This window comes from Streptomyces sp. NPDC002209, from assembly GCF_042890265.1.
Taxonomy (GTDB): domain Bacteria; phylum Actinomycetota; class Actinomycetes; order Streptomycetales; family Streptomycetaceae; genus Streptomyces.
Map to the genome: position 1 here is coordinate 114,317 of NZ_JBIARX010000012.1, position 89,023 is coordinate 203,339.

At 71.8% G+C, this 89,023-nt stretch carries 86 protein-coding genes and 1 pseudogene (1 of these 87 only partly in view); 47 read left to right on the forward strand and 40 right to left on the reverse strand.

The features are described 5' to 3' along the window. Positions 1–316, forward strand: the end of a protein-coding gene (locus ACFYXK_RS23595) for a hypothetical protein (protein WP_389412884.1). It extends 920 nt beyond the left edge of the window; the window shows 316 of its 1,236 coding nt (coding positions 921–1,236); the start codon falls outside the window, past its left edge; it ends in the stop codon at positions 314–316. A 69-nt stretch (positions 317–385) separates the two neighbouring features. On the opposite strand, the gene ACFYXK_RS23600 is transcribed toward ACFYXK_RS23595, so the two are convergent. Next, on the reverse strand, positions 386–2,086 hold the full coding sequence (locus ACFYXK_RS23600; RefSeq protein ID WP_389412885.1) for a bifunctional 3'-5' exonuclease/DNA polymerase: 1,701 nt from the start codon (positions 2,084–2,086) through the stop codon (positions 386–388). Between the two features lie 128 nt (positions 2,087–2,214). On the opposite strand from ACFYXK_RS23600, the gene ACFYXK_RS23605 reads away from it, so the two are divergent. Continuing rightward, on the forward strand, positions 2,215–3,408 hold the full coding sequence (locus ACFYXK_RS23605) for a DUF2786 domain-containing protein (protein ID WP_389412886.1): 1,194 nt from the start codon (positions 2,215–2,217) through the stop codon (positions 3,406–3,408). Here ACFYXK_RS23605 and tatA read toward each other — a convergent pair. Further along, entirely contained in the window at positions 3,405–3,584 is a 180-nt protein-coding gene (gene tatA, locus ACFYXK_RS23610; protein ID WP_389412887.1) for a Sec-independent protein translocase subunit TatA, read from the reverse strand. The two genes, ACFYXK_RS23605 and tatA, sit on opposite strands and share 4 nt — an antisense overlap. A 299-nt stretch (positions 3,585–3,883) precedes the next feature. Here tatA and ACFYXK_RS23615 point away from each other — a divergent pair, with 299 nt between their 5' ends. Then, on the forward strand, positions 3,884–4,120 hold the full coding sequence (locus ACFYXK_RS23615) for a DUF397 domain-containing protein (RefSeq protein ID WP_030868010.1): 237 nt from the start codon (positions 3,884–3,886) through the stop codon (positions 4,118–4,120). Between the two features lie 165 nt (positions 4,121–4,285). Here the strand turns inward: ACFYXK_RS23615 and ACFYXK_RS23620 are convergent, their stop codons facing one another. Then, positions 4,286–4,804: an ATP-binding protein gene (locus ACFYXK_RS23620; protein WP_389412888.1), complete on the reverse strand. Its 519-nt coding sequence runs from the start codon at positions 4,802–4,804 to the stop codon at positions 4,286–4,288. Positions 4,805–5,149: 345 nt separating this feature from the next. Between ACFYXK_RS23620 and ACFYXK_RS23625 the strand changes: the two genes are divergently transcribed. From ACFYXK_RS23625 to ACFYXK_RS23650, 6 genes and pseudogenes are all read left to right on the forward strand, one after another. After that, positions 5,150–6,028 (forward strand): helix-turn-helix transcriptional regulator, encoded by an 879-nt coding sequence (locus tag ACFYXK_RS23625; RefSeq protein WP_053691382.1) that lies wholly within the window; start codon positions 5,150–5,152, stop codon positions 6,026–6,028. 89 nt (positions 6,029–6,117) lie between these two features. Then, the gene (locus ACFYXK_RS23630) at positions 6,118–7,575 is read left to right on the forward strand and encodes an aldehyde dehydrogenase family protein (protein ID WP_389412889.1); all 1,458 of its coding nucleotides are present in this window, start codon (positions 6,118–6,120) and stop codon (positions 7,573–7,575) included. 74 nt (positions 7,576–7,649) lie between these two features. Continuing rightward, positions 7,650–9,731, forward strand: coding sequence for a penicillin-binding protein 2 (gene mrdA, locus ACFYXK_RS23635; RefSeq protein ID WP_389412890.1), 2,082 nt, complete (start codon positions 7,650–7,652; stop codon positions 9,729–9,731). An 86-nt stretch (positions 9,732–9,817) separates the two neighbouring features. Then, complete coding sequence (locus ACFYXK_RS23640; RefSeq protein WP_389412891.1) at positions 9,818–10,330, forward strand: DinB family protein; 513 nt, start codon at positions 9,818–9,820, stop codon at positions 10,328–10,330. 101 nt (positions 10,331–10,431) lie between these two features. Beyond that, on the forward strand, positions 10,432–11,190 hold the full coding sequence (locus ACFYXK_RS23645; RefSeq protein WP_389412892.1) for a MerR family transcriptional regulator: 759 nt from the start codon (positions 10,432–10,434) through the stop codon (positions 11,188–11,190). Between the two features lie 145 nt (positions 11,191–11,335). After that, positions 11,336–11,983 (forward strand): annotated as a pseudogene (locus ACFYXK_RS23650) (DedA family protein); the annotation flags it as partial. A gap of 148 nt (positions 11,984–12,131) precedes the next feature. Here ACFYXK_RS23650 and ACFYXK_RS23655 read toward each other — a convergent pair. The 3 genes from ACFYXK_RS23655 to ACFYXK_RS23665 all read right to left on the reverse strand — a co-directional run bounded on the left by ACFYXK_RS23655 (position 12,132) and on the right by ACFYXK_RS23665 (position 15,429). Next, positions 12,132–12,830, reverse strand: coding sequence for a hypothetical protein (locus tag ACFYXK_RS23655; RefSeq protein WP_389412893.1), 699 nt, complete (start codon positions 12,828–12,830; stop codon positions 12,132–12,134). 275 nt (positions 12,831–13,105) lie between these two features. After that, positions 13,106–14,746 (reverse strand): threonine/serine exporter ThrE family protein, encoded by a 1,641-nt coding sequence (locus tag ACFYXK_RS23660; RefSeq protein WP_389412894.1) that lies wholly within the window; start codon positions 14,744–14,746, stop codon positions 13,106–13,108. A gap of 191 nt (positions 14,747–14,937) precedes the next feature. After that, a complete protein-coding gene (locus tag ACFYXK_RS23665; RefSeq protein ID WP_030300754.1) occupies positions 14,938–15,429 on the reverse strand; it encodes an inorganic diphosphatase in 492 nt (163 codons plus the stop codon). Positions 15,430–15,592: 163 nt separating this feature from the next. Between ACFYXK_RS23665 and dacB the strand changes: the two genes are divergently transcribed. The 7 genes from dacB (at position 15,593) to ACFYXK_RS23700 (ending at position 23,991) form a co-directional block, all read left to right on the forward strand. After that, positions 15,593–17,041 carry a D-alanyl-D-alanine carboxypeptidase/D-alanyl-D-alanine-endopeptidase gene (dacB, locus tag ACFYXK_RS23670; protein ID WP_389412895.1) on the forward strand — a complete coding sequence of 483 codons (1,449 nt, stop codon included), beginning with the start codon at positions 15,593–15,595 and terminating at the stop codon, positions 17,039–17,041. Between the two features lie 48 nt (positions 17,042–17,089). Further along, positions 17,090–18,217 carry a zinc-dependent metalloprotease gene (locus tag ACFYXK_RS23675; RefSeq protein ID WP_389412896.1) on the forward strand — a complete coding sequence of 376 codons (1,128 nt, stop codon included), beginning with the start codon at positions 17,090–17,092 and terminating at the stop codon, positions 18,215–18,217. A gap of 321 nt (positions 18,218–18,538) precedes the next feature. Further along, complete coding sequence (gene tilS / locus ACFYXK_RS23680) at positions 18,539–19,600, forward strand: tRNA lysidine(34) synthetase TilS (RefSeq protein WP_389412897.1); 1,062 nt, start codon at positions 18,539–18,541, stop codon at positions 19,598–19,600. 67 nt (positions 19,601–19,667) lie between these two features. Continuing rightward, positions 19,668–20,228 (forward strand): hypoxanthine phosphoribosyltransferase, encoded by a 561-nt coding sequence (gene hpt, locus ACFYXK_RS23685; protein WP_030158549.1) that lies wholly within the window; start codon positions 19,668–19,670, stop codon positions 20,226–20,228. Positions 20,229–20,425: 197 nt separating this feature from the next. Beyond that, the gene (ftsH, locus tag ACFYXK_RS23690) at positions 20,426–22,447 is read left to right on the forward strand and encodes an ATP-dependent zinc metalloprotease FtsH (RefSeq protein ID WP_389412898.1); all 2,022 of its coding nucleotides are present in this window, start codon (positions 20,426–20,428) and stop codon (positions 22,445–22,447) included. A gap of 111 nt (positions 22,448–22,558) precedes the next feature. After that, positions 22,559–23,167: a GTP cyclohydrolase I FolE gene (gene folE / locus ACFYXK_RS23695; protein ID WP_383505999.1), complete on the forward strand. Its 609-nt coding sequence runs from the start codon at positions 22,559–22,561 to the stop codon at positions 23,165–23,167. 464 nt (positions 23,168–23,631) lie between these two features. Beyond that, positions 23,632–23,991 carry a hypothetical protein gene (locus ACFYXK_RS23700; RefSeq protein ID WP_389412899.1) on the forward strand — a complete coding sequence of 120 codons (360 nt, stop codon included), beginning with the start codon at positions 23,632–23,634 and terminating at the stop codon, positions 23,989–23,991. Positions 23,992–24,004: 13 nt separating this feature from the next. Here the strand turns inward: ACFYXK_RS23700 and ACFYXK_RS23705 are convergent, their stop codons facing one another. From ACFYXK_RS23705 to ACFYXK_RS23730, 6 genes are all read right to left on the reverse strand, one after another. After that, positions 24,005–24,493, reverse strand: coding sequence for a DUF3180 domain-containing protein (locus tag ACFYXK_RS23705; RefSeq protein ID WP_389412900.1), 489 nt, complete (start codon positions 24,491–24,493; stop codon positions 24,005–24,007). Between the two features lie 58 nt (positions 24,494–24,551). Continuing rightward, positions 24,552–25,160, reverse strand: a complete 609-nt coding sequence (gene folK, locus ACFYXK_RS23710) for a 2-amino-4-hydroxy-6-hydroxymethyldihydropteridine diphosphokinase (RefSeq protein WP_389412901.1) — start codon at positions 25,158–25,160, stop codon at positions 24,552–24,554. After that, positions 25,157–25,516 (reverse strand): dihydroneopterin aldolase, encoded by a 360-nt coding sequence (folB, locus tag ACFYXK_RS23715; RefSeq protein WP_030158540.1) that lies wholly within the window; start codon positions 25,514–25,516, stop codon positions 25,157–25,159. The genes folK and folB overlap by 4 nt, the downstream gene beginning before the upstream one ends. A gap of 130 nt (positions 25,517–25,646) precedes the next feature. After that, positions 25,647–26,090 (reverse strand): nuclear transport factor 2 family protein, encoded by a 444-nt coding sequence (locus ACFYXK_RS23720; RefSeq protein ID WP_389412902.1) that lies wholly within the window; start codon positions 26,088–26,090, stop codon positions 25,647–25,649. A 49-nt stretch (positions 26,091–26,139) separates the two neighbouring features. Then, positions 26,140–27,012 carry a dihydropteroate synthase gene (folP, locus tag ACFYXK_RS23725; protein WP_389412903.1) on the reverse strand — a complete coding sequence of 291 codons (873 nt, stop codon included), beginning with the start codon at positions 27,010–27,012 and terminating at the stop codon, positions 26,140–26,142. A 255-nt stretch (positions 27,013–27,267) separates the two neighbouring features. Further along, entirely contained in the window at positions 27,268–29,127 is a 1,860-nt protein-coding gene (locus ACFYXK_RS23730) for a phosphatidylglycerol lysyltransferase domain-containing protein (RefSeq protein ID WP_389412904.1), read from the reverse strand. Positions 29,128–29,279: 152 nt separating this feature from the next. Between ACFYXK_RS23730 and ACFYXK_RS23735 the strand changes: the two genes are divergently transcribed. Next, positions 29,280–30,389, forward strand: a complete 1,110-nt coding sequence (locus ACFYXK_RS23735; protein ID WP_389412905.1) for an alpha/beta hydrolase — start codon at positions 29,280–29,282, stop codon at positions 30,387–30,389. Between the two features lie 45 nt (positions 30,390–30,434). On the opposite strand, the gene ACFYXK_RS23740 is transcribed toward ACFYXK_RS23735, so the two are convergent. Beyond that, the gene (locus ACFYXK_RS23740; protein WP_266665199.1) at positions 30,435–31,397 is read right to left on the reverse strand and encodes an ATP-binding cassette domain-containing protein; all 963 of its coding nucleotides are present in this window, start codon (positions 31,395–31,397) and stop codon (positions 30,435–30,437) included. Positions 31,398–31,552: 155 nt separating this feature from the next. Between ACFYXK_RS23740 and ACFYXK_RS23745 the strand changes: the two genes are divergently transcribed. From ACFYXK_RS23745 to ACFYXK_RS23760, 4 genes are all read left to right on the forward strand, one after another. Next, positions 31,553–32,284: an ABC transporter permease gene (locus tag ACFYXK_RS23745; protein WP_389412906.1), complete on the forward strand. Its 732-nt coding sequence runs from the start codon at positions 31,553–31,555 to the stop codon at positions 32,282–32,284. 4 nt (positions 32,285–32,288) lie between these two features. Then, entirely contained in the window at positions 32,289–32,954 is a 666-nt protein-coding gene (locus tag ACFYXK_RS23750; protein ID WP_383505976.1) for an ABC transporter permease, read from the forward strand. A gap of 70 nt (positions 32,955–33,024) precedes the next feature. Continuing rightward, positions 33,025–34,005, forward strand: a complete 981-nt coding sequence (locus tag ACFYXK_RS23755) for an ABC transporter substrate-binding protein (protein ID WP_389412907.1) — start codon at positions 33,025–33,027, stop codon at positions 34,003–34,005. A gap of 101 nt (positions 34,006–34,106) precedes the next feature. After that, positions 34,107–35,165 carry a hypothetical protein gene (locus ACFYXK_RS23760; protein ID WP_389412908.1) on the forward strand — a complete coding sequence of 353 codons (1,059 nt, stop codon included), beginning with the start codon at positions 34,107–34,109 and terminating at the stop codon, positions 35,163–35,165. Between the two features lie 49 nt (positions 35,166–35,214). On the opposite strand, the gene ACFYXK_RS23765 is transcribed toward ACFYXK_RS23760, so the two are convergent. The 3 genes from ACFYXK_RS23765 to ACFYXK_RS23775 are packed head-to-tail and all read right to left on the reverse strand — an operon-like array spanning position 35,215 to position 37,561. Next, the gene (locus ACFYXK_RS23765; RefSeq protein WP_383505967.1) at positions 35,215–35,430 is read right to left on the reverse strand and encodes a hypothetical protein; all 216 of its coding nucleotides are present in this window, start codon (positions 35,428–35,430) and stop codon (positions 35,215–35,217) included. 46 nt (positions 35,431–35,476) lie between these two features. Next, positions 35,477–36,364 (reverse strand): arylamine N-acetyltransferase, encoded by an 888-nt coding sequence (locus ACFYXK_RS23770; RefSeq protein WP_389412909.1) that lies wholly within the window; start codon positions 36,362–36,364, stop codon positions 35,477–35,479. Between the two features lie 54 nt (positions 36,365–36,418). Then, complete coding sequence (locus tag ACFYXK_RS23775; protein ID WP_053691355.1) at positions 36,419–37,561, reverse strand: NADH-quinone oxidoreductase subunit D; 1,143 nt, start codon at positions 37,559–37,561, stop codon at positions 36,419–36,421. A gap of 31 nt (positions 37,562–37,592) precedes the next feature. Between ACFYXK_RS23775 and ACFYXK_RS23780 the strand changes: the two genes are divergently transcribed. Both ACFYXK_RS23780 and ACFYXK_RS23785 read left to right on the forward strand, forming a co-directional pair. Next, positions 37,593–38,084, forward strand: a complete 492-nt coding sequence (locus tag ACFYXK_RS23780) for a PH domain-containing protein (RefSeq protein WP_383505961.1) — start codon at positions 37,593–37,595, stop codon at positions 38,082–38,084. Beyond that, positions 38,081–39,445: a PH domain-containing protein gene (locus ACFYXK_RS23785; protein WP_389412910.1), complete on the forward strand. Its 1,365-nt coding sequence runs from the start codon at positions 38,081–38,083 to the stop codon at positions 39,443–39,445. The genes ACFYXK_RS23780 and ACFYXK_RS23785 overlap by 4 nt, the downstream gene beginning before the upstream one ends. Positions 39,446–39,473: 28 nt before the next feature. Here ACFYXK_RS23785 and ACFYXK_RS23790 read toward each other — a convergent pair whose 3' ends face one another. Together ACFYXK_RS23790 and ACFYXK_RS23795 are read right to left on the reverse strand one after the other, a co-directional pair. Then, a complete protein-coding gene (locus tag ACFYXK_RS23790) occupies positions 39,474–40,142 on the reverse strand; it encodes a response regulator (protein WP_383505955.1) in 669 nt (222 codons plus the stop codon). 17 nt (positions 40,143–40,159) lie between these two features. Then, positions 40,160–41,362: a sensor histidine kinase gene (locus tag ACFYXK_RS23795; RefSeq protein WP_389412911.1), complete on the reverse strand. Its 1,203-nt coding sequence runs from the start codon at positions 41,360–41,362 to the stop codon at positions 40,160–40,162. A 107-nt stretch (positions 41,363–41,469) separates the two neighbouring features. On the opposite strand from ACFYXK_RS23795, the gene ACFYXK_RS23800 reads away from it, so the two are divergent. Then, positions 41,470–42,459 (forward strand): SAM-dependent methyltransferase, encoded by a 990-nt coding sequence (locus tag ACFYXK_RS23800; protein ID WP_389412912.1) that lies wholly within the window; start codon positions 41,470–41,472, stop codon positions 42,457–42,459. A 34-nt stretch (positions 42,460–42,493) separates the two neighbouring features. On the opposite strand, the gene ACFYXK_RS23805 is transcribed toward ACFYXK_RS23800, so the two are convergent. Both ACFYXK_RS23805 and ACFYXK_RS23810 read right to left on the reverse strand, forming a co-directional pair. Then, positions 42,494–44,047, reverse strand: coding sequence for a M28 family metallopeptidase (locus ACFYXK_RS23805; protein ID WP_389412913.1), 1,554 nt, complete (start codon positions 44,045–44,047; stop codon positions 42,494–42,496). Positions 44,048–44,246: 199 nt separating this feature from the next. Continuing rightward, positions 44,247–45,368, reverse strand: a complete 1,122-nt coding sequence (locus ACFYXK_RS23810; RefSeq protein WP_389412914.1) for a DUF5937 family protein — start codon at positions 45,366–45,368, stop codon at positions 44,247–44,249. A 108-nt stretch (positions 45,369–45,476) separates the two neighbouring features. On the opposite strand from ACFYXK_RS23810, the gene ACFYXK_RS23815 reads away from it, so the two are divergent. Beyond that, entirely contained in the window at positions 45,477–45,686 is a 210-nt protein-coding gene (locus tag ACFYXK_RS23815) for a hypothetical protein (protein ID WP_389412915.1), read from the forward strand. 10 nt (positions 45,687–45,696) lie between these two features. On the opposite strand, the gene ACFYXK_RS23820 is transcribed toward ACFYXK_RS23815, so the two are convergent. The 6 genes from ACFYXK_RS23820 to ACFYXK_RS23845 all read right to left on the reverse strand — a co-directional run bounded on the left by ACFYXK_RS23820 (position 45,697) and on the right by ACFYXK_RS23845 (position 52,012). Further along, a complete protein-coding gene (locus ACFYXK_RS23820) occupies positions 45,697–46,434 on the reverse strand; it encodes a GntR family transcriptional regulator (RefSeq protein ID WP_389412916.1) in 738 nt (245 codons plus the stop codon). A 131-nt stretch (positions 46,435–46,565) separates the two neighbouring features. Then, positions 46,566–47,375: a type III pantothenate kinase gene (locus ACFYXK_RS23825; protein ID WP_389412917.1), complete on the reverse strand. Its 810-nt coding sequence runs from the start codon at positions 47,373–47,375 to the stop codon at positions 46,566–46,568. Further along, positions 47,375–48,373 (reverse strand): carboxylating nicotinate-nucleotide diphosphorylase, encoded by a 999-nt coding sequence (gene nadC, locus ACFYXK_RS23830; RefSeq protein WP_389412918.1) that lies wholly within the window; start codon positions 48,371–48,373, stop codon positions 47,375–47,377. Before nadC ends, ACFYXK_RS23825 begins: the two co-directional genes overlap by 1 nt. Continuing rightward, on the reverse strand, positions 48,370–50,103 hold the full coding sequence (locus ACFYXK_RS23835; RefSeq protein ID WP_389412919.1) for an L-aspartate oxidase: 1,734 nt from the start codon (positions 50,101–50,103) through the stop codon (positions 48,370–48,372). Before ACFYXK_RS23835 ends, nadC begins: the two co-directional genes overlap by 4 nt. Beyond that, positions 50,100–51,110, reverse strand: coding sequence for a pantoate--beta-alanine ligase (panC, locus tag ACFYXK_RS23840; RefSeq protein WP_389412920.1), 1,011 nt, complete (start codon positions 51,108–51,110; stop codon positions 50,100–50,102). Before panC ends, ACFYXK_RS23835 begins: the two co-directional genes overlap by 4 nt. After that, the gene (locus ACFYXK_RS23845) at positions 51,107–52,012 is read right to left on the reverse strand and encodes a Rossmann-like and DUF2520 domain-containing protein (RefSeq protein ID WP_389412921.1); all 906 of its coding nucleotides are present in this window, start codon (positions 52,010–52,012) and stop codon (positions 51,107–51,109) included. Before ACFYXK_RS23845 ends, panC begins: the two co-directional genes overlap by 4 nt. A 98-nt stretch (positions 52,013–52,110) precedes the next feature. On the opposite strand from ACFYXK_RS23845, the gene ACFYXK_RS23850 reads away from it, so the two are divergent. The 7 genes from ACFYXK_RS23850 to ACFYXK_RS23880 all read left to right on the forward strand — a co-directional run bounded on the left by ACFYXK_RS23850 (position 52,111) and on the right by ACFYXK_RS23880 (position 56,185). Beyond that, a complete protein-coding gene (locus tag ACFYXK_RS23850; RefSeq protein ID WP_389412922.1) occupies positions 52,111–53,232 on the forward strand; it encodes a threonine aldolase family protein in 1,122 nt (373 codons plus the stop codon). A 137-nt stretch (positions 53,233–53,369) separates the two neighbouring features. Beyond that, a complete protein-coding gene (locus ACFYXK_RS23855; protein ID WP_383505919.1) occupies positions 53,370–53,555 on the forward strand; it encodes a DUF397 domain-containing protein in 186 nt (61 codons plus the stop codon). 65 nt (positions 53,556–53,620) lie between these two features. Continuing rightward, positions 53,621–54,292: a hypothetical protein gene (locus tag ACFYXK_RS23860; RefSeq protein ID WP_389412923.1), complete on the forward strand. Its 672-nt coding sequence runs from the start codon at positions 53,621–53,623 to the stop codon at positions 54,290–54,292. Between the two features lie 13 nt (positions 54,293–54,305). Further along, positions 54,306–54,479, forward strand: a complete 174-nt coding sequence (locus ACFYXK_RS23865) for a hypothetical protein (protein ID WP_030300685.1) — start codon at positions 54,306–54,308, stop codon at positions 54,477–54,479. A gap of 137 nt (positions 54,480–54,616) precedes the next feature. Next, positions 54,617–55,144: a BlaI/MecI/CopY family transcriptional regulator gene (locus ACFYXK_RS23870; protein WP_389412924.1), complete on the forward strand. Its 528-nt coding sequence runs from the start codon at positions 54,617–54,619 to the stop codon at positions 55,142–55,144. Positions 55,145–55,153: 9 nt separating this feature from the next. Next, a complete protein-coding gene (locus ACFYXK_RS23875; RefSeq protein ID WP_389412925.1) occupies positions 55,154–55,684 on the forward strand; it encodes an amino-acid N-acetyltransferase in 531 nt (176 codons plus the stop codon). A gap of 165 nt (positions 55,685–55,849) precedes the next feature. After that, complete coding sequence (locus ACFYXK_RS23880) at positions 55,850–56,185, forward strand: Lsr2 family protein (RefSeq protein ID WP_266626838.1); 336 nt, start codon at positions 55,850–55,852, stop codon at positions 56,183–56,185. On the opposite strand, the gene ACFYXK_RS23885 is transcribed toward ACFYXK_RS23880, so the two are convergent. Then, positions 56,167–56,811, reverse strand: coding sequence for an SCO3374 family protein (locus ACFYXK_RS23885; protein ID WP_389412926.1), 645 nt, complete (start codon positions 56,809–56,811; stop codon positions 56,167–56,169). The two genes, ACFYXK_RS23880 and ACFYXK_RS23885, sit on opposite strands and share 19 nt — an antisense overlap. Positions 56,812–57,262: 451 nt before the next feature. Between ACFYXK_RS23885 and ACFYXK_RS23890 the strand changes: the two genes are divergently transcribed. Together ACFYXK_RS23890 and ACFYXK_RS23895 are read left to right on the forward strand one after the other, a co-directional pair. After that, positions 57,263–59,788 (forward strand): ATP-dependent Clp protease ATP-binding subunit, encoded by a 2,526-nt coding sequence (locus ACFYXK_RS23890; protein WP_383505905.1) that lies wholly within the window; start codon positions 57,263–57,265, stop codon positions 59,786–59,788. Positions 59,789–60,146: 358 nt separating this feature from the next. Continuing rightward, positions 60,147–60,761, forward strand: coding sequence for a M23 family metallopeptidase (locus ACFYXK_RS23895; protein WP_389412927.1), 615 nt, complete (start codon positions 60,147–60,149; stop codon positions 60,759–60,761). Between the two features lie 15 nt (positions 60,762–60,776). Here ACFYXK_RS23895 and ACFYXK_RS23900 read toward each other — a convergent pair whose 3' ends face one another. The 7 genes from ACFYXK_RS23900 to ACFYXK_RS23930 all read right to left on the reverse strand — a co-directional run bounded on the left by ACFYXK_RS23900 (position 60,777) and on the right by ACFYXK_RS23930 (position 67,219). Then, complete coding sequence (locus ACFYXK_RS23900; protein ID WP_389412928.1) at positions 60,777–62,051, reverse strand: LamG domain-containing protein; 1,275 nt, start codon at positions 62,049–62,051, stop codon at positions 60,777–60,779. A gap of 61 nt (positions 62,052–62,112) precedes the next feature. Next, positions 62,113–63,426: a two-component system sensor histidine kinase CseC gene (gene cseC / locus ACFYXK_RS23905; RefSeq protein WP_389412929.1), complete on the reverse strand. Its 1,314-nt coding sequence runs from the start codon at positions 63,424–63,426 to the stop codon at positions 62,113–62,115. Continuing rightward, entirely contained in the window at positions 63,423–64,136 is a 714-nt protein-coding gene (gene cseB, locus ACFYXK_RS23910) for a two-component system response regulator CseB (RefSeq protein ID WP_389412930.1), read from the reverse strand. Before cseB ends, cseC begins: the two co-directional genes overlap by 4 nt. A 61-nt stretch (positions 64,137–64,197) precedes the next feature. Beyond that, on the reverse strand, positions 64,198–64,836 hold the full coding sequence (locus ACFYXK_RS23915) for a hypothetical protein (protein WP_389412950.1): 639 nt from the start codon (positions 64,834–64,836) through the stop codon (positions 64,198–64,200). A gap of 38 nt (positions 64,837–64,874) precedes the next feature. Then, positions 64,875–65,447: a SigE family RNA polymerase sigma factor gene (locus ACFYXK_RS23920; protein ID WP_030158464.1), complete on the reverse strand. Its 573-nt coding sequence runs from the start codon at positions 65,445–65,447 to the stop codon at positions 64,875–64,877. A gap of 180 nt (positions 65,448–65,627) precedes the next feature. Beyond that, the gene (locus tag ACFYXK_RS23925) at positions 65,628–66,581 is read right to left on the reverse strand and encodes an A/G-specific adenine glycosylase (protein WP_389412931.1); all 954 of its coding nucleotides are present in this window, start codon (positions 66,579–66,581) and stop codon (positions 65,628–65,630) included. Between the two features lie 23 nt (positions 66,582–66,604). Next, positions 66,605–67,219: a phosphatase PAP2 family protein gene (locus ACFYXK_RS23930; protein ID WP_389412932.1), complete on the reverse strand. Its 615-nt coding sequence runs from the start codon at positions 67,217–67,219 to the stop codon at positions 66,605–66,607. A 169-nt stretch (positions 67,220–67,388) separates the two neighbouring features. Here ACFYXK_RS23930 and ACFYXK_RS23935 point away from each other — a divergent pair, with 169 nt between their 5' ends. Further along, on the forward strand, positions 67,389–68,186 hold the full coding sequence (locus ACFYXK_RS23935; protein WP_389412951.1) for a hypothetical protein: 798 nt from the start codon (positions 67,389–67,391) through the stop codon (positions 68,184–68,186). Positions 68,187–68,447: 261 nt separating this feature from the next. On the opposite strand, the gene disA is transcribed toward ACFYXK_RS23935, so the two are convergent. Beyond that, on the reverse strand, positions 68,448–69,572 hold the full coding sequence (disA, locus tag ACFYXK_RS23940) for a DNA integrity scanning diadenylate cyclase DisA (RefSeq protein ID WP_383505875.1): 1,125 nt from the start codon (positions 69,570–69,572) through the stop codon (positions 68,448–68,450). Between the two features lie 229 nt (positions 69,573–69,801). Beyond that, a complete protein-coding gene (radA, locus tag ACFYXK_RS23945) occupies positions 69,802–71,205 on the reverse strand; it encodes a DNA repair protein RadA (protein WP_389412933.1) in 1,404 nt (467 codons plus the stop codon). Between the two features lie 182 nt (positions 71,206–71,387). On the opposite strand from radA, the gene ACFYXK_RS23950 reads away from it, so the two are divergent. Continuing rightward, a complete protein-coding gene (locus ACFYXK_RS23950) occupies positions 71,388–73,097 on the forward strand; it encodes a hypothetical protein (protein ID WP_389412934.1) in 1,710 nt (569 codons plus the stop codon). A 31-nt stretch (positions 73,098–73,128) separates the two neighbouring features. On the opposite strand, the gene ACFYXK_RS23955 is transcribed toward ACFYXK_RS23950, so the two are convergent. Further along, positions 73,129–73,977, reverse strand: a complete 849-nt coding sequence (locus tag ACFYXK_RS23955; RefSeq protein ID WP_383505866.1) for a hypothetical protein — start codon at positions 73,975–73,977, stop codon at positions 73,129–73,131. Positions 73,978–74,040: 63 nt separating this feature from the next. Here ACFYXK_RS23955 and ACFYXK_RS23960 point away from each other — a divergent pair, with 63 nt between their 5' ends. Next, on the forward strand, positions 74,041–74,967 hold the full coding sequence (locus tag ACFYXK_RS23960) for a Ppx/GppA family phosphatase (RefSeq protein ID WP_383505863.1): 927 nt from the start codon (positions 74,041–74,043) through the stop codon (positions 74,965–74,967). 586 nt (positions 74,968–75,553) lie between these two features. Here the strand turns inward: ACFYXK_RS23960 and ACFYXK_RS23965 are convergent. Beyond that, a complete protein-coding gene (locus ACFYXK_RS23965; RefSeq protein WP_389412935.1) occupies positions 75,554–76,024 on the reverse strand; it encodes a hypothetical protein in 471 nt (156 codons plus the stop codon). Positions 76,025–76,328: 304 nt separating this feature from the next. Here ACFYXK_RS23965 and ACFYXK_RS23970 point away from each other — a divergent pair, with 304 nt between their 5' ends. The 5 genes from ACFYXK_RS23970 (at position 76,329) to ilvD (ending at position 81,313) form a co-directional block, all read left to right on the forward strand. Beyond that, entirely contained in the window at positions 76,329–77,384 is a 1,056-nt protein-coding gene (locus tag ACFYXK_RS23970) for a Twin-arginine translocation pathway signal (protein ID WP_389412936.1), read from the forward strand. A gap of 1 nt (position 77,385) precedes the next feature. Then, entirely contained in the window at positions 77,386–77,700 is a 315-nt protein-coding gene (locus ACFYXK_RS23975) for a 4a-hydroxytetrahydrobiopterin dehydratase (protein ID WP_389412937.1), read from the forward strand. Between the two features lie 175 nt (positions 77,701–77,875). Then, the gene (locus ACFYXK_RS23980) at positions 77,876–78,712 is read left to right on the forward strand and encodes a sugar phosphate isomerase/epimerase family protein (protein ID WP_389412938.1); all 837 of its coding nucleotides are present in this window, start codon (positions 77,876–77,878) and stop codon (positions 78,710–78,712) included. Further along, positions 78,709–79,326: a TetR family transcriptional regulator gene (locus ACFYXK_RS23985; RefSeq protein WP_389412939.1), complete on the forward strand. Its 618-nt coding sequence runs from the start codon at positions 78,709–78,711 to the stop codon at positions 79,324–79,326. The genes ACFYXK_RS23980 and ACFYXK_RS23985 overlap by 4 nt, the downstream gene beginning before the upstream one ends. A gap of 133 nt (positions 79,327–79,459) precedes the next feature. Continuing rightward, the gene (gene ilvD, locus ACFYXK_RS23990; RefSeq protein ID WP_389412940.1) at positions 79,460–81,313 is read left to right on the forward strand and encodes a dihydroxy-acid dehydratase; all 1,854 of its coding nucleotides are present in this window, start codon (positions 79,460–79,462) and stop codon (positions 81,311–81,313) included. A gap of 183 nt (positions 81,314–81,496) precedes the next feature. On the opposite strand, the gene ACFYXK_RS23995 is transcribed toward ilvD, so the two are convergent. Next, positions 81,497–83,650, reverse strand: coding sequence for a serine/threonine-protein kinase (locus tag ACFYXK_RS23995; RefSeq protein ID WP_389412941.1), 2,154 nt, complete (start codon positions 83,648–83,650; stop codon positions 81,497–81,499). Between the two features lie 108 nt (positions 83,651–83,758). Here ACFYXK_RS23995 and ACFYXK_RS24000 point away from each other — a divergent pair, with 108 nt between their 5' ends. The 5 genes from ACFYXK_RS24000 to proC all read left to right on the forward strand — a co-directional run bounded on the left by ACFYXK_RS24000 (position 83,759) and on the right by proC (position 87,252). Then, positions 83,759–84,061, forward strand: coding sequence for an SH3 domain-containing protein (locus ACFYXK_RS24000; protein ID WP_389412942.1), 303 nt, complete (start codon positions 83,759–83,761; stop codon positions 84,059–84,061). Positions 84,062–84,130: 69 nt separating this feature from the next. Continuing rightward, positions 84,131–84,673 (forward strand): hypothetical protein, encoded by a 543-nt coding sequence (locus ACFYXK_RS24005; protein WP_389412943.1) that lies wholly within the window; start codon positions 84,131–84,133, stop codon positions 84,671–84,673. A 69-nt stretch (positions 84,674–84,742) separates the two neighbouring features. Continuing rightward, positions 84,743–85,594: an ABC transporter ATP-binding protein gene (locus ACFYXK_RS24010; protein WP_389412944.1), complete on the forward strand. Its 852-nt coding sequence runs from the start codon at positions 84,743–84,745 to the stop codon at positions 85,592–85,594. Further along, positions 85,591–86,343 (forward strand): ABC transporter permease, encoded by a 753-nt coding sequence (locus ACFYXK_RS24015; protein WP_383505839.1) that lies wholly within the window; start codon positions 85,591–85,593, stop codon positions 86,341–86,343. Before ACFYXK_RS24010 ends, ACFYXK_RS24015 begins: the two co-directional genes overlap by 4 nt. 99 nt (positions 86,344–86,442) lie before the next feature. Beyond that, a complete protein-coding gene (gene proC / locus ACFYXK_RS24020) occupies positions 86,443–87,252 on the forward strand; it encodes a pyrroline-5-carboxylate reductase (protein WP_383505835.1) in 810 nt (269 codons plus the stop codon). A 65-nt stretch (positions 87,253–87,317) separates the two neighbouring features. Here the strand turns inward: proC and trpS are convergent, their stop codons facing one another. Continuing rightward, the gene (gene trpS, locus ACFYXK_RS24025; RefSeq protein ID WP_389412945.1) at positions 87,318–88,316 is read right to left on the reverse strand and encodes a tryptophan--tRNA ligase; all 999 of its coding nucleotides are present in this window, start codon (positions 88,314–88,316) and stop codon (positions 87,318–87,320) included. Positions 88,317–89,023: the final 707 nt, after the last annotated feature.

The following is an 89,023-nucleotide window of genomic DNA, read 5'->3' on the forward strand; positions in this document are numbered from 1 at the left end:
CGACGACGGCAAGGGCAAGTCGCTCGTGCAGGTCAACGTGCAGACCGGCATGGGGGATGCGCTGCGGGGCCACTTCGGGGCCGGGGCCGTCACCCAGCCCGACGGCACGATGGTGAAGTCCGAGGTGCAGGGCGGTGAGAAGGGCGGCGCGAACGTCGTCTGGTGGTCCGTCGACACGCTGCGGCCGGACGGCCGGCGCGTGGTGGTTTCCGCCTTCAACACCGGCAACCAGAACAAGCCCGCGACCCGGGACAAGCCGATCCTGACGATGGAGCAGCTGAAGCAGATCGCGCTCGACCCGAAGTGGTTCGGCTGATCACCGGGCCGGCCGCTCCTGCGCGGCATCCGCTCCCAGACGGCATCCGCTCGTGCGTGACGTCCGGTCCTACTTGGCGTCCGCGTAGCACTCCACGATCGCCGTGCTGAACGGGAACCGGACCGGGGTGTCACCGAAGGCGATCCGGCCGGCCCGGTCGCCGGCGGCGCGGATGGCCTCGGCGACGGCCTCGGCCTCCTCGGCGGGGCAGTGCACCATCACCTCGTCGTGCTGGAAGAACACCAGCTCGGCCCGCATCCCGGCGCCCGCGATGGCCTGCCGGAGGGCCGCGAGCAGCAGCAGGGCCCAGTCCGCGGCGCTGCCCTGGACGACGAAGTTGCGGGTGAACCGGCCGCGGGCCCGGGTGTTGGTGGAGGCGTAGCCCGGGGTCCAGCCGTCCTCCCTGTCCTGCGGGATCCCGGCCTCGCCGTCCTCGTCGGCGCCCACCGGCGGCGGGCAGGTCCGGCCCAGCCAGGTCCGTACGAGGCGCCCCTCCTCGCCCGCCCTGGCGGCGTCGTCCACGTACGCCACGGCCTGCGGGAAGCGTCGGCGCAGCGCGGCCAGGTTCTTCAGGCCGTCGCCGGAGGTCTGCCCGTACACGGCGCCGAGGACGGCGAGCTTGGCCATGTCCCGGTCGCCGGAGAAGCCCTGGCGGGAGATGGCCGTGTACAGGTCCTCGGGGCGCCCGGCCACCTCCATGAAGGCGGGGTCGCGGGAGATCGCGGCCAGGACGCGGGGCTCCATCTGGTCGGCGTCGGCGACGACGAGCCGCCAGCCGGGGTCGGCGACGACGGCCCTGCGGATCACCTTCGGGATCTGCAGGGCCCCGCCGCCGTTGGTGACCCAGCGGCCGGTGAGGGTGCCGCCGGGGACGAACTCGGGGCGGAAGCGGCCGTCGTGCACCCAGTCCTGGAGCCAGGACCAGCCGTGGGCGGTGTAGATCCGGTACAGCTTCTTGTACGCGAGGAGGGGCTCCACGGCGGGGTGGTCGAGCTCCTGGATCTCCCAGCGACGGGTGGACTTGAGCCGGATCCCGGCCTCGGCGAAGGCCTTGACGACGTCGGCGGGCAGCTCGGGGCGCACGCGGCGGCCGAAGGCGGCGGAGATCTCGTCGGCCAGCTCGGCGAGGCGGCGGGGCTCGCCGCCGCCGGCGTAGCGCTCGCCGAGGAGCTCGGTGAGCAGTGCGCGGTGCACGTCGGCGCGCCAGGGGAGGCCGCAGCGGTGCATTTCGGCGGCGATCAGGAAGGCGGCGGACTCGGCGGCGATGAGCAGGCGCAGGCGGTCGGGGTGGGCGGTGGCAGCGGTGCGTTTGGCCTGGTCGTGGTGGATGGCGAGGAGCGCGTCGAGGGGGACGGGGGCGGAGGCGGGCTGGGGGTCGAAGAGGGAGTCCTGGGTGGTGGGTGTGGCGGTGCGCTGCGGCGGATCGGGGGGTACGGGGGCACCGGTGAGGCGGGCCCAGGCGGCTGCCGCCGAGCGGGGTTCGCCGGAGCGGCCCTCGTGGGCGAGCAGGAGGAGCTCGGCGTCCTCGATGTCGTGGCAGCGCTCCACGCGGGTGCCGGCGGCGAGGAGGCGGGGGTAGACGGCGGTGGTGCTCCGCCAGATCCAGCGGGTGGTGGCGGGGGCGGAGCGGATCGCGTCCGCGGGGTCGCGCACGGTCAGGGGGCGGCTGCCGGGGGTGGGGGTGGGGGCGGGGCCGGGGGTGAGCGGCGTGGCGTGCCAGAGGCCGTCGCCGGCTTCGGCGAGGGCCCAGTGGGGGGTGGGGTCGCTCATGGGTGCGAGTGTCCCACCGGGGTCTGACAGCCCGCCGCCCGGCACTCCGGGGTCCGGTTCTGCTGGGCGGCGGGGCCGTGCCGCCGCCGGGCTCCGCCCCCGGACCCCGCGGGGCCGGGATCGGCGCGATGGGGGCGTGCAAAGCTGAGGGGGTGAGAGAGATTGTCGATCGTGCCTGTGAAGCCGCCCTCTACAGCCAGGACGATGCCGGGCTGGATGCCGGGGCCTCGGTGCTCGTCGGGGACGGTGGGCAGTGGGGCGGGGTCGCGCGGGAGCTGCTGGTGCGCGGGGAGGCGTACGTACGGCAGGCCTGGGAGCGGGGGTGGCAGCCCGCCGACGTGCTCCGGCTGGTGGGGCGGGACCTCGGCGACCGGCATCTGCGGATCACCCGCGACCTGATCGCCGCCGAGGCGCGCCGGTACGCCCGGCTGCCGGAGCGGTGGACCGACGCCGAGGTGTGGTGGGGTGACGACGGCGCCTACGGGGAACGGCTCGTGGGGCGGGAGAAGGCCGATCGGTTCAGCCTTGCCACCGCCCTGCTCGAGGTGTTCCGGCTGCTGATCCGGCTGCCCTCCATCGAACCGGTGGGTCCGGTTCCCGGGGACCCGGCCGCCGATGCCCTGGAGCACGCGCACATCGAGCCGCGCATGCTCGGCCGCATCCGGGCCCTGCTCGCCAAGGCCGAGGCGACCACCTTCCCGGAGGAGGCGGAGGCGCTCAGCGCCAAGGCCCAGGAGCTGATGGCCCGGCACACCGTCGACGAGGCCCTGCTCGCGGCGAGCGGCAAGGGCCCCGCCCAGGTGCCCGCGGCCTGCCGGATCGGGGTCGAGGCGCCGTACGAGGAGGCCAAGGCCGTGCTGCTGGATGCCGTCGCCGGGGCCAACCGGTGTCGGGCGGTGTGGAACAGCGCGTTCGAGTTCTCCACCGTGGTGGGGTTCGAGAGCGACCTGGAGGCCGTCGAGCTGCTGTACACGTCCCTGCTCGTGCAGGGGACCGCCGCCATGACCCGGGCCGAGGCCGCCCAGCGCTCGGGCGGGCGCAAGCGGACCAAGACGTTCCGGCAGTCCTTCCTGCTCGCCTACGCCAGCCGTCTCGGCCAGCGCCTCGCCGAGACGGCCGAGCACACCGTGGCCGAGGCCCCCGACAACCTGCCCGCCCTGGTGGCCCGCGACGTCGCCGTCACCTCCCGGGCGGACGAGATGTTCCCCCGGACCACGACCACCCGGCTGCGCGGGGCCACCGACCACGCGGGCTGGGAGGACGGCACGGCCGCCGCCGACCGCGCCCACGTGGGCGCCGAGCGCCGCCCCCTGCCGCGCTAGGGGGTGTCGCCGCGGCCGCCGCCCTCGCTGCGCAGGGCCTGGGTCTCCGACTTCAGGATGCGCATCGACCTGCCCAGGGAGCGGGCCATGTCGGGCAGCTTCTTCGAACCGAAGACCAGCACGCAGACCACGAGGAGCAGGATCAGGTGCCAGGGCTCAAGGGCATTGCGGAGCATGCTCGTTCCCACCTTCGGGCGGAGACCGGAGTTTCGGATGGACCCGACCATCGAACAGCTCCGCACGCATCCGTACAAATCTGAAGGAGTCCTGAAAGGCGTGCCGTGCACGCAGACGACCTCCGCCGCTCCTTGATCCAATCCTTATAAGGGTCTGATTCGCCCCTGATCCACCCGAGTTCTTCCCTGACAGTGATCGGGGGAGCACCCTCCGCGTGCACGTGCATCTGCCCATGCATGCGCTTATGAACACAGCTATGATCCGGTGCAGTTGACATCTGCACTATCGGGGGCTTCCTGTGGACCACGCGTACAACGGGATGGCAGCTGCAGAACTCGACGGAGTGACCTGGCAGAAGAGCAGACACAGCAACTCGCAAGGTTCCTGTGTGGAGTTCGCCAAGCTGCCGGGTGGAGCTGTCGCCATGCGCAACTCGCGCTTTCCGGACGGGCCCGCGCTCGTCTACACGCCGGCCGAGATAGAGGCGCTGCTGCTGGGCGTCAAGGACGGCGAGTTCGACCACCTGATCGCCTGATCGACCGATCGGCACACCGCCCGATCGCCCGAGGAACGGCGCACCGATCAAGCCATGCACGTGCACTGGCCGGGACTGATCGAAATGATCAACCCCGGCCAGTCTTCGTATGCCCGTATGTCCGCGTGCCCGTATGCCCGTGTGCGCCCGCGGCCGACCCGCTGCCTATTCGTGCAGCATGAACAGCGCCCAGACCACCTTGCCGGTCAGCCGTCCCGCGAGCGGATGCCAGCCCCAGCTGTCGCTGTACGAGTCCACGAGGAACAGCCCGCGCCCCGACTCCAGGTCGCAGTTCTCCTGCGTCCGCTCCGGTGCGAACGACCCGCCCGGCCGGTCCTCGCTGGGGTCCCGTACCGCGCACACCAGCCGGGTGCTCCACCGCATCAGGTGCAGCCGTACCGAGGCCTCCGGCTCGCCCGCGGCGCCGGTCGCCGGCCTGGTGTCCTCGGGCAGGGCGTGGCGCAGCGCGTTCGTGACGAGTTCGGAGACCACCAGGGCCACGTCGTCGAAGCGGTCGTCGAGGCCCCACTGGGACAGGGTGGACCGGGTGAACGAACGGGCGCCCCGCACCGCCTCGAAGCGGGCGGGCAGAGCGCAGGAGGCGGACCCGGAGACAGCCGTGGGGTCGACCGGGGGCAGCCCCTGCCGTAACGGCTCGAGCATGGTCGATCCATTCGTCCCCATGCGAGGCACTCCCGGGATTCGCGGGCGGAGCGGCGCGCTCCGTCCAGAAAGAACTGCGGGGTGGGTCCGGCGCCGGCGCGAAGAGCACGCAGGTGCGCGGCACCATCGTTCCGAATGCAGAAGCTGGATGCAAGGGCAGATGCACGTGCACGCGCCGGACCTGTCCACTCCCGTGATGGTTCTTGCTCATTTCTTCCTACGCATACTTACGGACTTCTTTTCCGGGAGCCGGGATTCCGTTACAGAACGAGTACGGACCGATGCGTTTTGGTGGCAGACTGCGGGGCCTGGGGTGCGGGGGCCCCGGCGACGCACACCACGCGCAGACCACGCGTACACATGGCGATGGGGAGGGCAGGACTAGTGACCGCAGAAGCAAGCGGTTCTGTGGTGCGCCGCATCCTCCTGGGCTCTCAGCTCAGGCGACTCCGAGAATCCCGCGGCATCACCCGTGAGGCGGCCGGCTACTCGATCCGCGCATCCGAATCGAAGATCAGCCGCTTGGAGTTGGGAAGGGTGAGCTTCAAGGCAAGGGACGTGGAGGACCTCCTCACGCTCTACGGAGTCACGGACGGCGCGGAGCGGGAGTCCCTGCTGGGACTCGTCCGCGAGGCCAACGCGGCCGGCTGGTGGCACAGTTACGGCGACGTGCTGCCCGGGTGGTTCCAGACGTACATCGGCCTGGAGGGCGCGGCCTCGCTCATCCGGATCTACGAAGTCCAGTTCGTCCACGGCCTGTTGCAGACCGAGGCCTACGCCCAGGCCGTCGTCAGCCGCGGCATGCCCGGCGCCACGAAAGCCGAGATCGACCGCCGCGTCGCGCTGCGCCTGGAGCGCCAGAAGGTGCTGGTCTCCGAGAGCGCCCCCGTCTTCCACGCCGTCCTCGACGAGGCCGCGCTGCGCCGCCCGTACGGCGACCGCGACGTCATGCGCGGCCAGTTGGAGCACCTCATCGAGGTCTCCCAGCGGCCCAACGTGCAGCTCCAGGTGATGCCGTTCTCCTTCGGCGGCCATGCAGGCGAAAGCGGAGCCTTCACCCTGCTGCGCTTCCCGGAGTCGGACCTCCAGGACATCGTCTATCTGGAACAGCTCACCAGTGCCCTCTACCTGGACAAAGACGAGGAAGTGGCGCAGTACGAAAGGGCGATGGAGCGGCTCCAGGCCGACTGCCCCGACCCCGACCGGACCCGGGATCTTCTCCGCGGCCTGCTCCAACTGTCTTGATTCGCACGTAGTATGACGTCTGATCAGTGCATGATGACCGATCGGTCTCCGGTGCAGCGCACGGGTGCGCGCTCGCAGTAAGGGATGGCATGTCCATATTCGACGACCTGGCTCACCAGTACATCGACGGCGAATGGCTGGCCGGCACCGGTTCGTGGGACATCATCGACGTCAACCCGTACAACGGGGAGAAGCTCGCGGCCATCACGGTGGCCACCGTCGAGCAGGTGGACCGGGCCTACCTCGGCGCCGAGCGCGCCCAGAGAGAGTGGGCCGCCACCAGCCCGTACGCCAGACGCGCCGTCCTGGAACGCGCCCTGCGGATCACCGAGGAGCGCGAGAAGGAGATCATCGAGGCGATGATCGACGAGCTCGGCGGGACCCGTCCCAAGGCCGAGTACGAGGTCCACCTCGCCAAGGAGTTCATCCGCGAGTCGATCCAGCTGGCCATCCGCCCCGAGGGCCGGATCCTGGCCTCGCCGGTCGAGGGCAAGGAGAACCGGGTCCAGCGCCTCCCGGTCGGCGTCGTCACCGTGATCAGCCCCTTCAACTTCCCGTTCCTGGTCACCCTGAAGTCGGTCGCCCCGGCCCTGGCGCTGGGCAACGCGGTGGTGATCAAGCCGAACCAGAACGCACCCGTGGTCGGCGGCGGGGTCATAGCCAAGATCTTCGAGGACGCGGGCCTGCCGGCCGGGCTCCTCAACGTGCTGGTCACCGACATCGCCGAGATAGGCGACGCGCTCCTGACGCACCCCGTCCCGAAGGTCATCTCCTTCGCCGGCTCCGACCGGGTCGGCCGGCACGTCGGCTCCGTCGCCGCCCGGCACTTCAAGCGGACCGTCCTGGAGCTCAGCGGCAACAGCGCCCTCGTCGTCCTCGACGACGCCGACCTCGACTACGCGGTGGACGCGGCCGTCTTCAGCCGCTTCGTCTACCAGGGCCAGGTCTGCATGGCCGCCAACCGGATCCTCGTGGACGCCTCGATCGCGGAGGAGTTCACCGAGAAGTTCACCGCCCGGGTGCGGAGCCTGAAGACCGGCGACCCCCACGAGGCGGACACCCACATCGGCCCGCTGATCAACTCCTTCCAGGCCGACGCCCTGACCGCGCTCGTGGACCAGGCCGTGGAATCCGGGGCGCAGGCCCTCGTCCGCGGATCTACGCGCGGCAACCTGGTCGAGCCGACCGTGCTGGCCGGCCTCCCCGAGGACTCCCCGCTGCTCGGCCAGGAGATCTTCGGCCCGGTGGCGCTGCTGGTGGTCTTCGACGGCGAGGACGAGGCCGTACGGCTGACCAACGCGACCCCGTACGGGCTGAGCGGCGCCGTGCACACGCGGGACGTGGAGCGCGGCGTGCGCTTCGCCCAGCGGATCGAGACCGGCATGATCCACGTCAACGACTCGACCATCGGCGACGAGCCGCTCGCCGCGTTCGGCGGGGAGAAGTCCTCGGGCCTGGGCCGGCTGAACGGCGAGGCCACGATCGAGGCGTTCACCACCCAGAAGTGGATCTCGGTGCAGCACGGCCGGACGAGTTTCCCCTTCTGACCGCGTTCCCCCTTCCGAGCTCGCTCTAGACTCGTGCGAGTCAGCGGCAGGCAGCGTTCCGGGGGAGACCTGAGTTGAGCAACATTCCGGAGACGGGGCGCACGCCCCGGGTCCAGAACCGCCTGGTCGTCATCCAGGTGGTCGTCTTCTCGCTGCTGCTCACCCTCGGCGGGCGCCTCTGGTACCTCCAGGTGCGCAACGGCCAGGAGTACACGGACGAGGCGAAGAACAACCACACCCAGCAGGTCGTCCAGCCGGCGGTGCGCGGCTCGATCCTGGACTCCCGCGGTGTCCCGCTCGCCGACAACGAGACGCGCATGGTGGTCTCCGCCAGCCGTACCGACCTCACCAGGATGAAGGACAAGGGCAAGGGCGTCCTGACCCGGCTCGCCGGCGTCCTGGGCCTCAACCCCGAGGACGTGGTCAACAGCGTGCGACTGTGCGACGCCAAGACGCCCAAGCCGTGCTGGAACGGCTCCCCGTACCAGCCGATCCCCGTCACCGACGAGGCGACCACGGACCAGGTGCTGGAGATAAGGGAGCACGCCGAGCAGTTCCCCGGCATCACCGCCGAGCCGACCGCCCTGCGCCGCTACGCCGGACCCGACGGGGCCAACACCTCGCAGGTGCTCGGCTACCTCTCGCCGGTCACCGACGCGGAGATCACCAAGGCCAAGAAGACCGACTCCCCGTACCTGCGCTCCGACCAGGTGGGCCGCTCCGGCCTGGAGCGCACGTACGACAAGGACCTGCGCGGCAAGGCCGGCATCACGCGCTACGAGGTGGACAACCTCGGGCGGGTCATCGGGCAGGCGCAGGCCGACAAGCCGACGCCCGGCTCGAACGTCGTCACCTCGATCGACTCGCGCGTGCAGGCGGTGGCCGAGCGCGAGCTGAACAACGCGATGATCGAGGCCCGCAAGGGGTACGACAAGAACACGCACAAGAACTACGAGGCCGACTCGGGCGCGGTCGTCGTCATGGAGGCCAAGACGGGCCGCATCGTCGCGATGGCCTCCAACCCGACCTACGACCCGAACGCGTGGGTCGGCGGCATCTCCGCCAAGGACTACGCGTCCCTCACCGACAAGGACTCCAACTACCCGCTGCTCAACCGCGCGATCCAGGGCCAGGCGGCCCCGGGCTCGATCTTCAAGGTCGTCTCCTCGACCGCCGCGGTGAACGCCGGGTACCCCTTCAACGGGCGGTACGGCTGCCCCAGCTCGTACTCGGTGGGCAGCCAGACGTTCACCAACTTCGAGTCGCAGGGCTACGGCGACATCACCATCGGCCGGGCCCTCGAGGTCTCCTGCGACACCGTCTACTACGCCCTCGCGGACAAGGAGTGGAAGAAGGACGGCGGGATCAACCCCAGGAAGGACCCGAGCGACTGGTTCCTCAAGACGGCCCACGAGTTCGGCCTGGGCAAGGCGACCGGCATCGACCTGCCGAACGAGGTGAACGGCCGGGTCCCCGACCGCCAGTGGAAGAAGGACTTCTTCGAGGCGAACAAGGCCGCCTGGTGCCGGGACGGCAAGAAGGACGGCTCGTACGCCGAGAAGATCGCGTACGAGAACTGCCGCCAGGGCAACCAGCTCCGCGAGGGCGACGCGATCAACTACTCGATCGGCCAGGGCGACACCCTCGTCACCCCGATCCAGATGGCGTCGATCTACGCGGCCATCGCCAACGGCGGCATGATGCACCAGCCGAGCATCGGCAAGGCGATCGTCAGCGCCGACGGCACCTCGGTCAAGGAGATCGCGCCGAAGGAGCAGGGCCGGCTGCCCATGGACGCGGAGCTGCGCGACGACATCGACGGCGCGCTCGCCGCGGTGGCCACCACCGGCAGCGCGGCCTGGCGGTTCGGCGGCTGGCCGCAGAAGCAGATCCCGATGCACGCGAAGACCGGCACCGCCGAGGTCCAGGGCAAGCAGACCACCTCGTGGTTCGCCTCGTACACCGAGGACTACTCGATCGTCATGACGATCTCCCAAGGCGGTACGGGCTCGGGGGCCTCCGGGCCGGCCGTGCGCAAGATCTACGAGGCGATGTACGGGCTCGACGAGAAGGGCAGCCAGGACCTGTCCAAGGCCCTGCTCCCGAAGCCGCAGACGGCGCTGCCGGCGATCCGGCCGGACGACGCCGGAAACTGAGGCGGGAACTAGGACAGGAGCTGACCTCAATCGCCCGTACCGTCGTTCTTGTCAGCAGGAACACCCACGGAAAAAGGCGGTAGGTCATGGCTCACCTCTCCGAAGAGATCGCGGGCGACGAGCGCGGCACGCTCCTGCTCTTCGTGGAATCCCAGCGCACGGCGATCCGCGAATCGCTGGCGGGACTGACCGAGGAGCAGGCGGCGAGCCGTCCCAGCGCCAGCGAGCTGTCGCTGTCCGGGCTGCTCAAGCACGTCGCCGAGGTCGAGCTGGGCTGGCTGAGGATGGCGCAGCAGCGGCCCAACGAGATCCAGCGCGACCGCGAGACCTGGGGCGAGGCCTTCGTCCTCGTGGAGACCGAGACCGTCGCGTCCGTCCAGGCCTTCTGGGACGGGGTCACGGCAGAGCTGACGGCCTTCGTCCGGGAGCTGCCCAGCCTCGACGAGACCTTCCCGCTGCCGCCGGCGCCGTGGTCCCCCGAGAACGGCAAGGTCTCGATGCGCTGGATGCTGCTGCACCTGGTGGAGGAGTTCGCGCGGCACGCCGGCCACGCGGACGTCATCCGGGAGTCCATCGACGGCACCAAGGCGATGGGATAGCCCCCGGGGGCGTCTCGCCCCCGGTTTTGGCATCGGACTTGCACCTCACGTGGCGTGAGGACCCAGAGTGAAGGGCGTACCCAACCAGAGGAGCGGAAACGATGGGCTACTCCGTGGGACAGGTCGCCGGATTCGCCGGGGTCACGGTGCGCACCCTGCACCACTACGACGAGATCGGCCTGCTCTCCCCGAGCACCCGCAGCGGCGCGGGTCACCGGCGTTACGACGACGCCGACCTCGACCGGCTGCAGCGGATCCTGTTCTACCGGGAGCTCGGCTTCCCGCTCGAAGAGGTCGCGGTCCTGCTGGACGATCCGGAGTCGAACCCGAGGGAGCACCTGCGCCGGCAGCACGCCCTCCTGTCCGACCGGATCGCCCGGCTCCAGCAGATGGCCGAGGCCGTGGAGCACGCCATGGAGGCACAGAGAATGGGCATCAACCTCACGCCCGAGGAGAAGTTCGAGGTCTTCGGGGACTTCGACCCCGATCAGTACGCGGACGAGGCGTACCGGCGCTGGGGCGGCACGGACGCGTACAAGGAGTCCGCGCGCCGGACGGCCGCCTACACGAAGGAGGACTGGAAGCGCTTCCAGGCCGAGGCGGACGAGATCAACCGGCGGTTCGCCGAGCTGATGGACGCCGGTGCGCCCGCGGAATCCGACGAGGCCATGGACGTGGCCGAGGAGCACCGCGGCTGGATCGACCGGAACTCCTACACCTGCTCGCACGAGATGCACACGTGCCTGGGCGAGATGTACGTCGCGGACGAGCGGTTCACGGCCTACTACGACGCGATCCGCCCCGGCCTGGCGGTGTTCGTGCGGGACGCGATCGTCGCGAACGCCGTCCGCAAGGTGTAGACAGCCGGATGTTCCCCACACGGCCCCCTCCCGGTGACTGGAACCGGGAGGGGGTCCTGTGCGTTGATAATTGAAACCGCCGTCATGTCCGATGCACCCGCGGACGCCCGCCGCGATACCCCCGATCCAGGAGAGCCCGGAACTCGTGTACACGCTTGCGCTCGCCCCTGAGTGGCTGTCCCCGGACTATCTGATCTCGCACTACGGCCTGATAGGCATCCTGGTCATCGTCTTCGCGGAGTCCGGGCTGTTCGCCTTCCTGCCCGGCGACTCCCTGCTGTTCACGGCGGGCCTGCTGGTCGCGAACGGCGAGTACATCAAGCAGCCGCTGTGGCTGGTCTGCACCCTGATCTCGGTCGCCGCGATCGTCGGTGACCAGGTCGGGTACATGATCGGCAAGGTCTTCGGGCCGAAGCTCTTCAACCGCCCGAAGTCGAAGCTCTTCAAGCGGGAGAACCTGGAGAAGGCGCACGAGTTCATGGACAAGCACGGCCCGAAGGCGATCGTGCTCGCCCGCTTCGTGCCGATCGTCCGCACGTTCGCCCCGATGGTCGCGGGCGCCGGCTCGATGAAGTACCGCACGTTCCTGACGTACAACGTCATCGGCGGTGTCGCCTGGGGCGCCGGGCTCACGGTTGCGGGCTTCTGGCTCGGCCAGATCGCCTTCATCAAGACCAACATCGAGGCGATCCTCGTCCTGATCGTCCTCCTCTCGCTCATCCCGGTGATCTTCGAGGTGCTGAAGGCCCGCAAGGAGGCCAAGGCCAACGGTGGCGCCGAGGCGGCGCCGGCCGGCGGGGAGCGCCGCCGCCACGCCAAGCGGTAGAGCGCAGGCCGGGACTCCGGCCGCCGTACGTGCCGAAGGCGGGCACCCTCACGGGTGCCCGCCTTCGGGCTTTTGCCGCTGGTCCTGCGGTCGGCTCGAACCGTCGCGGTAGCGATCAGAAGGGCCAGGGCAGGGGGATCGGCAGCGGGTTCGGGATCTTGGGCAGCGGGATGGGCAGCTTGGGCAGCGGCGGCAGCGGGATGGGCAGCTTGGGTACCGGGGGCAGCGGGATGGGCAGCTTGGGTACCGGGGGCAGCGGGATGGGCAGCTTGGGTACCGGGGGCAGCGGGATCGGGAGCTTGGGTACCGGGGGCAGCGGGATGGGCAGCTTGGGTACCGGGGGCAGCGGGATGGGCAGCTTGGGTACCGGGGGCAGCGGGATCGGGAACTTCGGTACCGGCGGCACCGGGAGCGGGAGCTTGGGCACCGGCGGCAGCGGGATGGGCAGCTTCGGTACCGGCGGCAGCGGGATCGGGAACTTCGGTACCGGCGGCACCGGGAGCGGGAGCTTGGGCACCGGCGGCAGCGGGATCGGCAGCTTCGGCGGGAGCGGCGGCAGCGGAAGCTTCGGCGGCGACGGATTCTTATTGTGCCCGCCTTTCCCCTTTCCCTTCCCCTGTTTGTTGTTGTGCTTTCCGTTGCTGTTCTTGTTCCGGCTGTCGTTCTTGTCGTTGACGAGGTCGGTGTGACTGGCTGCGGCAGTCTTGTGCGGCGTCGCGGCGAATGCGCTCGCGGGTAGCGCCACGACTCCGGCCGCCAGGGCGGTCGTCGTCGCCAACGTCACGAAATGCCGGGTCAAGGCTGTCTTCGGCATGGGATTCTCCTTGTGCGTCGAGAGGGTGCATCCCGGCTCCAGCCCTGGTCGGACCGGCGTCGGGATGTCACGAACCTGATCGGCCCGTGCCTCAAGTAAGCGCGGGTGAACGCACGAGGACACGTCCCGGGAATTCGGGACTTGACAGGTTGATTCGACGCATTGCTTGATTTCTCGGAACCCGCACTGCGGTTTTCCGGAAAGGCGCCCATGCCGCGGCGACGGCCTCCGGAAAACCGGGATGCCGTCGAGCGGTCAGCTTGAGGGAAAAGGCGCTAGAAGCCGCGGGTCCGCTTCGCGGCGCGGCGCTTGGCGGCGCTGGCGGCCCCCGGGATCCGCATGAACAGCCGCGAGGTCTCCGAGCCGAGGTTGACCCCGATCGCGATGGCCAGCGCGATGGCGGCGGCGTTCACCAGCGAGCCGAGGCCCTCGTTCAGCCGGTTCTCGGCGATCAGCAGCAGCCCGTAGTACGTCGCCGAGCCCGGCAGCAGCGGGCCGATGGCCGCCGTCGTGTACGGCAGGGCCGACGCGAAGCGGTAGCGCGAGAAGAGCTGGCCGAACAGGCCGACCAGCCCGGCCGCGATCGCCGTGGAGGGTACGGGCGGGATGCCGCCCGCGTAGTGCAGGGCCCCGAAGGTCACCCAGGCGACCCCGCCGTTCAGCGTCACGATCCACACGGTGGAACGTTCCTGCTGGAGCAGGATCGCGAACGTGAACACCAGCACCATCGACGCCGCGATCTGGATCAGCGGCCGCTGGGTGATCTGGAGGACCTCCTCCGGCTTCGGAGAAGCGCCGAGCTGGAGCCCGAGGTACAGCACGACCAGCACGCCCATGATGATGCCGATGAAGAGGTACATGACCTCCAACAGCCGGGCGGAAGCGGTGATGTAGAAGCCGGTCAGGCCGTCCTGCACGGCTGCGACCAGGGCCCGCCCCGGCAGCAGCGCGAACAGCCCACCGGTGATCACCGCGGAGGCGCGCACGTCGGCCTCGGCCAGCTTCAGGGCCACGCCGATCGCGGCGGGCGGCATCGCGGCCACCACGAACTGGTAGAACTCCGGCAGCCCGCGCCCGGCGCACAGCCAGGCCAGCCGGTCGCCGAGCATCGCCCCGATCGCGGCCGCGAAGAAGACGACCACGCCACCGCCGACCAGGGTGGAGGCGGCCCCGGCGAGCAGCCCGGCGGCGGCCGTGAGGACCCAGGAGGGGTACGGGTGCCGGTTGCGGCGGATCTCGGCGAGGCGCCGGTAGGCCTCCTCCAGCGAGAGCTCGATCTCGTGCGCGCTGATGTCGTCGACCAGCTGGTAGACGGCGGCCAGGCGGGTGTAGTCGGTACCGCGGCGGCGCACGGTCCGGCTCGCCGAGACCGGGTCGTCGACGAGGGAGGGCTGGTGGGTGATCGACAGCAGGGTGAAGGTGACCGTGGGCTCGCAGCGGTCCAGCCCGTACGAGCGGGCCACCGCGAACATCGCGGCCTCCACGTCCTCGGCGCCCTCGCCGCCCGCGAGCAGCAGCTCGCCGATGCGCAGGGTCAGGTCGAGCACGCGGCCCACGGCGGGCCCTGTCTCGCTGTGCTTGTGCACGGCCTCGGGGACGGGCCGTACGTCGACCGGCATGCGCAGCATGGTGCGCATGCGGTCCTGCCAGGGGGATTCCTTCATCAGGGAGACGGGGAAGCCCTGGCCGGGGGTGTAGGCGGGCGGGGACTGCCGGCCGCTGTAGGTGGCCGGCGGCGCGAACGCGGAGCCCTCGGGCTCCTGCTGTGCCATCTCGGCGCCCGCCGGGCGGACGAACTCCGAGGTGGGCTGGTCGTCCTCCGGAACCCCCGGCTCCATCCCGGGCGGGGCTGCGAAGGCGCTGTGCGCTTCGTCGGACTGGGGCTTGCCGTCCTCGGCCCCATCGGCCTCCGCCACGCGTCCCTCCAGTCCGTGATCACCCGGGGTATCAGTATGCGGAACGCTTACATCCGCGGCGATACCGGCCCGCAGCACGCCTGCGGTGCCCTGACAACGCGACAGCGGGCGGTACCCCGCCGAAGGGGTACCGCCCGCAGGTGTCACAGGGGCGGCGGGAGAGCCCGCTCACCCGTCACCGAGCGGCAAGCTCAGTGGCCGCCCTGGGCCTCGAGGCGCTTGAAGGAGGCCTCGATCTCGGCCTCGGCCTCGGCGCGGCCGACCCAGTTCGCGCCCTCGACAGACTTGCCCGGCTCCAGGTCCTTGTAGACCTCGAAGAAGTGCTGGATCTCCAGGCGGTCGAACTCCGACACGTGGTGGATGTCGCGCAGGTGCTCCACGCGCGGGTCCGAGGCCGGGACGCACAGCAGCTTGGCGTCGCCGCCCGCCTCGTCGGTCATGTTGAACATGCCGATCGCGCGGCACTTGATCAGGCAGCCCGGGAAGGTGGGCTCGTCCAGGATGACGAGGGCGTCCAGCGGGTCGCCGTCCTCGCCGAGGGTGTTCTCGACGAAGCCGTAGTCCGCCGGGTAGCTGGTCGAGGTGAAGAGGCGACGGTCCAGACGGATCCGGCCGGTCTCGTGGTCCACCTCGTACTTGTTCCGCGAACCCTTGGGGATCTCGATGGTGACGTCGAACTCCACGTCCTGCTCCTCCATGATCAGCTTCATTGCTTCGAGACTGCGTCGATTCGGCTGCGCGCGCGTCCTCCCCAGCCCAGCCGGGTGGGGTGCCATGCTCGCGGCAAGACGCAGTGGTTAAGTGTCCCTCACGCATATGTGTGATCGCGAAAGGGGCTGGTCCGAGGTGCCATTGGTCAAGACGTGGCAGCTCATCGCGGTGTCGGCCGTCGCCGGCCTCGCCCTGTCGGTGGCTGCGGTGGCCGCTGCCGGTCCCTGGGACTCCGGCCAGCGTAAGGCCGAGCGGGACAGGGCCGCCTCCTGGGGCCTTACGGGTGGCGCAGATCACGGTGCGGACCACGGCGGCGGGGCCCTGCCGCAGGCCGCGCCCAGTGCCCCCGGGGTGCTCCCGGGGATCGGGCCGGGCGTCGCGGTCAAGGCCGGGAGCGGGGTCGCGGCCGCGGATCCCGGGCGGCTCGCCGCGGTCCTGAAGCCGCTCCTCGCCGACCCCGCGCTCGGGACCGTCCGTAGCGCGTCCGTCGTCGACACCGCCACGGGTCAAGTGCTCTTCGAGTCCGGGCCGCGCGAGGCCATGACCCCCGCCTCCACCACCAAGATCGCCACGGCGACGGCCGCGCTGGCCGCGCTCGGCCCCGAGCACCGGATCCGGACCACCGTGGTCCCCGGCGCCGGCCCCGGGGAGATCGTCCTGGTCGGCGGCGGCGACCCCTCCCTGACCGCCAAGAAGAAGAGCCCCGCCGGATCGGGCGGCAGCCTCGTCGCGCTCGCCGCCGACACCGCCCAGGCCCTCAAGGCCGCCGGCACCGACACCGTGAGCCTCGGCTACGACGACACCCTGTTCACCGGGCCCGCCCTCCACCCGATCGGCGAGAACCCCAACATCGCGCTGATCACGGCCCTGGCAGCGGACGAGGGCCGTCCCGACGACTCCACCTCCGGCCCCGTCGAGCGGGTCGGCGACCCCGCCAAGGAGACCGCACGCTCCTTCGCCGCCCTCCTCAAGGAACGCGGCATCAAGGTCACCGCCGACCCCGCCCAGGCCAAGGCCCCCGCCGGCGCCCAGCCGCTCGCCACCACCCTCTCCACCCCGCTCGCCGGGCTCGTCGAGCGGATGCTGACCAACAGCGACAACGACATCGCCGAGGTCCTGGCCCGCCAGACGGCCCTCGCCTCCGGACAGCCCGCCAGCTTCGAGGGCGCCGAGAAGGCCGTCAAGGACCGGCTCACCGCCCTCGGCATCGACACCGCCGGCGCCCGCTTCGCCGACGGCAGCGGCCTCAACCGCGCCGACAGGATCAACACCGGCCTGCTGACGGGCCTCCTGGCCAAGGCCGCCGACCCGCAGCGGCCGGAGCTGCGACCCGTGCTCACCGGACTGCCCGTCGCCGGATTCACCGGGACCCTGCGCACCCGCAACGCCGGCAGCTCCCCGGCCGCCGGCCTCGTCAGGGCCAAGACGGGCACCCTGAGCGGGGTGAACTCCCTCGCCGGGACCGTCGTCGACCCCTCCGGCCGACTCCTCGCCTTCGCGTTCCTGACCGCGAACACCACCGACGCGGGGGCCGCGGAGAAGGGCCTCGACAAGCTCGCAGCGGCCGTCGCCCGCTCCTCGTAAGGATTCCGAGGGGCTCCGCACCGGCGCCGGTCCACGTACCGTTGACGCATGACGAGCATCGGTGGTGCCGAGATGGTCGACTGGAATCTCGCGGTGGCGACCGCGACCCGGCTGGTCCGGCCGGGTCCCGAGGTCAGCCGCGACGAGGCCCGGGCCGTGGTGGCGGAACTGCGCAGGCATGCCAGGACCTCCGAACGCCACGTACGCGAGTTCACCCGGATGATCCCCGAGGGCGCGGCCGTCCCCGACACCCCCGTCCTCGTCGTCGACCGGGCCGGCTGGGTCAAGGCCAACGTGGCCGGGTTCCGCGAGCTCCTCGCCCCCCTGCTCGGCAAGATGCAGGACCGCCGCGCCGGCGCCCCCGGCGGCGCCGTCCTCGGCGCGGTCGGCGGCAAGGTCACCGGCGTCGAGCTCGGCATGCTGCTCAGCTTCCTGGCCTCCCGCGTGCTCGGCCAGTACGAGACCTTCGCCCCGGCCGTCCGCGACCTGCCGGGCTCGGCCGCGGGCGGCGGCCGGCTGCTGCTCGTCGCCCCGAACATCGTGCACGTCGAGCGCGAGCTGGACGTGCGCCCGCACGACTTCCGGCTCTGGGTCTGCCTGCACGAGGAGACGCACCGCACGCAGTTCACGGCCGTGCCCTGGCTCCGCGACCACCTCGAGGGCGAGATCCAGACGTTCCTCGGCGCCACCGAGATGGATCCGGCGACCATCCTCGAGCGGCTGCGCGAGGCCGCCCAGTCCTTCGCCGGCGCCCGCCCCGACTCCGAGCAGGGCGACGAGGGCCGCTCCCTGGTCGAGCTCGTCCAGACCCCCGAACAGCGCGAGGTGCTCGGCCGGCTGACCGCCGTCATGTCCCTGCTGGAGGGCCACGCCGACTACGTCATGGACGGGGTCGGCCCCGCGGTGGTGCCCTCGGTCGCCGAGATCCGGGAGAAGTTCCAGCAGCGCCGGGCCAGCGGCGCGGGGCGCCTCGACGCCACGCTGCGCAAGCTGCTGGGGCTCGACGCCAAGCTGCGCCAGTACCGCGACGGCGAGCGGTTCGTACGGGCCGTCGTCGGTCAGGTCGGCATGGACGGATTCAACCGGGTCTGGACCTCGCCGAACACGCTGCCGACGAAGGCGGAGATCGCCAAGCCCGCGGACTGGGTCGCGCGGGTGCACCGCAAGGGCGAATAGAAGCGAAGGGGAGTGACTCAGGGGGCGTAAACATGTCTCACTGGGGGAAGCAGCGTCACCCGTCCGAGGGACCGTGAGGCGTGGAACGCCGTGCGATGCTCAGGGAACGGCTCGGTTCTGTCACCATCGACGCACTCTGAGTGACAACCCCTCATCTCGCGGGGGCTCCCGGCGGGGGCTCCTCACGGGGCCGGGGCACCGGGCAGCGTCGAACAGCACCGAACAGCAGCCGTTCCAGCACCACACCCCAGCGGGGAAACCTCCCGGCGTCGGCCGGGGGGAGCCCCCGAGGCATCCGAACTCCACCGAAGGGCACCGGACATGGGTCCCCATCCTGCGGTCGCGGCGATACGCCTGGCGGTCCGCCGCGTACTCCACGACGTCCTCACCGACCTCACCGACCGTCCCGCCGGCCTCGCCACGGCTCCGCGCGGGGGGACCCCCGCCCCCGCGGCCGGCTCCCCGCCACTCGTACTCGTCGCCTGCTCCGGCGGCGCCGACTCCATGGCGCTCGCCTCCGCCCTCGCCTTCGAGGCGCCCAAGCTCGGCATCCGGGCCGGCGGCATCACCGTCGACCACGGGCTCCAGGTGGGCTCCGACCTGCGCGCCGCCGAGGTCGTCACCCGCATGACCGCACTCCGCCTCGACCCGGTGGAGTCCGTCGCCGTGCGCGTCGGCCGCGACGGCGGACCCGAGGCCGCCGCCCGCGACGCCCGCTACGCCGCCCTCGACGAGGCCGCGGACCGCCTGGGCGCCGCCGCCGTACTGCTCGGCCACACCCGGGACGATCAAGCCGAAACCGTCCTGCTGGGGCTCGCCCGCGGCTCCGGCATCCGCTCGCTGTCCGGCATGGCCGAAGTCTCCGGCGGCCCGGGCCGCAGCCACCGCTACCGCCGCCCCTTCCTCCAGGTCGACCGGCAGACCGCCCGCAAGGCCTGCATGGTCCAGTCCCTGCCCGTCTGGGACGACCCGCACAACATCGACCCCGCCTACACCCGCTCCCGGCTCCGCCACGAGGGACTGCCCGCCCTCGAGAAGGCGCTCGGCAAGGGCGTGGTCGAGGCGCTGGCCCGCACCGCCCAGCTGTCCCGCGACGACGCCGACGCCCTCGACGCCTGGGCCGCCGAGGCCGAGGCCGGCGTACGGGACGAGGACGGCCGCCTGGAGTGCGCCAAGCTGTACGCCCTGCCCCCGGCCGTCCGCCGCCGTGTACTGCGCAGGGCCGTGGTCGCGGCCGGTTCCCCCGCAGGCTCCCTCTTCGCCCGCCACATCGAGGAAGTGGACCGGCTCATCACCGGATGGCGGGGTCAGGGCGCCATCAACCTGCCCGGCCGGGTCGAAGCCCAGCGGCAGGGTGGCAGACTTGTCATCCGGCAGGGCTGATTGGTGCTGAAACACGGCTGAGTCCTCCGGGGGGTACCCCCCGGAGCCCCGGCCGACAACGAAAGTGATGCGGGTGGACGAGAAGGACATGGGCAGCGACCTCCAGTCGGTGCTCATCACCAAGGAAGAGATCGACGCGAAGCTGGCCGAGCTGGCCGCGAAGATCGACGCGGAGTACGCGGGCAAGGACCTGCTCATCGTCGGCGTCCTCAAGGGCGCGGTGATGGTGATGGCGGACCTGGCGCGTGCCTTGTCCACCCCGCTCACCATGGACTGGATGGCGGTGTCCTCGTACGGCGCCGGGACCCAGTCCTCCGGTGTGGTCCGGATCCTCAAGGACCTGGACACCGACATCAAGGACAAGCACGTCCTCATCGTCGAGGACATCATCGACTCGGGCCTGACGCTGTCCTGGCTGCTGTCGAACCTGGGCTCCCGCCAGCCGGCCTCGCTCGAGGTCGTCACGCTGCTGCGCAAGCCCGACGCCGCCAAGGTCGCGATCGACGTGAAGTGGGTCGGCTTCGACATCCCGAACGAGTTCGTCGTCGGCTACGGCCTCGACTACGCGGAGAAGTACCGCAACCTGCCGTTCGTCGGCACCCTCGCCCCGCACGTCTACGGCGGCTGACGCAGCGGGCCCCGGTCGGGGCCCGCGCAGGGGAACCCTGGAACGATTCCTGCCGTTGGAGCAGGGGAAAGCAGTTCTGTCAGCCGTCCCATGAGGCCGCGGGTGACAATACAGGGGTACATTCCGAAGAACAGTCTTTACTCACAGCAGCATTTACCTACGGGCAGGAGGGACGGGGCGCCTGGCGCCCCGTATGGATGGACGTGAAGCGATACTTCCGTGGGCCGGTCATGTGGATCGTGCTGGCCGTCCTCGCCGTGGTCGTGTTGATGAACGTCGTCGGCTCCGGCGGCGGCTACAAGTCGGTGGAGACCAGCGAGGTCATCAAGGCGATCAACAGTGGCCAGGTGCAGAGCGCCAAGCTCACCACCGGTGACAGCCAGATGATCAAGATCGAGCTGAAGAAGGACCAGAAGCTCGGCGACAACGACGGCACCAAGTTCCAGGCCAACTACATCGGGGACCAGGGCGTCTCGCTCGCCAAGGACCTCCAGACCAAGTACGAAGCCGGTCAGATCCCGAACGGGTACACCGTCTCGCCGGACAAGACCAGCCCGTTCCTGAGCGTGCTGCTCTCCCTGCTGCCCTTCGTCCTCATCGTCGTCGTCTTCCTGTTCCTGATGAACCAGATGCAGGGCGGCGGCTCCCGGGTGATGAACTTCGGGAAGTCCAAGGCCAAGCTCATCACCAAGGACACCCCGAAGACGACGTTCGCCGACGTCGCGGGCTCGGACGAGGCCGTCGAGGAACTCCACGAGATCAAGGAGTTCCTGCAGGAGCCGGCCAAGTTCCAGGCCGTCGGGGCGAAGATCCCCAAGGGCGTGCTGCTCTACGGCCCGCCCGGCACCGGCAAGACCCTGCTGGCGCGTGCCGTCGCCGGCGAGGCGGGCGTTCCGTTCTACTCGATCTCCGGTTCCGACTTCGTCGAGATGTTCGTCGGTGTCGGTGCCTCGCGTGTCCGCGACCTGTTCGAGCAGGCCAAGGCCAACGCCCCGGCGATCGTCTTCGTCGACGAGATCGACGCCGTCGGCCGGCACCGCGGTGCGGGCCTCGGCGGCGGCCACGACGAGCGCGAGCAGACCCTGAACCAGCTGCTCGTCGAGATGGACGGCTTCGACGTGAAGGGCGGCGTCATCCTGATCGCCGCCACGAACCGCCCGGACATCCTCGACCCGGCGCTGCTGCGCCCGGGCCGCTTCGACCGGCAGATCGCGGTCGACCGTCCCGACATGCAGGGCCGCCTGGAGATCCTCAAGGTCCACCAGAAGGGCAAGCCGGTCGCTCCGGACGTCGACCTCTCGGCCGTCGCCCGCCGCACCCCCGGCTTCACGGGTGCCGATCTGTCCAACGTCCTGAACGAGGCGGCGCTCCTGACCGCCCGCTCGGACCGCAAGCTGATCGACAACCACATGCTGGACGAGGCCATCGACCGCGTCGTGGCGGGCCCGCAGAAGCGGACCCGGATCATGTCGGACCGGGAAAAGAAGATCACCGCGTACCACGAGGGCGGACACGCCCTGGTCGCGGCGGCCTCCCCGAACTCCGACCCGGTCCACAAGATCACGATCCTGTCCCGCGGCCGGGCCCTGGGCTACACCATGGTCCTGCCCGACGAGGACAAGTACTCGACCACGCGCAACGAGATGCTCGACCAGCTGGCCTACATGCTGGGCGGGCGCGCGGCCGAGGAGCTGGTCTTCCACGACCCGACCACCGGCGCGGCGAACGACATCGAGAAGGCCACGGCGACGGCCCGCGCGATGGTGACCCAGTACGGCATGACCGAGCGCCTCGGCGCGATCAAGTTCGGCGGGGACAACACCGAGCCGTTCCTGGGCCGCGAGATGTCGCACCCGCGGGACTACTCGGAAGAGGTCGCGGCGCTGGTCGACGAAGAGGTCAAGAAGCTCATCGAGACGGCGCACAACGAGGCCTGGGAGATCCTGGTCGAGAACCGCGACGTCCTCGACAACCTGGTCCTCGCGCTCCTCGAGAAGGAGACGCTGGGCAAGGAGGAGATCGCCGAGGTCTTCTCGACGATCGTGAAGCGCCCGGCCCGCCCGGCGTGGACCGGCTCTTCGCACCGCACCCCGTCGACCCGTCCGCCGGTGCTCTCTCCCAAGGAGCTCCAGCTGACGAACTCGGCGAACGGCACGTCGGCGAGCACCCCGGCCGTGTCCGTGGAGAAGGACCCCGCGCCGGAGGACCGCGCCGAGTAGCCTTCGGCCGGACCGTCCCGGAATGGATGCCGCGCCCCCCAGGTTCTAGCCTGGGGGGCGCGGCACTTTTGCGTGCCCGCGAGCGCCAGTGCACACAGGAACGAGGCAGAGATGACCGACCCAGTGACCCTGACCGGTGACGAGGGCACGATCGGCGAGTTCGACGAGAAGCGCGCCGAGGCGGCGGTCCGCGAACTTCTGATCGCGGTCGGCGAGGACCCGGACCGCGAAGGCCTCCTCGAAACCCCGGCGCGCGTGGCGCGGGCGTACAAGGAGATTTTGGCCGGTCTGCGGCAGCAGCCCGAGGACGTCCTGACGACGGTGTTCGACCTGGGGCACGATGAGCTGGTCCTGGTGAAGGACATTGAAATCGTCAGCTTGTGCGAGCACCACCTCCTGCCGTTCCACGGTGTCGCCCATGTCGGCTACGTCCCGGCGGAGAGCGGAAAGATAACCGGCCTGTCGAAGCTGGCCCGCCTCGTGGACGTTTTCGCCCGCCGCCCGCAGGTGCAGGAGCGTCTCACGACGCAGATAGCGGACTCCCTCATGGAGATCCTGGAGGCACGTGGGGCCATCGTCGTGATCGAGGCCGAGCACATGTGCATGTCGGTCCGCGGGATCCGCAAGCCGGGTGCCAAGACCACCACGTCCGCGGTGCGCGGCCAGCTGCGTGACCCCGCGACGCGCAGTGAGGCCATGAGCCTCATCCTCGCCCGCTAGGCGCAGGCTCCTGCGGGCCATGGTCCGTGGGGTCCGCTACGGTCCCCCTCTGTTACTTCTCGTTGCAGAGGGGGACCGATGCTTTTGGGGTTTCCGAGCAGGCAGACGGTCAATGCCGTGGGCGGGCGGCTTCGGGCCTGCGATGTCCGCCCGGGCGACCGTCTGTGGACGCTCCGGGACGGTCGCACCGAACAGACCGAGGTCGTCGACGTGAGCACGGCCCGGACGCGCGCCATCGTGGAGGTGACCACGGGCACGCGACGTTCGCCGCTGCTCCCGATCAGCTGCTCGGGACGCCCGACGGGTGGACGCACGCGAGGGACGCCGTCGGCACGATGCTGGCCTGGGCCCACCCGCGCAAGCTGTGCCGGGAACGGCTGTCGATCATGCCGGGTTACCAGTTCGGGTACCTGGTGGGGGCGACCTGCTCTGACGGCACGGTGGGCAGGAATTACGTGTCCCTGGTGGCCAACGACGAGGAGTTCGCCACGAAGTACGCGCGCTCCTTGACCGTCGCCACCGGCCTTTCGGCGCGGCTGGAAGCCGTCACCAGGCCTTCCGGGTATCTCGGGAGGGACGTACCCGGCTTTCGGGTGCGAGTCGTCTCCTCCTACCTCGCGGACCTCATGCGGCAGTACGTGGGCGGCGACGCCCACCACATGCGCCAGAGGTTCCCCAGAGTGGTGCTCAGGGACGAGGAGACTTTCGGCGGGTTCCTGGACGGATATGAGGACGGGGACGGGTGCAGGATCCCCCGTTGGCCGGCGCGCGTCCTCACCAGCGCGAACGTCCAGTTCCTGGCAGAGCTCGCAGAGATAGGCTGACCGGCCGGGTCGCTCAGGCGCGGGAGGGGGCGTGGGGGGTGGTGTCGTCGTCTTCCGGGAGCTTCAGGACGTGCTCCAGGAAGAGGGCGGCGGCGATGACCGCCGCGCCCGCCAGGACGGAGAAGGCGGCGTACCAGGCCTGGTCGCGGCGGGCGGGCACCTCCAGGCCGTCGGTGAGCAGGAAGACGCCCACGCCGCCGTACATGCCCGCCACGAGGGCCGCCACGAGGGCGCTGGCCTGACCGAAGACGACCGCGCGGGCCGCCATCAGCGGCTCCACGCCCTTGGCGCCCGGCCGCCGCTCGCGCTGGGCCTTGAGGCGGGAGCGGAGCGAGAGGGCCGTGGCCAGCAGGACGACCGCGATGGCACCGAGGACGATGGGCGCGGCCAGCGGGACGCCCGGCAGGGTTCCGTACGCGTTCCACAGCCGGGCGCCCGCCCAGGACAGCACCCCGGCGACGGCGAAGATCCCCGCCAGGACCGTCGGCCTCAGTTGCTTCACGTGCCCGTTCCCCGCTTTCCGCGCCGCCGCTTCGTCGGCCTCAGCCCCAGGTTAACGACTACTCGGGGAGGCGGAGTTCCAGGTCCGGGCGCGGCGTGACGCCCGCCAGGCCGATTCCGGCCAGGAGCGACGCGACGGGGCCGTGCCCGGGGATCTGGGCCTCGGAGTCGATGTCGTTCCACGGGGCCAGGACGAAGGCCCGCTGGTGTGCCCGCGGGTGCGGGAGGGTGAGGACCGGGTCGTCCGAGACCACCTCGGCGTACGACACGATGTCGACGTCGATGGTGCGCGGGCCCCAGCGCTCGTCGCGGACGCGGTCGAAGGCCTCTTCGATGGCGTGCCCGCGCTCCAGCAGGGAGGACGGGGGCAGGGTGGTCCGTACGCGGACCACCGCGTTGAGGTACGACGGCTGGGAGCCGGGCGCGACGCCCCACGGCTCGGTCTCGTAGACGGGGGAGACGGCCTTGACGCGCAGGCCCGGGGTGTCCCCGAGGGCGTCGATGGCGCCCTGGAGGGTCTCCAGGCGGTTGCCGAGGTTCGCGCCGAGCGCGATCACGGCCCACTTCGGGTTGGACAGGGTCGTGTCGGCCGCGTCCACCGCCTCGACGACGGATGCGGGCACCGGCTGGACGGTGGGGTCGCTCTGGGCGTTCAGTCCGTTGTTCACACGCGGCTCCGGGTGATCGTGATGGTCACGTCGTCGAAGGGGACGGTGATGGGGGCGTCCGGTTTGTGGACGACGACCTCCACCTGTGCCACCGCTTCGTGCTTGAGGCACTGCTGGGCGATCCGCTCGGCGAGGGTCTCGATCAGGTCGACGGGCTCTCCCTGGACCACGTCGACGACCTCCTCGGCGACGACCCCGTAGTGCACGGTCTTCGCCAGGTCGTCGTCGGCCGCCGCGGGGCGGGTGTCGATGTGCAGCACCAGGTCGACGATGAAGGTCTGGCCTTCCTCGCGCTCCCGGGGGAAGACGCCGTGGTGCCCGCGAGCCTTGAGGCCGCGCAGCGCGACACGATCCACGCGAATCACTCCTGCTTTCGTAGGTGCTTCCGGTCCGGGACTCCCCGGATCCATGGGCCTACGCCGAGTGCGGTCGGCGTCGTCCGTCTTCGAATTTACCTGCGAAAGACCTCGGATCCCGCCGGAGGGGTCAGGCTGAGCCCTCCTCCTCGTCCTCGTCGGAGTCCGTCAGGACGGGAGAACCGTGGTGGGACCAGAGCCGCCAGCCTTCGGATGTGCGTCGGAACACATTCGTGGCGACGACGAGCTGGCCGACGAGCGGGCCGAGCTCTCCGCCGTCCTGGGCGGGCCCGCCGCTGAGGATGTTCTCCGTGCACGTGACCAGTGCGGTGTCGCCTATGACGGCGACTTTCGTGTCGGTGAGGAAGAACTGGATGTAGTCGGTGTGGGACATGATCAGCGCGTACGAGCGCAGCACCTCGCCGCGGCCCGAGAGCACCGGCCAGCCCGGGTGCACGCAGGAGATCTCGTCCTCGAGCCAGAGCGCCGACAGCGCGTCGAAGTCCCCCCGTTCCATGGCCTCGTAGAAGGCCGTGTTGACCTCTTCGACGGTTTCGATGTCGCTGCGGCTCACCGTTCCCCTCTCCTGGCTGCTGTACGGGTCGCACCGCCGGCGGGGCGGATCACAGGGCCCCTTCCACGGCGCGGGCCACCCGAACCGCGTCGGCGGTGGCCCGTACCTCGTGGACCCGTACGGCCCAGGCGCCCTGGTGGGCGGCGATGGCGGAAACGGCGGCGGTGGCGGCGTCGCGCTCCCGGGCGGGCGGCGGTGCGGCGTCGGCGGCGCCGGCCAGGACCCGGCCGAGGAAACGCTTCCGCGACGCGGCGACCAGCAGCGGGAAGCCGAGGGCGCGCAGCTCGGGGAGGTGGGCGACGAGGGCGAGGTCGTGCTCGGCCATCTTCGCGAAGCCGAGGCCGGGGTCGACGACGAGCCGTTCGGGGGCGATCCCGCCGGCCACGACCGCGTCGATGCGGGCGCGGAGTTCGGCGGTGACCTCGGCGACGACGTCCTCGTAGACGGCGAGGCGGTTCATGTCGTCGCTGAAGCCGCGCCAGTGCATGACGACGAACGGCACTTCGGCGGCGGCGACGGCCGGGATCATGCCGGGGTCGGCGAGCCCGCCGCTGACGTCGTTGACCAGCAGGGCGCCGGCGGCGACGGCCCGGGCGGCGACGGATGCGCGCATGGTGTCGACGGAGACGGTGACCCCCTCGGAGGCCAGGCCGCGCACGACGGGAACGACGCGGCGCAGCTCCTCCTCCTCGTCGACGCGGGAGGCGCCGGGGCGGGTGGACTCGCCGCCGACGTCCACGAGGTCGGCGCCCTGGGCGACGAGGTCGAGGCCCCGCTTGACGGCGGCGGTGGTGTCGAACCAGCGCCCGCCGTCGGAGAAGGAGTCGGGGGTGACGTTGACGACGCCCATGACCCCGCAGCGGTCCCATTCCGGCAGGCCTGCGACCCGGCCCCTGCCGGCGGCCCCGCGCTTGATGTTCATGGCTCCAGGGTAGGGCCGCGGTCCTGGCCGGGCGGAACGTGGGGAACGGGCGCTGCCCTGGTGGGGCGGGGGGCGGGTCCGGGCCGCCGGCTCCGGGGCCCCTGGGCCGGCCGGGCCCCGGGTGCCGGGCCCCGGGTGCCGGGCCCGTGACCGTCGGCCGCCCGGTCCCGGAGCCGGTGCATACGACGGAGCCCGGTCCGCCGGGGATGCGGCGGACCGGGCTCCGGGTCCGGGGGCGATCCCCCCGGGTGGGGCTTATGCGACCTGGACCTCGCGTTCGGGCTGCGCCTGCGCGGGGACCTTGGCGGTCACGTGCGCGTGGGCGCAGGTGCGCACCGGCTTGGGCCGGCGCCGGCTGGCGAACAGCCGGGGCAGGGCCACCGTCACGAAGCCCTCGGCCTGCATCACGGCGAAGCCGATGCGGGGCAGGTCGCTGCTGGTGCGGTAGACCATGAAGCGCGGCTCCCAGCGGGGGCGGAACTTCTCGTTGAACTTGTACAGCGACTCGATCTGGAACCAGCGCGAGAGGAAGACCAGCAGGCTGCGCCACATGCGCAGGACCGGGCCGGCGCCGATCTTCTCGCCGCGGGCCAGGGCCGCGCGGAACATCGCGAAGTTCAGGGAGACCTTCTCGATGCCCAGGTCGGGCGCCTGCTGCAGGGAGGCGACGATCAGCAGTTCGTTCATGCCGGGGTCGGCGGAGCGGTCGCGGCGCATCATCTCCAGCGACATGCCGTCCTTGCCCCACGGCACGAAGTGCTGGATGGCCTTGAGGTCGCCGAAGGGGCTGGGGTCGTTCTCCTCCACGCGGTGCGCGGTGGCGATGAAGCAGTCGCCGTCGCCCTCCTCGCCGACCCGGCCCAGGGCCATGGAGAAGCCGCGCTCGGTGTCGGTGCCGCGCCAGGCGACGGCCGCGCCGCGCACCTGCTCCAGCTCCTCCTCGGTCAGCTCGCTGACGCGGCGGACCTTGGTGGTGTAGCCGTTGCGCTCGATGCGCTTCACCATCTGACGGACGTTGCGCATGGGGCGGCCGGAGAGGGAGAAGTCTTTGACGTCGACGATCGCCTCGTCGCCGAGCTCCAAGGCGTCCAGCCCGGTCTCGCGGGTCCAGACCTCGCCGCCGGTCTCGCTGCAGCCCACGACGGCCGGGGTCCAGGAGTGGGCCTTGGCCTCCTCCATGAACCGCTCGATGGCGCCGGGCCAGGCCTCGACGTCGCCGATCGGGTCGCCGGAGGCGAGCATCACGCCGGAGACGACGCGGTAGGTGACGGCGGCCTTGCCGCTGGGGGAGAAGACGACGGCCTTGTCGCGGCGGAGCGCGAAGTGGCCCAGCGAGTCGCGGCCGCCGTGCTTGGCCAGCAGCTCGCGCAGCTTGGTCTCGTCGTCGGCGGTGAGCTGCGCGGCCGGGTGCTCGGGGCGGAAGGCCAGGTAGATCGTGGTGAGCGCGGTCAGCATGCCGAGGGCGCCGAGGGAGTAGCCCACGGTCCAGGAGACGCGGCCGGCGTAGTCGACGGGTCCCTCGAAGCCGAAGAGGCCGTACACGACGTGGCTGATCTGCTCGTAAATACCCGGATGGCCGACGACGCGGCCCGGGTGGGAGTTGACGATGACGAGACCGAGCCCGATGGAGCCGGCGCTCATCAGCACGAAGTTGGCGAGCGCCTTCCAGCGGCTGCGCGGGTCCGGCAGCGCCTTGAATTCACTCTGGTGGCGCACGATCAGCCCGAGGAGGACCGCCGCGATGACCACGCCGATGACGGAGTGCCGGTACGTGAACTGCGCCACGGCTCCGGCCGGGAGCAGGACGACGGCGGCCCGCCAGGCACGGCGCTTGCGGCGCTTGAGGCCGTGGGCGAGCAGGAGGAGCAGGACGCCCGCGCTGATGGCGAGGGCGGCTGCGAACGGGCCCAGCGAACCGGGCAGCACCTCGGTGACCGCGTGGATCCGGCTGTGCCGGAACCGCGGGAACACGCCCGCCGCGACGTCCAGAAGGCCGACGATCATGACGGCCGTACCTACCAGGCCGGGCACCGACTCCGGTCGTGGGCCGCGGAAGATTCGGCGGACCTGCTTCGGAACCTGTCCCGACTTATCGCCATCTATCCTGCTAGACATCGCTTCCCGTTGCTCCGCGAGAGATCATGTGGCCGAAGGCCGCGACAGCCTCCGGAGTGTGGTGCGTCCACTAGGACGACATCGGGGTCGAGCGGGTTCACTCTTCCGCCGAGAAAAACTAGTCCTGCCATCAGAAAGTCGACTGACTGCTCATGGGTCTCACCAGTAATACGGTCCTGGCGCTGGCCATCGTCGCCGGTGTGCTGCTGTTCGCAGCCACGGTGTGGTTCTGGCCCCGGCTCTCGGGCCGCACCTGGCGTGCGCTGCTCGGCCGGATCGGCCTCCTGCTCGCGACCCAGCTTGCGCTGTTCTCTGCCGTCGGCCTCGCGGCGAACAAGTCCTTCTCCTTCTACGGCTCGTGGGCGGACCTGTTCGGCCAGCAGACATCTGTCGGCAAGGTCGTGGACCACTCGATGAGCAGCAAGGACATCAAGGTCGTCGACAAGCAGAAGCTCGACGTGCCGGGCGGCGCCCAGCCCCAGGTGGGGGGACAGATCCTGAAGGTTGCCATAACCGGGCAGAAGTCGAAAATAACGAGCCCCGGGTACGTGTGGCTGCCGCCGGAGTACTTCCAGCCGCAGCACAAGGACAAGAACTTTCCGGCCTCCATCGTGCTGACGGGCTACCCGGGCACCGCCGAGAACCTGATCAAAGGGCTGAACTACCCGATGACGGCCTTCAAGCAGGCCAAAGCGGGCAAGATGAAGCCGATGATCCTGGTCATGCTGCGCCCGACGATCGCGCCGCCGCGTGACACCGAGTGCGTGGACATACCCGGCGGACCGCAGACCGAGACGTTCTTCGGCCAGGACCTGCCGCAGGCCATCCAGGACACCTTCCGGGTCGGCAAGAAGCCGCAGAACATGGGCTTCATCGGGAACTCCACGGGCGGTTACTGCGCCCTGAAGATCGCCGCGCACTACCCGCAGACCTTCGGCGCCGCCGCGGGTCTGTCCGCGTACTACGACGCTGCGAACGACGCGACGACGGGCAACCTGTTCCAGGGCGACGACAAGCTGAAGAAGCGTGCGGACGTCCTCCAGAGCATCGAGCACAAGCAGCCGTCGGGTACGTCCTTCCTGGTCACCAGCAGCGAGCAGGGCGAGCCGAACCTCGGCGACACCAAGAAGTTCATCAAGCTGGTCAAGGGCCCGGACCGGGTCTCCTCGATCATCCTCGACAGCGGCGGCCACAACTTCAACACGTGGCGCCGCGAGATCCCGCCGATGCTGGTGTGGATGAGCAACCGCATCCAGGCCTGACGCCTGGCCCTTGCAGCCCGACGCCCGGCCCGGGTCCTCCCAGGCCTAGGCTTCTTGCAGTTGGGCCCGGCGCAGGGCCCGGTGGACGCCCTCCGGGGTCAGTACGCCGACCAGGGCGCCGGTGTCCGGATCCGTGACCCCGATCCGGCCGGAGTCCTCCTGCAGCAGCAGCGCGAGCGCCTCGCGCAGACTCGCCCCCAGCGCCACTTCGGCGGTGGGGGCTTTCCCGTCCGCCTCCGCCAGGTCGGCCTGCCCCACCGGGGTGACCGCGAGCCGCTTCAGGCCCCGGTCGGCGCCGACGAAGGAGGCCACGTAGTCGGTGGCCGGCGCGCCCAGCACCGCGGCGGGGCGGGCGAACTGCTCGATGGTGCCCGCGCCGTAGACGGCGATGCGGTCGCCGAGCCGGACCGCCTCCTCCAGGTCGTGCGTGACCAGCAGGATCGTCTTGCGCACCGTCTTCTGCAGCGCCAGGAACTCGTTCTGGAGGCGCTCGCGGACCACCGGGTCCACCGCCCCGAACGGCTCGTCCATCAGCAGCACGGGCGGGTCGGCGGCGAGGGCGCGGGCGACGCCGACGCGCTGGCGCTGGCCGCCGGAGAGCTGCTCCGGGTACCGGCCCCCGTACACGGCCGGGTCCAGCCCCACGAGTTCGAGGAGCTCGGCCGCCCGGGCGCGGGCCTTGGCCTTGGGGGTGCCGATCAGCTGCGGCACGGTCGCGGTGTTCTCCAGCACCGTCTTGTGGGGGAACAGCCCGACTTGCTGGATGACGTACCCGATGTGCCGGCGCAGCTCGACCGGATCGGCGTTCGCGATGTCCTCGCCGCCGAGCAGGATCCGGCCGGAGGTCGGCTCGATGAGCCGGTTGACCATCTTCATCGTGGTGGTCTTGCCGCAGCCGGACGGGCCCACGAGGGTGACCAGCTCGCCCTCCGCCACCTCGAAGGACAGGTCCTCGACGGCCGTCGTCCCGTCGGGGTAGCGCTTGGTCACATGCTCGAATCGGATCACCCGCCCATCCTCCCCCACGGGCGCGGCGTTGATTGTGACGGGAGTATTACCCGCCTGCGAAGGATTCCGGCCATTGTCGGCCCCGGGGGTTAGGGTCGCTCTTGGCCGCGCCCGTTCGGACGGGTGTACGCAGCGGTGGCAGGGGAGGTGAGGGCATGGCAGGGCAGAGCTGCCTGGTGGCGAACGACTGGATCTGCTGGGAGTACGTCACCTCCCGCTCCCAGGAGCTCACCGACGCCACGGTCCAGCACGTGTGGATCACGGCCGTTTCGGTGCTCATCGGCCTCGCCGTCTCCCTCCCGCTGGCCCTGCTGGCCCGCCGCGGCCGGCGCTGGGCCGCGCCCGTGCTGGGCCTGACCACCCTGCTCTACACGGTCCCCTCGCTCGCGATGTTCTCCCTGCTCCTGCCGCTGTTCGGGCTGTCGGCCTCGCTGGTGGTGACCGGTCTGGTGCTGTATTCGCTGACCATCCTGGTCCGCAATGCGATGGCCGGCCTGGAAGCCGTCCCCGAGGAGGTGCGGGAGGCCGCGCGCGGGATGGGCTACGGGCCCGCGCGGCTGCTGTGGCAGGTCGAACTGCCGCTGGCGCTGCCCGCGTTGCTCGCCGGGGTGCGGATCGCCACGGTGTCCACGGTGGCGCTGACCACCGTCGGCTCCATCGTGGGCAAGGGCGGCCTCGGCAACCTCATCGCCCCCGCGGTCAACAGCTCCTTCAAGGCCCAGGTGCTCACCGCCTCCGTGCTGTGCGTGCTGCTCGCGCTCGTGGCGGACCTGCTGCTGCTCGGCGTGCAGCGGCTGCTCACGCCGTGGACACGGGCGACCCGGGCGGTGCGGACGCCGCGGGCCGGGCGGGCCGTGCGCATGACCCCGACGGCGAAGGGGGCCTGAGGCGGTGGGTGTGATGGGACAGGCCTGGGACTGGCTGGCGAACGGAGCCAACTGGTCCGGGGAGAACGGCGTGTGGCACCGGCTCGGCGAGCACGTCTACGTCAGCGGGATCTCCCTCGCCATCGCCTGCGCGGTGGCCCTCCCGGTCGGCCTGTGGCTCGGCCACATCGGCAAGGGCGGGGCGCTCGCCGTCAACGTGTCCAACGTCGGGCGGGCCGTCCCCGTCTTCGCGGTGCTGGCCCTGTTCATGGTCTCGCCGCTGCGCAGCGCGGGCTACCTGCCCACCATCGCCGCCCTTGTGCTCTTCGCCCTGCCGCCCCTGCTGACCAATGCGTACGTCGGCATGCGGGAGGTCGACCGCTCCGTGGTGGAGGCCGCCCGGGGCATGGGCATGTCCGGCGGCCAGCTCTTCTGGCGGGTGGAACTGCCGCTGGCGCGCGAGCTGGTGATGACCGGGCTGCGCTCGGGCGCCGTCCAGGTCATCGCCACGGCCACGATCGCGGCCATGGTCGGCCAGGGAGGCCTCGGCCGGATCATCACCGCCGGCTTCAACACGTACAACACCCCGCAGGTCGTCGCGGGAGCCCTGCTGGTGGCGGCGCTCGCCCTGCTGGTCGAGGGCGCCCTGGTGGCGGCGGACCGGCTGTTCCCGCGGCCGGCGGCGCGCTGACCCTCCGGCCGGCCCGCGGGCCCTTCCCTTCCCCGTCGTCCGTCGTACCCACTCCCTTGGAGGAGCAAAGATGAGCAAGTCCACGCGCGTCCTCGGCGCCGTACTGGGGGCGGTGGCCCTGACCGCCTCGCTCACCGCGTGCGGCGGAGACAGCCTGGAGAAGAGCAAGGACGCCGGTGCGTCCGCGCCCTCGGACTCCGGCTCGGGCAAGGGCAAGGTCGTGATCGGTGCGGCCGGCTTCACCGAGTCCAACGTGCTCGCGGAGCTGTACGCGCAGCTCCTCAAGGACGCGGGCTACAGCACCTCGATCACCACGGTGAGCAACCGCGAGCTGTACGAGCCCTCGCTGGAGAAGGGCGAGATCGACGTCGTCCCGGAGTACGCGGCCACCCTCGCGGAGTTCCTCAACGCCAAGGTGAACGGGCCGAAGGCGCCGGAGGAGAAGCCGGTCGCCTCCAGCGACGTGGCGGCGACGGCGGCGGGGCTGGAGAAGCTGGCGGGCCCCCTCGGCCTGAAGGTGCTGCCGGCGGGCGCGGCGGTCGACCAGAACGCGTTCGCGGTATCGAAGGAATTCGCCCAGAAGAACAACCTGAAGACCCTTTCCGATCTCGGCAAGTCGGGTCTGAAGGTGAAGATCGCGGCGGGCGACGAATGCGCCGTACGGCCCTTCTGCGCGCCCGGGTTGAAGAAGACGTACGGAATCGACGTTTCCGGGATCGACCCGAAGGGCGTCGGCACCCCGCAGGCCAAGCAGGCGGTCAAGGACGGCGTGGACCAGCTGGCGCTCACCACGACCACCGACGCCACCCTCGACAGCTTCGGGCTGGTCCTGCTGGAGGACGACAAGAAGCTCCAGAACGCCGACAACGTGCTGCCGGTGGTCAACGCCAAGGACGCGGGATCCCCGGAGATCGCGGCCGCCCTCGACAAGCTGACCAAGGTGCTGACGACCGCCGACCTCGTCGAGCTGAACAAGCAGGTGGACGCGCAGCGCGAGAAGCCGGCGGATGCCGCCAAGGCCTATCTGAAGGCGAAGGGCCTGACGAAGTAGGAGTAGCTACGGGTTTGGTGGAGAAATGACGGGTAACTGCCCGGCCACAGATTGCCGGGCAGTTACCCCACTGGACCCCCACGCCCTGTAAATTTCAGGCCATGCCCCGTGGACGCCACCGCAATCCCGAACCCCTGCACCGGCTGCTCACGCCGACGACCGTGGCCGGAGTCTCCGTCGCCAGTGCGGCCGCGGCCTGGCTGATCGCGGAACCCTTGCCGCTACGCCTGCTCGTGGCCCTCACGGCGGCCACGGGCGTGGCCGGCGCCGTCGTCATGCGCGCCTGGGACCGCTCGGCCGGGCGCCGCGTCGCGGAACTCGCTCGCGAACGGGTCAAGGACGAGTGGAAGACCGAGGAGCGGATAGCCGAGCTCGAGTCCGACCTCGAGGAGGCCCGCGCACTGCGCGCCAAGCTCGACGCGAAGCTGCGCGCCAAGCGCGTCGAACTCGCGGGGCTGCGCGGGGAACACGCGGCACTGCTGCGGCGGTACGCGACCGCCGAGACCGAGCGGGCCAGCGCCCTGGAGGGCCGTCGGCTGCTCGCCATCGAGGCCTCCGCGGCCCCGGCGGCGGCGCCGAAGGAGCTCCCGCCCGTCTCCGAGGAGCGCACCTCGAGCGGCGCGCCCACCAGCGTCGGCTACGCCCGGGCCCACGCGGCCATGAAGGCGCTCGCCCGCAAGGCGGAGACGGACCCGGACCAGCCGAACGAGCCGGAGGGCAGGAGCGCCGAGCCCAGGGCCCTGGAGGCCGGGTCGTCGTCCGGCGGACCGCATTCCCGTACGGACGGCGCCGCGGGCACCGGGGCGGCGGCGGTCCCGGCGCGCCGGCCGGCCGCGGCGGTGGCCCCGTACTCGGCAGCACGCCGCTCGGCGTCCCGCGTCGAGGGCGGCTTCGACTTCTTCGGCACCAAGACCGCGGCCCAGGCCCGAGCGGTGATCGAGTCGGTCCAGAACGAGGACCTGGCCGACGTGGTCGGCGCGGAGGCCCTCGCGGTCCACAAGGCGGAGACGGCCCGGGCCGCCGCCGAGCCGCCGGTCAAGGAGCAGGGCTTCAAGCCGGCCACCCCCGAGCAGCGCGCGGTGGGCCAGGTCATCGACCTGACGGCGCACGACGAGACCGAGCCGATCGACGTCGTGCGGCTGCGCTCGGCCATCTCCTAGCGCGGCTGCCGACGGGGCTGCGGGCCGGGCCGCCGGCCGGGCGGCGCATTCAGAACAGCGGTAGCTGCCCCGGCAGTTCCGACAGGACGAACCCGTCGAGCACCGGCGCCGAGGCCCCGAGCACCACCCGCGCCCGGGACCCGGGGCAGGACACCAGATCGCCGCGGCCCCGCCCGGCGGGAGGGTCGTGGCGGGCGATCCGGCCGGCGGTCACGGCGCAGTCGCGCCCGCATGCGGGGCAGGCCCGTCTGGGGGAGTGGGACATGCCCCAAGTCTGCACTCCCGCACCGACATCGGCATCGCCGCCGCCGTCAGTTCCCGGACCGCGCCGCCCCGGCGGCGGCCGCGCCCGCCTGCGCCCGGTCGGCCAGCCACTTCTCGTGGGCCGCGCACACCCGGTCCCACAGCGCCGCCCGGTCCGCCGGTGTCAGGTCGTCGAGCTGCCGCTCGAAGAGCCCGCCGACCACCGCCCAGAACTCCCCGGGCGTGTCCAGGACCCGCTCGCTCGTCCCCTTGACGGGATCGATCCGGCTCAGCACCCGCCCGCGCAGCGTGTCGACCCCGTGCGCGTCGCGCCGCAGCAGCGCGAGGGTCCGTACGAAGCCGGAGTCCGGCGAGGTCGACAGCCGCACGTGCGTGGCCTCGAAATCGGCCGTCGCCGCCGGCGCCGAGAGGATGTTGACCGCCGGGCAGGGGCTCGCCTCGTTGATGTACCTCCAGCCGGGCGCGTCCCCCTCCAGCGGGCCCAGCCCGTACGTGAACTCCCCCTGCCGGTGGCTGCCGGCGCGCAGCGGCAGCGGCTCGTACGGGCCGTCGCCGAGCCCGGCGTCGACGAAGTACTCCTCGCCGCCGACCCGGACGGTCAGCGCGAGGTGGTCGCCGCTGACGTCGTGGCGCTCGCGCTCCGCCGCCGCGAGGACACCCGCGACGTGCCGGGTCACCTCGAAGCCGAGGGTCTCCAGGAGCAGCGCGAAGGCGCCGTTGAGGTGGAAGCAGTACCCGCCGCGTCCGGCCGCGATGCGGCGTGCGGACAGCTCGGGGTCGATGCCGGGCGGCCGGCCGAGCTGGATGTCGAGGTTCTCGTACGGGATCCGCTCGAGGTGGGCGCGCTGGAGCGCGAACAGTGCCTCCACCGTGGGCACGGGCGGCCGGGGGAAGCCGAGCCGCCGCAGGTAGCCGTCGTAAACGCCAGGGGTCATCCCCGCACCCTAAGCAGAAAACTCCCGCGCGAAGGCGGGAGTTCCCGCGACTTGTCACTTGTCGATATCGCCCACGACGAAGAACAGCGAGCCGAGGATCGCGACCATGTCCGCGACCAGCTGGCCGGGCAGCAGCACCGACAGGGCCTGGATGTTGTTGTACGAGGCGGAGCGCAGCTTCAGCCGGTACGGGGTCTTCTCGCCCTTGGAAACGAGGTAGTAGCCGTTGATGCCGAGGGGGTTCTCGGTCCAGGCGTACGTGGCCCCCTCGGGCGCCTTCAGCACCTTCGGGAGGCGCTGGTTGATCGGCCCGGGCGGCAGCTCGGCCATCCGGTCCAGACAGGCCACCGCGAGGTCGAGCGCGTTGTGCGTCTGGTCCAGCAGGCACTCGAAGCGGGCCAGGCAGTCGCCCTCGGTGCGGGTGACCACCTTCAGGACGTCCTGGAGCTCCCCGTACGCCAGGTACGGCTCGTCGCGGCGCAGGTCGAAGTCGACGCCGGAGGCGCGGGCGATCGGGCCGGAGACCCCGTACGCGTGCACCGCCTCGGCGGAGAGCACGCCGACCCCGCGGGTGCGGCCGCGGAAGATCTCGTTGCCGTGGACCAGCTTGTCGTACACGTCCATGCGGGTGCGGACGTCGGCGATCGCGGCGCGAGCCCGGCCGAGCCAGCCGGCCGGGAGGTCCTCCTTGAGGCCGCCGACTCGGTTGAACATGTAGTGCATGCGGCCGCCGGAGATCTCCTCCATGACCGCCTGGAGCTCCTCGCGCTCGCGGAACGCGTGGAAGATCGGAGTGATTCCGCCGAGTTCGAGCGGGTACGACCCGAGGAACATCAGGTGGTTCAGCACCCGGTTCAGCTCGGCGAGCAGGGTCCGCATCCACACGGCCCGCTCGGGGACCTCCATGCCGAGCATCCGCTCGACCGCCATGACCACGCCGAGCTCGTTGGAGAACGCGGACAGCCAGTCGTGGCGGTTCGCGAGCATCACGATCTGCCGGTAGTCGCGTGCCTCGAAGAGCTTCTCGGCGCCGCGGTGCATGTAGCCGACGACCGGCTCGGCGCTGACGATCCGCTCGCCGTCGAGGACGAGGCGCAGGCGCAGCACGCCGTGCGTGGAAGGGTGCTGGGGTCCGATGTTGAGCACCATGTCGGTGCTCTCCGCCGCACCGCCGATGCCGACCGTGGTCTCCGTCATGGCCGCATTGTCGCAGCCCTACTCTGAACGCATGGAAACGGGGACCACGGGTGGGACGAGCAGGCCCGAATGGGTGGGGCTGCCGGGCGGGCTGCTGACGCTGCGGCGGCTGCTGCTGGTGATCTGGACGGTGCCGCTCGCGGCCGGCACGGCCGTGCTGCTGGGGCTGACGGCCGGCCCGGCCTGGGCGGCCGCGGGGGCGTTCTGGCTCGGGGGCCTGGCCTGGGGCTGGGTGCTGCTCGGCCGCAACTGGCGGTCCTGGCGGTACGCCGAGCGCGCCGACGACCTGCTCATCAGCCGCGGGGTGCTGTGGCGGGCGCAGACGGTGGTCCCGTACGGGCGGATGCAGCTGGTCGAGGTGACCTCGGGGCCGCTGGAGCGGCGCTTCGGGCTGGCCTCCGTGCAGCTGCACACGGCGGCCGCGGCCACGGACGCCAAGATCCCGGGCCTGGTCCCGGCCGAGGCGCAGCGGCTGCGGGACCGGCTGACGGAGCTCGGCGAGGCAAGGTCCGCGGGCCTGTGACCGCCGAATCCGCGGCCGAATCCGCAGGCGGAGCCCCCGCCGGAGCCGCCGCCGAATCCGCAGGCGCGCCCGCCGCGGAGCGCCGACTGCACGTGCTCACGCCGCTGCGCCGGGCGTGGGTGCCGATCGCCGCGACCGTCGGCGTCGTCGTCCAGCAGGGCGAGCAGGTCGAGCGGTGGGTGCGCGGGGTGCCGTCCGGCCTGCGCGCCCTGATCCTGGCCGGCCTGGTCGTGGTGTTCGGCCTGTACGGGTTCCTGAGCTGGTGGTTCACCCACTACGCGGTGACCGACACCGAGCTGCGCATCCGCAGCGGGCTCTTCTTCCGGCGCACCGCGCACATCCGGCTCGACCGGATCCAGGCGGTGGACGTGACCCGGCCGCTGCTGGCCCGGGTGGCCGGGGTCGCCAAGCTGCGGCTCGACGTGATCGGCACGGAGGACAAGGACGAGCTGGCCTTCCTCGACGAGCGGGAGGCCGTGGCGCTGCGCGCCGAGCTGCTGGCCCGGGCCGCCGGCTTCGCCCCCGCGCAGGCCGTGGCGCTCGGCGAGGCCCCGCAGCGCGAGCTGCTGCGCGTCCGCCCCGCGGACCTGGCCGTGTCGCTGCTGCTCACCCTCTCGGCGTGGGCGGCCCTGGCCGCCGGGCTGTTCGCCCCCGTCGCCGTGTGGTGGTTCAGCGGGAATCCCTGGGCGACGATCGCCACCCTGCTGCCCATGCTGGGCGGGCTCTGGTCGGGTACGGCCGGGCGCTTCCTCGCCGAGTTCGACTGGCGGGTCGCCGAGTCCCCGGACGGGCTGCGCCTCGACCACGGGCTGCTGGACCGGGCCCACGAGACCGTGCCGCCGGGGCGGGTGCAGACCGTACGGATCGTGGAGCCGCTGCTGTGGCGGCGCCGGGACTGGGTGCGCGTGGAGCTGGCGGTGGCCGGCTCGAAGAACGAGGTCCTGGTCCCGGTGGCCTCGCGGGCCGCCGCCCAGGCGGTGGTCGCCCGGGTGCTGCCGGGCGTGGACCTCGCGGCCCTCGCCTTCGGCCGGTCCCCGAAGACCGGGTCGCGGTGGGTGGTCCCGGTGTGGTGGAAGGGCTACGCCCTGGCCGTCTCGGCGGACGTGTTCGCCGCCCGCAAGGGGCTGCTGTGCCGCCGTACGGAGATCGTCCCGCACGCCAAGGTGCAGAGCGTCCGGCTCACCCAGGGCCCGTGGGAGCGTGCCCGGGGCGTGGCGGACGTGCACGTGGACACCGGCGCGAACGGCACGGTCACGGCCCGCCTGCGGCCGGCCGCCGAGGCCGCCGAGCTGCTGGACGCCCAGGCGGCCCGCTCCCGCACGTCCCGCGCGGACGCCCGCCCGGACCGCTGGATGACCTGAGCGGCGGCCCGGGGAGGGCTGACGGAGGCTACGCGCCGCCGGCGCGGACCAGGCCCGTCTCGTAGGCGAGGACCACGACCTGTACGCGGTCGCGCAGGTTCAGCTTCGTCAGGATGCGGCCCACGTGCGTCTTCACCGTGGCCTCGGAGAGGACCAGGCGGGCGGCGATCTCGCCGTTCGACAGGCCCTGGGCCACCAGGAGCATGACCTCGCGCTCGCGCTCCGTCAGCCGCTCGATCTCCTTGTTCTGCGGCTCCTGCGTGGTCGTCGGCAGCATCGGCGCGAAGCGGTCCAGCAGGCGCCGGGTCGTGGACGGGGCCACCACCGCGTCTCCACTGTGGACCGAGCGGATCGCGGCCAGCAGCTCCGCCGGCGGCACGTCCTTCAGCATGAACCCGCTCGCGCCCGCCTTGAGACCCGAGAAGGCGTACTCGTCCAGGTCGAAGGTGGTCAGGATGATCACGTCGGGGTGCTCGTCGCGCTCGCAGATCCGGCGCGTGGCCTCGACCCCGTCGAGCTTCGGCATCCGGACGTCCATCAGCACCACGTCCACCTTGGTGGCCCGCAGCACCTCCAGCGCCTCCAGGCCGTCGCCGGCCTCGGCGACGACCTCCATGTCCGGCTGGGCGGCGAGCACCATCCGGAAGCCCGTGCGCAGCAGCACCTGGTCATCGACCAGCATCACTCGGATGGACATCAGTTACCTCGACCTCGTCATCTCGTCTTGAGCGGGAGCAGTGCGCTGATCCGGAAACCGCCACCGGGCCGCGGGCCCGCGTCCAGGGTGCCGCCGACCATGCCGATCCGCTCGCGCATGCCGATCAGCCCGTGCCCGGCGCCGTCGGCGCCGCCGTCCTCGTACAGCTCGTGGGCCGCCCCCCGGCCGTCGTCCTCGACCAGCAGGCCGAGCCCGTCGTCGAAGTAGACCAGCCGGACGCTCGCCCTGGCGTCCGGGCCGCCGTGCTTGCGGGTGTTGGTCAGCGCTTCCTGCACGATCCGGTACGCGGTGAGCTCGACGCCGCTGGGCAGCCGGCGCGGTGCGCCCTCGACCTCGAAGTCCACCGCGAGGCCGGCCGCCCGTACCTGCTCGACCAGGACCTCGATCTGCTCGACGTCCGGCTGGGGCACGTAGTCCTCGGACTCCTGGGGCTCCCCGGTGCGCAGGACGCCGAGCAGGCGGCGCATCTCGGCCAGGGCCTGGCGGCCGGTGCCGGAGATCGTCTGCAGGGCCTCCTTGGCCTGCTCGGGGGCCACGTCCATGACGTACGCGGCGCCGTCCGCCTGGACCACCATCACCGAGACGTTGTGCGCGACGACGTCGTGCAGCTCGCGGGCGATCCTGGCGCGCTCGGCGGCGACTGCCACCTTGGCCTGCGCCTCGCGCTCCTTCTCCAGCCGCTGGTTCCGCTCGACGAGCTGGGCGTAGTACGCCCGGCGGGTGCGCAGGGAGTCGCCGAGCACCCAGGCGAGGACGAACGGGACGATGGCGAACAGGGTGAAGAAGACGTTGTCCGAGGTCTCGCCCTTGTCCACGTGGAAGCGCAGGGCGTAGAGCGGGGCGGCGGTGAACCCGATGGCGAGCGCGGTACGGGACATCCGGCGTGAGATCTCGGCCGAGGCCGCGACCGTGTACAGGATGATCAGCATCGCGAAGTCGGCCATGTTGGTGTCGGTGTGCGTGAGCAGCTTGTAGACGCCGGCGCCGACGGCCAGCCAGAACATCGGCAGTGTCCACTTGCGGCGCAGGGCCACGACGAGGCCCATCGCGATCACGGAGGGGACGGCGATCAACTTCGTCGTGGCGCTGTTGGCGCCGTTGTCGGCGACCTCCAGCATCGCGATCCCGAACAGGAGGACAGCCCAGAAGCTGTCGACGCCCGTCGGGTGTCTGCGGAGGAAGTCGTAGAGGCGCTGCACGTAACCCAGAGTAGGCAAAAGAGATAGGTGCTGGAGTCAACCACAGGTGCGATCCGTGCGACGGAGGTGTACTCCCCAAGGTGGAGGCCGAGCTTAACCTTTCGGGGATGAGCACTCAGGGAGAAGTCGTGGATCTCGTTCCGGTTCCGGTTCCGATCCGGTGGCGGACGGCGATGGAGGCCGCGCTGTACGGGCCGGACGGGTTCTACGTGCGGCCGGGCGGGCCGGGCCCGGCCGGGCACTTCCGCACCTCCGTGCACGCCTCGCCGCTGTACGCGGGGGCGGTGGCCCGGCTGCTGCAGTGGGTGGACGCCGAGCTGGGGCATCCGCAGGGGCTGGACCTGGTCGACGTCGGGGCCGGGCGGGGGGAGCTGCTGACCGGGGTACTGGGCGCGCTCCCGGCGGAGGTCGCGGCGCGGGTGCGGCCGTACGCGGTGGAGCGGGCGGAGCGGCCGGACGCGCTCGATCCGCGGATCCGGTGGGTGCCCGAGCCGCCCGAGGGGGCGCGGGGCCTGCTGTTCGCGAACGAATGGCTGGACAACGTACCGCTGGAGATCGCGGAGGACGGGCACTACGTGCTGGTCGCCCGGGACGGTACGGAGAGCCGCGGGCCGGCGGTGGACGGCGCGGACCTGGCGTGGCTGGAGCGGTGGTGGCCGGGGCCCGGCCGGGTGGAGATCGGGCGGGCGCGGGACGAGGCGTGGGCCGCGGCCGTTGCCAGTCTCGACCGGGGGCTGGCGGTGGCGGTGGACTACGCGCACACGGTCGACGCCCGCCCCCCGTACGGCACCCTGACGGGGTTCCGCGGGGGGCGGGAGGTGGCGCCGGTGCCGGACGGGACCTGCGATGTGACGGCCCACGTGGCGCTGGACGCGTGCGCCGGGCCGGGGGCGGTGCTCGTTTCGCAGCGCGAAGCCCTGACCGCCCTCGGCGTCGCGGGGACCCGCCCCCCGCTGGCGATGGCGTCCACGGACCCCGCGGGGTACGTCCGCGCGCTCGCGGCGGCCGGGGAGGCGGCGGAACTCACCGCCCGCGGCGGTCTGGGCGACTTCGGCTGGCTGATCCAGCCGGTCGCCGCCGCCCCCTGGCCGGCCTGACCCTGGCCGGCCTGACCCTGGCCGGCCTGACCCGCTACTCGGTGGCTTCGTGGTCGTGGCCCGGGCGGAGGCCGCCGCCCGTGCTGCCGCCGGTGGTCGGCGCCGAGGCGACCGGCCTCGACAGCGGGGCCAGGTCGAACGCGTAGTGGCCGACCGCGTTCGCGATCACGTCCACGTTGATGTCCAGCGCCTTCTGGTCGATGTTCGTGATGTCGTCGCCCTTGCCGTGGTAGTTCACGTCGTACGCGACACCCGCCTGCCCGCCGAACTTCGCCGCCTGCGCCGCCGTCTTGATCCCCTCGGCGCCGGTGTCCGTACCGCCGGACGGGATGCCCGCCTCGATGAACGGGCCGTAGTCCGAGCGGCCCGTGAAGTCCGAGCCCTCGTGCGGGATCTTCTGCGCGTCGAGGAAGTCGGTGATGCCCTTCTCCAGCTGCGCCGAGCCCTCGGGCCCCGGGCCCGAGCCGACCTTGTCCGAGTCGTCGCCGTCGTACACGAAGTACGCGGCGTTCGGCGAGGCGATCATGTCGAAGTTCAAGTACAGCCTGATCTGCTTCTTCTGCGCGTCCGTCAGCCCGCCGACGTACGCCTCGGAGCCGAGCAGGCCGAACTCCTCCGCCGACCACCAGGCGAACCTGACCTTGTTCTTGATCTTGTTCTGGCTGCTCGCGAGGCGCTGCGCGACCTGCAGGATGCCCGCCGAGCCGGACCCGTTGTCGTTGATGCCGGGGCCCGCCGCGACCGAGTCGAGGTGCGCGCCGAGGAAGACGGTGTTGTTCTCGTCGCCGCCCCGCGTCTCCGCGATGATGTTGTACGTCTTGCGGTTCTCCCGGAACTCGCGGATGTCGAGGGTGACCTCGACCGGACCGGCCGCGGCCTCGGCGGCGAGCCGCTCGCCCTCGGCCCGGGTGACGCCGCCGGTCGGGACCTTGCCCGCGTCCGGCGCGCCCAGGGTGCCGTTGAGGGCGCCCTCGGTGTTGTTGTAGATGATCGCGCCGACCGCGCCGGCCGCCGCCGCGTTGGCCTGCTTGGCCGCGAAGGTGCAGCCGCCGCGCTTGACCAGCGCGATCTTGCCCGTGAAGGCGCCCGCGGCGAAGTCGCCCGGCTCGCAGCCGTTCGTGCCGTCCGCGTCCACCGGGGCGACGGCGATCTGCGCCTTCACCCCGTCCTGCGGGCCGCTCGCCGTGTACGTCATCAGCTTGATCGGGACGTCGCGCCCGCCCGCGCCGTTCACCTTCAGCGTCTCGGCGATCGTCTCGACGTACACGAACTCGAACTCGTTCTTCGAGACCTTGTAGCCGGCCGCGCGCATCACGGCCTCGACGTACTGGGCGGACTGCACGTGGCCCTTGGAACCGGCCACGCGGGTGCCCTTGTTGTAGTCGGCGATGGCCTGGAAGACCTTCAGGTGGTTGTTGGCGCCTTTGCCGGTGGAGTCCTTGACCAGCTTCCTGGCCAGTGCGTCGCCCCGCGCGGCGTCGCTCTGCGGGCTGCCGGTGGCACCGGCCGGCCCGGCGAGCACGAGCGGGGAGACGAGGGCCGCGGCGGCCAGGGCGGCGGTTGCTGCGGCTATACGGCGTGAGGGCATGAAGGTCCTTCCACGGCAAGTACGAGCAGACAGACGGAAGCGGTGCGCGGTACGTGGGTGAGCGGTGGACGCACGGTATAGACCAGGTGGCCGATCTGGCCAGAGTTTTCGCTGTTTCCGGTTGATGAATTCCGCATATCGGTGAGTCTGCGCCGCCGAAATCCGGCCACCGTCCGCCCTGTTGTGCCGCGGGGAGCCGTCAGCGCAGGATGCCCTCGATGAACTCCGAGCCGATCCGGGCGACCTTGCCCAGGTCCAACTGGTGCTGGACGTAACGCCCTTGGCGCCAGGTGTGCAACAGGCCCGCCTTCTTCAGCGCCGACAGGTGCCGCGACACCTCCGGCGCCGTGATCCCGTGCACGGTCGCCAGCTCGCTCGTCGTGTACGGGGCCCGGGCCAGACTCCGGCACAGCATCATCCGCATCGGATGGGCCAGTGCCTCCATCCGCCGCTGGAGCAGCTCCACCGAACCCGGCTCGGGCAGTTCGGGGGAGCGGAGCGGATAGTGCACCACCGGCATCCAGCCGGGCGCGTGCAGCACCAGCAGATGCGGCCAGCCGAAGTTCGTCGGCACGAAGACCAGGCCGGGGCCTATCTCCGGATCGGTCGCGGTCGCCGAGCCGTGGACCATCTTGTCCACGGTGATCGTGGTGGCGGCCTCGTCGACGCTCAGCGCCGTCGACACCTCGTTCAGCGTCGCCGCCAGCCCCTTGCGGCGCAGGACCTCGGTCTTGTGCCGGGCATCGGCGCTCTGCTGCGGCTCGATCCGCCGCCAGGTCTCCGCGAAGAACGCCTCGTCGCAGTCCTCCAGGAGCCGCCGCAGCCACACCCGTACGGAGGCCGTGTCGTCCAGCAGCCGCAGCGAGAAGTCCAGCTGCCGCGGACCGCGCGCGGCGGCCGTCTCCAGCGCCTTGGCCCGGGCCTTCGGGTTCTTCAGCGGGGAGGGCCCGCCGCCCTCGTTGTACAGCGCCAGCCAGCAGTGCTCGAGGGCGGCCATCACGAACCGCTCGTCATCCATCCGGTCGAGTACGTCGAGCTCCTCGGCCAGGGTCGCGGCGGGCAGGCCGCTGCCGCCGGGGATGCCCGCGAAGGCCATGAAGATGTCGGAGAACGAGCTGCGCCACATGAAGTCGCCCTCCAGCAGCCGGTCCGCGAGGCACGGGTCGAGCGCGGCCGAGGTGGCGGTGGTCCAGGAGGCGAGGCCGGGGTGGTGGGCGGGCTGCGAGAGCGCGTGCAGCGTCATGCAGAGCTCGGAGAGCGGCGAGGGCGCGAAACGGATGCGCTCCGCGGGGAGCCCGGCGATGTCGATGGTGACGCTCATCGGCCCATTCTGACCTGTCGAACCCCTGTGACCTGGACTGACACGGATCAATTGACGAGGAGCGTCAATCGTCGTGCGGGGTGGCCCCGGCAGGTTCAGGGTGGAGTCATGACAGCGATCGAGCAGTACCTCATCGACACCTACCGGGCCTCCCAGCACGGCGCCCCGATGCCCCCGCCGCCGGGCCGCGACGATGTCGCCGTCCTGCGGGCGGCCCGTACGTACGCCCAGTTCCAGGCCGTCCTCGACGGCCGGGCGGCCCGCCACCCCTGGTGGGCCGCGCTGTGCCGGCTGGCCCACGTACCCGGGCGCACGTGATGCGGCCCGCTCAGCGGTCCCCGGGGTGGAAGTCGATCTCGTACGCGATCTCGGAGCGGCGGTCGGCGACCACGATGTCGGCGGTCTCCACCGCCCGGCCGTCCGTCGCGTAGTACGTCCGCTCGATCTCGGTGATCAGGTCGCCGACGCTGATGCCGAGCAGATTGGCCTGCCGCTGGTTCGCCCGCGCCGGGCGGGGGACCTCCAGCGACGAGGCGACCAGCACGCCGATCGAGCGCATCCGCTCGATGACCCCGGCGCCCTTGTACGGGCCCGCCTCCGGCAGGACGACCGGAGTGCCGTTCGTGACCGCCATCGGCTCCCAGGACTCGCAGATCTCCACGGGCCGGCCCTCGGACAGGAACTCGTACGTGGTGAGCACGCACGGGTCGCCCGGCGGGACGGCGAGGCGCTCCGCGATCCGCTCCGGTGCCGGCGTACGGGCCGCGGAATGCGACTCCCAGGTCACGCCCGCGCCGCCGAGCCCGGCCAGCCGACGCCGCCGGGAGCGGACTATGCGCAGCCGCTCGCGCGGCTCGCACCGGTACGTGCCCGACCCGGCGCGGCCTTCCAGGAGCCCCTCGATGATCAGCAGCTCCAGCGCGCGCTGCGTGACGCTCTGCCCGACCGCGTACTCCTCGGCGAACCGGGACCGGGACGGCAGCTTGGAGCCGACGGGCCACTCCTCGGCCCGGATCCGCGCGCGCAGCGCGTCGGCCACCTTCAAGTACGCCGTGTCCCGGGCCATATGAGCCGTCCTGTGCCTGTCGACGAGTTGGGCCCAAGCTAATTCATCAGGTCGAACCCGAGTCTTCAGAACGGCGATGAGTGAGACGACGCAGTACGCCGCCGCCCGGCGGGCGGCGGCGTCGCGGGGCCTCAGTCGAAGTTCGGCGCGTTGCGCTCGTAGACCAGGCGCAGCCCGATCAGCGTCAGCCACGGCTCGTGGTCGTCGATGACCGAGGACTCGCCGAGGACCATCGGCGCCAGGCCGCCCGTGGCGATCACCCGGACGTCGCTCGGGTCGCCTTGCGGGCCGGCCAGCTCCTTGGCCATCCGCGTGACGACCCCGTCGACCTGCCCGGCGAAGCCGTAGACCACGCCCGACTGCATCGCCTCGACCGTGGACTTGCCGATCACGTTGCGCGGCCGCGCCAGCTCGATCTTGCGCAGCTGGGCGCCCCGTACGCCGAGGGCCTCCATGGAGATCTCGATGCCCGGGGAGATCACCCCGCCCACGTACTCGCCCTTCGCGGACACCGCGTCGAACGTGGTCGCCGTGCCGAAGTCGACCACGATCGCCGGGCCGCCGTAGAGCTCGACGGCGGCGACCGCGTTGATGATGCGGTCCGCGCCGACCTCCTTGGGGTTGTCCATCAGGATCGGCACGCCCGTCTTGATGCCGGGCTCGACCAGCACCGCGGGGACGTCGCCGTAGTAGCGGCGGGTCACCTCGCGCAGCTCGTGCAGCACCGACGGGACCGTCGAGCAGATCGCGATGCCGTGGATGCCGTCGCCCAGCTCGCTGCCGAGCATCGGATGCATGCCCATCAGGCCCTGCATCAGGACGGCCATCTCGTCGGCCGTGCGGCGCGGGTCGGTGGAGATGCGCCAGTGCTCGACGATCTCGTCGCCGTCGAACAGGCCGAGCACGGTGTGGGTGTTGCCGACGTCGATGGTCAGCAGCATTACCGCTCCTCGCGCAGGTCCAGGCCGATGTCCAGGATCGGGGACGAGTGCGTGAGCCCGCCGACCGCGAGGTAGTCGACGCCCGTCTCCGCGTACGTGCGGGCGTTGGCCATGGTCAGGCGGCCCGAGGACTCCAGCACCGCGCGGCCGTGGACCAGCGCGACGGCCTCCTCGGTCTCGATCGGCGTGAAGTTGTCGAGCAGGATCAGGTCCGCGCCCGCGTCCAGGGCCTCGCGCACCTGCTGCAGGGTGTCCACCTCGACCTCGATCGGCAGGTCGGGGAACTGCTCGCGGACGGCCTTGAACGCCTCCGACACACCGCCCGCCGCGATCACGTGGTTGTCCTTGACCAGCGCCGCGTCCGACAGCGACATCCGGTGGTTGACGCCGCCGCCGCAGCGCACCGCGTACTTCTCCAGGGAGCGCAGGCCCGGCGTGGTCTTGCGGGTGTCGCGGACCTTCGCCTTGGTGCCCTCCAGCTCGTCGGCCCACGTGCGGGTCGCCGTCGCGATGCCCGACATCAGGCACAGCAGGTTCAGCGCGCTGCGCTCGCCGGTGAGCAGGTCCCGGGTACGGGCCTTGACCGTCAGCAGCACCTGGCCGGGCTGCACGCGGTCGCCGTCCTCGACGTGCCGCTCGACCTCGAACTCGTCCTCGCAGACCACCGAGAGCACGGCCTCGGCGACGCGCAGGCCGGCGACCGTGCCCGCCTCGCGGGCGGTGAAGTCGGCGTGCGCGACGGCGTCCTCGGGCACGGTGGCCACGGTGGTCACGTCGACCCCGCCGTCCAGGTCCTCGGAGATCGCCATGTGGGCGATGTCCTCGACCTCGATCGGGTCCAGGCCGGCGTCGGCCAGCAGCTGGGCGAGCGCCGGGTCCAGGCCGCTCTCCTCGCCGTCACCGCAGCCGCAGTCGTCGCCGCAGCCGCCCGCGGACTCGTCGAGGAGCGGCAGCTCCGCGTGCTCGTGCTCGTGGTCGTGCTGTTCGGGGGTGCTCACGATGACTGCTCCTGGCTCAAAGGGTGCTGTACGGACGGAAAGCCCGCGGAGTCGGTGGGGGTGACGACCAGGGCCCGCTTCTCGGCGGCGGACAGCCGGACGACGAGGTGGCGGCGCCAGGCGGCGTCGTCCCGGTCGGGGTGGTCCTCGCGCCAGTGGCAGCCGCGGGTCTCCTCGCGGCACAGGGCGGCGGCGACCAGTACCCGGGCCACGCACAGCAGGTTCGTGGCCTCCCAGGTCTCGGTGCCGGGCACGGCGGTCTTGCCGTCGTTCTCGAGCGCCGTCAGCGCCGTCGCGTAGAGGTCCTCGAGGGCGGCGGCCGCCGTGCGCAGGGACTCGGCGGAGCGGAGCACGCCCGCGCCCTGCGTCATGATGCGCTGGACCTCGTACCGCGCCTCGGCGGGCTGCAGCGGGCCGGTCGCGGGGACCGGGATGCCCGGGCCGCTGCCCGCGGGCGCGCCCGCCACGATGTCGTCGGCGATGCGCTCGGCGAAGACCAGCCCCTCCAGCAGGGAGTTGGAGGCCAGCCGGTTCGCGCCGTGCACGCCGGTGCACGCCACCTCGCCGCACGCGTACAGGCCGGGCACGGTGGTACGGCCGTGCAGATCGGTCCGTACGCCACCGGAGGCGTAGTGCGCGGCGGGCGCGACCGGGATGGGCTCGGTCACCGGGTCGATGCCGTGCGCGCGGCAGGCGGCGAGGATGGTCGGGAAGCGCTGCTCCCACATCTGCGCGCCGAAGTGCCGGGCGTCCAGGTACATGTGCTGCGCGCCCTGCTCCTGCATGCGGCGCATGATGCCCTTGGCGACGATGTCGCGCGGGGCCAGCTCGGCCAGCTCGTGCTGCCCGGCCATGAAGCGGACGCCGTCGCCGTCGACCAGGTAGGCGCCCTCGCCGCGGACCGCCTCCGACACCAGGGGCTGCTGGCCCTCGGCGTCCGGGCCCAGGAAGAGCACGGTCGGGTGGAACTGGACGAACTCCAGGTCGGAGACCTCGGCCCCGGCCCGCAGGGCGAGCGCCACGCCGTCGCCGGTGGACACCGACGGGTTGGTGGTGGCCGAGAAGACCTGGCCCATGCCGCCGGTCGCCAGGATCACGGCGGGCGCGTGGACCGCGCCGACGCCGTCGTGCTGGCCCTCGCCCATGACGTGCAGGGTGACACCGGCCGTACGGCCCTGCGCGTCCTGCAGCAGGTCCAGTACGAGCGCGTTCTCGACGGTCTCGATGCCGGCCGCGTGGACGGCCTCGACCAGCGCCCGGGAGATCTCGGCTCCGGTGGCGTCGCCGCCGGCGTGCGCGATCCGGCGGCGGTGGTGGCCGCCCTCGCGGGTCAGCTCTATCTCACCGGTCTCGGCGGAGGTGTCGAAGACGGCCCCGGTGGCGATGAGGCGGCGCACGGCGTCCGGTCCCTCGGTGACGAGGAGCCGTACGGCGGCCTCGTCGCACAGCCCGGCACCCGCGACCAGCGTGTCGTCCAGGTGCTGTTCGGGGGTGTCGCCGTCGCCGAGCGCCGCGGCGATCCCGCCCTGGGCCCAGCGGGTGGAGCCGTCGTCGAGCCGGGCCTTGGTGACCACGACCGTACGGCGGCCCGCGGCGGCGCAGCGCAGTGCGGCGGTCAGGCCGGCGACGCCGGAGCCGACGACCACGACGTCGGCGTCGACGGCCCAGCCGGGGGCGGGGGCGTGCAGCCGTATGCCGGTACCGGCGGTGCCTGTGCCTGGGGTGCTCACGTGTGTGCTCCGAACTCCAATGGGATGTTGTCGATCAGCCGGGTCGTCCCCACCTTCGCGGCGACGGCCAGCACGGCCTGCCCGGTGAAGTCGGGGCCGACATCGGTGAAGTCCTGCGGATCCACCAGTGCCAGATAGTCCAGCAGCAGCGGCGGGTCGTGCCGGCCCGCCTCCTCCAGGACGTGCCGGGCGGCGGCCCGTACGGCCTCCGGCAGGCCGGTGCCGGCGGCGGACGCGGCCGACACGGCGTGGGCGTCGGCGGAGGCCCGGATCTCGCCGAGCCGGGCCAGGGCGGTGGCCCGCTCGTCGCTGGCCGGGGAGGCCTCGGCGCGGGCGAGCAGCGCGGCCTGCGCGGCGAGCCGGTCCTGCCCGGCGAACAGGGAGCGCGACAGGGCCAGGGCGGTACGGCGCTCCTGGGCGGAGAGGTACCGGTTGCGGGACGACAGCGCGAGCCCGTCCTCCTCGCGGACGGTCGGTACGCCGACCACCTCGACGGGGAAGTTCAGGTCGGTGACCATCCGCCGGATCAGGGCGAGCTGCTGCGCGTCCTTCTGGCCGAAGAGGGCCAGGTCGGGGCGGGTGAGGTGGAGCAGCTTGGCGACGACGGTGAGCATGCCGTCGAAGTGGCCGGGCCGGGTGGCCCCTTCGAGGCGCTCGCCCATCGGGCCGGCGCTGACCCGGACCTGGGGGTCGCCGCCGGGGTAGACCTCGTCGACCGCCGGGGCGAACACCGCGTCGGCGCCGGCCTCCCGGGCGATCTGCAGGTCGGCGTCGAGCGTGCGGGGGTAGCGGTCGAGGTCCTCGTTCGCCCCGAACTGCAGCGGGTTCACGAAGACGGTGACCACGACCTGGCCCTGGGGCCCGGCCTGTTCGCGGGCCGTGCGGATCAGCGTGGCGTGGCCCTCGTGGAGGGCGCCCATGGTCATCACGACTGCGCGGGGGCCATCGGCGGTGCGCGGGAGCTCGTGCAGCTCCTCCGCGGTGTCGATCAGCAGCAGATCGGTCACTGGTCCCCACCCTCGGGATCGGCGAGCACGCCGAGCAGGTCCTCGGCGAGTTCGGGCTTGAGGAGGCCGTGCGCGAGGGCCCGGTCGGCGGTGGTGCGGGCCATCGCCAGGTACCCGGCCACCGAGGCCGGGGAGTGCTTGCGCAGCTCCGAGACGTGCGCGGCGACCGTGCCGGCGTCGCCGCGGGCCACCGGGCCGGTCAGCGCCGCGTCACCCGAGCGCAGGGCGTTGTCGAGGGCCGCGCCGAGGAGCGGGCCGAGCATCCGGTCGGGGTGTTCGACCCCGGCCTTGTGCAGCAGCTCCATGGCCTGGGCGACCAGGGTGACCAGGTGGTTCGCGCCGAGGGCGAGGGCCGCGTGGTAGAGCGGGCGGTTCTCCTCCGCGATCCACTCGGGCTCCCCGCCCATCTCGATCACCAGGGCCTCGGCCGCGAGCCGCAGCTCCTCGGGGGCCGTGACGCCGAACGAGCAGCCGGCGAGCCGCTGGACGTCGACCTCGGTGCCCGTGAAGGTCATCGCGGGGTGCAGGGCCAGCGGGAGCGCGCCCGCGCGGCGGGCCGGGTCCAGCACGGCGGTCCCGTACCGCCCGGAGGTGTGCACGAGGAGCTGGCCCGGCCGGACCGCGCCGGTCTCGGCGAGCCCTTCGACGAGCGACGGCAGCGCGTCGTCGGGCACGGTCAGCAGCACCAGGTCGGCCAGCTCCAGCACCTGCGCGGGCGGTACGAGCGGCACGTCGGGCAGCATCCGCTCGGCGCGGCGGCGGGAGGCGTCGGAGACGCCGGACACGGCGACCGGCCGGTGCCCGGCCTGCTGGAGCGCGCAGGCCAGCGCGGGGCCGACCCGGCCGGCGCCGACGACGCCGACGGTGAGCCGGGCGGGGCGCGGTTGCTGGGATGAGTTCACGCGGGGAGGGCCTTCCGTTCCAGTCCGCGGGGGGTACCGGACGATACGCCGCCATGCTAGCCCCTGGGCGTGTTGGCCGGTCGGCGATGATCGGGGGCATGACTGGTGACGACGATCTGACGAAGCGGCTGGTGGCGGCGGGACGCGGGGCCGGGCGGATGCTCTCCCGCAACCTGCGCGAGGCGACGGTCGGTGAGCTGCTGTCCGGTCTGGCGGCGCCGGATCCCGACGAGCCCGCCGACCTGTACGGGGACGGCGTGGTGACCCGGCTGGAGCGCCGGGTCGCGGAGCTGCTGGGCACCGAGGACGCGGCGTTCTTCCCGTCGGGGACGATGGCCCAGCAGATCGCGCTGCGCTGCTGGGCGGGGCGGACCGGGAACCCGGTCGTCGCGCTGCACCCGATGAGCCATCCGGAGCTGTGGGAGGGCGGTGCGCTGTCGCTGGTCTCGGGCCTGCGGACGGTGCACCCGACGAAGGACCCGCGCCAGCCCACGGCCGAGGAGGTCGCGGACCTCGCCGAGCCCTTCGGCACGCTGATGCTGGAGCTCCCGCTGCGCGACGCGGGCTTCCTGCTCCCCACCTGGGAGGAGCTGGAGGCGCTGGTCGACGCGGCCCGGGAGCGCGACGCGGTGGTGCACTTCGACGGGGCCCGGCTGTGGGAGTCGACGGTGCACTTCGGGCGGCCGCTGCCGGAGATCGCGGGGCTCGCGGACTCGGTGTACGTGTCCTTCTACAAGTCCCTGGGCGGCCTGAGCGGCGCGGCCCTTGCGGGCTCCTCCTCGCTGATCGCGGAGGCGAAGGTCTGGCGCCACCGGTACGGCGGCCAGATCTTCCGCCAGTTCCCGCAGGCACTGTCGGCGCTGGCCGGCCTGGACCGGGAGCTCCCGCGCCTTCCGTCGTACGTGGCCCAGGCGCGCACGGTGGCGGCGGCGCTGGGCTCCGCGCTGGAGTCGGCCGGGGTCCCCTGGTTCCGGATCAACCCGCAGATCCCGCACACGCACCAGTTCCAGGTGTGGCTGCCGTACGAGGCGGACCGCCTGACGGAGGCGGGGATCCGCCTGGCGGAGGAGACGGGCACGGTCCTGTTCCGCAGGTGGTCCGCGACGGTGGTCCCGGGCGTCTCGGCGACGGAGCTGGAGATCACCTCCCCGGGCCTCGCCTGGACTGCGCAGGACGTGACGGAGGCGGTCGAGGCCTTCGCGGCCCGCCTCCACCCGTAGGGCGCGCAGCCGGTCCCGGGGCCCGGCCAATGCAACGACGATGTACCGAATTCCGCCGAAGTCGTCGGTGCCGGGCCCTCTCGGAGTTACCGTCCCTCCACGGGAAGCAAGGAGCCGTCCCCCGGAGGAGAGACACCATGACCGCTCACCCCGCCTGGCAGAAGTCCACGTACTGCGGCGAAGGAGACGCCTGCGTCTACGTTTCCGCGGCCCCCGGACACCTCGTCCGCGTGGCCGACCGGGCCGACCCGGCGCACCTGATTCTGGCCACGACCCAGTCCGCCTGGGCCGACTTCCTTGACGCCGTCAAAGCATCCGGATAAGCCTCGGCGCGCCCGGAATCGCGCCGCTCAGGGGATTTTGTCCGATTAGCGCGTATCTTCGGCCCATGCCCACGCCCTACGGATCCCGCGGCGGCATGGCGTTCAGCGCCGCCGAGCTGCACGTGCTCAGGCGAACGCTCGCCCACGCCCTCCAGTCCTCCACGGCCCCCCTGACGACCTCCGAGGTCCAGGACTGCCTGCGCCTCGCGCAGTCGGTGGACGACGCGGTCCAGGAGGCGGGGCGGCTCAGAGAGTTCCTCCTCGCCGACCTCGTCCGCTACCGCGGCGCCCTGCCCGGCAGCCTCTCCGGGTACCTGGAGGTGCTCCAGGACGCCCTGGCCGCGGGGTACGAGCCCGCACCGGACGACCTCGCGGCCCTGCGCGCCCTGCGGGCCAACCCGGTCGCGGCGGCGCTGCTGGAGCGCTGCCAGGGCATCGCCGAGCGCTCGGTACGGCGGCGGCTCTCGATCACGCCGGCGCCGCGGACCCGGCTGCTCGCCCTGGCCGGTGGCAAGGGCGCCCACGGTGCCGGCGAGGCCAAGGACGGCAAGGGCGGCAAGGGCGGCAAGGACGGCAAGGAAGAGCCCGCCCGGCCCGCACCGGCCCCCAAGGAGCCGCCGCACCCCGAGCGCCCGGCCGAACGCCCGTCCGAGCGGCCCATCCCGACCCCCGGCGAGGTCTTCCCGCCGCGCCGCAAGCCCAGCCCGCCCCCGGCGGCCGGGCTCGCCGCCGGGTAGCTACGCTGGGGGCATGGACTACGTTTCCGCGCTCGTGCCCCCCGTAGTGATGGCCGGCTTCTTCATCGCCCTCGTCGTGACGATCGTGAAGAGCCAGGGCGGCGCCAACAAGGCCAAGGAAGACGCGGCGGTCGACGCCGTGATCGCCCGCGCCGAGGCCGCCCGGCAGTCCCAGCCCGGGAAGTAGCAGCCCCGGAAGCAGCAGCACGGCCGCGCGGGCGGACCGGCAGGGCGTACGGCTTCGAGAGCCGTACGCCCGATTTTGTTGAGCGTTGCGTTCCGAATGGCCGGGCAATTCCGCACATTCCGCACTATCGTGCTGTTGTGCCTCGCCCCCTGGGAGAACTCGAAGACGCGGTCATGACGCGGGTGTGGCAGTGGAACCGCCCGGTCACTGTTCGTGAAGTCCTGGAAGACCTCCAGCAGGAACGGTCCATCGCGTACACCACCGTCATGACGGTTATGGACAATCTCCATCAGAAGGGCTGGGTCCGCCGGGAAGCCGAAGGCCGCGCCTATCGATATACCGCGGTCTCCACCCGCGCCGCCTACTCGGCCGCACTGATGAACGAAGCCTGGTCGACGAGCGACAACCCCGCCGCCGCCCTCGTGGCCTTCTTCGGCATGATGTCCGCGGAACAGCGCGACGCCCTCCGGGACGCCTTCCGCATCGTCGGGTACGACGACGGTTCGGCCGGCGAACCCGCTGCGGAGCCGGCTGGTGGGACTTCGGAGGGGGCACCGGCCGGGTCCGCGGCCGAGCCCCCCGCCGGAGCCCCGGCCGCGGCCCCCGCCGAAGTCCCACCAGCCGAAGGGGACTCCGCCGGGCGCGGGACCGAGTCGGGGCGATAGCGTCCGGGCATGGGTGAGTTTTCCGCTGCACAGCCAAAAACAGTGACGATCCGCCGTGCCCGCACCGGCGATGTTCCCGCGCTGCGGCGCCTGCTCGACCAGTACGTGCAGCAGCGGATCCTCCTCGACAAAGCCCCGGTCGTCCTTTACGAGGACATCCAGGAGTTCTGGGTCGCGGAACGCGACTCCGACGGCCAGGTGGTGGGCTGCGGCGCTCTCCACGTCATGTGGGAAGACCTCGCCGAAGTACGCACTCTCGCGGTCGACCGCGAGTTGAAGGGGGCCGGAGTCGGCCATCAGCTGCTCGGGCAGTTGTTGGACACCGCCCGCGCGCTGGGCGTCCGGAAGGTTTTCTGCCTGACCTTCGAAGTGGACTTCTTCGCGAAGCACGGCTTCGTCGAGATCGGCGAGACCCCGGTGGAGACGGATGTCTACATGGAGCTCCTGCGTTCCTATGACGAGGGCGTCGCGGAGTTCCTCGGTCTCGAACGAGTGAAGCCGAACACCTTGGGCAACAGCCGGATGCTTCTGCACCTCTGAACGATCACGGCGGCTTTTCCCGTGCTCCGCGCACCTGTGGCCTATGTCCGAATCGCGCACGTTTCCCGCCGCGTTGCGGTCTCGAACCTCTCCCCGGGGGTTTGTGTTTTCCAGGGAAAAGCGGTTTCCTTTCCGCGTACTGCTTTTCGATGAAAGGAAATCCCGGTGGCACAGAAGGTTCAGGTCCTTCTTGTCGACGACCTCGACGGTGGCGAGGCGGACGAGACCGTGACGTTCGCTCTGGATGGCAAGACCTACGAGATCGACCTCACCACCGCCAACGCGGAGAAGCTGCGCTCCGCGCTCGCCGACTACGTCAAGGGCGCCCGCCGCACCGGTGGCCGCGCTTCCGGCGGCCGCGCCAAGACGCGGACGGCCGCGACGTCCGGCAACCCGGACACCGCCGAGATCCGCGCGTGGGCCAAGGCCCAGGGCATGAGCGTCAACGACCGCGGGCGCGTCCCGCAGGAGATCCGCGAGGCCTACGAGAACCGGGCCTGACCCGTCAGGGTCTGACCCGGTCGGCCCGTGCAGGGCCCGGCCGAGGCGCTCCTCAGGGGCGTACGCCGCCACAGGCGCGCCCGGTGGCATTCCGTCGCCGCCGCGGCGACCAGGCGTACGAGATCGGGCCCGGCACCACCGTGCCGGGGACCGGCACCCTGCCCGGGCCCGGGCAGGGACGGCAGGAACGCCTCGCATCCCTGCTCGGGGGGTCGCAGCCACACGGCGGCCCCCCGGGGACTCACCTGCGGGTGTCCCGGCGGAACCGGGGCCGTGATCCGGCCGCCGGCCCCCAGGGCGGTGAGATCGAGGGCGACGGCGCCCCACTCCAGCCAGTCGAGCAGACCCTCCAGCTCGTCCGCGCTCCCCGCGGCCACCAGGAACCGCATCCTGCGCCCCGCGAGTGCCACCGGACCCGTGGCGACCGGCCTGCGCAGCAGCTCGGCCCCCGCATCGGCCGGCAGCTCCAGCACGTCGAACCGGTCCCCGGTGACCAGCCGGGCGGGCGACCCGCCCGCGACGGGCCAGCCGAGCACCTCCTCGTACCAGGACGCGTACGCGTCCCGGGGCGAATGCGCGGGTGAATCCTCGGACGCGACGCGGGGCGGCGGAACGGTGACGGCCATGCCCGGAGCAACTCCGAAGGCGCCCCGGAGTTACGCAGCGCGGCGGTCTCAATGCGGAACGTAAACATCCGGCGGGGTGGTGTCCCACATTCGGGACGCAATCGTGTTCGCCCGTAGCGGAGGGAACCGGTGCCACCGGCATGGAGTGTCGGTGCTTACGGGTAAGACATTCCTAGTGGATCGGGGCGACACGCTGTTTTGGGCAGCTTCCGTTCGCCATCGGCGTACACGTGTGACGGGTATCTGCCTGGCCTGCGGGAACATCGTCTCGCACCATCGGGTTGGAGCAGTTGTCGGCAGTTGAAGCCGGTTTTCCCCACGGACGTGGGGGTGAGCCGCGGACGGATGTCGGCAGTTGGAATGAGCTGTCCCGCCCCGCGGGACTAGCATGCGGAAGGACAGGGCGGGGACCGACCCCGAACTGCCCGACCGCTCTGAGGAGCGATAAACGATGTTCGAGAGGTTCACCGACCGCGCGCGGCGGGTTGTCGTCCTGGCTCAGGAAGAAGCCCGGATGCTCAACCACAACTACATCGGCACCGAGCACATCCTCCTGGGCTTGATCCACGAGGGTGAGGGTGTCGCCGCTAAGGCCCTGGAGAGCCTCGGGATTTCGCTCGAGGCTGTTCGCCAGCAGGTTGAGGAGATCATCGGTCAGGGGCAGCAGGCCCCGTCCGGCCACATCCCCTTCACTCCGCGGGCGAAGAAGGTCCTGGAGCTTTCGCTCCGAGAGGCCCTCCAGCTCGGCCACAACTACATCGGCACCGAGCACATCCTGCTCGGCCTCATTCGCGAGGGCGAGGGCGTCGCCGCCCAGGTCCTGGTGAAGCTGGGCGCCGATCTCAACCGAGTCCGGCAGCAGGTCATCCAGCTGCTCTCCGGCTACTCCGGCGGAGGCAAGGAGTCGGCCACGGCCGGCGGCCCGGCCGAGGGCACCCCCTCGACCTCCCTCGTCCTGGACCAGTTCGGCCGCAATCTCACGCAGGCCGCCCGCGAATCCAAGCTCGACCCGGTCATCGGGCGCGAGAAGGAGATCGAGCGGGTCATGCAGGTCCTGTCCCGCCGTACCAAGAACAACCCGGTCCTCATCGGCGAGCCCGGCGTCGGCAAGACCGCCGTCGTCGAGGGCCTGGCCCAGGCGATCGTCAAGGGCGAGGTCCCCGAGACCCTCAAGGACAAGCACCTCTACACGCTTGACCTGGGTGCCCTGGTCGCCGGTTCCCGCTACCGCGGTGACTTCGAGGAGCGCCTGAAGAAGGTGCTCAAGGAGATCCGCACCCGCGGCGACATCATCCTGTTCATCGACGAGCTCCACACCCTCGTGGGTGCGGGTGCCGCCGAGGGCGCGATCGACGCCGCCAGCATCCTCAAGCCCATGCTGGCCCGTGGTGAGCTCCAGACCATCGGTGCCACGACGCTGGACGAGTACCGCAAGCACCTCGAGAAGGACGCGGCCCTCGAGCGCCGCTTCCAGCCGATCCAGGTGGCGGAGCCTTCCCTCCCCCACACGATCGAGATCCTCAAGGGCCTGCGCGACCGCTACGAGGCCCACCACCGCGTCTCCATCACGGACGAGGCCCTCGTCCAGGCGGCGACGCTGGCCGACCGGTACATCTCGGACCGCTTCCTGCCGGACAAGGCGATCGACCTGATCGACGAGGCCGGCTCCCGGATGCGCATCCGCCGGATGACCGCGCCGCCGGACCTCCGCGAGTTCGACGAGAAGATCGCGGGCGTGCGCCGCGACAAGGAGTCGGCCATCGACTCCCAGGACTTCGAGAAGGCGGCTTCTCTCCGTGACAAGGAGAAGCAGCTGCTGGCGGCGAAGGCCAAGCGCGAGAAGGAATGGAAGGCCGGCGACATGGACGTCGTCGCCGAGGTCGACGGCGAGCTCATCGCCGAGGTCCTCGCGACCGCGACCGGCATTCCCGTCTTCAAGCTCACCGAGGAGGAGTCCTCGCGTCTGCTCCGCATGGAGGACGAGCTCCACAAGCGGGTCATCGGCCAGAAGGACGCCATCAAGGCGCTCTCCCAGGCGATCCGCCGTACCCGTGCGGGTCTGAAGGACCCGAAGCGCCCGGGTGGCTCGTTCATCTTCGCCGGTCCGTCCGGTGTCGGTAAGACCGAGCTCTCCAAGACGCTCGCCGAATTCCTCTTCGGCGACGAGGACGCGCTGATCTCCCTCGACATGTCGGAGTTCAGCGAGAAGCACACGGTTTCCCGCCTCTTCGGTTCGCCCCCCGGCTACGTGGGCTACGAAGAGGGCGGCCAGCTCACCGAGAAGGTGCGCCGCAAGCCGTTCTCCGTCGTCCTCTTCGACGAGGTCGAGAAGGCCCACCCGGATATCTTCAATTCCCTTCTCCAGATCCTGGAGGACGGTCGCCTGACCGACTCCCAGGGCCGGGTCGTGGACTTCAAGAACACGGTCATCATCATGACGACCAACCTGGGTACGCGGGACATCTCGAAGGGCTTCAACCTCGGCTTCGCCGCCGTGGGCGACGTCAAGACCGGTTACGACCGGATGAAGGCGAAGGTCAACGAAGAGCTCAAGCAGCACTTCCGGCCCGAGTTCCTCAACCGCGTCGACGACACGGTCGTCTTCCACCAGCTCTCGCAGGAAGACATCATCCAGATCGTCGACCTGATGATCGCCAAGGTCGACGAGCGCCTGAAGGACCGCGACATGGGCATCGAGCTGAGCGGCGACGCGAAGCTCCTGCTCGCCAAGCGGGGCTACGACCCGATCCTGGGCGCCCGCCCGCTGCGCCGCACCATCCAGCGCGAGATCGAGGACATCCTGTCGGAGAAGATCCTCTTCGGCGAGCTGCGTCCCGGCCACATCGTGGTCGTGGGCAAGGAGGGTGACGGCGACGAAGCCAAGTTCACCTTCCGCGGCGAGGAGAAGTCGGCTCTGCCCGACCTCCCCCCGATCGAGGCCACGGGCTCCGGCCCGGACCTGAGCAAGGGCGCGTAAGCACCGGCTGAAAAAGGGGCGGCCCCGGAACCGAAAGGTTCCGGGGCCGCCCCTTTTCCGCGCCCTCGGAGGCCCCGCCCCGGTGACAAGCCACACAGGGCAAAACGGACCTACTAGGACGTCTCGTAGGTGGAATGTCCATTTTGCCCCAACCCACCCTTGCCCCCGGCCCAGCGGGGACGGGGTCAACCGGCTGCGTCACACCCCCCAGGCCTACGAGTCCCGGTAGTAATCGGGACGTTTGGGGATGCCGAGGGACACGGGTTACCAAGGATGGGCAAGCCCGGCATCCGCTTCCCAGCGTGCCGGGTGACTTCATGCCCGAACCGTCCTTGTCCCCGGCCCGGAGGTCTCCTTCATGTTCGCGAAGCGCGTCAGCACCCCCCGTACCCGTCTCGCCATCGGCGTCACCGCTCTCGGTGCGGCCCTGGCCCTCGGGGCCGGGACGACCGCCGCCTTCGCCGACACGGCCCCGCAGACCGCCCTGACCGGGACCGCCCAGCTGGTCGCGGTCCAGGCCGCCGCCCAGGCCTCCGCGGCCTCCGCGAAGAACGTCTCCTGGCAGAAGCCGGTCGCCAGCTACACGCTTTCCGCGACCTTCGGCAAGGGCGGCAGCATGTGGTCCCACAAGCACTCGGGCCAGGACTTCGCCTGCCCCGTCGGCACCCCGGTCAAGGCCGCCTCCGCGGGCGTCGTCGTCAAGGCCGGCCCGAACGGCGGCGGCGACGGCCCGGCGTACGGCAACGCCATCGTGATCAAGCACGCGAACAACACGTACTCGCAGTACGCGCACCTCTCGAAGATCCAGGTCCGGATCGGCCAGAAGGTCTCCAAGGGCACGCAGGTCGCGCTGTCCGGCAACACCGGCAACTCGAGCGGCCCGCACCTCCACTTCGAGATCCGGACCACCCCGAACTACGGCTCGGCCGTCAACCCGGTCGCGTTCCTGCGCAACGCCGGCGTCACCGTCTGAGCCCTCTGACCACGGTCAGTACAGGAGCCAGGAGCCCGTCGGCTTCGTCGCCGCGTCGACCCTGCCCGGCTTGAGGGTGTCGATCTGGGCGGGCGAGAGCACCACGTCGTAGGTCTGCACGGTCTCCATGGCCCCGCTCCACGGCGCGGTCCACTTGTCCTCGTGGCGCGAGCGCGCCAGCTGCAGCGGGCCCTGCGCCTGGAAGACGCCGGGGACGGGGGCCTCTCCGGTCTTCTTTCCGTTGACGTAGAGGGCGATCTGCTTGCGCTCGGCGTCGTAGGTCCCGGTCAGGGTGGAGAAGGTCTTCTCCATCTTGGGGCTCTCCCCGGTCACGGTCACCGCGGTCGCCTCCGCGCCCTGGTCGCCCGTCTGCACGCGGAAGACCCAGGTCGGCTTGCCGTTCACCTGGTCCAGCCCCAGCTCGAACGAGAAGGACTTCTCGTTGCCCTGGCTCAGGGCGATCTGGCGGCCCTTCGGGGCGCGGTTCCAGACGTGCGCCGAGACGGTGAAGCTCTTGGACGTGTCCACGACGCCCTTCGCGGACTCGGCGTACGAGTTCTCGTTGCCCTTCGTCCGGATCTCGAAGCGCTTCTCGATCGGGAAGACCCCGGCGTCCGGGCCCATCTTCAGCGGGGCCTTTCCGCTGCGGTCCCGGATCTGCGTCGGGTCGTCCTTGACGGTCGGGGTGTTGTCGACCGGGGCCTTGCTCTTCGACGCGCTGGGGGAGGGCGAGGCCGACACGGACGGGGACGGCGCGTCGTTCTTCGCCTCGTTCCCGCCCTTGTCGTCGCCGCCCAGCAGCAGGAACGTTCCACCGCCGGCGAGCAGCGCCAGTACGGTCACCGCGGCGCCGATCATCCACAGCCGCTTCTTGCGCTTCTCGGCCGCCGAGCGGTCGGCCATGGCCTCCCAGTCCGGCTGGTCCGACTGCGGCACGAACGGCCCGGGGAGCCCGGGGCCCGGAGCACCCGGTGCGCCCGGCCCGCCCATGTTCGGGAGCCCCTGGGCCCACTGCTGGGGCGCGGCGGCCGGGGCCGGAGCCTGCTGGTGCTGATACGGGCCGGGCTGAGCGCCGGGCTGCGAGCCCGCCTGCGGGTAGCCGTAGCCGCCGCCGTCAGCGGGTGCGCCCGGCGGCGGGCCGAAGCTGCCGCCGCCACCCGGCGCCGGGGCGCCGGGCGGGTAGCCGTAGCCGGCCGCGGAGGCCGGCGGGACCGGCGGGAACCCGTAGCCCCCGTTCCCGGGGGCGGGCTCGGGCTGCGGGTTGCTGGGGGGATTCGTACCGTCGGTCATGCCACGGATGCTAAAACACAGGTCCGCACGGCTGTACGGCCCGGTCCCGATCCGCTCGCGATCAGTTCTGCACCTTGATGATCGGGAAGCTTCCCGTGGCCGTCGGTGCCTGCTCGGGCAGCCACAGCACCGCCACCGCTCCGGCCGCCGCTCCCTCGCGGTCCACGCCGCCCGGGGCCGCCACGTTGCGGAACGTCAGCCGGGCGCCCAGCACCCGCGCCTGCCCCTCCGCGATGGTCAGCCCGAGGCCGTGCCCCACCCCGGCGCGGTCCGTCGACCCGGTCCGGAACCGGCTCGGCCCCTCGCGCAGCAGCGCCTCCGGGAAGCCCGGCCCGTGGTCCCGGACCCGGACGACCCGCCCCTCGATGTCCACCTGGACCGGCGGCTGCCCGTACCGCGCGGCATTGGCCAGCAGGTTCCCCAGGATCCGCTCCAGCCGCCGGGGGTCGGTGCTGACGATCTCGTCCGCGACCACCCGTACCGAAGCCTCCGGCATCAGCGCGGTCACCCGCCGGCTCACGAACTCGCCCAGCGCCACGTCCTGGAGCTCCGCCCGCTCGGACGCGCTGTCCAGCCGGGCCACCTCCAGTACGTCCTCGACGAGCACCCGCATCGCCTGCGCCCGGTCCCGCACGAGCTCGGTCGGCCGCCCCGGAGGCAGCAGTTCCGCCGCCGTGAGCAGGCCCGTCACCGGGGTCCGCAGCTCGTGCGCGATGTCCGCGGTCACCCGCCGCTCGGCCTCCAGCCGCTGCTGGAGCGCGTCCGCCATGGCGTCCACGGCCCGCGCGAGATCGTCGGTCTCATCGCGTACGACACCCCCGACCGCGTCCCGCACCCGTACGTCGGGATCCCCGTGCGCCACTCGCTGCGCGGCGGCCGCGGCCTTGCGCAGCCGGCGCGAGATCTGCCCGCCGATGAGCACGCCGAGCGCAGCGCCCGCGACGACGACGGAGATCGACCCGACGACCAGGGCCCGGTCCAGGTCGCGCACCATGTTGGCGCTCTCCTTGAACTCGCTGTGCAGCGACAGCACCTGCCCGTTCCCGAGCGGTACCGCGGCCCACACCTCCGGGACGCCCTTGCGCTTCTCCTGGATGTACGTGCCGCGCCGCCCCGACCGCGCCTTCTCGCGCAGCGCGGCGGGCAGCTCGGGGTCGTTGAGCTTGGCCCCCAGGGCCGGCTTGCGCCCGGCTTCGACGAAGCGGGCGATGACGTTCACGTTGGCCAGCTGTGCGTCGCGGGCGCTTTCCAGCATCGAGACGCGGGCAGCACTGTGCACGACCAGGCTCAGTGCCACGGCGACGAGCGCGCCGACGGCGGTGATGGCGAGCGTGATCTTCCAGCGGATCCCCGTACGGAGGGTGAAGCGCCTCATGGTTTGAGCTTGTATCCGAATCCTCGGACCGTTTCGATGCGGTCCTGTCCGATCTTGGTGCGCAGCCGCTGGACGTGGACGTCCACGACGCGGGTGTCGCCGCCCCAGTCGTAGTCCCAGACCCGCTCCAGGAGCCGGTCGCGGGACAGTACGGTGCCCGGTGCGGAGGAGAACTCCAGCAGCAGCCGCATCTCGGTCGGCGTCAGCGCCACCGGGGCGCCGGACCTGCGGACCTCCATGCCCTCGGTGTCGACCTCCAGGTCGCCGAAGACCAGCACCCCGCGCTCCTCGGAGCCGTCCTCGCCGTTCGCCCCGGCCCGGCCGTTCTGCGGGCCGCCGGCGTGGCCGAAGCGGCGCAGCACGGCGCGGATCCGGGCGACGAGGACCGAGCCGTCGAAGGGCTTGGTGACGTAGTCGTCGGCGCCCGCCTCCAGCCCCAGGACGACGTCGATCGAGTCGGCGCGCGCCGACAGCATGATCACGGGGACGGTGGACTCGTCGCGGATCCGGCGGCACAGGCTCACGCCGTCCATGCCGGGCACCATCACGTCGAGCAGCGCGATGTCCGGCTGGTTGGCCCGGAAGGACTCCAGGCCGGACAGGCCGTCGGGCATGGCGGTGACCACGAACCCGTCGCGTTCCAGCGCCAGGGTCGTGGCCTCACGGATGACGTCGTCGTCCTCCACGAACAGGACATGGGTCTCGGCCATGCGGAAGCCTCGCCTCGGTTCTTCGCTTCTTCGGTGCGTCGGTTCTTGTGGTCTCGGGCAGTCAGTTCTTCTGGGTGATCGCGGGCGCCGGCTGGGCCGCGCCACCGATGTTGCTGTAGTCGGTGTGCACCCGGTCCTGCTCGGAGAACTTCTCCCCGTTCCAGCGGTACGTGATCACGTCCTCGCCCGACGGATAGGCGAGGGCGTCGCTCTTGCCGTAGACGGGCTTGGTGACGACCAGGTCGCCCCGGTCGATCTCCGCGTAGACGGGCGGCTGCTCGTCCGAGAACACATTCTCGTACCTCCCGCCCTCCGCCCGGTACACGTACGAGCCGCGCCCCAATGCGTCGGCGCAGGACAGCACGTTGACGACGATGTCGGCGACGGAGCCCCCGGTGACCTTCCCGTAGCTGACGTCGACCGGGTACTCCTTGCCCGTGCACGGCTTGAGGTCCCGCTTGACCTCGGCGCTGACCTTGGGGTCCGCCTGGAGCAGTGCGATGGCGTCGACCCGCCGGGCGGGACCGTCCGAAGCCCCCGTGGTGGCCGGGACGTGGGCGGGCGGGGTGGCCGTCGGCGAGCCGCTCTTGGCGACCGAGTCGGTGTGGGCGGGGCCGCCGTCCTTCAGGCCGGTGCCGCCGGCGGCGCAACCGGCCGCGAACAGCACTGTGCCGACGAGGACGACCGTCCCCGCCGACATCAGCACCAGCGGACTTCTGCCGCTCGAGTTTTGGCCGTTCAGGCCGCGCACCGCTCACGCCCCTCGTACCGGATGGTGTGGTCACCGCGGTGGTCACCGCGCTCCAGCGCACGCATGTCCAGATCCCGGCTCTCCAACTCCTGCCGGAGCCGGGCCAGCGCGCGGTGCAGGGTGCTCTTCACAGTACCCGCCGACATTCCGAGCGCCGCGGCGGTCTCCTCGGTGCTCATCTGCTCCCAGTGTCGCAGCACGACCACGCTGCGCTGCTTGGGCGCGAGAACCTTGAGGATGTCCATCAGCAGGGCGCGGTCGGCGCGCTGGTCGGAGCCGTCCTCGACGGAGGCGTCCGGGAGCTGCTCGGTGGGGACCTCCTCGAGCTTGCGGGCGCGCCACCACTCGGTGCGGGTGTTGATCATGACGCGGCGCAGGTAGGCGTCGGCCAGGGACTTGTCGGCGATGCCGTCCCAGCGGCCGTACGTGCGCACCAGCGCGGTCTGCAGGAGGTCCTGCGCGTCCGTGGGGTCCGGGACCAGGCGTCGGGCACTGCGCAGGAGCGCGTCCTGCCGAGTGCGTACGTACTCCTCGAATCCGAGTACCTCGCCGTGCGCCATCTCAGACCGCCTCCCGTGCAACCGCTCATCCCCGTGTCCTACGGATTCGAAGGTACGGAGGGGTTGTCACGGGGTTGTGCGGGCCAGCCTTCGGTGGACGCACGGACACCCATAGGTTGTGTAACAGTGCCGTGAGCTGGGGTTTGACCGGAACAAGCGGAATCCCCCACTCAGTTCGGCTCAGTCCGTGGCGGGGTCCTGGGAAAGCGGTGCCGCGGGGCCCTGCGGCAGCCGGTACATCCCCCCGGCGAGCGGTTCGACGAGCCCGTCGGAGACCAGCCCGTCCAGGGCCCGGGCCCGCTGCACGGGCTCGTCCCAGACCGTGTCCAGCACCGCCTGCGGAACCGGCCCGACCGCATCCCGCAGCACCGCGAGGAGCTTTCCGCGCACCTGCCGGTCCGTCCCCGCGTACGTCTGCCCGCGCCGCGGCGGCCCCTCGTGGGCCGGCTTCCCGGCCAGCCGCCATGCGCACAGCCCGGCCACCGGGCAGCGCGCGCAGTCCGGGGACTTGGCCGTGCACACCAGGGCGCCGAGCTCCATCGAGGCCGCCGCCCAGCGGGCCGCGGTGTCCTCGTCCTCGGGCAGCAGGGCCCGGGCCAGGCGCCGCTCGGCGGCCGTGGTCGCGTTCGGCGGGTACTCGACCCCGGTCGTGGTGCGGGCGAAGACCCGGCGCACGTTGGTGTCGAGCACGGCGTGCCGCTGCCCGTAGGCGAACGAGGCCACGGCGGCCGCCGTGTACTCGCCGATCCCGGGCAGCGCGAGCAGCTGCGCGTGCTCCCGCGGTACGTCGCCCCCGTGCCGCTCCGTTATCGCGACGGCCGCGCCGTGCAGGCGCAGGGCCCGGCGGGGGTAGCCGAGCCGCCCCCAGGCCCGTACGGCCTCGCCGGGGGCCTCGGCGGCCAGGTCGGCGGGGCGGGGCCACCGCGCGAGCCACTGTTCGTACACCGGCAGGACCCGGCTGACCGGGGTCTGCTGGAGCATGAACTCGCTGACCATGACCCCCCAGGGGCCGGCCTCGGGGCGGCGCCAGGGCAGGTCGCGGGCGTGCTCCTCGAACCAGGCGATGACCGGGGAGTGCAGCGCGTGGGACACGTCGGGGCAGGTCTCGGGGGAAGGGCTGGTGGATGCAGTCATGGCAGACGGCATCCTGGCACGTTTCAGGGCTGCCGCGCGGGGCCCGGGCCGGTGAACCAGACAGCGGCGCGCCCTCCGCTCGCCCGCATGGCGGTGGTGATCGTACTGATCGGACCGGTGAGGGCGAGGACGAGGAGCGCGGCGAGCGAACCGCCGAGCAGCAGGCCCACCCCCACGTCGTGGGGGTAGTGGACGCCGACGAAGACCCGGGAGAAGGCCATCAGCAGGGCCAGCGGCACGGTCAGCAGTGCCAGGCGGCGTACGGCGAGGGCCAGTGCGACGGCGGCCGCGCCCGCGATGGCGGAGTGGTTGCTGGGGAAGGACCAGTCGCCGGCGGCCGGGCAGGCGACGAGCGATGCGGCGGCCCCGGCGACGGCCCGGCAGGGCCGCTCCTCCTCCACGGCGGACTTCACGACCTCGGAGGCGACGTACGCGACGGCGGTGGCGAGCGGCGCCAGGACGGCGAGGGCGACGGCCCGCGGGCCGGCCTGGGTGCGCGCACGCCACCACACGGCTATGAAGAGCAGGCCGAAAAGCAGTAGCCCGTACTCCGTCCACACCTCGAACGCCGACTGAACCCAGCCGGGTGCGGAGCGGGCGGAATCGGTGATGTCGCGGTAGAGGCCGGAGGTGTCCATGGTCACCGACCGTACTCAAACGCGATCACGCCTGACGTGGGAGGGTTGGCCGATTCTCGTCGCTCGGGCGTCCGCCCGCAGGATGATCATCGGCAAAACAAGCCGCTTGCGCGGCATGTGGGGCGCGGATCGGGCCGTGGACTCTCGTAAAGTTCCGTCCGTGGGATCTATGCGCAATCCGGTCGGGCCGCTCCCCTCCTCCATCTACTGGCGACGGAGGGCTGTGCTGGCGTCCGTCGTCGCGCTCCTCGCGCTCCTCGCCGTATGGACCGTCAGTTCCGGTGGCGGGAAGTCGAGTACGAACGGCAAGGGCGGCGACAAGGGGCCCGACCCCGTCGCCTCGATCACCCCCGGGCCCTCCGGGACGGGGCCGGCGATCAGTCAGGCGCCGGGCGGGCGTGCGGAGTCGGGCGGCGGCGCGGGCAAGAACGGCGAACCGGGCGGCACTGCGGGCACCGCGGCGGGCGCGGGTCAGGGATCCGCCGGCAGCGGCGCCGGCGGGGGCGGCGGCAGCGGCGGTACGGGCGGCGCCACGTCCCAGGTCCCGGCGGACTCCCCGCTTCCCACGTGCGCCCCGAGCGGGCTGCAGTGGGAGGTCAAGAGCGTGAAGAACGAGTACGAGACGAGCGAGAAGCCCCGCCTCGAACTGGTCGCCCGCAATGTCTCCGGCACGACCTGCAAGGTCGACCTCGGCCCGAAGCAGGCGGTCCTGACCATCCTCCAGGCGAGCACCAGCAAGGCCGTCTGGTCCTCGTCGGACTGCCCGTCGGGCGCGGGCAACGCGTTCTTCCGGGTGCCGGCGCAGGGGGAGACGAAGCAGTCGCTGGAGTGGGACAGGAAGTTCAGCGCGGCGGACCAGTGCCAGACGCCTCCGGCGGGGAGCGCGGCTCCGGACACCTACGTGGTGGAGGTCAAGTCCCCGGGCATGCCGGTCGCCCGCACCTCGTTCGTCCTCAAGCAGGACTAGGGGGTGTCTTGTGGATCATGCCGGGCTCGCGGTGTCCGGTGCCGCGCCTCGCCGCGTTCTCGTCGGTCGCCAATGCTCCGCATTGGCTCCTCCCCCTGCCTTCGGCGGGGGGACCCCCACCTCGGCCTTGCGATCCACGGCACCGGACACCGCTCCCTGATCCGGCCTGACCCACAAGACACCCCCTAGCCGGGCCGGGGCTGGATCTTTCAGCCCCCGCCGGGCCGAACCACCGGCACCGGCTCGCGGCGCGTCGAAAGATCAGACGTAGCGCTCGAGGATCGAGGACTCCGCCAGGCGGGACAGGCCCTCGCGGACGCTCCGCGCACGGGCCTCGCCGACGCCGTCGACCGTCTGCAGATCGTCCACCGACGCGGCCAGCAGCTTCTGCAGGCCCCCGAAGTGCTCCACCAGCCGCTCGATGATGGCCCCCGGCAGCCGCGGAACCTTCGCCAGCAGCCGGTAGCCCCGCGGGGACACCGCCGAGTCGAGCGTCTCGGGCGAGCCCGTGTACCCCAGCGCCCGCGCCACGATCCCGAGCTCCAGCAGCTCCGGATGCGTCAGCGCGTCCAGCGCCGGCAGCGCCTCCTCCACCGTGCGGGAGCGCTTCGCCGTCGGCTCCGGCACGTAGTCCCGGATGACCAGCTCCCGCTCCTGCTCGATGCCGACCGTCAGCTCGTCCAGCTGGAGCGACAGCAGTCGCCCGTCCGTGCCCAGCTCGACCACGTATTCAGCGATTTCCGTGGCGATGCGGCGCACCATTTCCAGCCGCTGCGCGACCGCCGTCACGTCGCGCACCGTGACCAGGTCCTCGATCTCCAGCGCCGACAGCGTCCCCGCGACCTCGTCGAGCCGCAGCTTGTACCGCTCCAGCGTGGCCAGCGCCTGGTTCGCCCGCGACAGGATCGCCCCGGACTCCTCCAGGACCCGGCGCTCCCCGTCCACGTACAGCGCGATCAGCCGCATCGACTGCGACACCGACACCACGGGGAAGCCGCACTGCTTCGAGACGCGGTCCGCGGTGCGGTGACGGGTGCCGGTCTCCTCCGTCGGGATCGACGCGTCCGGCACCAGCTGGACGCCGGCCCGCAGGATCTTGGTGATGTCCTTGTCCAGGATCAGCGCGCCGTCGAGCTTGCACAGCTCGCGCAGCCGGGTCGCGGTGAACTCCACGTCCAGGACGAAACCGCCCGTGCACATCGCCTCGACGGTCTTGTCCATCCCGAGGACGATGAGGCCGCCGGTGTTGCCGCGGACGATCCGTTCCAGACCGTCACGCAAGGGCTGACCAGGTGCGACCGCGCTCAGCGAGGCGCGCATCATGGCCTCCTGCTTGGAGCTCGCGCCCGACTTTCCGGATGCTGCTGCCCCGTCCTTGGCTGCCACTGCACTCCTCCGGTCGCGGGTTGCGCCGCCTGCGTACGGCCGGGCGGACCAGCACAAAGTCTACCGGCGTGCGCTGCGCGCCCGCCGTGGCTTGGCCAGGTGCGCCCCCGCGGGGCCCCGTAAGGGCCCCCTCACCAGGCACTCCTGCGTCAACTCCACCGCTCCTGCACGGCTCCTGCGCCACACCTTCGCGCGCGCCGACGCCGTGACCGACCGCTCCGCGGGCCGCCTACTCCTTGGCCGCCGCCCGCGACCGGCCGCGCGGCAGGACGCGCAGGGCGTCTCCCACGTCCGCGACCTCGGTGACCTTCATGCCGGCCGGCACCTTCCCGGGGTCGCCGGGCACCAGGGCGTGCGTGAAGCCGAGCCGGTGCGCCTCCGCGAGCCGCCGCTGCACCCCGGTCACGCGCCGCACCTCGCCCGCGAGGCCGACCTCCCCGATCGCGACGAGGTTCTTCGGCAGCGGCACGTCGCTCGCAGCCGAGGCCAGGGCGAGCGCGATCGCCAGGTCGGCGGCCGGTTCCGTCAGCTTCACCCCGCCCACGGTGGCGCTGTAGATGTCGCGCTTGCCGAGCGCGGTGATCCGGCCGCGCTGCTCCAGCACCGCCAGCATCATCGAGACGCGGGAGGTCTCCAGGCCCGAGGTGGTCCGACGCGGCGAGGGGATCTGCGAGTCCACGGTCAACGCCTGCACCTCGGCGACCAGCGGGCGCTTGCCCTCCAGCGTCACCGTCAGGCAGGTGCCCGGGACGGCCTCCGCGCGCCGGGTCAGGAACAGCCCGCTCGGGTCGGCGAGCCCGGTGATCCCCTCGTCGTGCAGTTCGAAGCAGCCGACCTCGTCGGTGGCCCCGTACCGGTTCTTGACGCCGCGTACGAGGCGCAGGCGTGCGTGCCGGTCGCCCTCGAAGCTGAGGACGACGTCCACGAGGTGTTCCAGCAGCCGGGGGCCGGCGATCGCCCCGTCCTTGGTGACGTGCCCGACCAGCAGGGTGGCCATCCCGCGGTCCTTGGAGGCGCGGATCAGCGCCCCGGCCACCTCGCGGACCTGGGCCATGCCGCCGGGCGCGCCGTCGATCTCGGGCGAGGCCACGGTCTGTACGGAGTCCAGGATCAGCAGCGAGGGCTGCACGGCGTCGAGGTGGCCCAGTACGGCGGACAGGTCGGTCTCGGCGGCGAGGAAGAGGTGGTCGTTCAGCGCGTTGATCCGGTCGGCGCGCAGCCGCACCTGGCTCGCCGACTCCTCGCCCGTCACGTACAGCGTGCGGTGGGCTTCGCTGGCCGCCTTCGCCGCCACGTCCAGCAGCAGCGTCGACTTCCCGACGCCGGGCTCGCCGGCCAGCAGGACGACGGCACCGGGCACGAGCCCGCCGCCGAGGACCCGGTCCAGCTCGTCCACGCCGGTGCTGCGGGCGGTCGCCGTCCGGCCGTCGACCTGCGCGATCGGGAGCGCGGGCGCCGAGACCCGCCCGGCGGCGGTGGTCCGCACGGCGGGCGCGCCGCCCATCTCCTCCACGGTGCCCCACGCCTGGCACTCGGGGCACCGCCCGAGCCATTTCGCGGTCGTGTACCCGCACTCGGAGCAGCGGTAGGACGGCCGGTCCTTGGCGGATGAACGAGATGTACGGGCAGCCATGCGGCCCACGGTATCCGGCCCCTGTGACAGCGACCGCGCACGTTCGGCGCCGCGACCGCGCCCCGGCCCGCCCGCCCGGCGTCAGGGCCGCTGTCAGCACGGGGTCGATCTGTTCACCCGTAAGGGCTAAAACAGCTGAAGGCTTCACGGCCGTCACCGGCGTGCGGCCTACCTTCGCCAGGGTGAACAGCAGCGACCAGGAGAGCCCCGCCCTGCGCACCGGCGCACACCGGGCGCACGGGCGCACGCCCCCCGAGGGCCCCGAAGGGGAACGGCAACCGCCCCCCTTCCGGCACGAGCCGTACCTCGACGGCCTGTTCACGTACTGCCTGTCGGTCCTCTGCGACCACGACACCGCCACCGAGGTGCTCGCCGACGTCCTCGCCGTCGCCGAGCGGCACCCCGGCCGATGTCCCGACGAGGGGGACCGGCGGGCCTGGCTGTACGCCCTCGCCCGCTGGGGCTGTCTGCAGCGGCTGGCCGAGCACCGCCGGACCCGGCAGGGAGCGCATTCCGCTCGGCGCACGCCGGAGCGCACGGATGCCGAGCACGCGCCGGAGGCGCACCGCTCCCTGGACGTGAATGCCTACCGGCGCACCGAGCTGGCCCGCCTCGCCTGGCCCGAGGCCGCCGGGACCACGCCCGCGCAGCGCGAGGCCCTCGAACTCGCCGTCCGCCACCGCCTCGGCGTCCCCGAACTCGCCGCCGTCCTCGGCACGCCCCCCGCCACCGCCCGGGAGCTGCTGGCCGGCGCCGCCTGCGAGGTGGAGCGGACCCGCGCCGCCCTCGCCGTCGTCGAGACCGGCAACTGCCCCTCCGTGTCCCGGCTCACCGGCGACGGCCAGGTGCTCCTGTCCACCACCCTGCGCGCCGAGCTGGTCCGCCACGTCGACGACTGCCCGCGCTGCCGCCGCGTCGCCGAACGCGTCGACGCCGCCTCCCCCTGGCCCGGCACCGGCGGCATCCACGCGGCGCTGCCGCTGGTCCCCGCCCCGCGCACCGCCGTCCGCGCGGCCATGCTCCGCTCCGGCGGCGGCCGGCGCCACCGCAGGCCCGGCCCCCGCTTCGACCGCACCGGCTTCCCGATGGACCCCCGGGACCGTGCGGCCCGCCGCGACCGGCTGCGGGCCCGGGCCGTGACCACCACCGTCGTCGCCACCGTCGTCGCGGCCCCGGTCCTCGCGCTCTGGGCCGCGTACCGGGGCGCCCCGGAGACCGGCGAGCCCGTCGGCGCGGAATCCACCCGGATCTCCGCGAGCGAGTCCGAGATCCCCCTCCCGCACCGGGACGGCCGCCCGCTGCGCGCGTACGAGAACGCCGGCAACACCGCCCACACCACCGGCGAGCCGGGCTTCGCCACGGGCAGGGCCGCCCCGGACACCCCGGACGACGTCTCCGTCGAGGTGATCAGCACCGGGCCGACGGCCGCCCCCGACCGGGCCGGGAACCCCGGCCGGCTCTCCGTCGCCGCCTCCTCGCGCGGGGGCACCACCCTGCTCACCCTCACCGCGTCCGGCGGGGCCCCGGTGGACTGGCGGCTCTGGTCCGACGCCCCCTGGCTGCGCGCGAGCCGGACCGCGGGCACGCTGGCCCCCGGAGAATCGATCACCCTGCAGATCACCGTGGACACCGAAGCCCAGCCCGTGGGCGCCTGGTCCGCCCGGGTGGGCGTGGATCCCGGCGGCGCGGTGGTCTCCGTACAGGGCCGCGGCCGCCCGGCGCCCTCGCCGACGCAGCCCACGCACCCGACGCCGACCCCGACACCCACCCCGACGCCGACGCAGCCCCCCACGCCGACGCCTACGCCCACCCCGACCCCCACGCCGACGCCGAGCGCCTCAGGAGGAACGGTTTCCCCACCCTCGGACCCGAGCGGGCCGGCGCCGGGCTAGGCGGCCGGGCCCGGCCGCCTAGCCCGGGCGGCTAGGCCGGGTCCGCGGGGTGCGGGGCCATCGGCAGCAGCGAGGACAGCCGTGCCTCGCACAGCTTCACGAGGGCCTCGTACCCCTCCTTGCCCATCAGCTCCGTCAGCTCGGCGCGGTAGGAGACGTACACCGGATCGCCGGCGCCGTGGGCGGACGTCGCCGACGTGCACCACCAGTGCAGGTCGTGCCCGCCCGGACCCCAGCCGCGCCGGTCGTACTCGCCGATCGAAACCTGCAGCACGCGCGTGTCGTCCGGCCGGTCGATCCACTCGTACGTCCGGCGGATCGGCAGCTGCCAGCACACGTCGGGCTTGGTCTCCAGCGGCTCCTGGCCGCTCTTCAGCGCCAGGATGTGCAGCGAGCACCCGGCGCCGGCGGGGAACCCCGGCCGGTTCAGGAAGATGCACGCGCCCTCCCAGCGGCGGGTCTGCTTCTCCCCGTCGTCGTCGTGCTGGGTCCAGCCGGTCTCGCTGCCGACGTCGTGGAACTGCCACAGCTCGGGGGTCAGCCGCGCCACGTGCTCGGCGACCCGCTTCTCGTCGTCCTCGTCGGAGAAGTGCGCACCGAGGGTGCAGCAGCCGTCATCGGCCCGGCCGGCCTGGATGCCCTGGCAGCCGCTGCCGAAGATGCACGTCCAGCGGGAGGTCAGCCAGGTCAGGTCACAGCGGAAGACCTGCTCGGCATCGGCGGGATCGGGAAACTCCACCCAGGCCCGCGGGAAGTCGAGCCCCTTCTCGTCGTCACGCACGACCGAGGCTTTGGCCTGGGGCTTCGCCTTTTTGGCCTTCTTCGCCTTGTCGGCCTTCTCGGCGGGCTTGGACTTGTTGGCCTTCTTCGTATTTGGCACAAACCCAAGCCTAAGCGCCCCTTACGCCACCCATACTCCAGCCGCACAGTAGCGTTTCCCCGTATGAGACTCGGTGTCCTTGATGTGGGTTCGAACACGGTCCATCTGCTGGTGGTGGACGCGCACCCCGGCGCGCGCCCGCAGCCGGCGCACTCGCACAAGGTGGAACTGCGACTGGCGGAGCTCCTCGACGAGGCAGGAGCGGTCACCCCGGCCGGCATAGAGCGCCTCGTGTCGGTGATCGGCGAGGCCGCGCAGGCCGCCGAGGACAAGGGCTGCGAGGACGTGCTGCCCTTCGCGACCAGCGCCGTACGGGAAGCCACCAACGCGGACGAGGTCCTGGCCCGGGTGAAGCTCGAGACCGGCGTCGACCTCCCCATCCTCAGCGGTGAGGACGAGGCACGGCTGACGTTCCTCGCCGCCCGTCGCTGGTTCGGCTGGTCCGCGGGCAAGCTGCTGGTCCTCGACATCGGCGGCGGCTCGCTGGAGATCGCGTACGGCATCGACGAGGACCCCGACGCGGCGGTCTCGCTGCCGCTGGGCGCGGGCCGCCTCACCACGGGCTGGCTCCCGGGCGACCCGCCGGACGCGGCGGACGTACGGGCGCTGCGCCGCCACGCGCGGGCCCAGATCGCGCGCACGGTCGGCGAGTTCAGCCGCTTCGGGGCGCCGGACCACGTGGTGGCGACGTCGAAGACCTTCCGGCAGCTGGCCCGCATCGCGGGCGCGGCGCGCTCGGCGGACGGGCTGTACGTACAGCGGGACCTGACGCGGAAGTCCCTGGAGGAGTGGGTCCCGAGGCTCGCGGCGATGACGACCGCGCAGCGGGCCGCGCTTCCGGGCGTCTCGGAGGGCCGCGCGTCCCAACTGCTTGCGGGGGCGCTGGTCGCGGAGGGCGCGATGGACCTCTTCGGCGTCGACGAACTCGAGATCTGCCCCTGGGCCCTGCGCGAGGGCGTCATCCTGCGCCGCCTGGACCACCTGCCGTAGCGGGGCGCGGATACGGGTCGCACGCCGGTGCGGGGCCCGTGGCTGTACGGCTCCTGCGCCCGGGCGGGGCCTTCGCCCCCCACGCTCCACCACTGAGGAGCGGTGGTTGCCCGCCCGCCCCCCTCGGCATCGGGGCCGGCGGCGGTAGCCCGTGCGCCGGGGTCGGCCTGGGCGGTTTTTCGCTCGGGGAGGCGTTGCCCGCAGGGCCGGGGCTGCGAAGGGCGGTGGTCCGGTGATCGGAATCAGGGAGGGGTTGGGGGTTTCCCGCCAGTCCCATCGTCTCTCCGGGGCGGGACGGGCCCTCAAGGGCGCTTCGCGTCGCTTCGCGAGGGCCTTCGGCCCCCCTTGACCGCCCGTCCCGCCCCGGAAAGACAGGGACTGCCGGGAAGCCCCCAAAAGGACGGTCACCTGGGCACAAGCCCTGAGCGGAACGGGATCAGCGCCGACAAGGCCCCGCTCCGGGGATCCGGCTGCCCAGCCGGGACCCATCAGCAGGCCCGTCCCGGGTCGGTCCCGGCCCAGGCTGAGTCGGACAGCGACCAGACCCCCACCACCGCTGGGCAGGCGGGCGGCACGCCCCAGATCGCTACGCGCTTCCTTCGCCACAGCGTCCGGCGGCCGTCTGGGCGCGCTCACCGGGTCGGGGTGCGGGTCCCGGCTCCCCTGCACTGGGCTCCGTCCGGGCTGCGCTCGGGTCGGCGGCCGGTTGGATGTTGTCGACCGACGTGGAGAACTCGCGGCCGGATGCGCCGCGGATGTAGGCCAGGTCGATCCAGTACTCACGGGCAGCGACGGCTGAGACGTTCTCGTTGATCACTGCCATCAGCTCGCCCTCCGCACCGGAGGCGACATCGCGTACACGACGGCGCAGCAGCGGGTGCGGAACGTAGCACTCAGGCATCGGACCGCGCCGCTCCCTGCCTGCGCTGCGGAGGAACCGCTGCCACCCGGCGTTCGCACGGGCCACCAGTTCGGCGCTCAGGCCAGGTGGCAGTGCGGGCAACGACGGCGCCGAGTGACTCGGCTTGGAGCGTTCGTCGGCGGTGTTCGTCTTCATGGGTCGATGATGGGCCGGCACGCAGAGGGGCAGATAGGTCATCCCGTGGCCACCAGTGGCCACGTGGTGGCCACGGCCGGAGACGGATGCGATGACACCTCAAGCTGGGGCCATGAGTCACCGAAACGACGCCCTCCGGGCAGCGCGGCTCCGTGTTGGCTGGCGCACCATGGACCAGGCCGCGAAGGGATTATCCGTACATGGTCGGCAGCTCCTCGACGATCGACACTTCGACGTCTCGCCACGTACGTGGCGGCGGTGGGAGGGCCAGCGCCCCGGCTGGCCGCCCGCAGAGACCGCTCTCGTGCTGCACGACGTGTTCGGGCGATGGCCCGAGGACCTGGGATTCACGACGCCCGACGGCTGGATCCGTCCCGAGAGACGCCTGAAGGACGACGTGAACCGACGGAGGTTCGTATCCGCAACCGCTGCGGCTCTCGTCGCCGGGCCGACCGTGCCCCAGCACGTCGACTCCGCCCTCGTCGACTACTTCCAGCAGCAGCTCGAAGGGCACTACCGGGCCGACATGTACCTCGGCCCGCACGATCTGATCGGTACCGTCAGCGCGCAGTACCAACTGATCGACAAACTCATCCGTTCAGCGAAAGGCGACGTGCGGCGCGGCCTCCTCCGCGTCGGCGCCGCTTATGCCGCGCTCGTCGGCTGGCTGTACCAGGACGCGGGCGATCTCGGCGCTGCGGCGTTCTGGAGGGGCGTCACCCAGGAGATCGCGGTCCGGTCCCGTGATCCGCACCTCATCGGGTACAGCCTGGTGAACCAGGCCCAGGTGCGTACGGATCTGGGCGATGGGTACGGAGTCATCGACCTTTGCGAGGCCGTCCTCGACGGATCGGACGTGCTCTTTCCCAAGGTGAGGATCATGGCCATGCAGCAGCAGGCTCATGGGGCCAGTCTCACCGGCGATCGGACAGCCGTGGACCGGCTCATCGACACGGCCAGTGGCCTGCTTTCCCGTGTCGACGATGACCTGCCGTGGGGCAACGCCTGTCGCAGGACGCCGGGCTACCTGGAGGTGCAGCGCGCCACCTGTTACGGGCGGCTCGGCCTCGGTCGGGAAGCTGGTTCACTCTGGACACAGGTTCTCGATGGAGTGCCTGTTACCGCCCGCCGGGACCGTGGCGTGTACCTCGCTCGACACGCCACGGCAGCCGCCGCGGCGAGGGAGCCCGACCACGCCGTCGAGATCGCTCGCGAAGCGGTCGAGATCGCTGTCGAGACCCGGTCCGCGCGAATGTCCCGCGAACTCGCCACTCTGGAGCGGGTGATGCGCCCGTGGCACGATGCCCCGGTAGGCCGGGACCTGGCCGAGATCCTGGCGGCTGTGAACGAGGGGAGCTGACATGGGTGTACCTGAGCCGCTGTCCGACGAAGAGATCGCGCAGCGCCTGGTGGGCCTGCCGGACTGGGAGCGGAAGGGTGACGAGATCACCCGTGTGTACGAGATCCGCTACCACGCTGCAGTGGCCGCGATCGTGACCATCGCGGACCGGTCCCGGCGGATCAGCCACCATGCGGATCTCGATCTGCGCATCGACCGACTTCGGGCGACGATCACCACGCACGACGCCGGATGCCGACTCACTGCCGCGGACTTCGACCTCGCCCACCGGATCGACGCGATCGTCACCGCACACCAAGCCCTCCCGCTGGACTGACCTTGTCCATGAGCCGGATGATCGAGGCCGAGCTCAAACCACGGGCCGAGGAACTGACCCGGGAGCTCTACACCGACGCGGTGAAGGCCCGGCGGGGGCGGTGAGGTCCGTCCGCCCCCCGTCCGGGTGGTGATCGTCACGGCGGGGGGCGGGGGTGGGCCCGTACTCTGTCTCCGTGGCAAAACCAGTCCGGATCCCGACCGCGAAAGTCGCCCTCTCCACTGCCTCCGTGTACCCGGAGTCGACGGCGACCGCCTTCGAGATCGCCGCGCGCCTCGGGTACGACGGCGTCGAGGTGATGGTCTGGACGGATCCGGTCAGCCAGGACATCGATGCGCTGCGGCGGCTGTCCGAGCATCACCAGGTGCCGATCCTGGCCGTGCACGCCCCGTGTCTGCTCATCACCCAGAGGGTGTGGTCCACCGATCCCTGGACCAAGCTCCAGCGGGCGCAGGCCGCGGCCGAGCGGCTGGGGGCCTCCACCGTCGTCGTGCACCCGCCCTTCCGCTGGCAGCGGCAGTACGCGCGGGACTTCGTCGGCGGCATCTGGCGGATGGCCGACGAGACCGACGTCCGGTTCGCCGTCGAGAACATGTACCCGTGGCGGTACCGGGACCGCGAGATGCTGGCCTACGCCCCTGAGTGGGACGTCACCAAGGACGACTACCGGCACTTCACCATCGACCTCTCGCACACCGCGACCGCCCGCACGGACGCGGCCGCGATGATCGACCGCATGGGGGACCGCCTCGCGCACGTGCACCTCGCCGACGGCAACGGCTCGGCCAAGGACGAGCACCTCGTCCCCGGCCGCGGCACCCAGCCCTGCGCCGAGCTTCTGGAACGTCTCGCCGCCAGTTCCTTCGCCGGGCACGTCGTCATCGAGGTGAACACCCGCCGCGCGATGTCCTCCGCGGAGCGCGAGGCCGACCTCGCCGAGGCCCTGGCCTTCACCCGCCTCCACCTCGCGGCCAGCGCCACTGCCGCCCCGGTACGGATCCCCCGGCCGTGACGGAACCCGTCAAGCCGCGCCGCGGCCCCGGCCGGCCCCGGCAGGACGAGGCCGACGACGGCCCCGGCACCCAGGAGCGGATCCGGCTCGCGGCCCGCGAGGTGTTCGCGGAGCGCGGGTACGACAAGACGTCCGTCCGCGGCATCGCGAAGGTCGCCGGCGTGGACCCGGCTCTGGTCCACCACTACTTCGGCAGCAAGGACGACCTCTTCGCCGCCGCCATCGAGGTCACGATGGAGCCCGCCCTCGTCGTTCCCGCGATCGTGGGGGAGGGCCCCGAGGGCATCGGGGAGCGGCTGGCCCGCTATTTCCTGGGCATCTGGGAGAACCCGGTCACCCGGGCGCCCATGCTCGCCGTCGTCCGCTCCGCCCTCACCCACGAGGCCGCGGCGGCGGTCCTGCGCCGGCTGATCCTGCGCCGGGTCCTCGAACGGGTCGCGGCCGACCTCGACGTCCCCGACCCCACCTTCCGGGCCGAGCTCGCCGCCTCCCACATGATCGGCATCGCGCTCCTGCGGTACGTGGTCCAGGTCGAACCCCTGGCGTCCGCCGACCCGGAGGCCATCGTCGACCTGGTGGCCCCGACCCTCCAGCGCTACTTGACCGAGGAATGAGCCGGACGTCCCGGGATGCGGACATCCTGTCCGCATCCCGGGCCAGGGGCGTAGCCTCGTAACCGAGCCATATCCACAGTCGTACAGTCGCGGCAGGCGCCTCGCGCCACCGCACTCATGGGGAGTGAACCCGATGCCCGAGCTGAGGTCCCGCACCGTCACCCACGGCCGCAACATGGCGGGCGCACGCGCCCTGATGCGCGCGTCGGGCGTAGCGAGCGCGGACATCGGGAAGCCGATCATCGCGGTCGCCAACTCGTTCACCGAATTCGTCCCCGGGCACACGCACCTGGCCCCGGTCGGCCGGATCGTCTCCGACGCCATCCGCGCCGCGGGCGCCATCCCGCGCGAGTTCAACACCATCGCGGTCGACGACGGCATCGCCATGGGCCACGGCGGCATGCTGTACTCCCTGCCCTCCCGCGACCTGATCGCGGACAGCGTGGAGTACATGGTCGAGGCGCACTGCGCCGACGCGCTCATCTGCATCTCCAACTGCGACAAGATCACGCCGGGCATGCTGATGGCCGCCATGCGGCTCAACATCCCCGTCGTGTTCGTGTCGGGCGGCCCGATGGAGGCCGGCCAGGCCGTCCTCGTCGACGGCACCGTCCGCAAGCTCGACCTGATCGACGCCATGGTCGACGCCTCCAACGAGAACGTCTCCGACGAGGACGTCCTGCGGATCGAGGAGAACGCCTGTCCGACCTGCGGGTCGTGCAGCGGCATGTTCACCGCCAACTCCATGAACTGCCTCGCCGAGGCCATCGGGCTGGCCCTGCCGGGCAACGGCTCCGTCCTCGCCACGCACACCGCCCGCCGCGCCCTGTACGAGGACGCCGGCCGGACGGTCGTCGAGATCACCAAGCGGTACTACGAGCAGGACGACCACTCGGTCCTGCCGCGCTCCATCGCGACCCGCCAGGCCTTCGAGAACGCCATGGCCCTGGACATCGCGATGGGCGGCTCCACGAACACGATCCTGCACCTGCTGGCCGCCGCCCAGGAGGCGGGCCTGGAGTACGACCTCACCGACATCGACGAGGTCTCGCGCCGCGTCCCGTGCCTGGCCAAGGTCGCCCCGAACGTGGCGCCCGGCGGCACGTACTACATGGAGGACATCCACCGGGCCGGCGGCATCCCCGCCATCCTCGGCGAGCTGCACCGCGGGGGCCTCCTGAACAAGGACGTCACCACGGTCCACTCCGAGAACCTCGAGGACTGGCTCGCGAAGTGGGACGCCCGCAGCGGCACCGCCTCGGCGGAGGCCACGGAGCTGTGGCACGCGGCCCCCGGCTGTGTGCGCTCCGCCACCGCCTTCTCCCAGTCCGAGCGCTGGGACACCCTCGACCTCGACGCGGAGGGCGGCTGCATCCGCTCCGTCGAGCACGCGTACTCCAAGGACGGCGGGCTGGCGGTCCTGCGCGGCAACATCGCGCAGGACGGGTGCGTCGTGAAGACGGCCGGTGTCGACGAGTCGATCTGGACCTTCGAGGGCCCCGCGGTCGTCTGCGAATCGCAGGACGAGGCGGTCGACAAGATCCTCCGCAAGGAGATCAAGGCGGGCGACGTCGTCGTCATCCGGTACGAGGGCCCGCGCGGCGGCCCCGGCATGCAGGAGATGCTCTACCCGACGTCGTTCCTGAAGGGCCGCGGCCTCGGCAAGGTCTGCGCGCTGGTGACGGACGGCCGCTTCTCCGGCGGTACGTCGGGCCTGTCGATCGGCCACGCCTCCCCGGAGGCGGCCTCGGGCGGCGACATCGCCGTCGTCGAGGACGGCGACCGGATCCGGATCGACATCCCGAACCGCTCGATCGAGCTCCTGGTCGACGAGGCCACCCTGGCGGCCCGGCACGCGGCCCTCGGCGGGGTCTACGCCCCGAAGAACCGCGAACGCAAGGTCTCGGCGGCCCTGCGCGCGTACGCGGCGATGGCCACGAGCGCCGACAAGGGCGCAGTCCGTGACGTGAGCAAGCTGGGCGGCTGACCGACCCGCCCCTGCGACACCGACGCCGCCGCACCCCGTCCACCCGGACGCTGCGGGTGCGGCGCCGTCGGCGGTGACCGGCCCCCGCCGCCCGGCCCGGGGCCGTCACCGCCCGGCGGGATGGGCTCCCGTCACTGCCCGGCGGGATGGGCTCCCGTCACCGCCCGGCGGGACCGGCTCCCGTCACCACTTCGCGGGATCGGCTCCGTCCACGGCGAACACGGACCCGTCGGGCGCGGTCCCGTACACGCGCCCGTCGGCGGACACCGGCGCCGGCAGCGTCGCCTCGAAGCCGTCCCGCCCGCTGCCCATCCGCGGCTTCGTCTGCCCCAGCAGCCGCCCACTGCCCGCGTCGACCGCCAGCAGCCGTCCGTCCGGCGCCGCCAGGTGGATCCGGCCGTCGGCCGCCACCGGCCGGGAGCTCACGGCCAGGCCGGTTTCCAGCCGCCACTGCTCCTTCTCGGCGCCGACCGCGACCAGCCCGCCCGAGACCCCCGCCACGTACACGACGCCGTCCGGGCCGACCGCCGCCTCCGCGTCGAACAGCGGCGCCGACAGCCGCACCCGCCGTACGGCGTGCGTCGCCACGTCCACCCGGACCACCGCACCGGTCTTGGTCCCCGCGTCGCTGTCCAGCAGGTACAGCCCGCCGCGCGCGGCTCCGACCGGCCGCAGCCGCCCCCCGGTCCGCAGCTGCCAGCGCGGCGTTCCGCTCGCCGGGTCGACCGCCGTGAGCTGCGTAGTACCGCCGCCCCCGTCGGGCGTCGCCACGTACATCACCGGCGCCCCGGCGGAATCCGGGCCGCCGCCCCACCACACGGATCCCACCCCGCCGAGCTGCTTCGTCCAGCGCACGGCCCCGCTCGCCGCATCGAGCGCCGTCACACTCCCGTTCGGCGGCACGAGCAGCACCTGCCCGCCCGAGGTCACCGCCCGGGCGCCGTCCGGCAGTTTGCGATTCCAGCGCTCGGCGCCCGTCCCCGGATCCAGCGCCTGGAGCGTCCCGCTGCCCGGGGCGACCACGAGGACCAGCCCGCCCGCATGCAGCGGCGCGCCGTCCGCCGCCGTCCCGCTGCCGGGGGCGGCGGCCTTCACCGACCACAGCACCGAGCCGTCCGCAGGGTCGAGCCGCGCCGCGGTCAGCCCCGGACCCGCGCAGTACAGGGCCGCGTCCCAGGAACACGAGCCGGTGCCGGTCCGGCCCCCGGCCCCCGGCGCGCCCAGCGCGACCGACCAGGGGACGAAGGGCTTCGAGGGCGCGGGACCGGCCTTCGCGGCGGCGGTCCTGCCCGGCGGTCCGGTACCCGCCCCGAAGTGCAGGTACCCGCCCACGGCCCCGCCCGTCAGCAGCAGTCCGAGCGCCGCCGCCGCGGCCACCCGCCCCCTGCGCCGCCCGCGACCGGGACGCCCGGACTCGACGCCGAGCCGCTCCCTGCGGTGCGTGGCTTCGTCGGCGGGCCCTGTCTCGACCGCCGGCCGCGGCCTCGGCCGCGGGATGAACGTCTGCGTGTCCTCGGAGGTCGGGTACGCCACCGCCCGCATCTCCGCGATCAGTTCTTCCGCGGTGGGCCGGTCCGCCGGCTCCTTCGCCAGGCACCGGGCGACGAGCGGTACGAGCTGCTCCGGCAGCCCGCTCAGGTCGGGCTCGGCGTGCACGACCTGGTAGGCCACGAGGTAGTGGCTGTCGGAGTCGAACGGCCCGTGCCCCGTCGCCGCGTGGACGAGCACCGCGCCCAGCGCGAAGACGTCCGCGGCCGTCCCCACCTCGCGCGGCCGCTGGAACTGCTCCGGCGCCATGTACGGCGGCGTCCCGATCAGCTTCCCGGTCTCGGTCCGCAGATCGCTGTCGGCCGGCCGCGAGATGCCGAAGTCGATGACCCGCACGCCGTCCGGGGCCATCAGTACGTTGCTGGGCTTCAGGTCCCGGTGCACCACGCCCGCCCGGTGGATGTCCCGCAGGGCCTCCGCCAGCCCGGCGGCGAGCCTGGCCAGTTCGGCGGGGTCCAGCACCCGCTCCCGTACGCGCTCGGCGAGCGTCGGGGCATCGATGAACAGGGTGGCCATCCACGGCCGTTCGGCATCCGGATCGGCGTCCACGACGGGCGCGGTGAACGCCCCGCTGACCCGCCGGGCGGCGGTGACCTCCTGCCGGAACCGGGCCCGGAACTCCGGATCGACCGCATGCTCGGCGTGCACGATCTTGACGGCGAGTTTCAGCCCCGAACCGGAGGTGGCCAGATGGACGACGCCCATGCCGCCGGAACCGAGCACCGATTCCAGCCGGTACTGGCCGGCGTACTCCGGAAAGCCCACGTAGTCCGCGCGCAGCGAATGCACCGCTCAACCACCCCCGCCGGAGCCTAGTCGATGGGCCGTACGAATCTCCAAGGGTCCTGCTACCCTGCGCGAGTTGCGCAGGGCAACACCCGTGGGGGGAGATTTCGCATGTCGACAGAGAATGATTCCAGCCAAGTCCAGAGCCTCGCAGCCGGCTCCGGATTCCAGACATTTCCGGTCGCCCCGGGGTACCGCGTGAACGTCCGCAGCGGCCCGGGCACCAACTACTCGGTGATCGACGTCCTGCCCTACGGGGCGTCCGTCACGATCCGCTGCCAGTGCGACGGCACGACCGTCTCGGGCCCGTACGGCACGTCGGACATCTGGGACTGCGTCGGCAACGGCCGGTTCGTCTCCGACGCCTACGTGAAGACGGGCAGCGACGGCTACGTCGCCACCCAGTGCGCCTAGGCCGTCTAGCCCCGTCTGCCACGTGAGACAACCCCGGCCGGGTCGGAGGGGGGATGGATAATCGCCGGTGTGAGCGACGACGACCAGCGAGACCAGACCCCCGCCGAGCCGGCCCAGGCTCCGGCGGGCCCCGCCCGCGCCGACGGGCCCGAGCCCGAGCCGATCCGGTTCTTCGGCACCACCTGGGTGAACCACGACGGCGGCTACGCGCTGCTCCGCGTCGGCCTCGCCGTCGGTTCGCTGGTCACCGCCGTGGCCGCGGCCGTCCTGCTCCGCCTCGCCTACGAGGGCCTGGAGATCGGCAACGTCGGCCCGTTCCTCAGCATCTCCGTCGTCGTCCTCTTCGCGATCGCGAGTTCCATCGCCTTCGTCAAGACCTGGGACTCCTTCAGCCGCCGTCCCGCCCCGTCCTCCGACGAGGCCGCCCTCAAGGGCCTGAAGACGATCGGTTTCATCGGCTCCCTCATCGCGTACTTCCTGCGCTGCCTCGCCGAGGCCCCCGGCGAGAAGCTGCGCCGCGCCGAGTACGAGCGCGCCCGGGCCGAATTCGCCCGCCGCCGCAGCGCCCGGACGGGCAACCCGGCCGCGCGCCGTCCCAAGAAGAAGAAGTAGCCGGCCCAGCCCTTTCGGCCCACCCCGTCCTGTTGACGCCCCGGCACCGCCAGGAGCATTATTCATCACATGATGAATAACCGAGAGCGGGAGGCCGTCACGGCCACGGCCACGGCGGAGGCCTCGGCGCAGGCCACCTCCGAGGCCACGGCCACCGCCGTGCACGCCCGCGGCCTCACCGTCCGCCGCGGCACCGGCCGCACCTCCCGCACCGTCCTCGACGACATCTCCTTCGACGTCCCCCGCGGCCGCATCACCGGCCTCCTCGGCCCCTCCGGCTGCGGCAAGTCCACCCTCATGCGCTCCATCGTCGGCACCCAGGCCCACGTCACCGGCACCCTCGACGTCCTCGGCCGCCCCGCCGGCCACCCCGAGCTCCGCTCCCGCATCGGCTACGTCACCCAGGCCCCCTCCGTCTACGACGACCTCACCGTCCGCCAGAACCTCGACTACTTCGCCGCCGTCCTCGACCCCGGCCGCGCCGCCGCAGACCGCCGCCGCGCCACCGTCACCCGCGCCATCGCCGACGTCGACCTCACCACCCACGTCACCGCCCTCGCCGGCAACCTCTCCGGCGGCCAGCGCAGCCGCGTCTCCCTCGCCGTCGCACTCCTCGGCACCCCCGAGCTGCTCGTCCTCGACGAACCCACCGTCGGCCTCGACCCCGTCCTGCGCCGCGACCTGTGGAACCTCTTCCACGACATCGCCGCCCACCGCGGCGCCACGATCCTCGTCTCCTCCCACGTCATGGACGAGGCCGAGCGCTGCCACGACCTGCTCCTCATGCGCGAGGGCCGCATCCTCGCCCAGGACACCCCCGACGCACTGCGCACCCGTACGCACTCCGCCACCGTCGAGGAGGGCTTCCTCCGCCTCGTCGACGGGGCCAACACCCTCGCCGCCCAGGAGCCGACCCCGTGAACAGTGCCCGCACCGCCGCCACCGCCGCCCGCGTCCTGCGCCAGCTGCGCCACGACCCGCGCTCCATCGCGCTGATGCTCCTGGTCCCCGTACTGATGCTGACGCTGCTGCGCTTCGTCTTCGACGGCGGCACCACCGGCGGGGGGCCGCGCGCGTTCGACAGCATCGGCGCGTCGCTCCTCGGGATCTTCCCCCTCATCACCATGTTCCTGGTGACCTCGATCGCGACCCTGCGCGAGCGCACCTCCGGCACCCTCGAACGCCTCCTCGCCATGCCGCTGGGCAAGGGCGACCTGATCGCCGGCTACGCCCTCGCCTTCGGCGCCGTCGCCGTCGTCCAGTCCCTCCTCGCCACCGGCCTCGCCCTCTGGCTCCTCGGCCTCGACGTCGTCGGCTCCCCCTGGCTGCTCCTGCTCGTCGCCCTCCTCGACGCCCTCCTCGGCACCGCGCTCGGCCTGTTCGTCTCCGCCTTCGCCGCCAGCGAGTTCCAGGCCGTCCAGTTCATGCCGGCCGTGATCTTTCCTCAGCTCCTGCTCTGCGGGCTCTTCGCCGCGCGCGACACCATGCACCCCGTCCTCGAAGGCCTCTCGAACGTGCTGCCCATGTCGTACGCCGTCGACGGCATGACCCAGGTCCTCACCCACACCGACATGACCGCCGACTTCGTCCGCGACGCCGTGATCGTCGCCGCCTGTGCGCTGCTCGTCCTCGCCCTCGGCGCGGCCACCCTCCGCCGCCGTACGCCCTGACCGCACTGCGGACACCGCCCCGCCGCCGCGCGCACGGGTGCAAGGATGAGGACGGAGAGCAAGCACACGTGCAAGAAAGTTCGGCGAGGTGAATCGGGCATGACCCAGACAGTCGCAGTCCTCGGTACCGGCAAGATCGGCGAGGCCCTGCTCAGCGGAATGATCCGCGGCGGCTGGCCCGCCTCCAAACTCCTCGTCACCGCCCGCCGCCCCGAACGCGCCGAAGAGCTCCGCGCCCGCTACGGCGTCGAGGCCGTCAGCAACGCCGAGGCCGCCAAGCGCGCCGACACCCTCATCCTCACCGTCAAGCCGCAGGACATGGGCAAGCTCCTCGAGGAGCTCGCCCCGCACGTCCCCGCCGACCGGCTGGTCATCAGCGGCGCCGCCGGCATCCCCACCGCCTTCTTCGAGGAGCGGCTCGCCTCCGGCACCCCCGTCGTCCGGGTCATGACGAACACCCCCGCCCTCGTCGACGAGGCCATGTCCGTCATCTCGGCCGGCAGCCACGCCACCGCAGAACACCTCGCCCACACCGAGGAGATCTTCGGCGGCGTCGGCAAGACCCTGCGCGTCCCCGAGTCCCAGCAGGACGCCGCCACCGCCCTGTCCGGCTCCGGACCCGCCTACTTCTACTTCCTCGTCGAGGCGATGACCGACGCCGGCATCCTCCTCGGCCTGCCCCGCGCCCAGGCCCACGACCTCATCGTCCAGGCCGCCATCGGCGCCGCCGTGATGCTCCGCGACAGCGGCGAGCACCCGGTCAAGCTCCGCGAGGCCGTCACCTCCCCGGCCGGCACCACCATCAACGCGATCGTCGAACTCGAACGGCACGGCGTACGGGCCGCCCTGATCGCGGCCCTCGAAGCAGCCCGCGACCGCAGCCGCGAACTCGCCTCCGGCAACAGCTGACACAGCCGGAACGGCGGTACGGCGGTACGGGCCCCTGCGCGAGCCGGCCCGTACCGCCGCCTCCGTCAGGGCTCCAGCAGCCCGATCGCCCGGTACGCCCGGTCCACGACCGGCCGCGCCAGCGCCCGCGCCCGCTCGGCCCCGTCCCGCAGCACCTTCTCCACCGCCGCCGGATCGGCCGCCAGCTCGGCATGCCGCTCCTGCACCGGCCGCAGCACCTCCACCACTGCGTCGGCGACATCCCGCTTGAGCGCCCCGTACCCGCTGTAGCCCTCGGCGAGCGCGGCCGGATCCCCGCCGGTGCAGGCGGCCAGCACGTCCAGCAGGTTCGCGACCCCCGGCCGCGCCGCCCGGTCGTAGACGACCCCGTCTTCCCCGCTGTCGGTCACGGCCCGCATGACCTTCTTCCGGATCACCCCGGGCTCGTCCAGCATGAACACCACGCCGGGCCCCGCCCCGCCGGACTTCCCCATCTTCGAGGTCGGCTCCTGCAGGTCCATGACCCGTGCGGCCACCTCGGGCAGCGTCACCTTCGGCACCGTGAACGTGTGCCCGTACCGCTGGTTGAACCGCACCGCCAGGTCCCGGGCCAGCTCCACGTGCTGCCGCTGGTCCTCACCCACCGGAACCTCCTCGGTCCCGTACGCCAGGATGTCGGCGGCCATCAGCACGGGATACGTCAGCAGCGACAGCCGTACGCCCTGCCCGGACGCCTGCGCCTGCGCGGACTTCTCCTTGTACTGCACCATCCGGCGCATCTCCCCGTCGGTGGCGGTGCACTCCAGCAGGTAGGACAGCCGGGTGTGCTCGTCGACGTGGCTCTGCATGAACAGGGTGCACTTCTCCGGATCCAGCCCGGAGGCGAGGAACAGAGTCGCCGCCTGCCTGCTGAGCCGGCGCACCCGCGCGGGATCGTGCTCGACGGTGAGTGCGTGGAGGTCCACGACGCAGAACAGCGCCTCGTCCGGCGCCTGGTCGGCGGCGACCCACTGCCGGACGGCACCCAGGTAGTTGCCCAGCGTCAGATGCCCCGACGGCTTGATCCCGCTGAAGATCCTCGTCATGTCCTGTCTCCCTGTTCGTGGCTGGTGTCGGGGCCGCCGCGTCGGGCGACCGAGCCACTCCCGGGAGGGAGAAACAGAAACGGCCGCCGTAAGCGGCGGCCGTGAGCGCATGCGTGCTCGCGTGGAAGCTGGGCCGCCGTCAGGCGGCCCACCAGCAAAGGCTGAGCGTGAGCGCATGCGTAGTCATGGGCCCCAGGCTAGCCCTCCCGGGCGCCCTCTGTCCTGGGATTGACACGCGAGTCCTGGATCCGTAAGGTTCTTCGAGTTGTCCGACGTGAGCGCCGACTCCGGTCGGTCCCCGGACAGCCATCCCGCACTACACATTCGAACGAACGACGCACTGTGTCGTCTCGTTTTCATGCGTATTTGCGAATGGGGAATCCGCGTCCAAGGACACCGTCAAGGACGCAGCCGCCGATTAGGTTCGGGGGCAGGGAATCCGCTACTGTCTCACTCGCCGCAAGGGCCCAACAGCCCAAGCGGACAGCAACAACTCCCGCTTCGCGGGAGGCCCGCTGACTGGGAGTCAGGCCCGAAAGGATCTGATAGAGTCGGAATCGCCGGAAAGGGAAAGCGCGAAAGCGAAGGACCTGGAAAGCAAGCGGGACCGACTCTGATAGAGTCGGAAACGAAGAACGAAGCCCGGAGGAAAGCCCGAGAGGGTGAGTACAAAGGAAGCGTCCGTTCCTTGAGAACTCAACAGCGTG

Excerpts from the sequence above, each read along its gene's own strand:
- ACFYXK_RS23885 (WP_389412926.1), bottom strand. The coding sequence starts at position 56,811 with ATGGCCGTCACCGTTCCGCCGCCCCGCGTCGCGTCCGAGGATTCACCC.
- tatA (WP_389412887.1), bottom strand. The coding sequence starts at position 3,584 with ATGCTCCGCAATGCCCTTGAGCCCTGGCACCTGATCCTGCTCCTCGTG.
- ACFYXK_RS23600 (WP_389412885.1), bottom strand. The coding sequence starts at position 2,086 with ATGAGCGACCCCACCCCCCACTGGGCCCTCGCCGAAGCCGGCGACGGC.
- ACFYXK_RS23850 (WP_389412922.1), top strand. The coding sequence starts at position 52,111 with ATGACTGGTGACGACGATCTGACGAAGCGGCTGGTGGCGGCGGGACGC.
- folP (WP_389412903.1), bottom strand. The coding sequence starts at position 27,012 with ATGAACATCAAGCGCGGGGCCGCCGGCAGGGGCCGGGTCGCAGGCCTG.
- ACFYXK_RS23800 (WP_389412912.1), top strand. The coding sequence starts at position 41,470 with ATGAGCACTCAGGGAGAAGTCGTGGATCTCGTTCCGGTTCCGGTTCCG.
- ACFYXK_RS23655 (WP_389412893.1), bottom strand. The coding sequence starts at position 12,830 with ATGCCGAAGACAGCCTTGACCCGGCATTTCGTGACGTTGGCGACGACG.
- trpS (WP_389412945.1), bottom strand. The coding sequence starts at position 88,316 with ATGACGAGGATCTTCAGCGGGATCAAGCCGTCGGGGCATCTGACGCTG.
- cseC (WP_389412929.1), bottom strand. The coding sequence starts at position 63,426 with ATGAGGCGCTTCACCCTCCGTACGGGGATCCGCTGGAAGATCACGCTC.
- ACFYXK_RS23675 (WP_389412896.1), top strand. The coding sequence starts at position 17,090 with ATGACGAGCATCGGTGGTGCCGAGATGGTCGACTGGAATCTCGCGGTG.
- ACFYXK_RS23770 (WP_389412909.1), bottom strand. The coding sequence starts at position 36,364 with ATGACCCCTGGCGTTTACGACGGCTACCTGCGGCGGCTCGGCTTCCCC.
- ACFYXK_RS23925 (WP_389412931.1), bottom strand. The coding sequence starts at position 66,581 with ATGACTGCATCCACCAGCCCTTCCCCCGAGACCTGCCCCGACGTGTCC.
- ACFYXK_RS23775 (WP_053691355.1), bottom strand. The coding sequence starts at position 37,561 with ATGACGGAGACCACGGTCGGCATCGGCGGTGCGGCGGAGAGCACCGAC.
- ACFYXK_RS23865 (WP_030300685.1), top strand. The coding sequence starts at position 54,306 with ATGGACTACGTTTCCGCGCTCGTGCCCCCCGTAGTGATGGCCGGCTTC.
- ACFYXK_RS23895 (WP_389412927.1), top strand. The coding sequence starts at position 60,147 with ATGTTCGCGAAGCGCGTCAGCACCCCCCGTACCCGTCTCGCCATCGGC.
- folE (WP_383505999.1), top strand. The coding sequence starts at position 22,559 with ATGACCGACCCAGTGACCCTGACCGGTGACGAGGGCACGATCGGCGAG.
- ACFYXK_RS23780 (WP_383505961.1), top strand. The coding sequence starts at position 37,593 with ATGGAAACGGGGACCACGGGTGGGACGAGCAGGCCCGAATGGGTGGGG.
- ACFYXK_RS23920 (WP_030158464.1), bottom strand. The coding sequence starts at position 65,447 with ATGGCGCACGGCGAGGTACTCGGATTCGAGGAGTACGTACGCACTCGG.
- ACFYXK_RS23625 (WP_053691382.1), top strand. The coding sequence starts at position 5,150 with ATGGGGAGGGCAGGACTAGTGACCGCAGAAGCAAGCGGTTCTGTGGTG.
- ACFYXK_RS23760 (WP_389412908.1), top strand. The coding sequence starts at position 34,107 with ATGCCCCGTGGACGCCACCGCAATCCCGAACCCCTGCACCGGCTGCTC.
- ACFYXK_RS23730 (WP_389412904.1), bottom strand. The coding sequence starts at position 29,127 with ATGTCTAGCAGGATAGATGGCGATAAGTCGGGACAGGTTCCGAAGCAG.
- ACFYXK_RS23890 (WP_383505905.1), top strand. The coding sequence starts at position 57,263 with ATGTTCGAGAGGTTCACCGACCGCGCGCGGCGGGTTGTCGTCCTGGCT.
- ACFYXK_RS23805 (WP_389412913.1), bottom strand. The coding sequence starts at position 44,047 with ATGCCCTCACGCCGTATAGCCGCAGCAACCGCCGCCCTGGCCGCCGCG.
- ACFYXK_RS23860 (WP_389412923.1), top strand. The coding sequence starts at position 53,621 with ATGCCCACGCCCTACGGATCCCGCGGCGGCATGGCGTTCAGCGCCGCC.
- ACFYXK_RS23645 (WP_389412892.1), top strand. The coding sequence starts at position 10,432 with ATGGGCTACTCCGTGGGACAGGTCGCCGGATTCGCCGGGGTCACGGTG.
- radA (WP_389412933.1), bottom strand. The coding sequence starts at position 71,205 with ATGGCTGCCCGTACATCTCGTTCATCCGCCAAGGACCGGCCGTCCTAC.
- ACFYXK_RS23745 (WP_389412906.1), top strand. The coding sequence starts at position 31,553 with ATGGCAGGGCAGAGCTGCCTGGTGGCGAACGACTGGATCTGCTGGGAG.
- ACFYXK_RS23915 (WP_389412950.1), bottom strand. The coding sequence starts at position 64,836 with ATGTCGGCGGGGACGGTCGTCCTCGTCGGCACAGTGCTGTTCGCGGCC.
- ACFYXK_RS24010 (WP_389412944.1), top strand. The coding sequence starts at position 84,743 with ATGATGAATAACCGAGAGCGGGAGGCCGTCACGGCCACGGCCACGGCG.
- ACFYXK_RS23900 (WP_389412928.1), bottom strand. The coding sequence starts at position 62,051 with ATGACCGACGGTACGAATCCCCCCAGCAACCCGCAGCCCGAGCCCGCC.
- ACFYXK_RS23855 (WP_383505919.1), top strand. The coding sequence starts at position 53,370 with ATGACCGCTCACCCCGCCTGGCAGAAGTCCACGTACTGCGGCGAAGGA.
- ACFYXK_RS24000 (WP_389412942.1), top strand. The coding sequence starts at position 83,759 with ATGTCGACAGAGAATGATTCCAGCCAAGTCCAGAGCCTCGCAGCCGGC.
- ACFYXK_RS23875 (WP_389412925.1), top strand. The coding sequence starts at position 55,154 with ATGGGTGAGTTTTCCGCTGCACAGCCAAAAACAGTGACGATCCGCCGT.
- cseB (WP_389412930.1), bottom strand. The coding sequence starts at position 64,136 with ATGGCCGAGACCCATGTCCTGTTCGTGGAGGACGACGACGTCATCCGT.
- ACFYXK_RS23975 (WP_389412937.1), top strand. The coding sequence starts at position 77,386 with ATGGGTGTACCTGAGCCGCTGTCCGACGAAGAGATCGCGCAGCGCCTG.
- ACFYXK_RS23825 (WP_389412917.1), bottom strand. The coding sequence starts at position 47,375 with ATGCTGCTGACCATCGACGTCGGCAACACCCACACCGTGCTCGGCCTG.
- ACFYXK_RS23620 (WP_389412888.1), bottom strand. The coding sequence starts at position 4,804 with ATGGGGACGAATGGATCGACCATGCTCGAGCCGTTACGGCAGGGGCTG.
- ACFYXK_RS23630 (WP_389412889.1), top strand. The coding sequence starts at position 6,118 with ATGTCCATATTCGACGACCTGGCTCACCAGTACATCGACGGCGAATGG.
- ilvD (WP_389412940.1), top strand. The coding sequence starts at position 79,460 with ATGCCCGAGCTGAGGTCCCGCACCGTCACCCACGGCCGCAACATGGCG.
- ACFYXK_RS23965 (WP_389412935.1), bottom strand. The coding sequence starts at position 76,024 with ATGAAGACGAACACCGCCGACGAACGCTCCAAGCCGAGTCACTCGGCG.
- ACFYXK_RS23820 (WP_389412916.1), bottom strand. The coding sequence starts at position 46,434 with ATGGCCCGGGACACGGCGTACTTGAAGGTGGCCGACGCGCTGCGCGCG.
- ftsH (WP_389412898.1), top strand. The coding sequence starts at position 20,426 with ATGGACGTGAAGCGATACTTCCGTGGGCCGGTCATGTGGATCGTGCTG.
- tilS (WP_389412897.1), top strand. The coding sequence starts at position 18,539 with ATGGGTCCCCATCCTGCGGTCGCGGCGATACGCCTGGCGGTCCGCCGC.
- proC (WP_383505835.1), top strand. The coding sequence starts at position 86,443 with ATGACCCAGACAGTCGCAGTCCTCGGTACCGGCAAGATCGGCGAGGCC.
- ACFYXK_RS23755 (WP_389412907.1), top strand. The coding sequence starts at position 33,025 with ATGAGCAAGTCCACGCGCGTCCTCGGCGCCGTACTGGGGGCGGTGGCC.
- hpt (WP_030158549.1), top strand. The coding sequence starts at position 19,668 with ATGCGGGTGGACGAGAAGGACATGGGCAGCGACCTCCAGTCGGTGCTC.
- ACFYXK_RS23765 (WP_383505967.1), bottom strand. The coding sequence starts at position 35,430 with ATGTCCCACTCCCCCAGACGGGCCTGCCCCGCATGCGGGCGCGACTGC.
- ACFYXK_RS23815 (WP_389412915.1), top strand. The coding sequence starts at position 45,477 with ATGACAGCGATCGAGCAGTACCTCATCGACACCTACCGGGCCTCCCAG.
- ACFYXK_RS23930 (WP_389412932.1), bottom strand. The coding sequence starts at position 67,219 with ATGGACACCTCCGGCCTCTACCGCGACATCACCGATTCCGCCCGCTCC.
- ACFYXK_RS23810 (WP_389412914.1), bottom strand. The coding sequence starts at position 45,368 with ATGAGCGTCACCATCGACATCGCCGGGCTCCCCGCGGAGCGCATCCGT.
- ACFYXK_RS23735 (WP_389412905.1), top strand. The coding sequence starts at position 29,280 with ATGGGTCTCACCAGTAATACGGTCCTGGCGCTGGCCATCGTCGCCGGT.
- ACFYXK_RS23790 (WP_383505955.1), bottom strand. The coding sequence starts at position 40,142 with ATGTCCATCCGAGTGATGCTGGTCGATGACCAGGTGCTGCTGCGCACG.
- ACFYXK_RS23960 (WP_383505863.1), top strand. The coding sequence starts at position 74,041 with ATGAGACTCGGTGTCCTTGATGTGGGTTCGAACACGGTCCATCTGCTG.
- ACFYXK_RS23640 (WP_389412891.1), top strand. The coding sequence starts at position 9,818 with ATGGCTCACCTCTCCGAAGAGATCGCGGGCGACGAGCGCGGCACGCTC.
- ACFYXK_RS23605 (WP_389412886.1), top strand. The coding sequence starts at position 2,215 with ATGGGGGCGTGCAAAGCTGAGGGGGTGAGAGAGATTGTCGATCGTGCC.
- ACFYXK_RS23935 (WP_389412951.1), top strand. The coding sequence starts at position 67,389 with ATGCGCAATCCGGTCGGGCCGCTCCCCTCCTCCATCTACTGGCGACGG.